The organism is Pedobacter aquae (assembly GCF_008195825.1).
In the GTDB taxonomy this organism is placed as follows: domain Bacteria; phylum Bacteroidota; class Bacteroidia; order Sphingobacteriales; family Sphingobacteriaceae; genus Pseudopedobacter; species Pseudopedobacter aquae.
In genome coordinates, this window is record NZ_CP043329.1 from 3,401,579 (window position 1) to 3,516,921 (window position 115,343).

Consider the following 115,343-nt stretch of genomic DNA (forward strand, 5'->3'; position numbering starts at 1 on the left):
TACAGGAGCTCTTATTAGTAATAGCCCTGCTGCAGTGCAAACTACAACTTTTACCAATACCAATTTGGCAAATACCTCTATCTTACATTCTTATTTTGGATTTGCAGGAAATAGAATTACTAATTTTGATGACTATTCAATGAGTTTACAAGGTTCTTCAGTTATTGATGCTGGAACACCTGTTGTTTTAGGTACAGCCGCCTTAAGTGGAAGTACTATCAACTTAAGTGGTAACGTAACTGATGAAAGAAATTCTACCGTTTCACAGAAAGGCTTTGTTTGGAGCAAGACAGTAGCAGATCCTACTACCGCGGATACTAAAATCATAGCATCTACTGGTGGTTTAGGAACTTATTCTGCTCAAATAACTGATGTTACGGCTGGAACTTATTATGTAAAAGCTTATGCAATTAACGCTATAGGAACAAGTTATGGTGCCTTGCAAACCATTACGATTTCGGTATTACCCGTTTCATTAATCAGTTTTACAGCAAAAGCTCAAAATAATAGCGTTATTTTAGACTGGAGCACATCATCAGAACAATATAACAGTCATTTTAAATTAAGTTATGCTACAGATGGCGCAAACTTTACTTTATTAAAGCATGTGTCGGCTTCCATAAATGGAAACATCAAAAACGCTTATTCTTTTGCGCATTTAAGTCCTGCAAACGGCGCTAATTACTACCTTTTAGAACAAGTAGATTTAGATGGTACAGTTAAAGACTTAGGTATTAAAGCGGTGAATTTCTCTCTATCTAAAACTACGCAGGTAGTATTTTATCCTAACCCACCCAAAATGAGGTAAAGGTGAACTTTGAGAAAGACTTTTATACCACTGCAAAACTGATTGACTTACAAGGTAAAATCCTACAAAAGAGAAACATTTCAATAGCAGACACCCAATTAACATTTGATTTAAAATCTTTGGATGCTGGGAATTATTTGATTCAGTTAGAGGGCAAGGGAACGAATGTTCAAAAGGTAGTAAAGGAGTAAATTTAACCTTAAAATATTTACAACAACCAGTACCCGAAAAGTACTGGTTTTTTTATTTAAAAATTGTAGCAACAGAAAATTCAATAGTATCAAAAATACAGGAACTAGGGGTTAAGACTATAAATTAGCCGACTTAACCCAATAATAAAATCAATTTATGCTCTACCCCGGTAAGGAAGGCGTCACAGGAGCTTAATAGAAGCACTTTTTAGCGCTATAAAGACAACTCATAAACATAAAACATGGTAATTTAACTGTGTCTACTACTCTATATGACTTATGTTTATACAACTAAAATTGAAACAAAACTTTGATGAGTTGGTACTGAATATGTTCATTTTGCTGAAATTATTTTTGTAATTTTATATATAAAAATTCAGCAAATGGATCTACAGACACGAAAACTAAATATTATCCAATACCTGATAGAACTTAAGGATGAGAAGTTGTTCAACAAGATTGAAACAATTATTAAGGATAAGATTGGTAATGAAAAATTAAAACCGTTTACTCAAGAAGAATTATTAAGTAGAATTAAACATTCTAATGATGATTATCTTACAGGAAACTTTAAAACGCAAGAACAACTAGAGATTGAATCTGAGAACTGGTAATTCGATGAAAATAATCTGGACTAATTTTGCAATTGAAAACCTTAAAGCCATCACTAAATACTACACTAAAGTAGCAGGAAAAAGTATCGCATATAAAATAAAAACAGAGATATTTAAATCTACCAAACAACTAAAGCATTATCCTGATTCCGGTCAGGAGGAAATCTCTCTTAAGTAACTAAATGAAGGATACAGGTATATTGTCAACGGAAACTATAAGGTAATTTATAAAAGAGTTGCAGAAGGAGTTCTGATTACCGATATATTTGATACTCGCCAAGACCCGGTTAAGATAAACGATCCGAAGCGTAAATAAATAGTATTAAGCTAAGCTTTAATAAACCTTTTCAGCTAATTTAAATCAGTAACTACTACCAACGGAAATAATCATCAATCTTCTACTCAATTCCAACCTCATTTAAAAAAAATCCCAAATAAATTCCCCCTCCCCAAATCATACCTCCCCCTCAAAATTCCTAGCACAAAAAAATTACAATCACTAGCGGATGATTATAAGTAGATTAGGATACTAAATCATTTGTATGAAGAAAATATTACTATTAATAGGGGCATTATTTTGCGTTGCTATGGTGCAAGCTCAGGAGACATTTCCTGTCAATGGATCATACGATATACGTAGTGGCCAGTTTGCTTTTACCAATGCCAATATTGTGGTAAGTGCAGAGCAAACCCTTAAAAACGGCACTTTAATCATTAAAGACCGTAAAATTGAACAAGTAGGTACAGCGCTAAACATCCCGAAAGGTTATGTGATTATTGATTTGAAAGGGAAATACATTTACCCTTCGCTTATTGATGCTTATACTTCTTACGGTTTGCCAGAAATCCCTCGTCAGAGTTTTAGCGGCAGAGGTTCTGCACCGGTGTTTACCACAACCAAGCAAGGTGCTTATCATTGGAACGAAGCCATAAAGCCAGAAATGAATGCCCATAGTATTTTTAATTTGGAGGCTAAAAAGGCCGAAGAAATGAAGAAAAACGGTTTTGGTACTATAAATACCTTAATTAAAGACGGTATTGCCCGTGGCACTTCTGCGGCAGTTACCCTTGGCGATGAAAGTAATAACTTAGTGATGCTATCGGCTAAAACAGCTGCAAATTATTCTTTTAGCAAGGGTACCGCAAAAACAGATTATCCGAGTTCTTTAATGGGTTCTATTGCTTTGTTACGTCAAACTTATATAGATGCGGCTTGGTATAAAAGCCAAAGTAAAGAGTTTAATATCTCTTTAGACGAGTTTAACAAGCAACAAAGTTTACCTCAAGTTTTTGAAGTAGAAAACTGGGAAGATGTTTTAAGAGCCGATAAACTAGGCGATGAATTTGGTAAGCAATACGTTTTTAAGTCGGGCGGCGATGAATACCAACGCATAGCAGACATAAAAGCTACCACAGGTAAATTTATCATTCCTATTAATTTCCCTAAAGCTTATGATGTGGAAGACCCTGCCGATGCTCGCTCTGTAACCTTTGCACAAATGAAACATTGGGAATTGGCACCTACCAACCCAGCTGTGTTAGAGCAAAACGGAATCACTTTCGCTATTAGTCCTGCCGGCTTAGAAAGCCCTAAAGATTTTTGGACCAACCTACGCCTAGCCATTGATTTTGGTTTATCAGAAAAACAAGCTTTAAAATCTTTAACAGAAATACCCGCTAGCATTTTAGGGATAGATAAAAAGGTTGGTACCTTAAACGTAGGTAAAGAGGCTAATTTCTTAATTACATCATCGCCATTATTTGCTAAAGAGAACATCATTTTTGAAAACTGGGTGCAAGGCAAAAGGTTTATAGTTTCACAAATGGATGTGAAAGATTTACGTGGCGATTATGATTTAGTGATAGCCGGCTTAGGCAAGCTAGACATGAAAATTGGCGGAAGCATTGGTGCTTATGAAGTAAATATTGTAAGAACTGGAGCTGATAGCGTAAAAACAAAAGCAAATTTTGTGCGTAATGGAGATTTGGTTAATCTGGTTTTTGATTTAACCAAGAATCCTAAAGGTGATTTTAGATTATCAGGCTATTTAGATAAAGCATCACCTTTAACTTTTAAAGGTGAAGCGGTTGCGGCTAACGGAAATACCACCAATTGGTCGGCAACTTTTAAAGCTCCTTTTATAGAAAAAGAAAAGAAAGAAGAAGCCAAAGGTGTTAGCCAAGTAGGTAAAGTTGTTTATCCATTAGTGGCTTACGGTAACCCAGATTTGCCCAAGACAGAAGCCATTATTTTTAAAAATGCTACCGTTTGGACAAACGAAAAAGATGGTATTTTAAAAGATGCTGATGTTTGGGTAGAAAACGGTAAGATTAAAGCCGTTGGTAAAAATTTAAGCACCAACAATGCTAAAATTATTGATGCTAAGGGCAAACATATAACACCAGGTATTATTGATGAACACTCGCATATTGCCATTAGCAGAGGTGTGAACGAAGGTACCCAAGCTGTTACTTCTGAGGTGCGTATTGGTGATGTGCTAGATGCTGAGGATGTTAATATTTACAGACAATTGGCCGGTGGCGTAACAACATCGCATTTATTGCATGGCTCTGCAAATCCTGTTGGTGGACAAACACAATTGATAAAATTGAGATGGGGAAATACACCAGAGGGATTGAAATTTGGTAATAACCCGGGCTTCATCAAATTTGCTTTGGGCGAGAATGTGAAGCAAAGCAATTGGGGCGAGTTTAATACCATCCGTTTTCCGCAAACCCGTATGGGGGTAGAACAAGTTTTTATAGATGCTTTTACTAGAGCTAAAGAGTATAAAGCTGCTATGGCGGCTTATAACGGCGCTAAGAATAAATCGGGTTTAACCCAACCCCGTAAAGATTTAGAGTTGGAAGCTTTAGTTGAGATTTTAGACGGCAAAAGACATATTACTTGCCATTCTTATGTGCAATCAGAAATAAATATGTTGATGAAAGTTGCAGATAGCATGGACTTTAAAGTAAATACTTTCACCCACATTTTAGAAGGCTATAAAGTAGCTGATAAAATGGCCAAAAGAGGTATTGCTGGTTCTACTTTTTCAGATTGGTGGACGTATAAAATGGAAGTGTTAGACGCTATTCCGTACAACGGAAAGCTGATGCATGAAGCCGGAGTATTAACCGCTTTCAATTCTGATGATGCTGAAATGGCTCGTCGTTTAAACCAAGAAGCTGCCAAAGCAGTTAAATATGGTGGTGTTAGCGAGGAGGAAGCTTTAAAATTTGTAACCCTAAATCCGGCTATCATGATGCATATTGATGATAGGGTGGGTAGCCTTAAGCCCGGTAAAGATGCCGATTTGGTTTTATGGTCAGAACATCCTTTATCTGTTTATGCTAAGGCAGAAAAAACGCTTGTTGATGGTATTGTTTATTGGGATTATGAGAAAGATGAGCAGAAGCGAAAAGAAATTAAAGAAGAGCAGGCTCGTTTAATCCAGAAAATGATTAATGCTAAAACTAAAGGAGCAAAAACACAACGTCCGTCTTTAGAAAAACCAAGTCTGTATGATTGTGACACTTTAGAAGGTGAGCATGCTGAAACCGAAGAACATTAATAGCTAAACATCATGAAAAAAATCATATATCAATTCATCATATTAACGGTTGCGGCATGTACAGCTTATGCGCAACCCAATATAGCTCCGGCTAAAGCCCAAACTCAGGCAATTGCTTTGGTGGGTGCTACGCTGCATATTGGCAACGGTACCGTAATAGAAAATGGGATTATTGTTTTTGATAAAGGTAAAATTACCGCTGTTGGCGATGGTAAAACAGCATTACCGCAAAATGCAAACGTTATTCAGGTTTCAGGAAAACATATTTACCCAGGTTTTATTGCCCCGGCTAATGGTTTGGGTTTAACCGAGGTAGAATCTGTAAGAGCTACCAGAGATATACAAGAAGTAGGCTTTATCAATCCGCATGTAAGGTCTATTATTGCTTATAATACCGATTCTAGAATTATCCCTACGGTACGTTCTAATGGTGTTTTACTTTCTCAGCCAGCGCCAGAAGGTGGTTTGGTTTCAGGAACATCCTCTATAGTGCAGTTAGATGCTTGGAATTGGGAAGATGCAGCTTATAAAACCGATATGGCTATCCATTTTAATTGGCCAACATCAAGAATAAGAACCAGCAGAAGAGCAGGGGCGGCAGTTAGCGAAGAACAGCAAAAAGAGCGTTACCAAAGGCAAATGGCCGAGTTACAAAACTATTTTGAAGAAGCTAAGGCTTACGCCGAGCTTAGTAAACCTAAAGTTTTTAATGCTCGTTTTGATGCAATGAAAGGCTTATTTACAGGTACTAAAAAAGCTTTTGTAAATGTATCAGCACAAAAAGATATCATTATAGCCGTTAAATTTTTCGAAGGGTTTGGTATAAAACCTGTTTTGCTTGGCGCTGATGAGGCTATACAAGTTGCAGGATTTTTAAAGGAGCATCAAATTCCTGTTATTGTTAACGAGAGTCATGCTTTACCAGCAAATGATGATGACGATGTTTACCTTCCATACAAAAATGCAGCACTTTTACATAAAGCAGGGATATTAATAGCCATGAGTATTGAAGGTTATTGGCAGCAACGTAATTTACCTTTTATGGCAGGTACAGCAGCGGCTTATGGTTTAAGTAAAGAAGAAGCTTTGGCTTTAATTACATCCAATACAGCTAAAATTTTAGGTATAGATAAACAAACAGGTACTTTAGAGATAGGTAAAGATGCCAATATCATAATTTCTGAAGGCGATGCTTTAGACATGCGAACAAACAATATCAGCAAAGCTTATATCCAAGGTCGTGATATAAATTTAGACAATGTTCAAAAGCAATTGTACAAACGCTATGCAGAAAAATTAGGTATCAAAGAGTAATTTGAGCTAAGTGTTTTAACGATATTAAAGGCAGCGTCTCCCTAGAAAGTGACGCTGTTTTTTTGTGGTATTTATCTTAATGCTATTGTTAAGTTAGAATCACTCTTTTATTAATTTTCATAAAAACCCTATTTCATTCATATAGATTTTTATATTTGGTTAATATCTGTTTAATGATTTTAAGGGGGCCTAAAATAAAACAACTATTAAGAAGTATAGCGCTTTTAGTGTTTTTACTGTTGCCTATTTTTGGCGCTGCTTTTCAAAAGGCGTATCGGCTAAATCCCCAACTTAAAGTTTATGATTCTCTGGTAAGCAGGTATAGGTATTTTAAACCAGACTCTGCCCTTTATTTCATGAACCAAGGCTTAGAACTAGCCACTAAGTTAAATGATGCTAACGGGAAGGCCGTGATGCTGAATCAATGGGGGATGATTTATGACAACAAAGGGAACTACCAAGAATCTAGAGAAAAGTACTTACAAGCCCTAAAAATTTACCAAAAAACAGGTTATGTAAAGGGTATTTCCGCTGTGAATATACGCCTAGGCGTAGTGGAAAATAGAAAAGGTAATCATGATAAAGCTATAGCTTATTTCCTAAAAGCATTGGCTATTAGCGAGAAAAATAATTATGCTTATGGCATTATGGAAGCTAACCTTACCGTAGCAGAGGGTTTTCTGGGGCAAAAGAACTACCCGATAGCTTTAAAATATTTAAAAAAAGCAGAATTTATTAGTGATACCATCCCTTTTTCAAATCTTAACCTTAACATTTACAATAATTTTGGGGTTATCTATAGAGATATTAAAAAATATGATTTAGCCGAGTATTACCTTAAAAAAGGCATCGCTTTAAGCAGTAATATTAAATACCAAGGCCTAAATATTACGCTAACCAATAATTTAGCTAGTGTTTATGCTCGTACAGGAAAAAAACAGCAAGCTATAGCGCTTCAAAAAGAAGCGCTTAAAAAGGCTAAAGAAATACAAAATTTCTTAAGAGAAATAGAGGTTTTATTAGGTTTAGCAGAGAATTATAAAGATACCGATAGTAAAAAGGCTCTGGCTTATTACAAAGATGCCTTAAACCTCACCAGAAAAAATAATGCCTATAAAAGACAGGTAGAAATTCTAAACCAAATGGTAATTCTTTACCGCAAAGAGGGCAATTACAAAGAAGCTTTAACCTTAAAAGAAGAAGAAAAAAACTTAGCAGATAGCTTTTTGTATAAAGATATCGATAGTCGCATTAGCGATTTACAAGCCCAGTATGAGCTGGCTAAATCTCAAGCCCGGGTGAAAGAACTGCAATACAGCAATACCCAACAAAATTTGCGTAGCACCATTATCTTAAGTGTTGCAGTATTTGTTATGATTATTCTTGTTTTTATGGTTTTTAACAACCGCAGAAACAGGAAATTTAATCAGCTTTTGTCTAAAGCCAATCAAGAATTAAAAGAATCTAACTCGGTAAAAGATAAATTATTCTCTGTTCTGGCCCATGATTTAAGAGGACCATTTGCAGCTATTATCAACCTTTTAAGCATGGTTAAAGATGGTTATTTAGACGAGCGAGAGAAAAATGAGTTGATTGATAAAATTACCCAAAATAGCACCACTTATTTAGACACCCTAAACGATTTAGTGAAATGGGGCGAAACACAAATTAAAGGTTTAAGAATAAATCCGCAACCCATAGCCCTAGCTCAGGAAGTTGAACTTAATAAGGAGTTTTTAAGCGTACTTATTGAGGATAAGAATATCAGTTTCAGTAATGAAATACTACCTCATGTAGCTGTTTTGGCAGATAAAGCCCACTTTGATTTAATCATCAGAAATTTATTAAGTAATGCCGTAAAATTTACCAATACGGGAGGCAGCATCAAGGTTTTTGCAGAAGATGAAAGCCAATATATCAGAATTACAGTTAAAGATACAGGCATTGGCATGTCTGCAGATAAGCAAAGTCGAATTTTTAATTTTGAAAACATCAGCTTAGCAGGCACAGGTAATGAAAAAGGAAATAGCTTAGGCCTCATCTTGTGTAAAGAGTACGTTTTAGCAAATAAAGGCACCATAAGTGTAAAGAGTAAAAAAGGCGAAGGTTCTGAGTTTAGTTTTACCTTACCTAAGGCTTAAATCACGTAATTTTAATAGAGAACATCATGCAATTTGGAAAAGTAGAAGATCCATCAATCATAAATTTCAGCCTTCCGGCTGATGCTCCTGAAACTAAAGACTTACTAAAAAACACTTCAAAAAGTACTTTTGAAGCCTATGTAGGATGCGCAAAATGGAATAAAGCCGATTTAAAAGGATTTTATCCAAGAGGTACAAAAGACGAGCTAACTTACTACGCCACGCAGTTTAATAGTATTGAGCTAAATGCTACTTTTTACAATTTGCCAAGTAGCGCACAAGTAAGCAGTTGGAGAGATAAAACACCCGATGATTTTAAGTTTTTCCCTAAAATAACCAACTCGGTGAGTCATTACCGCAGGTTAATAGATGTTAAAGAACCTGTTACTTTATTTTGCGATGCCATTAGCCATTTTGAAGAAAAATTAGGGATGGCTTTTTTGCAACTGCATGATAATTTTAAGCCTAAAGATTTTGACCGACTTAAAACTTTTGTTGAAGATTTTCCAAAGGTAATTCCACTGGCTATAGAGGTTAGAAATGAGGAATGGTTTACCAATAAGGCTATTGCCGATGAACTTTACCAATTGTTAAAAAAGCATCATATCACCAATGTTTTGGTAGATACAGCAGGCAGAAGAGACATGATGCACATGAAATTAAGCACACCTATTGCTTTTATTCGTTATGTAGGTGCTAATCATGAATCTGATTATAGCAGATTAGACGAATGGGTAAAACGCATTGTTGATTGGAAAGCGGCTGGTTTACAGAAACTGTATTTCTTTGTTCACCAAAATGTAGAGCTGGCATCGCCTTTATTGTCTGCTTATTTTATAGAAAAATTAAATAAAGCTATAGGTATAAAGCTTCATATTCCTGTAATGGCAACGGAAAATCCTACTTTATTTTAAACGTTTAACAGATGGAAAATTTCGAATCTGTTGAGGCATATATAGCCCATTTCCCTGAAGAAGTGCAAAATCTACTTAAGCAAATAAGGGTCATCATTAAAAGGATTGCGCCTGATTCGGTAGAAGGCATCAGCTATGGTATGCCAGCTTATAAGCTTCATAAAAAGCCATTGGTTTACTTTGCGGCTTTTAAAAAACATATCGGTTTTTATGCAACACCTAGTGGGCATACTGCTTTTTCTGTAGAGTTGGCTGCTTACAAACAAGGAAAAGGCTCAGTACAGTTTCCTTTAAACAAGCCTATTCCTTATGCTTTAATAGAAAAGATGGTAGCTTTTAGGGTAGAAGAAAATAGGGCAATCCGTTACCGTTAATCCACCTTGTTTTTTAGTTCTTCGCCATTGCAAAATGCATCAATATTAGCAAAAGAAACTCTTGCTATTTCGCCTATAGCTTCTTGCGTAAAAAATCCTTGATGTGAGGTGATTAAAACATTAGGAAAAGAAATTAAGCGGGTAATCAATTCATCTTGTATAATTCCTTCTGATAAATCATGGAAAAATAAATCTCCTTCTTGTTCATAAACATCTAAACCTAAAGCCCCTAATTGGCCGCTTTTTAAGGCTTTTATAGCATCTTTGGTATGTACCAAAGCGCCTCTACTGGTATTAATCAGCATGGCGCCATGCTTAAATAGTTTTAATGTTTTTTGGTTGATTAAGTATTGCGTTTCTGGCGTTAAAGGGCAATGTAGAGATACAATATCAGCATCGCATAAGGTTTCTTCTAAAGTGCCGTATTGTACGCCCATGGCTTTAACTTCGTCTTGCGGGTACAAATCATAAGCACTTATTTTACAGCCAAAACCACTTAATATTTTACAAAAAGCTTTACCAATATTACCTGTGCCAATAACTGCTACTTTACGGTTGTGTAGGTTAAAACCCATTAATCTTTCTAAAGAAAAATTACCCTCGCGTATGCGGTTATAAGCTTTATGTGTTTTGCGGTTTAAAGTTAAAATCAATGCCATAGCATGCTCTGCAACGGCTTCTGGTGAATATGCAGGCACTCTTACTACGGTTATGCCCATGGCTTTTGCATCGGCTACAGCCACATTATTAAAGCCAGCACATCTTAAAACAATTAATTTAATGCCTGCAGCTTTTAATATTTCTAATACCGCTTTATCTACTTTATCATTTACAAAAATACAAATGGCATCAAAACCATTAGCCAAAGGGGCGGTATCTGCATGAAGCGCTAGGGTGAAAAAAGTAAGCTCATGACCGGTATTGTATCTGTTTAAAAATTCTTCATCGTAATGGTAGGTGCTAAAAACGGCAATTTTCATATTGTTAAGCGTATTTTTATGAGTGTAAGCTAAATCTTATTTTTTTAAATGATGATGCAAGATACATATTTGTATACTGTAGGATAAATGATCTTGATTACAAAATGGAGGCTTTTCATTAGTAAGTTAGTTTTGTTGGATAAAAGATTTGTAAGCTAAGTGATGAATGGGCCCTGCCGGCTCTTGAGGCGGATATTTATTGTTTTATGGGGATTGTTAACTAATTGGCTATTGCGCACAAGGCTTTCCGGCCTCATAGGCGGCCTGCCCTATTTACTTTTTTCTTGATAAAAAAGTAAACAAAAATTCCTACCTACCGGCAGGCAGGCAAGGCTGATGAATATTTGTCGTTTCGCCTAAATAAATCTTCATCCACAATCCTGAGTGGTGTGAATGGTTTTGCTAAATGATAGCTTCTACAACACCCGTCGGATTGTTTCCCGATACTGCTTCATGAAAGTTTTTGCAAAAGATTTATTTGCCTACACTTCCAAATATTCATAGGCCATCTTTCGTTCTTCGGAAAAGTATTGTTTGGTTTTTAGAGGTAGCACCTAAATATTTGCTCTTTGGAGTCTTTATACTCTGTACTTTCTACCGATAGAAAGGAACAACCATTCATAAGAAAACAGCCTAAACCGAAGTGCATGAGCAATCCCCCAGAGCTGGGAAGACGAAAAAACAGCAGCAGAAATTAAAAAATCTTGCACAACCAAGCCTATAGCGAATGCGGTTTTGCGTTCGAGTTTATACTAACATTGAAAAACCACATCCGAGCAAAAATAAGCACTCACTGTTTTTGAGTGTGGGAGAGCTTTGTGCGGCAAAGGCTCCAGCGGGGATTGTTCAGGACTTTATTCATTATTTTTTATTGATTTTTAAAGGTATTCATGAATTCGCTAAAGCTTCATTTTGGTTCCTTTTGGTCCCTCAAAAGGAACGAGCCCCGCCGGCGATAGAGGCGGATGAATATTATTTTTAAAAATAGCTTGACTAATTGACCGTATCACACAAGTCTTTCCTGCCTCATAGGCGGCCAACCCTATTTACTTTTTTCTTGATAAAAAAGTAAACAAAAAACGAGGAACGAGTTCATGAATGCCTAAGAAAAACCATAAATAAAAAATGAATAAATCCTGCCTACCGGCAGGCAGGCAAGGCTGATGAATATTTGTCGTTTCGCCTAAATAAATCTTTATCCACAATCCTGAGTGGTGTGAATGGTTTTGCTTTGCGTAGGCATCTACAACACCCGTCGGATTGTTTCCCGATACTGCTTCATGAAAGTTTATACAAAAGATTTATTTACCTACACTTCCAAATCTTCATAGGCCATCTTCGTTCTTCGGAAAAATTTGATTTAATATTATTGGAAGTCCCTAAATATCGCTTTTTAGAGTCTTCATACTTTAGACTCTGTACTTTCTACTATTCAATATCCGCTCTTTAAGATCTTTTTACTTTCTACGCTGTACTTTCTACTTTAAAACCTTTCCCCATGCGTCTTACTTATCAAAAAAGAAAAAACTTTAGGAAAATGGTTAAGACCACCAATAGCCATTTCTGATAATACATTCTGACCAAATAGTTTTTGTATGGTTCTGCCTATAAATAATCTTTGTGCAAATTCTTGCTGCCATGTTTGGCTGTAAGCTTTTTCTAGTTGGGCTCTTTTAGTTGGGTTAATGCCATCAGGGCAAATATCAATAATGCAAGAGCTTAAAATTTTTGCCGAGTGTATGGCTATAGCCATGCCGTTTCCGCAAAGTGGAGCAATCATACCGGCAGTATCGCCACACATCAAGATATGGTTTTCTATCAATGTTTTGCGCTCAAAAGCAATTTCATTAATGGTTTCTGGCTTATCCCAAATAAACTCGGCATGGCGAAATACTTCTTTTAAAAAAGGGTTTTTGCTTAACACTTGCTCTTCTACAGCGGCTATAGAACCATATTTTTTTAAATGCTTATTTTCTGATAGGTAACACAAGCAATAGCTATCTGTACCGATGCTGTTTAGGCCACAATAACCACCTTCAAAATTATCTAAGCGGATGGTATCTTTAGGGAAATCTAACTTTACGTGATATTTAACACCCATATAAGGGCTGCGCTTATAAAAGGAGGAACGTTGGAGTTGCTTATCTAAGTTAGAGCGTTTGCCAAAAGCACCAATCACCAAATCTGCCTGATAGGTTTTACCAGCTAGCAAGATATTAAACTGTTCATCATGATATTGGATATCCGTAATTTTTTCGCCCAAAAGAAATTCCACACCTTGTTGTTTAGCGATGAGGTAAAGCTGCTCATCTAGCGTATATCGGCTGATGCCAAATCCGCCCAAGTCTAAAGGGGCAAGAATGGTTTTTCCTGAGGGCGCAGCAATAATTAACTTTTCTAGTTTACTCGCCTGCAAATCCTCGGGGTTTAACCCCAAACTTTTTAAAAAAGGTAAAGCTTCATTGCTTACATACTCGCCACATACCCTATGGAAAGGGTAAAATTTACGCTCGGCAAGGCAAACTTCAAAACCTGCTTTGCTTAATAAAATGGCGTTGGTAAGGCCTGCTAAACCCCCTCCGGCAATAAATATTTTTGGTTTTTTGCTCATTTATAAATGATGATTTGCCAGCGAAAGGCCCACATCCATTTAATACTATACTTCTTAATACCCATTTGCGCTAATAATGTTTGCAACTCTTTTCTGGTAAAACTTCTCAAGACTGATAGTTTGCTATCGTGTTTTACCATGGGCGATTTAGAAAATAGCTGGGTAAGCCAGCCAATGGAATAATAAGCAAACCAATGGCGGTGCAAATCATTAATAATCACAGCTTTTTTAGAGGTATACAACATTCTTGCTACCAGCTGTTTCCATTCATCATTGTTAAAATGATGGGTAAACAAGCTGCTGATGACATAATCAAACTCTTCGCTTAAAAAAGGCTCTTCCAAAACATCTGCCAACCTAAAGTGAATATCTGCTGTTTCATGATGTGCCTTGGCAAAACTAATGGCACTGGGGGTGGCATCAATCCCGATAAAGTGGGGGTATATTTTTCTTTTATGGAAGTACTTTTTTAAAACTTTTAGGCTATCGCCACCGCCACAACCCCAATCGCAAATGATATCTTTATTACGGATTGGTAATTTCTTAAAAGCATTGTAAAATACCTGAAAACCGCCTAGCAATTGGTTAATAACTTCCAACTCTTTCAATACAGGATGGATGGCTTGTTGGTCTAACGAGAAATCATCCATGATTTCTAACGCTGTACTTCTATGGTTAAAACTAGGCATATGTAAGTACCATGCTTTCAAAAGTTAAACCAGGACCAAAAGCAAAGCTCAATATTTTTTCTTCCTGTTGTTTGGTTTTGAGCTTTTTACTGAGTGCTGCTAATACAAAAAGTACCGTTGCAGACGACATGTTACCAAAATTACGTAATACCTCATAAGCATGCTCATTTTGGTGGGAATGGAGTTGAAAAGCATCATCGCAAACTTCTAAAATTCTTCTGCCACCGGGGTGGATGGCATATTGCCCAATATCATCAAAAGCTAATTGGGCTTTTTTCAATAATTTTTGGGCAATGTCTTTAATGCCACTTCTTATTTGTTTAGCAACTTGGCTGGTAAGCTGCATTTCGTAGCCAAAATCGCCAATTCGCCAGGCCATTTCATTTCTTGCCTTGCTAATCAGCTCGCTGTAAAAAGAATTGATATGGAAAAGTTTATCATCAGTTTGTGCTTCATGTTGTACCAAAACAGCCGCTGCTCCATCGGCAAATAAAGAATTTGCCAACCAGTTATCTAAAGTATTTTCCTTTTGGAAATGGAGGGTGCAAAGCTCTACATCAACAATTAAAACTTTAGCTGTAGGCTGCGCTCTGCAAATATAATCGGCCACTTTAAGCGCATTAAAAGCACCATAACAACCCATAAAATTTATACAAGTACGTTCGGTATCGGGCTTTAAGCCTAGTTTTTCTACCAATTCTATATCTAAACCTGGGGCATACATTCCTGTACAACTTACCGTAATTAAATGTGTGATATTTTGAGGATTAAAGTCGAGCTGTTTCAAACAATTTTCAACCGCTTTTAAAGCAATTTGTAAAGCATTTTGCTCGTATATAAAACCTCTGCTGGCGGTTGTAGGGAAAGGGTTAAGGCCATCATCATTACCAAAAAAGCTATAATTGCCTTTTTGCTTACCAAAATCTTGCAGTACCGAGTGCCTGTAATCTATTCCAGATACTTGATATAATTTTTCTAATCTACGAGCTTGATTGCTATCCAACTGATGCGCTTCTTTCATAAATTCCAGTATGCGACTTTGCGCAAACTGATTTGATGGATTACTGGTACCAATTGCCGATATAACACTGCTCATTCAAAAAAATTAAATATTTTTACCTTCATGCTAAACATAACAAAGAAATGAAGTCTACCTTATTACACCTACGCCTTCCCTTTTCTTTGTTGTTGCTTCCTGTTTATTTGTTTGCTTATAGCGAAGTACCTAATCCTAACATTTACAATGCCATAGTAGTTTTTATAGTTTGGCATTTATTTGTGTATCCGGCAAGTAACGCTTACAATAGCTATTTTGATAAGGATGAAGGCAGTATTGCGCTTATAAAAGAACCGCCAAAAGTGCAAAAATCTTTATTGGTAACGGCTTATGTATTAGAGTGGACAGGTTTATTGATGGCTTTTTTAGTGAGTTTTGAGTTTGCTTTGGCAGTTGCCATTTATAATTCTTTTTCTAAAGCTTACAGTCATCCTCGTATCCGCATCAAAAAATATCCTATTTTAAGTTTTTTGGTGGTTTTTATTTTTCAAGGATTTTTTATTTACTACAGTTGCTACCAAGCCATAGGCCAATATGATTTGGGGCTTAATGCCGATGTCATCCAAGCCGGATTGATTTCTTCCTGCTTAATTGGGGCTTCTTATCCGCTAACGCAAGTGTACCAACACGAAGAAGATAACAGGCGTGGTGATAAAACTTTAAGTCTTTTACTAGGTGTAAAAGGCTCTTTTTTATTTTCAGGCTTTGTATTTTTTTTGGGTTTTGCCCTGATGTTTGATTATTGGAACAGGCAAAATGAACTCCATAATTTTTGGGTTTTTGCCCTTTGCTGCTCCCCAATATTAGGCTATTTTTTATGGTGGTTTAAACAGTGTTTAAACCGAGTTGAAGCTGCATCTTTTAAAAACGCAATGGGTATGACGCTTATTAGCGGTTTAATGATGTTGCTGTATTTTGGCTGGCTATGGCTCTAAAAACCTAGTCTTCTGCCTTAAAATTAGCTTTGTGTTTGATGTAGGAAATATAATTTTCTGGCAATTGGTGTTGTGTAGCACCTTCTAATAAGGTATTTAGATATTCTTCTTCTGGTGATAGCTCTTCTGCTTCATCTACACAAATAAAAGCATAAGCTTGATGTATGCCTGTATCGCTTTCAAGCTCAAATTCTTGTAATTGGTATTGAGGTTCTGTTTGTTGTAATAATTCAAAATGTTTGGCATGTACTTGATACAAAACACCATGTACATTTTCACTTTCAGAAACTACCAAATTGGCTCTGGCACTACCATCGGCGTTAAGCTGATGAAAGCATAAACCATAACCATATAAAACGGCTGACCCAACAACTGTTACAGGGTCATTAACCCTAAATTCCATTAATGCTTTATTAAGATTACTACCGTAAGCGAAATATAAAAAAGTGTTTTCCATGGTTTATTTTTCTCCGTTCCATTCTGCATAGAACTGAGTCAAATATTGAACCATAAAATCATGTCTTTGGGCTGCCAATTTTTTGCCTGTTGCGGTGTTCATCTTATCTTTCAATAAGAGTAGTTTTTCATAAAAATGGTTGATGGTTGGAGCGGTAGATTTTTTATAAGCCTCTTTACTTTGGTTAGGCTCGGGTTTAATCTCAGGGTTGTAAAGTTCTCTGTTTTTATAACCGCCGTAAGTAAAAGCTCTGGCAATTCCAATAGCACCAATGGCATCTAGCCTATCAGCATCTTGTACCACCAACATTTCTGCTGAAGTAAAAGTAACATCGCCTAAGCTAGCTTTAAAAGACATGTTTTTGATAATTTGCTGTACGTGGATAATAGTTTCATCATCAACAGCTAAAGTTTTTAAAAAATCGCCCGCTTTTCTTGGTCCTATTTCTTCATCGCCATCATGAAATTTAGCATCAGCAATATCATGTAGCAAAGCGGCAAACTCTACCACCAGTAAATTCACTTTTTCCTCTGCTGCGATGTATTTAGCAGTTTTCCAAACACGTTCTATATGAAACCAATCATGCCCGGCCTCGGCATTTTGTAGTTCTTGCTTTACAAAAGCAATGGTTTTGTAAATGAGTTCTTGCATTATTTTAATTTCTCGTTGTTACGATGTCTGTCTGCATCTCTAATACTTTTCTTCTCCAAATTTTTCTCTAGTGCAGCAGTTAAATCAATACCAGTTTGGTTGGCTAGGCAAATCAAAACAAAAAGTACATCGGCCATTTCATCGCCTAAATCAACTTTTTTATCAGATTCTTTAAAAGACTGCTCGCCATATTTACGAGACATGATACGGGCAACCTCACCCACTTCTTCCATTAAAATAGCCGTATTGGTAAGCTCATTAAAATACCTTACACCAGTAGTTTTAATCCAATTGTCTACCAGTTGTTGTGCTTCTTTAATTTCCATGATGCTAAAATCAGGAATCTTTAGCAATAAATAAGGGCTATGCTGTTATTTCATATAAAAAATAGGGGCAATCATAACCATCGCGTAAAAGCAGAGGTTTGGCAACATTAAAAACCTCTATACCGTCTTGTGTTTTGCCTTTTAAAGTACCAATGTGGGCATGGCCATGAAAAGCAACATCAACATTTCTTCTGCTGAGGGGTTCTGCCAATCTGGATGAACCTAAAAACGGAAAAATAGCTTCAGCTTCGCCTTTTACGGTTTCAACGATGGGCGAATAATGTAACAAAGCCACTTTTTTAATATCTTGATGGTCTGATTCTAATCTTGCTAAGGCTCTTTCTAATTGTAAGGCTTCATTTACGGCTTCTTGTACAAAATCTTTCATGCCTTTTTCGCCAAACATAGATAGCATGTGCTTATCAAAACCGCCACCAAAGCCTTTGATGCCTGCAAAGCCAATGTTATGGATAACGATAGCTTCTCCATCTAAAACATGAACATGGTCTTTTAACAAAAGCTGACGAATCATTTTCTCTCTGCCTTTCTCGTAATCGTGATTGCCTAAAACCATCACTACGGGGATGCTGCATGCTTTTAATTCTTCGGCTAAAACGGCTGCTTCAGACTCGTCGCCAGTATCGGTTAAATCGCCACAGATAACCAAAACATCCGCTTTTTCTGATATTTCTTTAAAATAGGCAGTCCATTTTCCTTTGTCAGATTCTTTTACATGGATATCGGCAACGGCAGCTATTCTAGTATTTTTTGTTGTATCTGTCATGGTATGAGAAATTTAGGTAGTCATGATGGTAGATACTTTATAGTTCCAATCTTTAATATCTACGCTGTATTGGGTTTGGTCTATAACGGGGCCTCTACAAACTTTCACTACCGTAGCGGGCAATTGGTATTGGTTATTGGCTCTTTTTATCAATTCATCAAACAACCATTGGGGGATGATTTCATGAAAATCAGACGGGTAAACAAACTGAAACATAATGATTTGAGCCAATAATAAATGCCAGTGGTTATGTTGGTCTAATCGGGAAAGTAACCTTTCCCAGTCTAATTCTTTACCTTTTTTAAGAATAACATGGTTGATATCTGCCCCATCAAAACGTTCACGATTTTGGACATATATTTTACACCAAATAAGTTCCTCGGGAGATAAAAACTTCACTTCTTCACCAGCAAAAGTACCAGGGGTAGCGTGTTCAAACCAGCTATCATCAACCGTACAAATGTTATTTACAGTATCAAAAATAATATCGATGAAATAATCTCCTTTAAAAACTTTGGCCAACCAGCGGATGTCTGTTAATTGGGTTTTATAACCTTTATCGGCAAAAAATTGTAGTATTTTGCTATAGTCTGATGGTTTACAAAAGATATCTAAATCTTTAGTATCGCGGTAAATATCAGTATGTGCAAAGAGGGAAAAGGCACCTCCTAGCATAAAATCTACACCGCACTCTTTTAGTAATTGTAAGGCTTCTTTATAGAATTCTTGAGCTTCTTTTTTCTCTTCTTCGGTTGTAATCATAGGGTTTTTAATAAGGTAGAAAACTGCTACTAGGCAGTTATTCATTATCCTTATTCAAAAACCAAACCTAAAATTAATGCCTGTCTTTATCCTTGGTATCCATCATGATGGTAACGGGGCCATCATTTAAGAGTTCTATTTTCATATCGGCACCAAAAATGCCGGTTTCTATTTTGGTATTGCTTAATTGAGCTAGCTCTGCAATCATTTTTTCATAAAGCGGAATAGCCTGGGCAGGTTTGGCAGCTCTGATAAATGAGGGGCGATTTCCCTTTTTTGTTTGTGCGAAGAGTGTAAACTGAGATATCAATAAAATACGGCCATCAACATCAGCTAAAGATTTATTCATTAAGCCATTTTCATCATTAAAAATGCGCATGTTCACAATTTTTTGCGCCAGCCAAGTTAAATCTTCTAAAGTATCAGCCTCCTCAACACCCAATAAAACCAAAAATCCGGTGTTTATTTTACCTGTAATTTCTCCGTTTACGGTGCATGATGCTTGACTTACTCTTTGGATAACGGCTCTCATATTTTAGGTTAGGTGCTTAGTAATTAGTTGGTTAGTTTGTTAGGTTTCTAGTTTGTTAGACTTTTTAAACGGCTGATTATTAATGGAAGTCCTTCTCCTTCGGAGAAGGATTTAGGATGAGGCTCTATGCCCTCGTATCGTTTTTATGATAAATACTTAAATAGCTATCATATCTTGTGGGTTCAATATTTCCTTCGTCTAAGGCTTTTAAAATGGCGCAACCGGGTTCGTTAATGTGTACGCAGTTATGAAATTTGCAGCCATGCATACGGCTTCGCATCTCTGGAAAGAAATGAGCAAGTTCCTCTGGTTCTATATCGGCAATGCCTAATTCTCTAATGCCTGGGGTATCAATTAATTTTCCGCCGAAAGGCAATTCAAACATTTCTGCAAAGGTGGTGGTGTGTTTTCCCATATCGCTCCAATCAGAAATTTCGCCAGTTCTTAAAGCAATACCCGGTATGATCTGATTGATTAAGCTTGATTTTCCAACGCCAGAATGTCCAGAAAATAAACTAGTCTTATCTTTCAGCAATTCTTTAATGGTATTCACATGGGTGCCTTCTATGGCAGATACCGCATAACATTTATAGCCTATACCTTCATACAAATCCATATAATTGGCTAGGATTTCTAGGCCTTCATCGCTAAATAAATCTAGCTTATTAAAGATTAAAATAGCAGGAATTCCATAAGCTTCAGCAGTAACCAAAAAACGGTCTATAAAGCCTAAAGAAGTTCTTGGAGAAGCCAAAGTTACCACCAAACAAGCCTGGTCTAAATTAGCAGCAATAACTTGTACTTGTTTAGATAGGTTGATAGATTTTCTGATGATATAGTTCTTACGGTCATGAATTCTATTGATGACAGCAGTTTCTTGCTCGGGTTCTAGCTCAAAATCAACAAAATCTCCAACAGCAACAGGATTGGTGCTTACCAGACCTTTCATCCTGAGTTTGCCTTTTATCCTGCATTCATATTTGTGCTGATTTTCACCTAAAACAGTGTACCAGCTTCCTGTTGATTTAATAACTAATCCCTGCATACCGTTGTAAAGATAATTATAGGCTAAATGAATTTCCTATTTTCTGTGAAAAATGTTTGTATTTAAAAAATGAAAGCTTAGATTTGGCACATAATTTAAAAACGTGAATAATAACTATGCAACTACAATTACTTACACCATGACGCTCTGCGCATAGAGGAAGGTAATTATAGGCTTATATAAAACATACAAAGCGCCTTCCGACAAAACGGAAGGCGCTTTTTTTTAAATTTTAATATCAAATCCAAAGCTGCGTGTCAGTAAAAGATTTTTAGCTGTAGAAAGAAAATGAAAATTTTAAAATTCGGAGGAACTTCTGTTGGGTCTGTAGATGCTTTAAAAGCGTTAATAGACGTGGTTAAAACTAACCTTGATAAGCAAGAACAAATGGTCATTGTTGTTTCTGCTATGGGAGGTGTTACCAACCAATTAATCACGACGGCAGAGAACGCTATAAAAGGAATTGATTTTTCTGAAGCTTTGGCTGATATAGAAAAAAGACACTTTGAAGTGGTAAAAGCGTTAATTCCTGTGCAACAACAAAATCAGGTTTTAACCAAATTAAAATTATTTTTTCAAGAGCTGGAAGATTTAATGCAAGGTGTTACGGCCTTACAAGAGCTAAGTCCAAAAACTCGTGATGCTATTTTAAGCTATGGCGAGCAATGCTCGGCTTTTATGATTTCTAGAATCTTAAAAACCATACATGAAGGTGCTGATTACCTAAACACCACAGAAATTATTAAAACTGATAGTACTTTTGGTAATGCCCGTGTAGATTTTGAACAAAGTAATTTCTTGATCAAGAACTACTTTGAACATCATAAAGATAGTTTAATTGTGGCTACAGGTTTTATAGCTAGCGATGACCAAAACAGGGTAACAACTCTTGGTCGTGGTGGTAGTGATTATACTTCTGCCATCATTGGTGCGGCTTTAAATGTATCGCAAATAGAAATCTGGACAGATGTTAATGGCATGATGACTGCCGATCCAAGAAGGGTAAAAAAAGCATTTTCTTTAGAAGAACTTTCTTATACCGAGGCTATGGAGCTTTCTTTCTTTGGGGCAAAGGTGATTTATCCGCCAACCATGATTCCGGCTTTCTTAAAGAAAATTCCAATTGTTATTAAAAATACTTTTGATGCTAGTTTCCCAGGAACTTTTATCAAACATGATATCAAGCCATCATCAACCGTTATCAGAGGGATTTCTTCTGTAGACCATATCAGCATTATCAATTTGCAAGGTAGTGGCATGGTTGGTAAAGCGGGTTTTAGCGGCAGGTTATTCTCTTTACTGTCTAGAGAGCAGGTAAACGTAGTTTTAATTACACAATCATCATCAGAGCACTCTATCACTTTTGCGGTTAACCCTGAGGATGCTAAAAAAGCACAAGCTTTAATTCAGCAAGAGTTTGAGTTAGAATTACAAGCCGGAAAATTAGAGCCTATCACCATAGAACATGATCTTTCTATTTTAGCCATCGTAGGCGAAAATATGAAGAAAACACCGGGTATTGCCGGAAAACTTTTCCATGCTTTAGGTAGAAATGGTGTTAATGTGGTTGCTATAGCGCAAGGTTCATCAGAATACAATATCTCGGTAATTATTTATAATTCCGATTTGACAAAAGCTTTAAATACCGTACACGATGCGTTTTTTGCACAATTGCAAAAGAACTTAAACGTATTTATTGTTGGTGTGGGTAATATCAGTAAAGAATTGCTTTCGCAGATAAATGCTCATCATGCTTATTTAGTAGAAAATAATCTCATCAATATCAAAATCATCGGTTTAACCAACACTAAAAAAATGTTGATAGAGCCAGCTGGTATAGATTTAGCTAATTGGCAACAAAGCTTAGATGAATCAACCGAGCCTGCAGATTTAAATAAATTTGTGAGTGAGATGAAGAGCTTAAACCTACCAAACTGCGTATTTGTAGATAATACTGCAAGCCCAATTCCAAGTACTTTATATAAAGATATTTTCAAGTCGAATATTTCCGTGGTTACTTGCAATAAAATTGCTAACTCTGGCGATTATAAGCAGTTTGCAGATTTAAGAAGTACTGCTCAGAAATACGGAGTAGATTTCTTGTACGAAACCAACGTAGGTGCTGGTTTACCTATCATCACCACATTACATGATTTAATCATCAGTGGCGATAAAATCACCAAGATAGAAGCTATTCTTTCTGGTACCATCTCTTTCATTTTTAATAATTTTAAAGGTGATGTTACTTTCCACGATGTAGTTAAGCAAGCACAAGAAAAAGGTTATACAGAGCCAGATCCTCGTGATGATTTAGGTGGGATTGATTTTATGCGTAAAATATTAATCTTAGCCAGAAATAGTGGTTTAGCAATGGAAGCTGCTGATGTAGATTTAGGAGCTATTTTACCAGAAAATTGCGCTAAAGCACCAACTGTTGAAGCTTTTTATCAAGAGCTAAAAGTTTCTAACGATTATTTTGAACAGCTTAAAAAAGATGCTGAAAAACAAGGTAAAGTACTTCGTTACATTGGAAAATTAGAAAACGGTAAAGCAAGCATTAGCCTGCAAGCAGTAGGTATGGATCATCCTTTCTACGCTTTATCTGGTAGCGATAACATTATAGCTTTCACCACCGAGAGGTATTGTGAAACACAAATGGTAGTAAAAGGGCCTGGTGCTGGTGCTGCGGTTACCGCTGCTGGTGTATTTGCCGATTTAGTTAAAGTAGGAGCTAACCAGTAATGAGCAGTAAATCAATAAAAGTATATGCCCCAGCTACTGTTGCTAATGTGGTGTGTGGTTTTGATATTTTGGGCTTCGCTGTTAATGAACCGGGCGATGAACTCATCATGGATCTATGCGATAAACCTGGCGTAGTCATAAGCTCTATAGAAGGCGATGGTGGTAAATTACCTCTCGATGCCGACCGTAACACAGTAGCTGCAGGTGTTAAAAGCATATTAAAACAACTTGGTCGTGAAGACATCGGCGTTAAGCTAAAACTAAAGAAAAAAATGCCTTTAGGTAGTGGCTTAGGTTCTAGTGCAGCTAGTTCTGTAGCGGGTATATTTGCTATTAACGAATTATTAGACAGGCCTTTAAGCAAAGAAGAATTACTGCCTTTTGCTATGGAAGGCGAGGCTTTAGCTTGTGGCCATGGTCATGCCGATAATGTTGCACCTGCTTTATTTGGCGGTTTTACCCTCATTAAAAGTTATGAGCCTTTAGAGGTGATAGCTTTACCAGTGCCAAATTTATATTGCGCTTTATTGTATCCGCATGTTGATGTACCTACTAGAGATGCCAGACAAATTATACGTTCTAAAGTATTGTTAAAAGATGCAGTTACCCAATGGGGAAATATTGCTGGCCTAATAAGTGCTTTATATCTGGGAGATTACGATTTACTTGGACGTTGTATGAAAGATGTTATTGTAGAGCCCATACGCTCTATGTTGATACCAGAGTTTTATAAAATGAAGGAAATAGCCATGCACCACGGTGCTTTAGGTTTTGGTATCTCGGGTTCGGGACCAACTGTTTTTTCTTTATTCCGTTCGCCGGATGACGCACAAAGGGTATTATTAACCTTACAACAAGTGCTTTTAGACAAAGGTATCGCCAGTAACATATATTTATCAGAAATTAATAAAAACGGACCAGTTATACTATAGTAGTTTGTTAGGTATTAGTTTGTTAGGAATCAACTAATCATCCAATCAACTAACCATCCAACCATCTAAAGAAATGAAACTATACAGTACCAAAAACCATCATTTATCGGTTGATTTTAAGACAGCAGTTTTCAATAGCCTTCCGGCAGATAATGGTTTATATATGCCTACCACTATCCCAGTTTTAGATGAAAATATCATTGCTGGTTGGGATAAGAAATCTTTACCAGAAATTGCTTTCGATTTAGCCTATGCTTTATTAAAAGATGATATTTCTGCCGAAGCTTTAAAAGCTATTGTAGATGATGCTGCAAATTTTGAGGCTCCTTTACATCCTTTAGCTGATGATGTTTTTATTCTAGAGTTATTCCATGGTCCGTCTTTAGCCTTTAAAGATTTTGGAGGGCGTTTCATGAGCCGTATCATGGCGCATTTCTTAAAGGAAGAGGAAAAAGAAATCAGGATTTTAGTAGCTACCTCTGGCGATACAGGAGGTGCAGTAGCCTTAGGTTTTTTAAATGTACCGGGTATAAAAGTTACCATTCTTTACCCAAAAGGTAAGGTAAGTTTAATACAAGAATTGCAATTAACTACCAATGGTAATAATATAGAAGCCGTAGAAATTGATGGTACTTTTGATGATTGCCAAGCTATGGTAAAGCAAGCTTTTCATGATGAAGAGTTAAATGCTAAGTTTAATCTTACCTCTGCAAATTCTATCAATATCAGCAGGTTAATACCTCAAATGTTTTACTATGCCAATACTTATGCCCGCTTAAAGCAACAGTTTGAGCATATTACTTTTGTTACGCCAAGTGGTAACTTCGGTAATATAGCGGCTGGTATGTTAGCTTCTAAAATGGGTGTGCCTATAAAACAATTTATAGCAGCTACAAATAGTAATGATATTGTTCCTCAGTATTTAAAAACTGGCGTTTATACGGCAAAACCTTCCGTACAAACCTTAGCTAACGCTATGGATGTTGGTAATCCTAGTAATTTTGTAAGGATACTAGATATGTTTGATAAGGATAAAACTAAACTAGAAGCAGCATTTGATGCTGTAGCATTTGATGATGATGCTATCAAAGTGGCAATCAAAGAAGTTTATCAGGAAAAGCAATATATCATGTGCCCACATACGGCTACTGGTTATTTAGCAGTAAAAGAGGCCAAGGCAAAAAACCAATTAGATAAGCATGCTTATGTAGTTTTGGCTACGGCACATCCTTGCAAATTCCCTGATGTTTTTGAGGAATTGCACATTCCTTATGAAGTACCTGCACAAGTAGCAGAGCTATATCATAAAGCAAAACATCAAATTGTGATGGATAACAGCTATCAAAACTTTAAGGATTATTTGTTATCGCAATCATAACCCTGAAAGGGTTCAATACTGATAACCATAGGTATATCCTATGGAGATAACCAAGGCGCAGCCTACGGAGATAACCCCAACCCTGAAAGGGTTCAATACTCATAACCATAGGTGCATCCTATGGATTGACACATATACAAAGTCTGAGTGATGGGATAAATGCCCAACCCTGAAAGGGTTTAACACACCTAACCATAGGCGTCGAGCCTATGGATTGACACATATACAAAGTCTGAGTGATGGGATAAATGCCCCAACCCTGAAAGGGTTCAATACTCATAACCATAGGTGCATCCTATGGATTAAAACACACGTACAACCTAGTAAATGATAGATACGCAACCCTGAAAGGGTTTAACACACCTAACCATAGGTGTACACCCTATGGATTAACCCTCTTTTTAGGGATAACCGCTTTGGTGTTACCGCCATTTATTTTAGTAAAGCGATAGCTTAAGGCCGCCATAAAATTACGGGTTCTTTGAAGCGAAAAGCTTTCTTGGAAAAAAGTTTGCCCTTGGGTGATAGAACTAAAATTACGCTCGCTAAATGGGTCTACCATGGTTACGCGGGCACTCATTCTATTCTTTAAGAAATTACGTTTAAAACCAAACTGACTTTCTAAATAGCCATTTACTATGCCCTGTGCAGAAACATTTCTGATATAGTTAAGATTAGCTTCCATGGCTGTAGATTTATCAAAACTATAGCTCATGCCTGCATTAGCTCTTACCGCTATACCTGTATTATTTAAACGCGAATTAGCAGCCGATTCATAACTTACCCTACTCACCGTAAAGCCGGCATTCATATTCTTGGTTTTATCTATTTGGTAATTTGCGAAAGTGTTGAAATTTATAGAGCTGCTATTTCCTAAGTTTAAATAAGTAGTCTCTGTACCATTGGTACCTGCAATAGGGGTTTTAATACGCTCTATAATCCTGCTAGAAATGGCATAACTAATTCTTGGCGAAACCGACCAGCCTTTACCAAAAAAGGTAATATTAGCTTCGTATTGGTCTGTAAAAGAAGGTCTTAAATTGATATTTCCGAAACGGATATTTAAAGAGTCAGAATTATCTATCAAAGGGTTTAGGGCAAAAGCTCTGGGTCTGGTAATTCTTCTGCTGTAATTTAAACCACCACGCATGGTTTTAGAAAAACTCCGGGTAACGGCTAAACTTGGGAAAAAGCTCATGTAAGGTTTAAAATCAGCATTAGGCATATTTTCTTGTATAAAGTTGATATTGGTAAGCTCAGCTCTTGTTCCAGCTCTTATACTCCATTTTTTTATCCTAAATCTGGCTGTTAAATAGCTGGCGTAAACATTTTGCTTAAACAAAAAGGCATTGGTTAAAGCATCATTTACCACATATTCATTCACATCATAATCAAAGCGTTGCGCTAACTGATTTTCGTCTGAGTTGTTAAGGTTGATTTTAAAACCCGTTTCTAAACGCGTATTTAAAAATTTAAAAGTCTTATCGTAATCAAGGTTTAGTTCTAGGTTAGAGCCTACATTGTTGTTGCTATTTTGTTGTAGGGTAGGTTCTGGATTCCTTAAAGTTCCATCTGGTCGGTAAGAAAATCTAGAAAAGTCTCTTAAATCAGTATAGTTATTTCTATTGTAATTGATGCCTACGGTATAATTCTGTTTGTTTTTTCCTCTTAGCGTATAATCGGCATCCATCACAAAATCATAACTATTATTTCCATTAGTATTATTTTGCCTTAATAGATTTCTTTCTATTCTTTCTTCTGTAAGAGATAAGTTATCAGAAAAACTTTCGCTAAAACCATCATTATAACTACCTCTAAGGGTTGCCTTTAAAACTTGTGCAGAATCTGGTTGGTAAGTTATAGATACTCTACTGTCTACACCATCAGTAATACGCTCTGCATTATTTGTTTGGTCGTTAAAAAAAGTAGTATCAATAGCGCCATTAGTATCAAAAACATTATTGGTTCTGTTAGAATTGGCATCAGATAATCTTAAAGCATGTGAATAACCTGCATTGGCATTAAAAGATAATTTTTTGCCTTTTGAAGATAAAAAAGCACCTGCATTATGATTTCCTAAAGTGCCAAATCTGGAAGATAAAGTGCCTGTTAAGCCCACTTTACGACCTTTTTTCATCACAATATTGATGATACCATCGCCATCAGCATCAAATTTAGAAGAGGGGTCTGTAATAACTTCTATACTTTCTAAAGCGTCTGAAGGTAAAATACTCAATAACTCGCCTATACTATTTGCAGAATAATCTGAGGGTTTGCCATCAATAAAAATCCGGGTATTTCTTCTGCCGGCAATGGTAGCTTTTCCATCTATATCCACACTCACCATAGGTACGTTTTTCAAAACATCGGCGGCAACGCTACCCTCACCAGCTATGGTTTCAGAGATGTTATAAACCAATTTATCGTCATGCATTTCAACCACAGGTTTTTGATAGGTTACCACAACCTCATTCAATAGTTTATCATTAGCATTGAGGAGGATATCGCCTAAATCAATCTCGAAACGGGTATCAGTAATGGCTATTTGGGTAATGGCTTTATTCTGATAGCCCACATAAGATATTTTTAAAGTATAGCTACCAGGTTTTAAATTATTGATCGTGAAATTACCTTCCAAATCATTCTGTAATGATTTTGGCGTAGAAACGCTATCGGTTAAGCTTAATGCAGCAAAAGGAATAGGAAGATTGGTTTTAATATCTAAAACTCTTCCTTTAATAATACCTGGTGCATTTACTGGTAAATTTTGCGAAAATACCTGTAAACTAATCGTAATAATAGAAAGTATCAGCCAAAAACGTATAGGTTGAAGCAATTTCAATTTGGTTATTTATAGTGATTGAGTTTTTTAGACTCTTTTATCTGTTAAAGGTTTAAAAGCTTTCTTCGCCCATGCCACCTCCGGTATTTTCTGGTCTTTTGTTATTTCTTCTTTGGTTATTTTCCATTTTACCAAAACGATAGCTAAAGCTTAAATTATACATTTGGCCTTGTCTTCTACGCTCAAATTCTTGTATAAACTGGCCGTTATCTGTTAACATGCCAAATCTTCTGCTGTTAAAAACGTCTTGCAAGTTAAGGCCAATACTTCCTTTTTTATTCAACACATCGTATTTGATACCGGCATCCATGGCAATCATTTCCTTCATTCTGCCTTGCGACATTACCCTTGGAGCCATGTAAAATAAATTGGCTTGCGCCGATAGCTTTTTGGTAATGGTCATTTGCGATGTTAAATTACCATTCCAGTTAAAGCCATCGTTATCATTAATACCTAAACTAGCATCGCCCGTAAAATAGGTTTGGAAGAAGTTTAAGTTACCGGTAATATTAAAGCCTTTAGCAATATCAGCCCTGCTGATTAATTCTAAACCAAAAGATTGATTTCTGGCAATGTTAAACCATCTGGAAATAGTACCTCCATTTTGATCAGGGTTTTGTTGTCTGATACTTTGTACAACATCATTTACCTGTCTGTAATAAAGGGAAGATGTTAAGGTAACAGCTTTCCAAAATTTAGCATAACCAAACTCGAAAGAATGAATGTCTTCTGGTCTTAAATTAGGATTTCCGATTCTGATGTTATACCTGTCTGCAACATCTGGGAAAGGGTTAATTTGCCAGCCTCTTGGCCTGTTTACTCTTCTAGAATAACTTAGCTGTAATTGATTATTTCCTTTAAGTTTTTGAGTTAAAAATATACTAGGATACAGTCTGAAATAATCTAACCTGCCGGGTGCAGAATTTGGCGTTCCATTAATATCTGCTCTGCTAAAATTGGTGTTTAAATAAGCTTGTTCTGCCCTTAAACCAACTTGTGCTCCAAAATTTTCAGTAAATTGTTTTTGATAATTACTATAAACAGCATGTACAAATTCTTCCATCTCAAACAAACTAGTTAAATCAAAATCTCTGTTATAAGAATTGAAATTAGCCACTAAAGTGTCTGATACTTGGTCTTCATCACTATATCTTAAGGTGGTGCGGTAGCCCGCTTCTAGCTTACTGGTTTTAGAAAATGGTTTGATATAATCTAGCTGAATATTAAAATTTCTATTGTCTTGTGCAACATCGTTACGACGGTTAACGCCTAGCCTATCAGAAAGTCCGCCTTGACTATTGAAAAACTGTTGCACAATGTTTTCAAAATCATTTTCATTGCTTTTTCCGTAGGAGAAATTGGTACTTAGTTCCTCACCAGGGTTTTTAAACTTATGGAAAAAATCAACATTTAAATCATAACCATAACCATCTTCTGTATTGATGTTTTCACCTGGTCCGCGGTCTTGTAAATCTCCGTTGCTATTAAAGAAAAACTGGTTAAGCGTTTCCCTAGCATCTTCATTTCCTACGTTAAGATTCCCAGAAATAGCTAAGCTAGTTTTTGGGGTAAAGTATCTTTCTACACCTAGTTTTAGAGTGTTTGTTAAGTCTGATCTTAAAGTGTTTTGGCTAGCAGTAGTAAATGCGCTGGTATTATTGGTGCTCAAAAATCTGGTGTTATTAGAGCCAAAACCAATTCTATCTCCGCTTCTTAAAGAGTAATTACCAGAGAAGTTCCACTTTTCATTTCTAAAGTTTAAACCTGTATTAAAGTTGTAATTATTAAACCTACCTGCAGATGTATTAACATTACCATTAACACCCAAACGCTGGTTCTTTTTAAGTACGATATTGATAATTCCAGATTGCCCTTCTACGTCATATTTAGAAGAAGGATTGGTAATCAATTCAACTTTGTCTATCGCATTAGCGGGTAAAGATTGCAGGATAGCATTAACATCGCTACCGCCAAAAGTAGATGGTTTACCATCAATAAGAATACGCACATTACTTGTGCCTCTTAAACTTACATTACCATCTAAATCTACTTGTACAGAAGGTACAGTAGCCAATAAATCTGCGGCAGTACCACCTTGTGTAGCCAAACTTTGGTCGGCATTAAATACTTTCCTATCTATACCTAATTGTATAACATCTTTTTTACCCGTTACAACAACTTCATTAAGCACAGCATCAGCATTTTTATTAAGTTTTAAAATACCTAAGTCAATTACTTTTTGATTGGTGATGGTAATAGTTCTACTAAGCGTATTATAACCTACAAAGCTAATGCTGATTTTAAAATTGCCTGCCTCATTAATATCGTTAAAAGTAAAATTACCTTCTAAGTTGCTTTGTGTAGCTTTGAAAGGGTTATTATCTGCTTTTAAAAGTTTAATAGTGGCAAAATCTAATATGGCAGAAGATTTAGCATCTACAACTTTACCTTTTATCTGAACAGAAATGGGTGTTTGAGCAAAAATTTGTGTAGTAAGCGCAATAAATACTAAGATTAGAACAAATAATGGAGAGTAAAAACGCATGTTAAGTTTAAGTTTTCTGTTTAGAACTCGAAAGTTAAGCCAGTGTTTAACCAAACCTGCTAAGGTAACCGCATTATTACATAAAGTGCTGCTTTTCAGCAACACATAAAAAAGGTTTTAGGTAAGATTTGTTTAATCAACAGAAACGGTTAAACCTTCCTGTTTTAAGATTTTACGGTAAACTTCCATCTCTGTTAAAGAACCTTCCAAAATAGCACATTTACCTTCGTTGTGTACCGTCCATGCAATTTTATCGGCTTGGTTTTCAGAATAATCCAGATATTTCATCAAGCAATAGATAACGTGGTCAAAAGTATTCACCTCGTCATTCCATAATATTAATCGGTGTACCGTTTTTAAAGAGCTTAAAATCTCGTCAAGGGTAAAGGTCTCTTCTTGTGTTTGTGTACCTGCCATACAAATCATCCTGCAAAAATAATTATTCGTAGTTAAAAGCTTTCAAAAAAAATGATAAGAAATTGTTAGCCAAATATTTTTAGAGTTTTTCAATCTCTATGCGCTTATTCCCTTTTAGGTTTTTAAAGAAACTTGGTGTTAGACCAGTTACTTTTTTAAACTGGCTACTTAAGTGCGCCACGCTGCTATAATTTAGTTGGTAAGCTATTTCAGAAAGCGATAATTCATCGTAAATCAATAGCTCTTTAACTTTTTCTATCTTTTGGGTGATGAAGTATTTTTCTATTGTAATGCCTTCTTTCTCAGAAAATAAATTACTCAGGTAACTGTAATCGTGTTTCAATTGTCTACTTAAAAAATCGCTTAAGTTTATGTGTAAGGCTTCCTTTTGGTGATGTATCAATTCAATAATTTGTGTTTTAATAGCATCAATCAATTTGCTTTTTTTATCATCAATAATTTCGAAACCTAAATTTTCTAACAATAGCGTCCTAAACGAATAAAAAAGGAGAAAGGAAAGTTTTAACTCATCGTTACCTTTGAGGTTGCACAAAAACAAACCCTTTCTCAATGGTAAATGTAACACTATTCTCCCAAATCATATCAAAACTTGAGCGTTCAAAGTTCAACAAACTGGTATCTACATCTCAGAGCGACAAACATAATAAAGGTTATACAAGCTGGACACATCTAGTATCGATGTTGTTCTGCCAGTTTGCCAAAAGCCAATCGGTACGTGATATTAGTAACGGTCTTCGTTCAGCTACTGGCAACCTCAATCATTTAGGTATTCAAAAAGCTCCATCTAAATCTAGTGTAAGCTATCAGAACAAGCACAGGGACTATAACATCTTCAAGTCCTATTATTTCATACTGTTAGAAAGTTTGGGACAGCAGGCAGGCTTTAAACAAATAAAGTTCAGGATTAAGTCCAAAATCTTCCTGTTAGACTCCACTACTATCAGTCTGTGTCTTTCTCTATTTGATTGGGCCAGGTACAAAACAGCTAAAGGAGCGGTTAAACTGCATACTCTGCTTGATTATGATGGCAATCTACCAGCATATGTCAATATTACCAACGGCAAAACTGCGGATAACAAAGGAGCTTATGATGTGCCTTTACACAAAGGAAGTGTTATTGTTGCAGACCGATTCTATAATGACTTTGCCCTGCTGAATGTTTGGGACAGCAACGGCGTATTTTTTGTGATCAGACATAAAGAAAACCTCCAATATACTACAGTTAAGGAAAATATATTGCCGGAGAACAGGCATAAGAATATCCTGATTGACGAGATTATTGAGCTTAAAACCACAAAATCAAAGGACAGCTATCCCAAAAACTTAAGAAGAGTGGCTGTTTGGGATGATAAAAATGAACAAACTATAGAAATTATTACCAATCAAATGTATTGGACAGCAAACACCATCAGTGAGCTTTATAAAAGCAGATGGCAGATTGAAATCTTTTTTAGAGAGATCAAACAGAACCTGCATATCAAATCATTTATCGGAACCACAGAAAATGCCGTGATGATACAGATATGGACAGCGCTAATTACCATCCTCATCCTTAAAGCACTTAAAGCAATGGCTAAATATGGATGGCAGCTCTCCAACCTTATCGCATTTATCAGACTTAACATATTTGTGAAAATAAATCTACAGAATTGGCTCGATAGGCCTTTTGAAGAACCCGATGAGCTAAAAGATAAACAAGTTATTCAAGGGGTTCTTTTCTGAAATCTATTTTTATCTCATAAATTTTAAGCTATTGCGTTACTTTTGATGTTTTCATAAACGTTTAGGACAGTATTGATTTTCTAACTCTAATTTTAGGGTATTTACTTGTTTTTCTGTTGGTGCTTCTTTCAAATGTACTTCGCCAAGCAGTACTTGTTCGGGCTGTAAATTTAGTTCCTGAAACACCTGCTCAACCACCATTTTACAGCGGCTGCAAACCATATTTTTGATGTAGATGACCATAGTTGATGCTCTTATTACAAATATGCTATTTTATAATGGCTAAAATGATAATTAAATAGGGCTATGTTAAAGGGATATATTATTTTTGGGCCATGAATATCCTAATCCTTGGTTCTGGCGGAAGAGAGAGCACCTTCGCCTGGAAAATTTCTCAAAGTCCTTTATGTGAAAAATTATTTATTGCACCCGGAAACGCCGGTACACAGCAATATGGCAAAAATGTAAACATAAAAGCTACAGATTTTGACGCTATCAAAGCTTTTGTACTTCAAAATGAGGTAAACTTAGTATTGGTTGGACCAGAAGAACCCTTAGTAAAAGGTATTCACGATTATTTTTTAGCCGATGAGGATTTAAAAAACATCCCTGTTATAGGGCCTAAAAAAGATGGTGCACAGCTAGAAGGCAGTAAAGATTTCTCTAAAAACTTTATGGAGAAATATAAAATCCCAACTGCCGCTTCTCATACTTTTACAGTTGATACTTTAAAGGAAGGTTTAACTTATCTAAAGCACCATCCACTACCAGTAGTTTTAAAAGCCGATGGCTTAGCGGCTGGTAAAGGCGTTTTAATTTGCAGCACTTTAGAAGAAGCACAAACAGAATTAAAACTGATGCTGGAAGATGCTAAGTTTGGCGAAGCCAGCTCTAAGGTAGTGATAGAAGAATTTTTAACAGGTATAGAGCTTTCTGTCTTTGTTTTAAGTGATGGTAAAGATTATATCGTTTTACCAGAAGCTAAAGATTATAAGAGAATAGGCGAAGGAGATACAGGTTTAAATACAGGCGGAATGGGTTCTGTATCGCCAGTACCTTTTGCTGATGCAACTTTTATGAAAAAGGTAGAGGATAGCATTGTTATCCCTACGGTAGACGGATTAAAAGCAGAAAATATTGACTACAAAGGCTTTATATTTATTGGCTTAATGAATGTAAACGGAGAGCCTTATGTGATAGAATATAATTGCCGTATGGGCGACCCAGAAACAGAAAGTGTTTTCTTAAGAATAGAAAGCGATGTAGTAGAGATGCTAAAGGCTGTTGCCGAGGAAAGAATTGCCGGATATGAGTTAAAAATCTCTCCGAAAACAGCTGCTACTATCGTGGTTGTTGCGGGTGGTTATCCCGGCGAATACCTTAAAGGAAAAGCTATTACAGGGATAGAAAACGTAGAGGAGTCTATGGTGTTTCATGCTGGTACCGAATTAGAAAACGGAATCATTAAAACCAATGGAGGTAGAGTATTAACCGTTAGTACTTTACAGGATGATATTTTTACCGCTTTACAACAAGCTACCGCAGATGCTGGAAGAATTTACTTTGACGCTGCTAATTTTAGAAAAGATATAGGTTTTGATTTGATATAGAGGTATAAAATCAACAATTTTACCCATATTTACTCAACATTACACAGTGTTGGGATTGTTAATAAAATCCACTGTTAATTTTACAGTGGATTTTGTTGTATAAGGGGGTATTTTTCTTTGAAAATTATCCACAATAGCTCAATCTGGCACAATATTCCCTCCTGTGGGGATGATATACATACTAAATGATTAAAGGGTTTAAAATAGTTTTTACATTTCTACTGATACTAAGTATAGCTGGCTGTACTAGTAAAAGGTATGAATGGGTAAAAGTTAATCCCGAAAAGCTTCATTTAGCCAAAACAGCTAAACCTTATAGCGAAAGTGTAAGAAGAGTTAATATTTATATCAATGCCAAGCACAAGGCAGAGTTGCTGGTTTATGAGGACGCTGATACTTTCTTACAAAAGAATATAGTTCCTTCTGCTCAGCCTATTTCAAAGGTTAATCGACCAATAAAACAAAATAAAATCGCTAAGCTTAGTACTACAAAGAAGATTGTGGCTAAGAAATCTCCAGCTATAGCGCTAGTAAAACCAGCTCCAGCTGTTAAAGCAAATAAACAGGTTAAGCTCACTAAGCCAGCAGTTAAAGAAAAAACTGATGAAGAGGAAGCATTATCTAAATTAAATAGTGCCTTAATCTTACCAAAAAAGAAGCCTAAGCAAACAATTCAGCCAAAAGAAACAGCAGTTGAAAGTGTAACTCAAAAAGAGCAAGCAAGGCAGCAAGCTGGTGTTTCTCCAATGTTTTCAGATCAAGCTGATAGCAAAACACAAGAGGCAACACAAAAAAGTCCTAAAGCGGTAGAGGATCAAGAAGTAACAAGTTCTCCCGCAGAAGAAAAGTTAGAAGAAACTCAGGCAGACAATTTAAATAATCCGGAAGAAGAAGTTAAAAACAGTGAAGAAGGAGCCTTCAAGCGTAATAATTACATGTGGGTAGGCTTAGTTCTGATTATTATAGGTTTGATTATTGGGCTTGTATTTGGCGGCATGGCTTATTTCATCTCAGTGGTAGGTGTTATTTTTCTTTTGATAGGCTACTTCTACAAGGTATAAACAAAAATGTCTGAAGATTTTCATCCCCAGACATCTTCAACTTATTTCTTATCAAAAATCTCTTTGAGTTTATCTTCTAAAGCTCCGCCTCTTAAATTTTTAGCTACTATTTTACCGCTAGGGTCTATCAAAAAGTTCTTAGGAATAGCATCAATACCATAAATTTTAGAAATCTCTGTAGTAGAATCTATCAGTTGAGCCCACATCAAATTATCTGTTTTAATAGCTTTTTGCCATGCATTTCTATCTGTATCTATAGAAACACCTAAAATAGTAAAGCCTTTATCTTTATACTTTTCGTAAGCGCTCACTACAAAAGGATTTTCTTTGCGACAAGGGCCACACCATGATGCCCAAAAATCTAATAATACATATTGACCTTTGTAGGATGATAATTTAAGCGGGATACCTTCAGGTGTTTTTTCCTCAAAATCTGTTGCCATAGCGCCAATGCCAGTTACCTTCGCAATGTCTAATTTCTGCTTGATAACAGCAGCTAAAGCATATTTCTTAACCTTATCTTGTAAACCACTAAATAAGCTTTCTGCTTGGCTATACTCCATATCATCAATACCCAAATCCTGATTAAAAGCATACAAACTGATGTAAGATTGAGGATTTGCTTTTATGAAGTTGATGATTTGCGCTTTTCTCTCTTCCAGCAGATTTAAATAGCGCCCTTGGAAACTTTCAATGGTTTCTTGTTTGGCTTTTTTCTCTGGTGCTAAAGCTGCAAACTCTTTATTTAAAGCAATTAATTTGCTTTCTGATGCCTGTGTAGCAGTTTTGTAAGCCACATCTTCCTTAAAAATGGTTAAGCCATTTACCTTAGCTTGTGCAATAGAATCTTTTGCGGTAAGGGTGGCATTTCCTGGCTCAATAAAAAAGCGGTAAACGTCTTTTGGTCCTTTATCTTTTAAAGCATTTCCTTCATGCTGTAATAGTAAAACGGCAACACTAGGTTCTTTTAAATCAAGATTGAAACTAAATTTCCCGTTATTAACCACGGCCGAATCTATCACCTCTGCATTATTTTGGATATGGATAAAGTATAGCTTCTTATTTTGACTCGCAGCAGAAAACTCGCCTTTAAGGCTAAACTGTGCAAAAGCTAAAACCGGAACCTGCAATAGCAAGCCTAAGAGTATTTTTTTCATGCTTTTTAATTTAATTTTTGATATGTGCGCCACCATAAATCGGGCATTTCTCCGCTAACGGCCAATTGATAATCTTCATATAAGCAAGGCACAAAATGAAACCTTTCATTTTTAGAACCTGCCGATGGATAAGGAACTTGCATCCACCAACGGTCTGTTTTTTTACTTTTAACAAATATCAACTCATGTCCGTCTTCTTGTAAACTGGTCTTATATACGATATAGTCTGATTTAGGGTTCATCGGGAAATCTTTCTTGCGGTTATAAAAACCATCTAAGAAACACCAAATCATTTGCGCCATCAACATCGCCGATTGCCCGTTTTGGTCATAAGCCGGGTTAAATTCGTAAAAACCTATAGAACTTAATTTATCGCTATAACCTGCGTATCTGCAAAGCTGACAAGCTTCTTCGCCGTAAAAACCATTAGGTGCAGCATTTCCATTAGCTACCGCATCAGAAGAACGTATGCTACTGATATCAAAACTGATCATATTAGCATTTCTGATAGCAGGTTCTGCCAAGTGTACTGCTCCGCTAATTTCTCCTAAGCGTTGTGCATCAAAAAACAGCTTATCCATCACCCTTAAACTATCCTGACTAACAAAATAAGTTTGGTAGCCTAGGTTGCTAAAGTTGAATAGGTAATTAGGCTGGTGCAAGAAAATCTTGTTCAGGTAGGAAATAGCATCCGTAGCTACAGCCTCATCTTCCTCAGCCTCATTCATATCAAAATGAGAATCTATCACCAATAAATCTACCTTTTGCTCTAAATCTTCATAACCTAGGTATTGGGCATAGGTTAAATCTTGGCTTCCGCCGATGATAAGGGGTAAAATATTTAGCTTTATAAGCTCGGTAGTAACAGTTTTTAAGGCAATATAAGTGTCTGATAACTGATGGCCGGGTAAGATATTCCCTAAATCAACAATTTTAGATTTATATGCACCTTCATTGAGGCTGTATAATTTCTCGCGAATATAATCTGGCCCCAAGGCACAACCTTGGTTGTTGATAGCGCCTCTATCATCGCAAACACCAATAATGGCTACATCAAAACTAGCATCTTCTAAAACAGGAAAATCTGTTTCATAAGCAGTAATTTTCATACCTAAATGGCTGGTATAAAAACCAGTTTTAGGCTTAAGTTTTTCAATATTGATGGGAGAGAAAAAATCTGCTAAAGACATATTGTTGGTATAAATCAAATCAAATATCTAATTTTTATGTTAATAGATATTAAAAATTACGATTAAACATTTAATATCATCTTTAGCTGTTATTAATCAGTTAAGAATATTTAATTTGCCTTTTTAAATTAGCGGCATGATTTTAATTACAGGAGCAACAGGATTTTTGGGCGCACAATTAACCAAGCAACTTTTAGCAAAAAGTATTAAAGTTAGGTGTATCAAAAGAGCGTCTTCTGTAATACCTGAAGTTTTAAAACCTTATGAAAGCCAAATAGAGTGGTTTGATGCCGATATTTTAGATGTTTCTGATTTAATAGATGCCTTTGAGGGCATTACCCATGTTTACCATTGTGCGGCTTATGTTTCTTTAAATAATTACAATGAAAAGGAAATGATGGCCATCAATGTTGATGGAACAGCTAATGTGGTAAACCTATGTTTAAGCTTTGGCATAACAAAGTTGGTTTATGTAAGTTCTATTGCGGCATTGGGGCAAGTTAAACCCGGCGAAACCATCACAGAAAATAATTATTGGGATGCTTATGATAAAAATGGCGCTTATGCTATCTCTAAATACAGGGCAGAAATGGAGGTTTGGCGTGGTGTAGAGGAAGGCTTAAAAGCAGTTATTGTAAATCCTTCTGTTATTATTGGTGCAGGTATTGGCAAACAAGGCAGTGGTAAAATATTTGAAACCGTAAAAAAAGGTTTAAACTACTACACATCAGGTGGTACAGGCTTAGTAGATGTAGAAGATGTGGCCTGTTTAATGATTAAGCTGATGGAGCATGAAGTGATAAATGAGCGTTTTATCATCAATGCAGAAAATTACAGTTTTAAACGTTTATTTACAGAAATTGCTGTGGCCTTAAACTTAAAAGCCCCAGAAAAAGAACTAAAAGAATGGCAAGCAAGATTGTTTTGGCGCTTAGCTTCTTTTTTACGTTTGCTTAAAATTAAAATACCTGTGGTGTCAAAAGATTTGCTAAAAGCAGCATTTCAAACCCAAGAGTATAGTAATCATAAGGTTTCTTCCTTGCTCTCTTATCACTTTACCCCGGTAAACATGAGCATTACCAAAAGTGTAAATGGTATAAAATCATTTTAATTTCTCTAATTTTCCATTTTTTTAAAATCATTTATGCATTTTTGGGCTTAAAATTTTTTAAGCTTTGAATCAGTATTTTATCATAGATTTCGATAGTACTTTCACACAGGTGGAAGCATTAGATGAACTGGCAAGAATATCTCTAAAAAATCATCCAGATAGAGAAGCCATCTACAAAAAAATAGAAGACCTTACCAATTTAGCTATGGAAGGTAAACTTTCTTTCTCCGAAAGTTTAGAAGGCAGGGTTAAATTATTAGAGGCTAATAAAGACGATTTAAAAAAGCTGATCAAACATCTAAAAACCAAAGTATCTTCTTCTTTCTCTAGAAATAAGGTGTTTTTTAAGAAGCATGCTAAAGAAGTATTAATCGTTTCTGGTGGTTTTAAAGAGTTTATTACACCTGTAGTAACGCCTTACCATATCAAAAAGGAGAATATTTATGCCAATACCTTCATCTTTGACGAGCAAGGTAAAATCATCGGTTACGATAAAGCTAACCCACTATCAGAAGAAGGGGGTAAAGTAAAACTTTTACAAAGGATGTCTTTGAAAGGTGATATTTATGGTATTGGCGATGGTCATTCTGATTTCCAATTGAAAGAATCGGGCTTAATTAAAAAGTTCTTTGCTTATACCGAAAATATTGAGCGTAAAGCAGTTGCCGAAAAGGCAGACCATGTAACCCCAAGTTTTGATGAGTTTCTTTATGTAAGCGATTTACCAAGAGCTATCTCTTACCCTAAAAACAGAATTTTATGTTTAGTGGTAGGTAATGTGCCAGAAGAAAGTATTCAATTACTTAAAAAGGATGGTTTTTCTATCAGACACAAAGAAACCTTTGAAGATAAATACGTACAAGATGTAGGGATGCTGCTTTTGGCAGATGGTGAGAAGGTAGATAAAGCTACACTTAAAAAAGCTGTAAAACTTAAAACCATAGGCTATTTTGGTAATGCAAAAGGCAATATAGATTTTGATGTATGTACCGAAATGGGTATTGTAGTTTTTGATAGTGTAAAGAGCAATCTTACCCACAAAACGCTTATAGCTCGCCGTATGGCCGATTTTATCAATACCGGAACCACCTACATGAGTAGTAATTTTCCTAATCTGCAATTGCCAAAAATTGCAGGTTCGCACAGGCTTATCCATATTCATGAAAACGTACCGGGTGTAATGGCTAAAATCACCAAAGTATTGGCTAAACACCAAATCAATATTGTGGGGCAGTTCTTAATGACCAACCCTTTAATTGGATATGTAATTACCGATACCGATACAGAATACGATAAAGCCTTACTTAAAGAAATGCGTAAGGTAGAAAATACCATTAAGTTTAGGGTCTTGTATTAGGCCCTAAGCTGCTTTTTTAGTTTCAAGTAGTTCATCACAAAGTAAATAAACAAGGCAACTATACTTAAAAGCATTAATATGTAGGCGAAAGCACCAATATGAACCCACAATTTAGCTCCCGGAATATGGTTGAATTTATAGAAGAAACCAATCAAGAAAAAAGTTAATCCTACTAAAAAGCCAGTTAAAGCAGTATATTTAAGAGTTTTCATAGCTAAAAATTTATTCTAATTTAATAAACATTCTTTTTATGAGCAATAGCCAAACATTACCCATTCTAAATGCTGAAGAGATAAGAGTTTTAGGTGCTTTGATGGAAAAGAGTAAAACTACTCCAGATTATTACCCTATGACGCTGAATGCTTTAACAGCAGCTTGTAATCAGAAGACATCGCGTAAACCTGTTGTTGCTTATGATGAAGAAACGGTAGTGATGACTTTAGACTCATTAAAGAAAAAGGGCTTAATTTCTACTGCAACAGGTGGTGGTAGCAGAACGGTAAAGTACAAACATAATTTTGCTATTGTTTTTCCGGTTGTGCCACAAGAAGTGGCTTTAATTTGCTTGTTGTTTCTACGCGGTCCGCAAACACCTGGCGAACTAAATACCAATTCTGGTAGATTATATGAGTTTGAATCTATAGAAGATGTACAGCAAACTTTAGAAAAACTAGCTACAGAAGAACCTGCTTATGTAGTACAATTACCCAAAAGAGCCGGACAAAAAGAAGCCAGATATGCCCATCTATTTGCTGATGTTGTATTAGATGAAGATGATGATTTACCTGAGGAACCTGCTCGCAAATCAGTTGGTGAGTTGGAAGCTCGTTTAGCTAAAGTTGAGGATGAACTAGCCGAGTTAAAAGCTGCTTTTGATAAGCTGATGAAAGAATTGATGGATAGTTATAGCGTAGTAAGTAGTTATAAGTAGAAAATACAGAGTATAAAGATGCCTAAATAGCCGATATTGATGTACAAGAGAGTATAGCGTAGAAATGGCCTCCCCCTACGCCCCTCGAGAAGCTACCGTGTACCCACAAAAAAGGTAGATATTTGGATAATGGAAAGATCAACCTATTCGGGATATTTTGGTGATAAGCGCTTAGAACACCGGGGTTACATGCTTCGTCAGCGTTTGTTCAGTAGTTGTACCCAGAGTATTCAGGCCCTATCACTTAATAGAGCAGAACAAAAAGCATATTACCGTTTTCTACATAATTCCCGTACAGCTGAATCAAAATTAATAGCAGAACTGATGAAGCGTTGTTCTATACAGAGCAAAGGAAGAGTGGTTTTGTCTATCCAAGATACCACAGAAGTAAACCTAAGTAGGCATAAAGGGCGCTTACAAGCATGTAGCGGTCTAGGAGGGATCGATGACAGTAAGGGAATCGGCTTTAAGCTTCATCCTTCATTAGTAGTAGATGCAGAAACTTGTTTTCCATTAGGTTTTTCCTCTATCAGGATGTGGGGGCGTGAGCAGGATAAGGGAAATAAAACCGAGCGCAGATACATGAATTTACCGATAGAAGAGAAAGAATCCTATAAATGGATAGAAGCCAGTAAGCAGAGTCAGGAAACACTTCATCAGGCAAAAGCTGTTGTTATCGTTCAGGATCGTGAAGGTGATATTTTTGAACAGTTTCTTCGGATACCTGATGAAAACACCCACTTACTTATTCGTTCCTGTTTCAACCGCCAAACCAATGATGAGGAAGGGAAACTCTGGGATCAGCTTTCTGCTTCAGAAAAACTGGGTGAATATCAGATTAAAGTGGATAGCGACAGTCATGGAGGTACTCCAGCCCGGCAAGCAAGCCTGGAGGTTAGAAGTATAAAAACAAATATCCGTCCCCCAAAAGAAGGTAAAGGTAAATGTGTTCAAGTCTATGCTGTTGAAGCTATGGAGGCATCTACAGAGAATTATCAGGGAATACACTGGCGCTTACTAACCACCTGGCCAGTAGAAGATTTTGACCAAGCCCGTTTAATTATTGAATGGTATAGCTGGCGCTGGGTGATAGAAGAGCTTTTTCGCATGCTCAAAAAAGAAGGTTTCAATATAGAAGGAAGTGAACTTGAAACAGGGTGGTCCATCAGAAAACTTACAGTGATGCTACTGGATACCATTATGAAACTGATGCAGATGCATATAGCATATAGTGAACCCGAAGAAGCCAATATACCAGATACAGATTTAGTGTTCTCAGAAGATGAACAGGAATGTCTGTTGGCACTGAACAAGGCTAATGAAGGAAAAACACAGGCTTTGAAAAATCCTTTTCAAGCAGGAAAACTCAACCACGCAGTATGGATTATATCCAGAATAGGTGGCTGGAAAGGATATAGGTCTCAAAGAAAACCAGGTATGACTACTATGTTCAAAGGATTAAACAAATTCTATAATATTTATGATGGTTGGATACTCCAAAAAGATGTGGGTACACGGTAGCCTCGAGAAGGGGATACTTTGCATTTCGGTTAGGATTTATCTTTTAATATCAGATTTCTCTTTATAATCCACTTGATAGGTATGCCGCCAGTATCTCCCTCTGGAGGGAGAATTAAAGAGGGAGGACGTTTTTGAGTAAAAAGTGTTTCTTCTTGCGCTCGTTTGCAACGAGTGTTTAACATGGCTTTTCGATTGTATCGATTATTATTAAATCCCTAAACCATATGAGGCCGGAAAGCCTTGAGCGAAAATGCTATTTCCAAAAGCTTCACTTAGCTCAGTAATCTTTAATGATAATAATTATCCGCCTCAAGAGCCGGCGGGGCCCATTACTTTTTAGAGGAAAAAAGTAATCAAAATCCTTGAACAATCCCGCTGGAGCCTTTGCCGCACAAAGCTCTCCCACACTCAAAAACAGTGAGCGCTTATTTTTGCTAGCAAGCGGTTTATGAACGTTAGTGTAAGCTCGAACACAAAACCGCATTCGCTATAGGCTTAGTAGTGCAAGATTTTTTAATTTCTGCTACTGTTTTTTTCGTTTTTCTGGCTCTGGGGGATTGCTCATGCGCTTCGGGATAGGCTGTTTTTTTATCAAAGTTTGTTCCTGTCTAGCAGTAGAAAAATACAGAGTATAAAGTATGAAGAACCTAAAAAGCGGATATTTAGTATCTGCCTTTTAAGTATAAAGATGCCTAAAAGCGATATTTAGAGACTTCCAATAATATTAAACAAAACTTTCCTAAGAACGAGGGATGGCCTATGAAGATTTGGAAGTGTAGTCAAATAAATCTTTTATAAAAACTCTCATAAAGCAGTATCAGGAAACAATCCAACGGGTGTTGTAAATACTTTCATCAAGCAATAGCATTCACACCACTCAGGATTGTGGATAAAGATTTATTTAGACGCAACGACAAATATTCATCAGCCTTGCCTGCCTGCCGGTAGGCAGGATTTATTCATTTTTTGTTTATGGTTTTTCTTAGGTATTCATGAACTCGTTCCTCGTTTTTTGGGGACTTTTTTTTCAAGAAAAAAGTGCCTAGGGTTGGCCGCCTATGAGGCCGAAAAGCCTTGAGCGTAATAGCCAATAAAAGAAAAAAGCCGCTACCTAGCTAGAGCGTAAAAGCCCATTTACACAAACACTAGTTAAGTTAAGGATGCCCTTCACAAACACCCCAAACTTAAACTCTTTTAAAAGCAATGAAAAGTAAATAAACTATTTACACTCACTCTCTTCAAAAACAAAACCTTTATCAAAACTGATGGCAGCATGATCTTTAAAATAGGTTTTTCCTAAATAAGATTCTATCTCGCCATAACCTTGATATAATTTTCCGTCTTTTTTCAAGAAAGCTAATGGATTTTTAGAAACCGTACCTTCTGCCTTAAAAGTATAATCAACAAAAAGTGTATCGCCTTTAAACTCTCCTTTTATTTCTCCCTGACTATCATCTTTCTCAAAGAAATTAAAAGCCAACTCGCCTGTTATTTTACCATCAAGGTTGTTTATTTTAAGACTGGCCGAGTCTTTTCCTACAAGCGCTGTGAAACATTGCGAGGCTAAAGCATCTTCGCTTTCTGCTACTACGGCAGAATCTGTTTGCGTTGTTTGAGGTTGATTTTGATTACAAGCCATCCATACAGAGGCCGAAATAAATAAAGCTGCAAATACTGATTTTTTCATGGTTTTGATAATTTTAATTAAATGTACTTAAATTTTTTCCGCTTTGTCTTATCCAGAAGGGATGTTTTGCGCTTCCTATTTTTTGTGAGCCATAAATACCGTTATGACCAGAAAACAAGTAAGCCACCACACAACTGATAGCTATATAAACGGCAGAAGATGCTCCAAAAAGCTCAATCCCCATTAAAATACAAGCTAAAGGGGTATTGGCAGCAGCAGTAAATACGGCTACAAATCCCATTCCGCTTAATAAATCTATAGGTAAAGGTAATATGCCTGATAAGGCACTTCCTAAAGTAGCTCCAATAAAAAACAAGGGTGTAACTTCCCCACCTTTAAAACCTGCGCCTAAGGTTATAGCTGTTAACAAAATCTTGATGATGAAGCCATAATAAGGCTGCTGTATATGAAAGGCATTTTCTATCGTATCTAAACCTAAACCAATGTATTGTGTATCGCCCCAAATTAATAAAAAGCAAATTACCATACAGGCACCTATTACAGGTTGGGCGTACATATTGGGTATATATTGTTTAAAACAGCTACTTATATAATGAGTGGTATTGGCAAATAATCTTCCGGTTAAGCCGAATAAAATACCGGCTAATACAGCTATCAAAATATTTAGTACATTTAAATCTGGGATATTCTGAATGATGTAATGACTATGCCCAGGGTCCCACAGATTACAAACCCAATAGGCAATAACAGCAGCAAGAAGGCAAGGTAAAATAGCTTCGTAAATAATTGTACCAATCAAGAATACTTCTAGGGCGAATAATGTTGCTGCCAGTGGTGTACCAAATAAAGAGGCAAAACCGGCACTTACACCACACATCAATAAAATTCTGCGGTCTCTTTTTTTAAGTTTTAGCCAGCTATTGGTTTCATCTGCCAAGGCTGCACCCATTTGTACGGCAGAGCCTTCTCTGCCTGCCGAACCTCCGAATAAATGCGTTGCCACTGTGCCGATAAAAATAAGAGGCGCCATCCAGAAAGAGATTTTCTTTTTGGGTTGATGTATTTCCTCGATGATGAGGTTATTTCCTCTCGATGCTTCCTTATTTAGCTTCTCATATAAAAAGATGATGAGCATCCCCGCTAAGGGTAAAAAAGCAATTATCCATACATGTTGTTCCCGAAAGTTAGTGGCCCAATTTAAAGCCATCAAAAACCAGGCTGATGCTGTTCCGCTTAAAGCGCCAACAATACTACAAATGAACAACCATTTCAATAAAAACCTAAAGCCAAGGAAATTATCCAAAAAAGTAAGTTGCTTTAACTTTTCTATCTGATTAAGCTTGGGTTTGGTATCGTTCATCATTAAAATGAAAGTTTATTTTAAGCTTCTGACCTTTTAAATTTCAAAAAGCAATAAAACTTACCTGTTACTGCTCAAAAATAAAACAAATTCGTTCAAAACCTAATGTACGCTTAAGGCCTAACATCAGTATTAACAAATTTAAATTTTATGACGTTTAAGAAATTCTTAATCAAACAAATATTGTAATTTTGCGAGCTATATATTTAGAAAGGAAGATTATGTTGGAAACACTCGATATTAAGATAACTAAGGTTAAAGCGTCTAGATTGCCACAGGTTGATTTTGATAATTTACCTTTTGGTAGGGTATTTACAGACCATATGTTGGTTGCTGATTATGTAGATGGGCAGTGGCAAAATTTTGAGATTGTACCTTACGGTGATATAAGTGTGAGTCCGGCTATTTCTTCTTTACATTACGGACAGTCTTTTTTTGAAGGCTTAAAAGCCTATAAACATGCTGATGGAAAGGTTTCTGTTTTCCGTCCGGATAAAAATGCAGTACGTTTCAATAAATCTGCAGAGCGTATGTGTATGCCTACTTTACCAGAAGAGGTTTTTGTAAAAAGCATTGCAGCTTTGGTAGATGTAGAAAGAGATTGGATTCCTACTAGAGAAGGATATTCTTTATACATCAGACCTTATATGTTTGCTACCGATAGGTTTTTAGGTGTAACGCCATCAGAAACGTATAAGTTTATGATATTAACCTGCCCTGTTGGTGCATATTTTTCTAAAAACTTAAATGTTAAAGTAGAAACCGAGTTTTCTAGAGCTTGCGAAGGTGGTTACGGCTATGCTAAAGCAGCCGGAAATTACGGCGGCTCTATGTATCCGGCTAAAAAAGCTTTGGAGCAAGGTTATGACCAATTGATTTGGACAGACGCCAAAAACCACGAGTTTATTGAAGAAATGGGTGCAGCAAACATCGCTTTTGTGATTAACAATAAAGTGGTAACGCCTTCAACCCGCGACTCTATTTTAAATGGTGTTACCAGAGATAGCGTTTTAACTTTAGCTAAAGATTTTGGTTATGAGGTAGAAGAAAGAAGAGTTTCTGTTACTGAGGTTTTAGAAGCTATCCAAAACGGAACTTGTAGCGATGCTTTTGGTGCTGGTACTGCCGCTACCATTGCACAAATAGCTAGCATTACCCATGAAGGTAAGGTTTACGAATTGCCAAACCCATCAGCAAGTGTTTTTGCAAATAAGATGAGAAGCACTTTAGATGATCTTAAATGCGGTAGAATTGAAGATGCCAGAGGCTGGAATTATATAGTTTAAGCTCTGATTATTATAAAACGAATAAAGAAAGAAGCTGTCTCAAAAATAGTATCTGTCACATTGAGCGGAGTCGAAATGTTCTCTGATATGCTTAGAAAAGGCTTCGACTCCGCTCAGCCTGACACAAAATGGTAATTTGAGACAGCCTCTTTTTGGTTTTTATGGATGGGTTTAAAAACCTTAATGATACACTAAGCTACCTGCTTCGGAGCTATTTCGGGCTTTGTTCAGAACCTAAGGAACATTTCTCGAAGAAGTCTCGAAGCTGTCTCGAAGAAGGTCCCTACCTATTTTAGTGAAATTTAGTCTCGTAAAATCACCAGCTTCTTTGTGTTTTAGAAACACCTATTAAAATTTTCATATCCCAATGTGGGTGTTTTAATGGCTTTAAAAGCTTTTTATCTATATGGGCTTTGTAACTGTACTCTGGAAACTTAAAATATAACTGGTTTTTTAAAAACACAATAAATCAGCAATTACAAGAATTTAAGGTGAAATGAAAGAAATTTGAGGTGGTTTTTTGGGGAGAGGATACACGAAGTAACTCATGTATTCCTTATCAATAAATTGTAGTCAATCCAACATCCTTTTTACCCTCAATCTTTCTCCTTCAAACCTCTATCTAACGCATCATTTACCAAAGTTTCAAACTTGTTATAAAATTCTCTTTTATGGATGGCAGGGTAAACCTGAGTCATTAAAACGGCTATAGCATTTCTTTGGGGGTCTATCCAAAACATCGTATTAAAAGCTCCGCTCCAGCTTAATTTACCCACTTTAGCGCCGTTTGCCAAGCCTTGTTCGGTAGCAATCTCGAAACCTAAACCAAACTTATTTTTACCTACTTGTAAATCTCCAATATGGTTTTGGGACATCAGCTCTATGGTTTCTGCTTTTAAAATTCTTTTACCTCCATAAGTGCCTTTATTTAAAATCATTTGTAAAAACAAGGCATAATCTTCTACGGTAGAGCATAAGCCAGAACCTCCCGAAAGGTAAGTTTTAGCACCTCTAATAGGGTAATTGATGTTGAATTTACCACTGATAGGGTAAGTTTTTATTAATCTGCCTTCTGGCGTTTCGCTGTACATAGCTGCTAAACGGTAAGTGCTTTCCGGAGGCAAGAAAAAGTAAGTACTATTCATCCCTATCGGGCTAAAAATATATTCTTTCAAGAAGAAATCTAGCTTTTTACCAGAGGCAACTTCTATCACATATCCTAAAACATCGGTACTTAAACCATAATAAAACTTAGCATCCGGCTGTACGCCTAAAGGCAAAGTACCTAGCTTTTTCATGCTTTGTTCTATCGTGATATTTTTTACCGTGGCTAAATCTGGGATATCATGTTTATCATATATTTTTTTTAGGGTAGAATCTGCAAAGCCATAACCAATACCCGATGTATGGGTAAGCAAATGCTTAATGGTAATTTCTTTATTTGCAGGTACGGTGGTATAAGTGGTATCGGTAGCGTTAAAACTGGCTAAAACTTGTGGGTTTTTAAACTCGGGGATGTATTTAGAAACAGGGTCATCTAATTTCAATTTTCCTTGTTCAACCAAAATCATGGTGGCTACAGAAATAATTGGCTTACTCATAGAAGCGATTCTGAAAATATCTGTTGGGCGCATTAAGGATTTAGTTTCGCGGTCTTTAAATCCAAAGCCTTTATCATAAATAACCTCACCATTTTTTGCCACCAAAGCGGTTGCACCGGCCGTCCAGTTATTGATAAGGGCCGAGCCTATTAGGCTATCAATCCTCTCAAGATTCGTTCCCTCAATCTGTAATTTTTTAAGATTTTGGCTAGCTACCAGTTTATCTGTAATCTGTTCTGAGCAGGCACTTGTTAACCATAATGCTGCTATAAAACTGAAGTATTTAATGCTCTTAAACATATTAATCTTGTTTATCTCTTCTTCTTTGTTGTCTTTCTGCTTTTCTTTTTTCTCTACGTATTTTAGCTTCTTTTAGTTTAGAAGCCTTTTCTGTAATTTTTTCTTCTTGCTCTTTACTAATGCCTACACTCTCTTTTAGGCCCATAAAGATAACTTTCCACATCAAATTAAAGAAAGAGCCATCGGCTGGTCTGCTATAAGTTGGGTAAGAAACCCTCAAGGCTTCATTCTTAGACGGATTACTTTGTTTCAACAATAAAGCATTGGCTACCAAAGAAATTAAACCCATTTTTTTAAGGTTATTATCCTCATCTTTTTTCATGAGGGTAACGCTTAAATCATGATAATTAATTTTAACAAAACCACTAGCACTACGGATATTTCCTTTTGCAGAAAAATCTAAACTGTTAATCGTTCCAGACCTAATCATCACCATAGCCAAAGGCCTAGTAATGGGGTTTATAGTTTCAATAGGCATTTTTCCTAAAGAACCTTTATAGCTAAAAGCGCCTAATTTATCTGTCAAATCAAACTTAATATGGATGTTTAAATCGCCACGCCCCAATAATTTAGTTTGTAAATGGGCATCTGCAAAATGGTTTTTGGCAAGAAAGGCCTCGGTATTGGTTACATTAAGTAAATAACCTCTTAGTTGATGGAAAGTAATGGTTCCTTTAGCACCAGTTTTAGGGTTATACTCGGCATAAGCAATTTTAGTATTGTTTAGCTCTACACTATCTGTATGGATAGACCAATTTACCCTTTGCAAAGCTAAATGAGGGAAGTTTTTACCCTTATCAATACCTTTTGGTGCTTTCCCACGGTTTAAGAAAACAGAAACATCGCCGTTTTTAAGCAGTACCTTTTGTGCCGATACTAATCTTTCATCAATAAGCGAAGGGTAATTGATGTTTTTAAGACTGATGGTATCAAAGCTAATTTTATAACGTTCATGCTGTTTCACAAATAAATTAGAAAAATCCATTTCGCTGTAGCGTGGAATTAACCTGAATTGAGTAACTAAAAACTCCTTTTTCAAGGTAGAAAACTGCATTTTAGCTAGCCTGATATAGTATAAAGAGTCGGCCGTTGAGTAGCTGTAATCTTTCAGTTCTGCAATAATATCTTTGCTTGTAAAAATTCTGGTACTATCGTATTGTGCGGCAGAATCAATCAAAATATCATTCAATCTAATATTGAGATTATCCAGATTGGTGATATCTGGCTTATTTAAAGACAAAGATTTATCAATGTATTTAAACTTTATATTATTCAAGAAAATAGACCCTACCCTTGCCGATTTTAACAAGTGTTTTATCTTTTGGTAAGTGGTTCTATTATCCTCAAGCCTCTTTTTAGGATATTTTAAACGAGTATAGATGATGTTTAATTCGGGCCGGGTGATGGTTATGGCATCCATATCCAATTTTCTATCAAAATATATTTTAGATGGATGGACATTTTTAAGCCTAAATTACTGATTTTAAGCTCAAAAAGGTTCTCCGGAGCTTTTTTCTGGGCAATAAGTTTATTGTAAACACTCGTATCTGGGTAGATATGAATACTGTCTAAATAAGCGCTTCCGGTTAATACATTGATACGGATATCACTAAACTTTACCTTGTATAAGCTATCAGAAACATCGGTAACGGCTTTCTGTAAAGCATCAGTAAGTAAAGGTTTCCATTGTTTATTTAGGTAATAAGCACCTACACCTAATAAAAGTATCACTACTAAAAATACGCCTAGCAGCCACTTTAAAATCAGAAATTTTTGAGGTTTTGGGCCTGTATCCATGTTGCATAAATATAAACATTATAAAGGTACCCAATTATACAGCCAGAAATATTGTTTACGAAAGGGTTAAATAAATTTAAAGGCTGACAAACTGTCATTTTACTAAAAAAATCTTAATTTTGTAATCCTAAAAATGTTTAGATGTTAGAATTGAATATACCTTCTAAAGAGCATGATGAAGCCAGGCAGGGTGAAGCTCTTGTAATAGAGGCAACAAAAAATAACAACGGCCGCAAATTATATATAGAAAGTTACGGTTGTGCCATGAACTTTTCTGATAGCGAAATAGTAGCTTCTATTCTTGCTGATGATGGTTTTGTAACCACAGCAGATTTTACAGAAGCAGATATTGTATTTATCAATACCTGCTCTATACGTGAAAATGCTGAAGTAAGAGTAAGAAACAGACTGAAACAGTTTAGCGCTTCTAAAGCTAAAAATCCAGGGATGATTGTGGGCGTTTTAGGCTGTATGGCAGAGCGCTTAAAAGCAAAATTCTTAGAAGAAGAAAAACTGGTTGATGTGGTGGTTGGCCCAGATGCTTACCGCGATTTACCTAATCTCATTAATAAAGTTGATGATGGTAACAAAGCCGTAAACGTATTATTAAGTAGAGAAGAAACCTATGCAGATATCAATCCGGTGAGGTTAAACTCCAACGGAATTTCTGCTTTTATCTCTATCATGAGAGGTTGCGATAATATGTGTTCTTTCTGTGTGGTGCCTTTTACCAGAGGTAGAGAGCGCAGCAGAGACGCACATTCTGTAGTAAAAGAAGCACAAGATTTATATGCTGCCGGCTACCGCGAGGTTACTTTATTAGGACAAAATGTTGATTCTTATAAGTGGAAGAAGCCTCACCCTCAATCCCTCTCCGAAGGAGAGGTAAGCGCAGGAGATAGCTTAGAAGCCTTAGATAATAAAGTTATAATACAAGAAGAGCCACTAGATAGGAGCTCCCTCTCCTTTGGAGAGGGCGGGGGTGAGGTCGTAAACTTTGCACAATTGCTAGAAATGGTAGCTTTGGTAAGTCCGGATTTAAGAGTGAGATTCTCTACATCGCATCCAAAAGATATTACCGATGAGGTTTTACACACCATAGCTAAATACGATAATATTTGTAATTATATTCACCTTCCAGTACAATCTGGTAATTCTAGGGTGTTAGAAATAATGAACCGTACTTACGACCGCCAGTGGTATATGGAAAGGGTAGAAGCTATCAGACGCATTATTCCGGAGTGTTCAATTTCTACAGATATCATTACAGGTTTTTGCTCAGAAACAGAAGAAGAGCATCAAGATACTTTAAGCATGATGGATTTTGTGAAGTATGAGTTTGCTTATATGTTCTCTTATTCTGAAAGACCAGGTACGCCAGCGGCTAAGAAATTTAAAGATGATATTCCAGAAGAGGTTAAGCAAAGAAGACTAGAAGAGGTTATCGCTAAACAACAAATAAACAGTCATTACAGGGCGCAAAGAAGAATAGGTAAGGTAGAGAAAGTTTTGATTGAGGGTTTCTCTAAAAAATCTAAAAATGACTATTGCGGTCGTAGCGATCAAAACTTCATGGTTATTTTCCCTGTTGGGGATGCTTATAAACCAGGAGATTATGTGAACGTTTTAGTAGAAAAAACAACAACAGCAACATTAATTGGTAAAGTGGTTGAATAGATTTTAGATGCGAGATTTGAGACGCCGGACAAGAACTCATATCTCAATCTTCATACTCAAATCTTAAGATAAGGTAGCAAGCATATACTCAGTACTTTCTACTTTGTACTTTTTACTTAAAAAAAATGGATATACAAGAAATTAAACAACGGTTTGGTATTATAGGAGCTTCGCCCCTGTTGCACCGAGCTATTGATATAGCCAGACAAGTTGCGCCTACAGATATTACGGTATTAATTACTGGCGAAAGCGGTTCTGGTAAAGAAGTTTTTTCGCATATTATACATCAACTAAGCGCTCGTAAACACGGACCTTTTATTGCCGTAAACTGTGGCGCTATACCAGAAGGAACCATAGATTCTGAACTTTTTGGTCACGAAAAAGGCTCTTTTACAGGTGCCCATGAAGCCAGAAAAGGCTATTTTGAAGTGGTTAACGGTGGTACTATATTTTTAGATGAAGTTGGCGAGTTACCTTTAGGCACACAAGCTAGGTTGTTGCGTGTGTTAGAGTCTGGCGAGTATATCCGCGTGGGTTCTTCCAAAGTGCAAAAAACCGATGTTAGGGTTGTTGCAGCTACCAACGTAGAAATGTATGAAGCTGTAAAGGCGGGTAAGTTTAGGGAAGATTTATACTACCGTTTAAATACCGTACCACTTAAAATACCTCCTTTAAGAGATAGAAGAGAAGATATTCATTTATTATTTAGAAAATTTGTCGCCGATTTTTCTGATAAATACCGCTCGCCAAATGTTACTTTAGATGAAGGTGCGGTACAAGTTTTAACCAATTTCAACTGGCCAGGAAACGTAAGGCAGCTTAAAAACATTGCCGAACAAATAGCGGTTTTAGAGAAAAACCGACATATTACCGCTCAAACCTTGCTTTCTTATATTCCGCAAGACCAGCAATCTTCTTTACCTATGCGTTTAGATAATGGTAAAAAAGAAGATTTCTCTGAGCGTGATATCCTCTACAAAGTTCTTTTTGATATGAAAAAGGATATGGTAGAGCTTAAAAAATTAGTGGCCGATATTATTCAGAGTGGCGATAACGTTTCTAGTTATGCCGCTTCACATCCGCAAATATTAAATTCTTTATATCAGGATTTAGATGTACAGCATGTAGAGCCACAATTAACCATACAACAACCTGTCGTAAACCGTCAGGATGATTTTCATATCACTCAAGATGCAGAGGAAATAGAAGAATCTTTATCTTTGATAGACAAAGAAGCTGATATGATTAAGAAAGCGCTAAAAAAGCATAAAGGTAAACGTAAATCGGCAGCAGAAGAGTTAGGAATATCAGAACGTACTTTGTACAGAAAAATTAAAGAATTAAATCTCAATTAAAGACATGAGAAAAAGAGCTTATATCTTATTATGCGCCATGCTGATGCTGTTAAATGCTTGCGGTATTTATTCCTTTACAGGAGGGTCTATATCTGCCGGGATGAAAACCGTATCTGTAGCTTTATTTGAGAATAATGCTCCCTTGGTGGTTCCAATTCTTAGTCAGAGTTTTACCGAGGCTTTAAAAGACCGTATCAGAACGCAAACATCCTTAAGTTTTTTAAGAACCAATGGCGATGCAGATTTTCAAGGTCGTATTACAGATTACAATATACAACCCGTTGCTATACAGGGCGACCAGCAGGTATCAGCTGGTTTAAATAGATTAACCATTACCGTACAGGTAAAATATACCAACACCATAGAGCCAGATAAAAGTTTCGAACAATCTTTTACCCGTTTTAGAGATTTTTCTACGCAAGGAAGTGCATTTGCCAGTCAAGAGCAGGCTTTAATAAAAGATATTAATGCACAACTAACAGAAGATATTTACAATAGGGCTTTTGCCAATTGGTAAGGTTTTTTAAATTCACAGGTTATAATAGAAAGAAATTTTGGAGCAATTAGAATATAAGCATATTAAAGAATTAAAATTTTCTGATTATCTGTTTGATTTAAATCAGCTTGATGAAGGTAAGCTTGCAGATTTAGAAATCTTAATCAATAAATATCCTTATTGCCAAACCTTATACCTACTTGCGGCTAAGACTGCACAAAATACTCCTAATTTTACTCAAAAGTTAGCTCAGGCAGCGGCTATGCTGCCAGATAGAACTGTATTATATCATGTTATTCATCATCCTGATAAGCTCAACAAAGACTATACTGTTGCTGCAAGCCAGGAAAAAGAAATACAGCCAGAAGCATTGGTCTCTATCATAGAAGAAGATGTAACGCTTCCTCATGCTCTTGTAGACGTTCCTTCTGAAACTGAAAGTGAAACAGCGCTAGAAGCAGATAGCTTTAATCATGATGATGAAGTGTATGAAGAGATTGCGGATGTAGTGGTTGAGCATATTTCACCTGCTGATGAAGAAGTAAAAGATGAACATGATTTGAATTTTGATACTTCAACACCATCAGAATTTATTATTGAAGAAGAAACAGAAGAAGTTGTTGAAAGTGCGCAAGAAGAAGCACCTAATGCTATAGCGGAAGATGTTATAGAAAGTAAGGAAGAAACAGCAACAACTGAGGAAGTGAATTTAGAACCTGTATTTGTAGAAATAGAAACACCAGATCAAAATACATTACCTTTTGAAAGTATCATAAGGACAGGGGAAGTAACAGTAACTACAGAACAAGTTCCGGAAAATGATATAACAGAAGAAGAACAGCCTATTGTAGAAACTGTAGCAGCACAAGAGCCTTATATAGAGAACATAGCGCAGGAAATAGAAGAGCCAGAACATAGCACTAAAAGCGAGCAAATAAAGGCTCTACAAATCTCTCAGCAAAAGAATTATATTTCTAAATATGATGATGAGCGTTTGCCTTATACCTTTTTATGGTGGTTAGCTAAAACCCGTAAAGAGTATGAGAATATACAGCCATACGCTAGTTTTAAACTAGATACTAGCAAAGAAATAGCTGTAAAAGAGGATGTATTAAGTCATCAAATAGCAGAGAATATTTTCCACTTACGTACTGTTGATGATCTTACTCATCAGCAAACTCAAACTGTTCCGTTTGATTTTAGAAGAAAAGAATATCAGATTATTGAGCGTTTCATTAAAGAGGAGCCTCAGATAAAGCCACCTCCGGCAAATAAGATAGATACCGAGAATAAAGCAAAAAGAAGTTCAGAAGATAGTCATGAATTAGTTTCAGAAACTTTAGCTAAAGTTTATGTAGAACAAATGCTATATCATAAGGCATTAGAGGTTTACAAGAAATTAAGTTTGAAATATCCGGAAAAAAGCACTTACTTTGCGAGCCAAATTAAATACTTAGAATTAAAAGTTAATTAAGATATATATGACAACGTTTTTAATCATACTAGCAATTGTTATTTGTGTACTGCTGGTTTTAATTATTTTAGTACAAAACCCTAAAGGTGGAGGTTTATCTTCAGGTTTTTCTTCATCAAACAATATCATGGGCGTACAACGTACCGGAGATTTCTTAGAAAAAGGAAGCTGGGGTTTAGCTATTGCTTTAATGGTAATTGCTTTATTAATAAATGTAAGTTCTCCTAGCGCTACTACGGGTAGTGGGCCGGCAAGAGATTCTAAAATTCAAGAACAAATTGATAAAACAGCTGCACCATCTGCATTGCCATCATTACCACAAGGTAAACCAGCAGATACAGCTAAGTAATTAAATAAGAATTTTATTTGAAGCCACTCTTTCTTAAGGGTGGCTTTTTTTATAGATTTTATTTTTGGGTGGAGAGAGAAAAAAATTGCAGCACTTCTGACAAGCTGACATTTAAAAATTATCAGAAATACGCTCTTAGAGCGGTTAAAAATGAAAAAATGACAATTATTGCCTTTGGCATACTCTATGAGTAGTGTAGAACAAACGATAAAAAATTAAAATCATAAAATAGAACTATGGCATTGAATATTAAACCTATCGCAGACAGAGTAGTGGTAGAAGCTGCTCCTGCAGAAGAAAAAACTGCATCAGGTATTTACATTCCTGACACTGCTAAAGAAAAACCCCAAAGTGGAACTGTTGTAGCCGTTGGTAACGGTAAAGTTGATGAGCCAATGACTGTAAAAGTTGGTGATCAGGTTTTATATGGAAAATATTCTGGTACTGAAATCACTTACGAAGGTAAAGAGTATTTAATCATGCGTGAGTCTGATATTTACGCTGTTCTTTAGTACCAAGTATTTAGACTATAGTATCAAGATGATGGCAGCAGTGTAACTTATATCTGCTATGCCCGAATCTAAAAATTTGAAAAATAAATTAATCAGTTTCAAAAGTATTCCGTACGCAAGTCAGTCTAAATACTTGCTACTCAATACTTAATACTAAAAATAAAATGGCAAAACAAGTTAAATACAATGTAGAAGCCCGTGATGCTTTAAAACGCGGTGTAGATATTTTAGCTAATGCAGTTAAAGTAACTTTAGGTCCTAAAGGAAGAAATGTAATTATCGATAAGAAATTTGGTTCTCCTGCTATCACTAAAGATGGTGTTACTGTAGCTAAAGAAATCGAATTGAAAGATGCTTTAGAGAACATGGGTGCTCAAATGGTTAAAGAAGTAGCTTCTAAAACTGCTGATATTGCAGGTGATGGTACTACTACGGCTACTGTTTTAGCGCAAGCTATTGTAACTGCGGGTATTAAAAATGTGGCTGCTGGTGCAAATCCAATGGATTTAAAACGCGGTATTGATAAAGCCGTTACTGCAGTTGTTGCAAACTTAAAATCTCAGTCTCAAACTGTAGGCGAAGACAATAACAAAATTAAGCAAGTAGCTTCTATTTCAGCTAATAACGATGATGTGATTGGGTCTTTAATTGCTGAGGCTATGGCTAAAGTAGGTAAAGATGGTGTTATCACTGTTGAAGAAGCAAAAGGTACAGAAACTGAAGTTAAAACTGTAGAAGGTATGCAGTTTGATAGAGGTTACTTATCTCCTTACTTTGTTACCAATGCTGATAAAATGGAAGTAGAATTAGATAATCCTTATATCTTAATCTACGATAAAAAAATCAGTAACATGAAAGAGTTATTACCTGTTTTAGAAAAACAAGTACAAACTGGCAAACCTCTTTTAATTATTGCTGAGGATTTAGACGGAGAAGCATTAGCTACTTTAGTGGTTAATAAAATCCGTGGTTCATTAAAAGTTGCTGCTGTTAAAGCTCCAGGTTTTGGTGATAGAAGAAAAGCTATGTTAGAAGACATCGCTATCTTAACTGGCGGTACTGTAATTTCTGAAGAAAGAGGTTATAAATTAGAAAACGCAGATCTTTCTTACTTAGGTCAGGCAGAAAAAATCACTGTTGATAAAGATAATACAACAATCATTAATGGTGTTGGTAACAGTGAAGATATCAAAGCTCGCGTTAATCAAATTAAAGCTCAGATAGAAACTACTACATCAGACTACGATAAAGAAAAATTACAAGAGCGCTTAGCTAAATTAGCTGGTGGTGTTGCTGTTCTTTATGTTGGTGCTGCTACAGAAGTAGAAATGAAAGAGAAAAAAGACCGTGTTGACGATGCTTTACATGCTACAAGAGCAGCTGTAGAAGAAGGGATTGTTGCAGGTGGTGGTGTTGCTTTCATCAGAGCGGTTGAGTCTTTAGAAGGCTTAAAAGGCGCTAATGAGGATGAAACTACAGGTATCAAAATCATTAAAAGAGCTATAGAAGAGCCTTTACGTCAAATTTGTGCTAACGCAGGAATTGAAGGTTCTATTGTAGTACATAACGTTAAACAAGGTAAAGCAGATTACGGTTACAATGCTCGTACTGATGTTTACGAGAACTTAATTGGTGCTGGTGTTATAGACCCTACTAAAGTTTCTCGTGTTGCATTAGAAAATGCTGCTTCTATTGCTGCTATGTTGTTAACAACAGAGTGTGTTTTAGCTGACGAAGCTGAAGAAGGTTCTTCTTCTCCTGCTATGCCTCCTATGGGTGGCGGTATGGGCGGTATGATGTAATCAAAAACATCAGGCGCTTGCCTTCCTTATATAAAAATCCCTGCTCAAATTTTACTGAGCAGGGATTTCTTGTTTTATGGGCTTGTTTTAGAGTATAAAGTATAGAGTACAAAGTAGAAAGAGCCTAAATGTTGGCTAAGAACTTTTAAAAGTAAAAAGTCAAAAGAACTTAAATAGCGGAAATTTAGATATACTAGAGGGTATAGTGTAGAAAGAGCCTCCCCCTATACCACCTCGAGAGGGGGATACTTTGCAAATGGGTGAGGAATTGTCTTTTACAATGAGAATTTATTTGATACGCTTGGTAAGTATGCCGTTAGTGTCTCCCTTTGGAGGGAGAATCAAAGAGGGAGGGATATTGAGTACCAAGTATATAGTAGAAAGTAAAGAGTATAAAGTAAAAAGATGCCTAAAAAGCGATGTTTAGGGACTGCCTTTTAAGTAGAAAGTACAGAGTACAAAGTATAAAGATGCCTAAAAAGCGATATTTAGGAACTTCCTTTAAACATAAAACCCATCTTTCCTAAGAACGAGTACGGCCTATGAAGATTTGGAAGCGAAGTCAAATAAATCTTTTGCATAAACTTTCATGAAGCAGTATCGGAAAACAATCCGACGGGTGATGTAGAAACCTTCATAAAGCTATAACCATTCACACCACTCAGGATTGTAGATAAAGATTTATTTAGACGGAGCGACAAATATTCATCAGCCTTGAATTATTCATTTTCTGGTTATGGTTTTTCTTAGGCATTCATGAACTCGTTCCTCGTTTTTTGTTTACTTTTTTTTCAAGAAAAAAGTGCCTAGGGTTGGCCGCCTATGAGGCCGGAAAGCCCTGAGCGAAATAGCCAATTAATTCACAATCTCTATAAAACAATAAACATCCGCCTCTATCGCCGGCGAGGCTCGTTCCTTTTGCGGGACCAAAAGGAACCAAAATGAAGCTTTAGCGAATTCATGAATACCTTTTAAAATCAATAAAAACTAACGAATAAATCCTTGAGCAATCCCGCTGGAGCCTTTGCCGCACATCCCCTACCCACGCTCAAAAACAGTCAGCGCTTATTTTTGCTCGCTTGTAGTTTAAAAATCTTTTTAAAAAAGCAAAAAAACCTGTTTAAACAAGCTTTTCAAATATGTACTTTATAGCATATACCTTCATGGAGTATATAACATACAGCTAATTTTTAAAGATTTACTTATGATTTCATACCTTTTTTATCAGGTTAATTTTTAATGATGGATATATAATTTGCCTCTTTACTGGAAGGGAAAGTAATAAATGAGGCTGGCACTGGCTTTGTAAATACCTTATCGGAATTTACATCTACCTATGTTAAATTTCTACCTATGCGAAACAAAAGGATGTTAAGACATTCGGTTTGGGTAGTCAAGAAAGCACCTCAAAAATTATGGGTTTTGAGGTGCCTTCCACTGGCTACATTTCTTTTCTTAATAGGCTAAACTTACCGCTGAACTTATGAAGGATGATTTGCTAAAGCAGCATGCTCTTTATACAAAGGACCTAAAGTTTCACGTAGCTTTTTGAAAAATTGATAACGTTGATGATGAACTTCTACAGCAGCAGCATCGGGATAGATGGTCATATTATTTCCAAGACCATGTGAACCTATGGTATTGATGTTTTTATCCTTATCCTCGGCTGCAAAAGCAAGCATAGCACTACCAACTATACCCAATTCATCCCCGGAAGGGATATGAATAGGTAAACCCATGATATTGGCAAAAATTTGTACCCATGGTTTTATATTGGTTCCGCCGCCACCCATACGCAACTCGGTAATAAGAAGCTGATTTTCTTTTAAGGCATCAAAAATATAACGCATAGAATAAGCTACCCCTTCTAATACAGAGCGAGCCATGTCTGTTTTGCTGTGGTATTGGCGTAAGCCGAAAAATACTCCAGAAGCATAAGGACCTGTTTTAGAGTCCCTTTCACTGGTTAAATAAGGCAAGCAAATTAAAGGCGCTGTTGTGCCTAAGTTAAGCATGGCTTCATCATGTAAATCAACATCAAACAAGCTATTGCGCAACCAATTAATAGGTAAGGCGGCATTATTAAGAGCCCCACCATTTAAAAATAGCTGCTTGTTTAGTGCATAAGGTTGTATACGCTTATTATCGTCTTGGTCAAAAGCAGGTATTTGACCAGCTACGCGAAGCATCGCGGATGTACCCACATTCATGATACCAACACCTTTTTGTAAAGCTCCAGAGCCTATAGCTAAAGCTGCGCCATCATAAACACCTAGTAAAACTTTAACACCTTGTTTTAGTCCTAATTCGGTCCTGATGTCTTCCTGTAAAGAGGAAAGATAAGAGGTGCCATCTTTAATTTCTGGAAATTGTTTTCCTTCTAAACCTATATGGCCTAATAAAGTATCATCCCAAGTTCCGTTTGTGATATTATAGGCCTGGCTTGCTGCTGCGGTACTCATATCAGTAGTGAATTCGCCTGTTAACCAGTTGAATAAAAACGATTTACTGTCTGAGAAATATTGAGCCTTCTTAAATAAGTCTTTTTCTTGGGTAGAGAAATAAAATAACCTAGCCAATACATAAGGACTTATAAGCGGGCAGCCAGTTTGCGCATAAATATCAAAGGCAGAATAACTTTCTAAAAAAGCATCAAAAGTTTTTTGAGACCTGATATCTGAAAGTAAAGTAATACCTGTAAGCGGCTTTTTATGCGCATCTAATAGCATTAAGCCAAACTGATAAGTAGAACTTACGATATATGCTACTTGGTTTTTAGTATCACCAACCAGCAACTCTTTACATAAACCCAGGATAAGTTTTTTAAGCTCCTCTGGGTCGTGTTCTGCTTCTCCTTTTTGATTACTTTTTACGGGTACCGCTACGGAGCGTATACTGATGATTTCTCCGCTCTCATTTACCAGCCCTACTTTAAGATTTGTTGTACCTAAATCAATGGCTAGTGAGAGGACCATACTCTGCGTTTTGTTTGTAAAACTTCAGGATTAGCCAACTCGCCTGCAACTCCATTATTTTGGAAAACCGAAACAGCATCATCAACACAAGTTTGACCCATACCATGCAAAGATTCCCAGCTATAACCACCTAGGTGAGGTGTAATAATGGTGTTTTCTAATTTTGCTAATCTGTGGTTTCCATCTATAGGCTCGCCTTCTACCACATCTGTTGCGTAAACGCCCAGTGGTCCGTTTTGTAAAGCCGCATATAAAGCGTCTTCATCAACCAATTCTCCACGACAAGTATTTACCAAAACGGCATCTTTTTGCATGCTATCAAACTGCGCCTTACCTAACATTCTTTTAGTTTCATCTGTTAGTGGGCAGTGGAACAAAATAGCACTAGAAGTTTTAATCAACTCGTCTAAAGAAACTTCTTTAGCACCAAATTGGGCAAATCTTTCTTTAGCGATATATGGGTCTGATGCAACTACATTTGCTCCAAAACCTTTAGCCAATATTTCTGAGCTACGAGAGCCAATATTTCCTAAACCAATAATACCAATGGTTTTGCCTTTTATCTCCATACCAATCATTCCGGCTCTTTTACTCCAATCGCTATTTCTTACCGCTCTTGAACCCGAAACTAATTTTCTAGACCCAGCCATCAATAAAGAAACAGCGTATTCTGCAACAGCTTCTTTCTCAATAATACCTTTAACTCTGGACACCATGATGCCTAATTCTGTAGCGGCTTCTAAATCTACATTATCACAACCAATACCATGACGTACTAAAAGGACTAAGTTTTTACACTTTTCTAAAGTTGCTCTAGGAATTTTTGGCGTAACGCTGGCAATAATACCATCAGCGTCTTTTAAATATTCTGCAAGGGCATCGCCATCAATATCTGCTGGTACGGTAATATGTTTAATATCGGCAAAGGCTTCTAAGGTGCTCATGTGGTCAGCAAAGTGTTTACCGAAGGTGCTAGAGTTAAGAATTGAAATTAATGGTCTTCTCATTTTTAAATGTGTTGGGTTTAAGAATTTTACGCGACTAAAATATGCATTAATACACGTATATGGAAAGAAAATAAATAATTGTTTAAGTGTAAATTATACATCTAAAACCAGAGAAATACAGAACTTTAGGCTGTAAAATAAAAGGGCTTAGTGTATGACTAATAGAATTATGTATTGGATAAGTCCATTTCAAATAAGTTTGCTATATGCTGTTTAAGTTTGGCTTTAACTTCATCCATGTCTATGGCTTTACCTAATTCTCTTTGCATAGAGGTAACGTCTTTGTCATCTATCCCGCAAGGGACAATATTTTTAAAGTAATCTAAGTTGGCATTAACATTAAAAGCAAAGCCATGCATGGTTACCCAGCGACTGCATCTTACGCCCATAGCACAAATTTTACGAGCTTTTTCATTATCGGCATCTAGCCAAACGCCGGTATAACCTTCGTATCGGCCGGCTGTAATGCCATAATCTTTTAAAGTTAAAATAACGGCTTCTTCTAAAGTGCGAAGGTAGAGGTGTATATCGGTAAAGAAATTATCTAAATCTAAAATAGGGTAACCAACCAATTGACCAGGGCCATGGTAGGTGATATCTCCGCCCCTGTTTATCTTATGGAAGCTAGCTTCTTTCTCTATAAGCGCCTGTTCGTTTAGCAAAAGATTTTCTGCCTTACCGCTTTTTCCTAACGTATAAACGTGAGGGTGTTCTACAAAAATAAGGTAGTTAGGCGTTTGTTGCGCTGTTTCTGGATGGTTCCTGTTGACCGTTTTTATAGCAACGGTTTCTGCAAAAACAGCCTCTTGTTTATCCCAAGCTTGTTGGTAAGGTACTAAGCCCCAATCCTGAAAAAATACTTTATTATTCTTCATCTTCTTCGTAAACGTAACCTAACATGTAATCCTCAAACTTGCGATATGCTATTTTATAATTTTTAACTAAAGGCTCTTTATGGATACTACCTTTTAACACCCCTTTTGTTTGGTATGGAAACTCTTCTAAATGAATATCGTCTTTAAAAGATGTTTCTTTTTTACCGTTAAGTTTATAAAGTGCTTCTTTAGCACACCAGCAAACGTATAAATGTTCTATGGCGTATTGTTCATCCATAAAACTAAGCTCTTGTGGGCTCATAAATTTTTGCTGAACTCTGGTGATTTTATCTTTAATGATTTCAATATCAATACCTACTCTTTTGTCTTTACTAATTATAACTGCCGCATAATCATAAGAATGGCTTAAAGAAATATGATGCGGCATATTTAATAAAACAGGTTTGCCGTTTTCATCGGGTTGGCAATCTATATACTCCTCGGTGTTCAGCATTTTTCTTAAGAGCACTCGGGTAGCCAGCCAATGCAGATTTCTTTTTTGGGTATTTAAGCCTTTTAAAACCTCTTTTTCATGATCTTTTAGTTGTAACTGTTTTTCTAAAACAGCAGGTTCTTCTTCTATTTTCCAAAGTCCTATATAAGTATTTGGATGTATTTCTTCCAAAAAAGTAAGAGGCATCTATTTAATTTCTAATACGGTACAAAATTATTTTAAATAAATCATATTTTAGGCAAAGTAAAACCATATTAAATCATGATTCTTTCAGACCAACGTATCTTAGAAGAAATTGAGAAGGGCACCATCATTATAGAGCCTTTTAAAAAAGAATGTTTAGGTACTAATTCTTATGATGTTCATTTAGGAAAATATCTGGCTTGTTATACCGATAGGATACTAGATGCTAAAAAACATAACCAAATAGAACACTTTGAAATTCCTAAAGAAGGCTTTGTCTTGCAACCCAATACCTTATATTTAGGAGTAACTTTAGAATATACAGAAACACATCAGCATGTACCTTTCTTAGAGGGAAAATCAAGTACAGGTAGATTGGGTATTGATATACATGCAACAGCAGGTAAAGGTGATGTTGGTTTTTGTAATACCTGGACACTTGAAATATCTGTAGCACAGCCAGTTCGTATTTATGCTGGAATGCCTATTGGACAGTTGATTTATTTTGTAGTAGAGGGCGATATCCAAACCCTATATAATACTAAAGGAAACGCTAAATACAATAATAAAACCACCAGACCTGTAGAAAGTATGATGTGGAAAAATAACTTTTAAAATCTTACAGCGTTAAGGAACTAAACTTTCTTAACGCTCTTTTGTCTTACCTATAAAACAATCCGAAATAACCTAATGAGAAAGTTTCATTTCCTTTTCCTCCTCTTTATTGCATCAATTTTTGTGGCTTTTGTGGCCCAAGATGATAAACTAAAGCAAGTGATGGCTAATTTTAACAAGTTTCATACATCACACACACAGGAAAAAATTTATTTACATACCGATAAACCTTATTACGCTACTGGCGACCAAATTTGGTTTAAAGCCTATGTGGTTGATGCGCAAACCATGCGACCATCAGCGCTGAGCAAAATCATGTATGTAGATTTAATCAATCAGAAAAATCAAGTTAAAAAAACCCTTCGTTTACCTTTAACAGCTGGTTTTGGCTGGGGAAATATAGAGCTGGCAGATTCTTTAAAAGAGGGGAATTACAGGCTAAGAGCCTATACCAATTGGATGCGTAATTTTGATGAAGCTTTTTTTTACAACCAAACTTTTAAAGTTGGCGATATTCGTTCTAGCCAGGTAATCACCCAAACCAATTATGAGTTTAGCAAAGCCGATGGTAAAGAGTTGGTGGTAGCAAAAATCAATTTTAAAAATGTTGATGGTTTTCCTTATGCCAACAGAGAGGTAGAGTATACCGTAGAGCTTGATGGCCGGCAAACAGAAAGAGGAAAAGCAAATACTGACGATAAAGGCAATGTTATCATCAACATCACCAATAATAAGCCAGAAATTATCAAATCGGGTATGTTAAGTACAGCCTTAAAAATTTCTGAAGGCACATTAGTGAATAAGTTTATCCCAATTATCAGCACCAGCAACCAAATAGATGTTCAGTTTTTCCCTGAAGGCGGAGACATGATTACCCAAGTAAGATCAAGGGTTGCCTTTAAAGCTGTAGGTAGTGATGGCTTAGGAAAGGCTATCAAAGGTTATGTACAAGATAACAATGGAAAAAGAATTGCCAACATCACTTCCAGATATGCGGGTATGGGCTATTTTTCTATCTATCCGGAAGCTAATTTAACTTATGAAGCAGTTGTTACTTTTGATGATGGCTCTGAGAAGAAATTTCCACTTCCGGCGGTTAAGCCAGAAGGGATTGTACTTAGCGCTATAGATAGAGGGCAGGATTCTTTATTGTTAAGGGTACAAACCAATGATGCTTATAGCAGCACTCATTTAGGTAAAAATTTTACCGTTGTGGCGCAATCTTCTGGTAATATCATTTACTCGGCAGTAGCCAAACTTTCAAAAAATGGTTTTGCTGCTTACATACCTAAAGTGCAATTTCCAACAGGCATCATTCAGTTAACACTTTTTAATGATCAAATGCAGCCTTTATCAGAACGTTTGATATTTCATGCTCATACCAAAGATTTTTTAAACATCGAGGTTAAACCTGATAAAGAAGTTTATACCAAAAGAGGGAAAGTGAATATAGCTGTTACAGCTAAAACCAATGAGAATAACCCAATGGTAAGTTCTTTATCTATGTCTGTTATTGATGAAGGTAAAGTGCCTGTTAAGCCAGAAGAAGAGCATACCATTTTATCAGAACTGTTATTAAAATCAGACCTTAAAGGCCATATAGAAAATCCAAATTATTATTTTCATGAGGTAGATGATAAGAAAAAAGGAGATTTAGATGTGCTACTGATGACCCAAGGTTGGAGAAGATTTAACTGGCAAAACCTCATCACCAACACCTTACCAAGTTTAGCTTTTAAACCAGAAAAAACTTTAAGCATAGCAGGTACAGTTACCAATAATAAAAAGCCTGTAGTTAATGGTAACATTACTGTTTTTAGTTCTTCTGGCGGTACCTTTATTATTCAAGCTAAAACAGATGAAGCAGGAAAATTTGAGATAGACAGTTTACTATTTCCTGATAGCACCAAGTTTGTAGTACAAGCTAGGACTATAAAAGATAGAAAATTTGTGGAGATTGTGATGGATGAATTTGGTAAACACCCCGTACAAACGCCTTTTGCAAAATCAGAACTTTCGGCCAATATCAATTCTTCTATGGCAGCCTACATCAAAAACAGCAAAAGTCAATATGAAGAATTATTAAAAAATGGATTAATCACCCGCTCTATCATGTTAGACGAGATAAGTGTAATAGAAAAAAGAGAAAAACTACAAAACTCTAGCAATTTAAATGGCGGTGGCAATGCAGACAGGGTTATTACAGCAGAAGAGCTACAAAATGCACCCAATTTAGAGTTTGCCTTACAAGGAAAAGTAGCTGGGATGATGATACAAAACGGAGAAATATTTTTCATGAGAAATATGGGTGGTCCGCCGGCTCAAATTATTTTAGACGGTATTTTTGTAGAAGCAGATTTCTTAAACACCATAGCCCCGCAAGATGTAGAAAGTATAGAGATTATGAAACCAGGAGCCTTAACCTCTATTTATGGCTCAAGAGGAGGGTCTGGTGTAATTGTCATCAATACCAAAAGAGGTGGCGGTAATTATACGTCTACCAATACTTATACGCCAGGTTTAATTGCTTATCAACCGATAGGCTTTACTGCCATGAAACAATTTTATGTGCCTGCTTACGATAAGGCAGAAACAAAAAAAGATATGGCCGATTTTAGAAGCACCATTTACTGGAACCCTACCGTGATAACAGATACCACCGGAAATGCAAAAGTTAATTATTTTAATGCCGATGGTACAGGAACCTACCGCGTAGTTGTTGAAGGTTTAGATATTTATGGGCGTTTAGGCAGAAAAGTTATCAGATATAAAGTAAATTAGGATATGAATACATTAAGCGTAACCATAAGAGAGAAAGTGGCTATTATAGCATTAAACAGAGGAAAGTCTAACGCTATGAACGCCGAGTTGGTAAAAGAATTAAAAAGCCTCATCAAAAATATAGAACAAGACGACCAAATTTTAGGTGCTATATTAACAGGTAAAGAGGGCTTTTTTACAGCAGGTTTAGACTTAATAGAGCTTTATGCTTATGATGAAAATCAAATCAAAAGCTTTTGGGTTGATTTTCTAGACTTAGTTAAAACCTTAACCCTATTTAAAAAACCTTTGGTAGCAGCTATCAGTGGGCATAGTCCAGCAGGTGGCTGTGTAATGGCGCTCTGCTGTGATTATAGAGTCATGGCAGAAGGGAAATACATCATCGGTTTAAATGAAGTGCCCGTAGGTATCATCGTACCCGATAGTATTTTCCATTTGTATGCTTTTTGGCTGGGGCAAGCAAAGGCCTATCAAAGCCTATTAGAAGGCAAACTTTTCTCGGTTGATGAAGCTAAGCAAATAGGCTTGCTAGATGCCACTTCAGACATCAGCAGCTTAATGAGCCATGCACAAAAGAAAATACAAAGCTACTTACAGTATGATGCTACCACATGGCAGCAATCAAAACTAAATTTGCGTAAAGAATTGATAGCAAAAGTATCGGCTGACCAAACTTCTACGCTAGATATTATGTTAAAACAATGGTGGGCGCCATCAACAAGATCCATCTTAAAAACAATTATAGAAAACCTTAAAGGGGGAAGTGAAAAGTAGAAAGTATGGAGTATAAAGTAGAAAGATTTTACGAGAGTTTTCATACTAAACACACCAATGAACTAATACACTAATGAACAAATGGCTAACCACCTAACAAACTAACAACCCAACCAACTAACCACCTAACAAACTAACAACCCAACCAACTAACAAACTAACCAACTAACAACCCAACCAACTAACAAACTAACCAACTAACAACCCAACCAACTAACAAACTAACCACCTAACAACCCAACCACCTAACAAACTAACCACCTAACAAACTAATATTATGTACAACCAACCCATGTTAAGAGACAATGCCTTAGAAGGAAAAACTTTCGTTGTAACAGGCGGCGGAACCGGTTTAGGCAAAGCCATGAGCACTTATTTATTAGAGTTAGGTGCGCAAGTAGTTATTACCTCCCGTAAGTTAGAAGTACTGCAAAAAACAGCTCAGGAGTTAGAAGCTAAAACAGGTGGTAAAGTTTTACCGCTAGCTTGCGATGTTAGAAATGCCGAGCAAGTAGATGAAGTTTTAGCAGCCAGTTTAGCAGCCTTTGGTAAAGTAGATGGTTTATTAAATAATGCAGCTGGTAATTTTATATCGCCAACAGAGCGCTTATCTGCCAACGCATTCTCAACCATTATAGATATCGTTTTAAAAGGTACTGTAAACTGCACTTTGGCCTTTGGCAAGCATTGGATAAAAGAAAAACAAGCAGCAAGTATCCTCAATATCGTTACCACATACGCTTTTACAGGCTCTGGTTATGTAGTGCCATCGGCATGCGCTAAAGGCGGTGTTTTGGCCATGACAAAATCTTTGGCCGCAGAATGGGGTCGTTACCAAATCAGATGTAATGCCATAGCACCTGGTCCGTTCCCCACAAAAGGCGCATGGGAAAGATTATTACCTGGAGACATGGCCAAAAAGTTCGATTTTAAAAATCGAGTGCCCTTAAAAAGAGTTGGCGAACACCAGGAATTAGCAAATTTAGCAGCCTATTTACTATCAGATTTTTCTAATTACATCAACGGAGAAATCATCACCATAGATGGCGGCGAGTGGTTACAAGGTGCTGGCCAGTTCAATGGCCTAGAAATGATAAGCCCAGAAATGTGGGACGCCCTAGAAGCTATGATTAGAAATACCAAAGGCAGCTAATTTAGCCCCCATACTAAAATAAAATAAATTTTGTAAAGCCAGGTTCTTCGCCTTTATTTGCGGATAGTCTGGCTTTACGCTTATACTGCTTCAGGCCTTAGCCACAAAGCCGGTATCCGCTGCAATCCAGTTTATTTTTCAAATACATTGCTAAAAACTTAAACACATAAAATGACAAACAGACAAAATTTTACTACAGGTTCTCCTTGGGAAGATATTATTGGTTATTGCAGAGCAGTAAAAGTGGGTAACACCATAGAAATTGCAGGTACAACCATGGCTAAAGATGCAGACGGAAACGCTATCACTACTTTATACGGACAAACAAAAGCCATTTTAGAAAAACTAAAAAGCGTTTTAGAAGATGCCGATGCCTCTTTAGAAAATGTAGTGCGTACCCGTATGTTTTTAACAGATATTTCGCAGTGGGAAGAAGCTGCAAAAGCACATGGCGAGTATTTTAAAGATATCAAACCTGTAACCACTATGGTAGAAGTATCAAAATTGATAGATCCAGAAATTCTTATCGAAATAGAAGTTACGGCTATTTTAGGATAATTTTAATAAAGTATAAAGTAAAAAGTATAAAGTAAAAAGAACCTGAAAGGTGGTTATTTTTAGAACTGCCTTTTGGGTTAAATAGTATAAAGTACATAGTACAAAGAACCTAAAAAGCGGATATTTAGGAACTTCCAATAATATAAATCAAACTTTTCCTAAGAACGGGGGCCGGCCTATGAAGATTTGGAAGCGAAGTCAAATAAATCTTTTGCAGAATCATTAATAAAACACTGTGAGAAAACAATCCGACGGGTGTTGTAGAAGCTATCATTAAGCAAAAACATTCACACCACTCAGGATTGTGGCTAAAGATTTATTTAGACGTAACGACAAATATTCATCAGCCTTGATTTTTTGTTTACTTTTTTATCAAGAAAAAAGTAAATAGGGCTGGCCGCCTATGAGGCCGGAAAGCCTTGTGCGAAATAGCCAATTAGTTAACAATCCCCATAAAACAATAAATATCCGCCTCAAGAGCCGGCGGGGCTCATTACTTTTTAGAGGAAAAAAGTAATCAAAATCCTTGAACAATCCCACAGGAGCCTTTGCCGCACAAATCTTACCCACACTCAAAAACAGGGAGCGCTTATTTTTGCTCGGATGTGATTTTTCAATGTTAGTATAAACTCGAACGCAAAACCGCATGCGCTATAGGCTTGGTTGTGCTAGCTTTTTTGTTTCTGCTCCTGTTTTTGAATTTTTACCGGCTCTTGGGGATTGCTCATGCGCTTCGGTTTAGCCTGTTTTTATGAATGGTTGTTCCTTTCTTGAAGTAGAAAAGTATGGATTATAAAGTAGAAGTAAAAAGAACCTAAAAAGCGGATATCTATGGAGACTACCTTAAATATAAAAACTCATCTTTCCGAAGAACGAGGATGGCCTATGAAGATTTGGAAGCGAAGTCAAATAAATCTTTTGCAGAATCATTAATAAAACACTGTCAGGAAACAATCCGACGGGTGATGTAGATACTTTCATTAAGTAAAACCATTCACACCACTCAGGATTGTGGATGAAGATTTATTTAGGCGAAACGACAAATATTCATCAGCCTTGCCTGCCTGCCGGTAGGCAGGATTTATTCATTTTTTGTTTATGGTTTTTCTTAGGTATTCATGAACTCGTTCCTCGTTTTTGTTTACTTTTTTTTCAAGAAAAAAGTGCCTAGGGTTGGCCGCCTATGAGGCCGGAAAGCCTTGTGCACAACAGCCCATCATAATATCTTTAAATAATAATCATCCGCCTCTATCACCTGCAAGGCTAGTTCCTTTTGAGGGTACAAATAAGAACCAAAGTTTCATCATCCCAAGCTAGCAGCTCATCAATAATCATTATCTTCGTTTCAATGAAAATCAAAGTAGATAAGTTTGTTATAGCTGTATTCATAGCCATTATCATTGCTTATTTTATACCACAATGGGGCGTTAAAGAAAGTAAAATACCTTTAGCCGCTATTTCATCTATAGGTGTATCCTTAATTTTCTTTTTTATGGCTTAAAATTAAGTGCCGATAAATTAATAGCAGGGCTAAAAAACTGGAAACTTCATGTTCTTGTTCAGCTATCTACCTTTTTGTTATTCCCATTATTGGTTTTGCCCTTTTATCCATTAGCGCTTGCAACCAAGCAGGAACTATTATGGCTATCTATGCTTTTTCTTGCAGCCTTACCTTCTACAGTTTCCTCATCAGTAGTGATGGTAAGTATGGCGAAAGGCAATTTGCCAGCAGCCATCTTCAACGCCAGTATTTCCGGAATTATAGGTATAGCTATTACGCCATTATGGATGGGGATGTTTTTACAACAAACATCAGGAGATTTCAATTTAGGAGCTGTTTACTTACAGCTGATAGTAGAAATTATTTTACCCGTATTAGTAGGCATTCTTTTACAACGCTATTGGGGTAAATTTGCTATCCAGTACAGCAAGCAGCTAACACTTTTTGATAAAACAGTCATCCTCATCATCATTTACAAAAGTTTTGCGCAGTCTTTTGCCGATGGCTTATTCGCAGAAATATCTCTAAGAGATTTAATACAACTATCCGGTTTAACCGTTTTACTATTTTACAGTATGTATTATTTGGTTGGGTATTTAGCCAAATACCTGAAATTTAATACAGAAGACAGCATCACAGCACAATTTTGTGGAACAAAAAAATCATTGGTACACGGTACCGTTTTTTCTAAAATATTATTTAGTGGAATGCCTACTATTGGTGTTTTGCTACTTCCATTAATGATTTTTCATGCTTTTCAGCTCGTTGTTATCAGTTATGTGGCTGGTAAATCAGCTAAGAGGTCAACCTGATATTTATTCGTGATAATTTTACGTTTTACACAGCACATTATATTCCAAACTCTTAAATAAAATCTTAATTTTACCGTTCATCAAATGTCAAATTGGCTTATATTGGCCAATGGCTCAATTGTTGATTTTATTGAGTTTTCAAACACAAACGCAGAATGTTAAATTTTATAAGTAAGCTATTCGGTAGTAAATCAGAACGCGATGTTAAAAGCCTGAGACCTATCGTAGATAAGATAAACGAAGAATTTCAAAAACTTGCACATATTTCTCATGATGAATTAAGAGCAAAAACCTCAGAATTTAAACAAAGAATTCAGGAAAGCCTTTCAGAAATCAACGGGAAAATTACAGATATTAAAAATACAGTTGAGCAAAACCCTGAGCTTTCTTTACACGAAAAAACAGCTTATTACGATGAAGTTGACCGTTTGGAGAAAGAACGTAACAAGAAGTTAGAAGCAACTTTATTAGAGATTTTACCAGAAGCTTTTGCAGTTGTAAAAGAAACCGCCAAACGTTTTACAGAGCATGAAACTATAGAAGTTTCTGCAACACCTTTTGATAGAGAATTGGCTGCAAAAAAAGCTAATGTTGTGATTAATGGCGAGAAAGCCATCCATCATAACAGCTGGATAGCAGCTGGTACAGAGGTGAAATGGAACATGATTCATTATGATGTTCAGCTGATAGGTGGTATGGTATTGCATCAAGGTAAAATTGCCGAAATGGCAACGGGTGAAGGTAAAACTTTAGTAGGTACTTTACCTATTTATCTTAACGCTTTATCAGGTATGGGTATCCATGTGGTAACGGTGAATGATTATTTAGCTCGTCGTGACTCTGAGTGGAACGGACCGCTTTTCGAGTTCCACGGTTTATCTGTTGATTGTATCGATAAACATTATCCAAACTCTGCTGATAGAAGAAAAGCTTACCAAGCTGATGTGGTGTACGGAACCAATAATGAGTTTGGTTTTGATTACCTGCGTGACAATATGACACGTACACCAGAAGAATTGGTACAAGGTAAATTACACTTTGCTATTGTGGATGAGGTTGACTCGGTTTTAATTGATGATGCCCGTACACCCTTAATCATTTCTGGTCCTATCCCACGTGGAGACCAACATGAATTTTACGATTTAAAACCACGTATAGAGCGCTTGGTAAATACCCAAAGAAACTTTATCACCAACGTTTTAAACGAAGCAAAAAAGCAAATTAATGAAGGCAAAACAGGTGTAGAAGAAGGCGGTTTAGCATTATTAAGAGCTTACAGAGGCTTACCAAAAAATAAAGCCTTAATCAAATTCTTGAGCGAGCCTGGCATGCGTCAGGTATTAACTAAAGCAGAGAATTATTACATGCAAGATCAAAATAAAGAGATGCATAAAGCAGATGCTGAACTTTATTTTATCATTGATGAAAAAAATAATCAGGTAGAGCTTACAGAAAAAGGTATCGAGTTAATTACAGCATCGGGCGAAGACCCTCATTTCTTTGTCTTGCCAGATGTAGGTACAGAAATAGCTGATATTGAAAAATCTACCATCAGTAATGAACAAAAAGCGAATCAAAAAGATGAGTTGATTAGAGATTACTCCATCAAATCAGAACGTATACACTCGGTAAATCAATTATTAAAAGCTTATACCTTATTTGAAAAAGATACTGAGTATATCATTGATGAAGGAAAAGTTAAAATCGTTGATGAGCAAACCGGTCGTATTATGGATGGCCGTCGTTACTCAGATGGTTTACACCAAGCTATAGAAGCGAAAGAAAATGTGAAAATTGAGGATGCAACGCAAACTTATGCAACCATTACGCTTCAAAATTACTTTAGAATGTACCATAAACTTGCCGGTATGACGGGTACTGCCGTTACAGAAGCAGGTGAGTTATGGCAAATTTATAAATTAGATGTGGTGGAGATTCCAACACACAGACCAACTTCTCGTACCGATATGCAAGATAAAGTATATCGTACCATGCGTGAGAAATACAATGCCGTTGCAGAAGAAATTGTAGAATTAACAAAAGCAGGTCGCCCGGTTCTGGTAGGTACTACTTCCGTAGAGATATCAGAATTATTAAGCCGTATGTTGAAGTTAAGAGGTATTAAGCACAACGTGTTAAATGCCAAGCTACACCAGAAAGAAGCTGATATTGTTGCAGAAGCAGGTAAATCAGGTACAGTAACTATTGCAACCAACATGGCTGGTCGTGGTACCGATATTAAATTAGGCCCAGGCGTTAAAGAAGCTGGTGGTTTAGCCATTGTAGGTACAGAAAGACACGAATCTAGAAGGGTTGATAGACAGTTAAGAGGCCGTTCTGGTCGTCAGGGAGATCCAGGTTCTTCGCAGTTCTTTGTGTCTTTAGAAGATAATTTAATGCGCTTATTTGGCTCAGAACGTATTGCCAATTTAATGGTGAAAATGGGTATAGAGGATGGCGAAGTTATCCAGCATTCTATGATTACCAGTTCTATAGAAAGAGCGCAGAAAAAAGTAGAAGAAAATAACTTTGGTATCCGTAAAAGATTATTAGAGTATGATGATGTGATGAACTCGCAACGTACCGTAATTTATACCAAACGTAAAAATGCTTTATTTGGTGAGCGTTTAGACCTAGACATCGAAAACATGGTTGTTGATGTGATAGACGATATCGTTACCGAGTATAAAGACGCTAATAACTACGAAGGCTTTAAGCTAGAACTGATTAGAATTTTTGCTATTGATACTGCAATTACACATGAAGAGTTTACTGGCTCTAATATCAACAAGCTTTCTGATATTATTTTTGAAGAAGCAACAGAAGCTTACAAGCGCAAATCAGATGCTATTGCACAGCAAGCTTACCCAGTTTTAAAAGAGGTATTAGATACCAGAGGTCAAGCTATTGAAAGTATTATTGTGCCTTTTACTGATGGTACACATGGTATACAGGTTGCCGCTCCATTAAAAAAATCTGTAGAAACACAAGGTAAAGAAGTTGTAAAAGCATTTGAGAAAAATGTTGTTTTAGCTTTAATTGATGATACTTGGAAAGAGCACCTTCGTGAAATGGACGACTTAAAACAGTCTGTACAAAATGCTGTTTATGAGCAAAAAGACCCCTTAGTGGTTTACAAAATGGAAGCCTTCAATTTATTTAAAGGAATGCTTGCAGGTGTAAATAAAGAAGTGGTAAGCTTCTTGTTTAAAGGTATTATTCCAACTAACGATGGTCATGCAGCACCAGTTCAAGAAGCAAGACAAGCGCCTCAAACAGATATGAGGCAGATGAAAGTTTCTAAGCCAGAGTTAGCAAGAGAAAGCAATGGCGTACCCGTAGATGATACCCGCGAATTGCAAAGAACACAACCCGTAGTTCGTCATGAAGACAAGATTGGTAGAAACGACCCTTGCCCATGCGGAAGCGGAAAAAAATATAAAAATTGCCACGGTTTATCAGCATCATGAAAATCATTAGATACATATTAGTTTTAGGATTTTGCTTCACAGGAACTTTAGCTTTTGCACAAAAAGGTACGGTTAAAGAAGTTAAAGACCCTTTAATTGATAGTTTGATAGCCAGAAGAATAGCATTAAACAAAGGAGTTACCAAAGATGGTACTCCTATTGTTGTTTATGGCTACCGCGTACAAATTTTCTTTGGCACCAACCGTAACGATGCTTACAATGAGCAAGCTCGTTTTAAAAGTTTATATCCAGAATACAACACCTATATTTCATACACTCAACCAAACTACCGGGTAAAAATCGGCGATTTTAGAACCAGAATGGAAGCACAAAAAATGCTAACAGAGCTAAGACCCGTATTTCCTACCCTTTTTATTTTTAACGAACGTATAAATCCATCTAATTAAAAATGCTGATTGAGAAAATTAAGTTAGCCGCAAAGGAAATTCATGAGGATGTAATTGCTAACAGAAGACATCTGCATGCTCATCCAGAACTCTCTTTTGAAGAGTATGAAACTTCTGCTTTTGTACAAGAGCAGCTAAAAGCCATGCAAATACCATTTGAAAAAATGGCAAATACAGGTGTTGTAGGTATTATTAAAGGCGAAAAGCCATCAGATAAAGTTATCGCCTTAAGAGCAGATATGGATGCCCTTCCTATTGAAGAGGCTAATGATGTGCCTTATAAATCTACCAAGCCAGGTATCATGCATGCTTGTGGGCATGATGTACACACTTCTTCTTTATTAGGGACAGCAAAAATCCTGAACGATTTAAAAAGCGAGTTTGGTGGAACTATCAAATTGATATTTCAACCGGCAGAAGAAAGATTACCAGGAGGTGCAAACCTCATGATTAAAGAAGGTGTTTTAGAAAATCCTAAACCATCGGCTGTATTGGGGCAGCATGTCATGCCTTTGATAGAAGCGGGTAAAATTGGTATTCGCCCGGGTAAATATATGGCCTCTACGGATGAACTATATGTAACCGTAAAAGGTAAAGGCGGCCATGGTGCACAACCACAGCAAAATATAGACCCTGTGGTGATTATGGCACATATGATTACAGCCTTGCAACAAATTGTAAGTAGAAATGCTGATCCTCGCTTACCATCTGTATTATCTTTTGGGAAGGTAATTGCTAATGGGGCAACCAATGTTATCCCCAATGAAGTTTATTTAGAAGGAACTTTTAGAACCCTAAATGAAGACTGGAGAGCAGAAGCTCATCAAAAAATGAAAAAAATGGCTGAGTCTATTGCCGATGGTATGGGCGGAAGTTGTGATTTTAGAATAGAAAGAGGTTATCCATTTTTAATCAATGAAGAAGCTTTAACAGCTAATGTAAAGAGTTTCGCTGTTGATTATATGGGGAAAGAAAATGTGATAGATTTAGATATCTGGATGGCGGCAGAAGATTTTGCTTATTTCTCTCAGGTAACTGATGCTTGCTTTTACAGATTAGGAACAGGTAATAAAGAGCGTAATATCACCTCATCTGTGCACACCCCAACTTTTGATATTGATGAAAAATCGCTAGAGTTAAGCACAGGCTTAATGGCTTACTTAACCCTAAAACAATTAGGAAATTAGTGAAAATGTCATTTAAGGTATTTTTAGACTTTCCTTAAGATGACAACTCTTACAGCTTAACATGAAAGGCATTTTAGGTTCTTCGATACTCTAGCCCCGGCACTAGCAACCGTTTACGCTTAATTCCGCCTTGGCGGTTGCGGTATCTACAGAATTAGCCTTAGCAGAAACTTTAGAAGCAAGCGGCGCAGCGGAGAGTTTTTGGGTACTTTTTGCGGAAAAAAGTACCTTGACATGGCCGGTCAAGAGGCCGGAAAGCCAGTGTATAAATGCCTAATTTTGAACATTTAACAATAATGATTGTTTAACTATAATTTTGCAACTCTTTATTTAATACAAAAGAGTAGTTCTTATAATTACTTAGCCCAATAATTGATAAAATCATGAAAAGATTTAATCTCCTTATCCTTTGCTTGTTCTTTGCGAATGCGGTATTTGCTCAGGCAATTCCTCGTTTTAATCCGGATACTGTATTAACCGTAGTGGTAGACAACGATGTTGTGATTAAAACAGCCAAGGCTGGTTTAAGTGAAGATGATTTTATACAAGCCATTGTTACAGATACCAGCTTTTATGAGGCTTTTAGAAATATGAAAAAGTATGCTTTTATTGCCGAAAATAGGGTTTATACTTATGATAAGCAGGATAAAGTAGAAGGCAGCATTTACAGAAAAATTAAACATTCTAACGACCAAAAAGGGCATAACATGCAGTATCTGGAAAAGAAAGATACTGGCAAACTGTTCAAGAAAAACGGAAAGTATCAGCTTTATACGGTTGAGATGTTTGATTATATTTTCATGAACGCTTACAATACAGATTTTGTGCCCAACAGCGCTGGCGGCCCTGGTGGTAAAGGCGGAAGCAATGAATCTTATAAAGACAAATTAAAAACTTTGATTTTTACGCCAGGAAGGCCTGTAAGAGGTGTGCCTTTAATATCTGGTAAAACAGAAATATTTACAGCCAATATGCGCCAGTATTATGATTATCGTTTTTCATCAGGAACGTATTTAGATTCTATTCCGGTATACCGCTTTAAAGTAACCATGAAACCAGATTTATCTAACTGGACCAAAGATGGTATCATGATTAAAGAGCTAACTACCATTTTTGATAAGCGTAACTTCCAAATTTTAGGTAGATATATTGATATGAAACTAGATAATTTAGCTTTTGAGTTTGATGTACAAATGAATATCGAGCTGGGTTATTTCAACGAAGAATTATTACCAACCAAAATTAGCTATCAAGGTAACTGGGATATTCCTTTTAAAAAGCAAGAAAGAGCCAGCTTTTTAGTTTTGCATAAAGATTATAAACCAGAGTAGTTATCATGCTATCTTATCTTGATACAAGGTATGCAGATAAGATTTCATACCTGCTATGTGAAGTGAAGCCTTTGATATAAATCGATATTAGTAGTTCGATAATCTAGCCAGAGTAATAACAGCCGTTTACGCTTAATTCCGCCTTGGCGGTTGCGGTATCTACAGCATTAGCCTCAGCAGAACCTTTAGAAGCAAGCGGCGCAGCGGAGAGTTTTTGGGTACTTTTTGCGGAAAAAAGTACCTTGACATGGCCTGTCAAGAGGCCGGAAAGCCTGTGCGTGAATGCTTGATTTCGAAAATATTTACAAAATAATTTTAATAATTGCGGAGTAGAATACTTTTCTACTCCGCTTAGTATGACAACAAAAGTGCGCTCAATGTGAAAATACAATCTTTGAGATAGACCTCTTTGCTTTTGTTAAACTTTATTATTTAGAAGCGGCATAAAGCTCATGCCAATCTTGACTATCTAAATCAATACTAAAAGCATTTACAATATTTCTTATTCTTTGCTCATTTCTAGTTCCTATTAATGGTAAAGCGCCTAGTTTAATTAACCAAGCTACCGCCATAGATTCTATATCAACCTCATATTTATTCGCAATTTCCTGTAATTTCTCTCTTACATTTACCGCTAAAATATCCGTTCCGGTTGCAATTCTGCCATCTGCCAAAGGTGCCGATGCTAGAGGACGCATATAACGTTGTTTAATATAATCTATCTGTCCGCTATCTAAAGCCGCTGTGTTTAGTAAATTAAGCTCTATGTGGTTGGTAACAATAGGCGTATTTAAATAAGACGCTAAAAGCTGATGTTGAAATACCGAGAAATTGGTGATACCAATATTTTTAACCTTTCCAGATAATTTCAATTTTAGCAAAGTACTTGCCGTTTCTTCTAAATTACTGATAGGGTCTAAATGGTCTAAAAGAAAAATATCAATATAATCTGTATTCAACTTTTTTAAAGAATTTTCTACAGATTGGATAATATGTTTGCCAGAAGTATCAAAATGTTTGATTCTAACATCTGGTTGACTAGCATGAGGTAACCTGATGCCACATTTAGTAAACAATACAATGTCTTCTCTTTTGAAAGACTTTTTGCGCATTACTTCACCAAATAATTCTTCGCATTGGTAATTTCCGTACACATCTGCATGGTCAAAAGAGTTAATCCCGAGTTCTAAACACAGATTTACTATTTTTTCCATATTAGCAGCAGTGTTTTCTGCATCGTTATTCCATCTGTAAAAACCGTAGATAGCAGGTGAAACTTTTGGTCCTGCATCGCTTAAATATACTTTTTCCATGTTCGAGAATTATAATACAATTATCGGATTTAAAAACCTGAAATGAAACAAATCTGGCTTTATTTTAGCACTAGAAGAAGATGTTTGATAAAATTGCGCATAGCTTTTAAGAGTATGATAGAAAAAGAACAGAAAACATCATTCCTTCCACTTATTTTTTCTGGTTTTGTAATAGCTCTAGTGGTCATGAGTTACTTCTTCATCCCTGAAGTAAAAAGCTTCATGAAACAGGCTTATACGGTGCTTACCAGCGATGATACAGAGCGAATCCGTAATTGGGTATCAACCTTTGGTTTATGGGGACCAATAGTTTTAATTGTAGCGATGATTTTACAGCTTTTTTTAATGGTTATCCCTAGTGTTATTATCATGGTGATAGCTGTTTTAGCCTATGGTCCTTGGTTGGGTTCATTCATTACTATCGTAGGAATATTTTGCTCTGCATCGGTTGGTTATTTGGTTGGCGATTATTTAGGCGATGTTGGCGTAGAAAAACTGATAGGCGAAAAAGCATTACATAAAATAGCGTCTTTTTTTAAAGCCTATGGTTTGTGGACGGTTATCGTTTTCAGAGCTTCGCCTTTCTTATCTAATGATGCTATTAGCTTTGTAGGTGGTTTTGTTGAGATGACGTATAAACGTTTTATCATCGCCACGCTTTTAGGAAGTTCTCCTTTATTAATATTGGTTGCAGTGTTTGGGCAGTCTATAGATCAATTAAAACCAGGTTTAATTATAGCATCTATCGTTAGTCTTCTAGGTTTAGGTATTTATATTTACATGGATAAAAGGAAAACAAAGAGGCTGTCTCAAAAATAGTATCTGTCACATTGAGCGGAGTCGAAATGTTCTCTGATATGCTTAGAAAAGGCTTCGACTCCGCTCAGCCTGACACAAAATGGTAATTTGAGACAGCCTCCTCGCTATCCAACCAGCTATATTGCTTAGAAGTGGAACTGAATTCCAATTCTAGGTGCAAAGAAGTTTGTGCCAATTGCAAAAGAATCGCTGCCAGCACCTTTTAATTCATTACCATTAGCATCCTCTACACGGTAATTATTGTAAGATATCCCGTTAAGGGCAAACTCAATACCGATTTTCTTAGTTGGGAAATAAGCAAAACCTGGAGATAATGCTACACCAATAGAAGTTGAAGTACCAGTTTTTGAGCCTGCATCTCCACTAGCGTCAGTAGCTTTTACATTACCAAAAGCCAAGGGCACTTGTAACTGACCAAAGAATTTGAATTTTTCGCCTAAAGCAGTGTAATATCTACCAAAAGGACTAACTAAAAACTCTTCTCTTTGTCCGGTTGTGCTTGCAGCACCTACATTGCTGTAGTTATAACCTATACCTGTACCAATAGCAATGTTGTCTGCTACAAAATAGCCAACACTAGGAAGAATGTTAAAACTTTCAGCAGCATTAGCACCGTTTGCATCAGATTTTTCTGATTGGTAAGCTACTGAACCACCAAGAATAATTTTTCCTTTTTCTGTTTGTGCTTGTGCAGAAACACCTAGTCCTGCTAATACTGCAATTGATAAAATTAATTTTTTCATGTCTTTATATTTAAATTTTACTTTTTGTCTTTCGACTGTTGGTCAAAATTAGTCTAAAAATCTATTTTGCAAAAATATTATTCACACTTGTTCGTTAGCCTTATGGTAACTTGCTGATTCATGGGCTATATGAATCTAATCTGACTTTAGTTTTACGTAGGCCTGACTTTGTGCCTTCCCTTTAGCTAGAAGATTTAAGCCTATAGCTTGCTTGTTGCAAAAGAAAATTGTTGTATATTTAGAATAATTAATCATAGAAGTCTAAACAATGGTAGCTGCTCCTGTAAATGATGATGGTCTTAATAAAGAAATCCTAGATGCTGCAAAGCAACTATTTTCTAAATATGGTTTAAAAAAAACCACGATGGAAGATGTTGCCAAAGCTGTAGGAAAGGGAAAAAGTACGCTTTATTACTATTATCCGGGCAAATCAGAATTGTTTGAAGCCGTTGTTAATCATGAAATGCAAAATGCTGTAAAGCATATCAGGTTAGCGGTTAATGCAGAAAGTACGGCTTTAGCTAAATTTCAGGCTTATTTAATGTCTAGGCTAAAGCTTAAAGAAGAATATGATAATTTAAGTAAAGTGGTTTTTGAAGATGTTTTCGACCATTTCAGAGAAATATTCGGTTTAAAACAAGAGTTTGAGCAAACGCATATCGACTTTATCAAAGAAATTATCAAAAGTGGTGTACAGTGTGGCGAGTTTAAAAGTATGAACGATGAAGAAATCACTTTCTTTGCCAGCTGGACAAATGCCGCTTTCAATGGTTTAGAACTTCCCAATCAATCCTCCGCTTGTTTAACTGGCTCTTCAGAATCTTGTTGTAGGCTTATCAACATGATTTTAGGCGGTATCACAAAATAAGCTTTTCCTAATCTTTAAGATTATGATACGCTGCTTCGCAAATTCTCTTAAATTTGTTTTTATCGCATGATAAAAAAGAATCCATTGACCGTGTTTTAGAAACAGCCCGTGTAGAGGAAGTTGTAGGAGATTTTGTGTACCTCAAAAAAAGAGGTACAAGTATGATAGGGCTTTGTCCGTTCCATGGCGAAAAGACACCTTCTTTTCACGTTTCCCCGGCAAAAGGTATTTATAAGTGCTTTGGCTGTGGCGAGGGTGGAGACTCCCTCCAATTTATCATGAGCCATGAAAAATACTCGTACCCCGAGGCTATAAAATACCTCGCCCGTAAGTATAACATAGAAATTGAAGAAACCGAGGTAACACCAGAATACCAAGCAGAAGTTGATAGAAAAGAAAGCCTTTACGTTATATCAACTTTTGCAGCTCAGTTTTTTGCAGACAACCTTTGGAATACAGATGAAGGTAAATCCATCGGCTTAAGCTATTTTAAAGAACGTGGTTTTAGAGAAGAAACACTTAAAAAATTCGAGATAGGTTATTCTCCCGAGGAATGGTCGGCTTTAAATGATAAAGCCCTTTCTGAAGGCTATAAACAAGAGTTTTTAGAAGAAACCGGCTTAGTTATTAAAAATGATAAAGGCCGTATTTACGATAGATTTAGAACTCGTGTTATTTTTCCTATCCACAACTTTACGGGGCGTATTATAGGTTTCGGCGGCAGAACCTTAAAAACAGATAAGAGTGTTCCTAAATATGTAAACTCGCCAGAGAGCGATATTTACCATAAATCTAATGTGCTTTATGGGCTTTTTCAAGCTAAAAAAGCTATCCGAGATATGGACAACTGTTTCTTGGTAGAAGGTTATGCCGATGTGATGGCTGTTCATCAAGCTGGAGTAGAAAACGTAGTTGCTTCATCAGGAACTTCCCTAACTACCGAGCAGATTAAGCTCATCAGCAGGTTTACCAATAGCGTTTGTATTCTTTACGATGGAGATGCGGCAGGTATCAAAGCTTCTTTAAGAGGTTTAGATATGATTTTGGAAGAAGGCCTAGATGTAAAAGTTGTACTTTTCCCTGATGGCCACGATCCAGATTCTTACATTCAGGCTTATGGTGCTTCGGCTTTTAAAACGCATGTAGAGAAAAATAAGAAAGACTTTATTTTCTACAAAACCGAGATTCTTTTACAGGATGCTGCAAATGACCCCATCAAAAAGGCGGGTGTTATTAGAGATGTGGTAGAAAGTATTGCTAAAATTCCTGATGCTATAAAGGCTTCCGTTTTTTTAAGAGAGTGTAGCAGCCTCTTAAATATGGAAGAGCGTATTTTAATTGCCGAGCTTAATAAAATACGTTTAACAAAAGCTAAGAAAGATAAAAATAATCCGCAAAACCAGCCTTCACCAGAGTTTTTTGAGCCAGAGGATGGTCCGCCGCCAGATTTATTTGAAGATAAACCAAGCCAAACAGATGAACACCAGGAAAAGGAAATCCTAAGGGTGTTGCTTACCTATGGTCATCAATTGGTAAATTGGGATGATATGACAGATACTTATATTGGGCCATACATCATCACCAATTTAAGCGATGTTAGTTTCCTAAATCCGGTTTACACCCGCATCATTTCTTATTATCATGATGAATTGGAGAAAGGTAAACTCCCAACAGAGAAAGATTTTATCCAACATCCTGATAAAGAAATATCTAAAACAGCTATTTCTATCATTTCTTCTCCTTATCATTTAAGCGAGAATTGGTACACCATGCATAACATCAATGTAAATGATGAAACACAAAACTTAAAATCGACTGTTATGGGAGCTATTTTTCATCTGAAAAAGAAAAAAGTTTCTGCTATGCTTATCGCCAAGCAAAAAGAATTGCAACAAGAGAAAAACGAAGCTAATGAGATGATTTTGATGAAGGAGTACCTAGATTTAAAAGAAGTAGAAAAGTATATCTCTCATTATCTGGGTTCTGTAATTATAAAATAAGTGGCGCAACACAATACCTTAGGAAAAAATGGCGAACAAATAGCCAAAGATTTTCTAGAACAGCAGGGCTTTGAAATATTAGACGAGAATTGGTGTTTTGGCAAAGCCGAGGTTGATTTGATAGCTTTTAAGCATAAAACCATCATTTTTATAGAAGTTAAAACACGCACAGGAAGTGCTTTTGGCCAGCCAGAAGATTTTGTGGATGTAAAAAAGCAGCGACTTTTAACAGATGCTGCAGAAGAATACGTTTATTTGATGAATCATCAAGGAGAAATAAGGTTTGATATTATCTCCATTTTATTTGATAAAAACTTAGAAAAATACACTTTAAAACATATTGAAGATGCTTTTTGGAATTATGAATAAATATTTGGTTACTGTTTTTAGTTTCCTGATGTTGATTTTATCTTGTAATCAAGGCAAAAAAACTGGTCAGGAAGAAATAGCTTTACTATTTCCAGAAAGCGGCAGCTTAATTAAAGCTGGCGAACCTCTTAAATTAAGTTTGATGTTAAGCAGCAAGCTTCCAGATTCTATACAATATTTTATTGATGATAAACTGGTAGCATCAGCGAAAGATACCGCTACCCAAATGATAAACACCAAAGAAATGCCTTTGGGTATCAGGCTTATCCAAGCTAAATTATATACTGGTACCGATGTGCAGGAGCTGAGTACCAATGTAGTTTTGGTATCGTCGAAAACTCCGGAACAATATGGCTTTAAAATCATCAACACCTATAAACACGATGTTTCTTCTTACACCCAAGGCTTAGAATATCATGATGGGTTTTTTTATGAAAGTGATGGCGAGTATGGCGCTTCTAGCCTTAGAAAAACCACTGTTGAAGGTAAAGTGCTACAACAAAAAGATATAGCTCAGCAATATTTTGCCGAAGGGATGACGGTTATTGGTGATAAAATTATTCAGCTTACGTATAAAGAGCGAGTTATTTTAGAATATGATAAAAATACTTTCAACTTATTAAGAACTTTACCTTACAACCACGCTGCTGAAGGTTGGGGCTTAGCTTATGATGGCGCAACCATTTACAATACCGATGGAAGTAATAAAATTTATAAGCTCAACAAAGAAAGCTACCAACCAGAAGGTTATATAGAAGTTTATGATGATAAAGGCCCAGTTAGCCAACTGAACGAGTTAGAATGGATAGATGGTAAACTGTTTGCCAATATTTATACATCAGATTTAATTGCCATCATCAACCCACAAACCGGAGAGGTAGAAGCTTATATCAATTTGATAGGTTTAAATAAAGAGCAAGTAGAAGATCAAGACCAAGATGTTTTAAACGGTATTGCTTGGGACGCTAAAGGCAAAAGGTTATTTGTAACCGGTAAAAAATGGCCTAAATTGTATCAGATAGAAATGGTAAAGAGATAATTACAAAACCGCTTTACCCAACATATTGTTGAACCATAAAATTTTAAATTATGTATGAAACTTTAAAACCTGTTTTAACGCAAGAATTACAGGATGTAAAAGACGCTGGTTTATATAAAAACGAACGTGTTATTGTTACCCCTCAATCGGCAGATATTGCTGTAACAGGCGGCCAAGAAGTAATTAATTTTTGTGCTAATAACTATTTAGGCTTATCTAATCATCCGGTGATTTTAGAAGCAGCAAAAAAAGCTATTGATACCCATGGTTTTGGTTTATCATCGGTACGTTTTATTTGCGGTACCCAAGACATCCATAAAGAATTGGAGCAAAAAATATCTGAGTTTTTAGGTACAGAAGATACTATTTTGTATGCTGCCGCTTTTGATGCTAATGGAGGTGTTTTTGAACCTTTATTTGATGAAAGAGATGCTATCATTTCTGATGAGTTAAACCATGCTTCTATTATTGATGGTATCAGGTTATGTAAAGCACAACGTCATCGTTACAAGCATGATGACATGGCCGATTTGGAAGCTCAATTACAAGCTACGCAACATTTAAGACATCGTATTATTGTTACTGATGGTGTTTTCTCTATGGATGGAACCATTGCTCAGTTAGATAAAATTTGTGATTTGGCTGATCAATACAAAGCTTTAGTTATGATGGATGAATGCCATAGCTCTGGTTTTATGGGTAAAACCGGAAGAGGTACTCATGAACATCATGGTGTAATGGGCAGGGTTGATATCATAACAGGAACTTTAGGAAAAGCTTTAGGTGGCGCTTCAGGTGGTTTTACCTCTGGCCCTAAAGAAGTTATTGCATTGTTAAGACAAAGATCAAGACCATATTTATTCTCTAATACCTTAGCACCGGCAATTGTGGGCGCTTCTATAGCTGTGCTGGATATGCTTAAAGAAAGCACTGCGTTAAAAGACAAATTAGAAGAAAATACCGCTTATTTTAGAGCAGAAATGACCAAAGCAGGCTTTGATATTAAGCAAGGCACACACCCTATTGTTCCGGTGATGTTGTATGATGCACCTTTGGCACAACAATTTGCTTCCAGAATGTTAGAAGAAGGTATTTATGTTATTGGTTTCTACTATCCAGTAGTAGCCAAAGGTAAAGCAAGAATAAGAGTGCAAATGTCTGCCGCACATGACCGCTCTCACTTAGATAAATGTATTGCAGCCTTTAAAAAAGTAGGAAAAGAATTGGGTGTGATTAAGTAGGTAGTATAAATTATTAAACCTATGGAAAATTTCAAGAGAGGGCTTTATAGAGTTTTAGCTTACTACTTCAGTGGGTTTATAATAGCATGGTTAGCCTCTGTAACCTTCGATTGGGAATATATGCATGCGCCAGGTATTCATCATTTAATTGGTTTTCTTTTTTTACTAGGGGGAATTATTTCTATTCTATACTATATTGGACTATTTTTATTTAGAAAGAAAGAAAAGATAAACCTAGGTGCTTTATTAGTTCATCTAATAGTAATTATTTTTGTTTTGATGTTTATAATATTTTAAAATCACAAATACTATTTTGTATAAAATGAATTACTATATTTAAGTATTAACTTTTGGTACATGTAAATGAAAATAATGTAAGCATCCTGCTACCAAAATGCTATAATCCTATAAATTATTATTTCTTGTATTAATGAGATAGACAAATCATTCTAAATATCTAAACAACTAGAAAATATATTGTTTCTTTGGAAATTGGTTATATATTTGAATATTTATGGAAATACGGAAAGTCGAAAATTATTATTTAAATGATGCTTAAATGGGAAAGGAAGAACAAAAAAATATCCAATTTCATAATAAATTAAGTTCTAATTTTAGGGAGATTCATGTGGATGGAGCTTATGGGGGTATTACTCCACGAGGTTATATAAATTTAAACTTCTATGCTGAACGTTTTCCAATACCCAAATCAACAATTTATAATATCCAAGAAAATAAATTGGCTGAAAAAATCGGTGAAGAAAGTAAAGAGGGTGTAATGCGAGAGTATGAGTTTGGTATTTATTTAGATTTTGATACAGCAACTGATATATATAATTTTTTAGGTCAGAAAATCAAGGAACTAGAAAGTAAAAGGAAAGAAAATGATACTAATATTAGACAGTCCGAACTGTAGTACACAACCGATTTATGATTGCGTTAGTAACTTAATAGAATCGAAACCCTCTTATTCCTATGAGGCTAAGACTATTGATTATGATTTTCCTACTTCAGAGGAAGCTGATAAGATGTTATTGTCATATGCTCAAATGGCATTTGCTTCAGATTGGGATTTGACGAATGATGAAGAGAATGATTACTGGGATACTTTTTGATTAGTTATGTCATATAAACAAGGAGATATTGTTCTTTTACCATTCCCATTTACTAATCAAAGCAATTCAAAAAAAAGACCTGCTATGGTTATTTCTGGAAATACTATGAATAATACTTCCGATATAATGGTAGTACAAATAACTAAGGAAATTAGAAACGACGAATATTCGGTTAAATTACCAATCTCTGAATTAACGAAACCTTTAAAATTTGTTTCTGAGATAAGATGTCATAAAATCCTAGTCGCAGATAAGTCATTGATAGATAAAAGTCCTATTTCAACTGTTAGTGACGAAATTATAAATCAAGTTAAGGATAAGATTAAGGATATTCTGGATAATTAAGTCTATTATCTATTAAATTTATTAAGTATTCACGCTTAAAATTCTACCCGATTTATAAATACTAGACAGTAGGATAAATTTAATCCCCCACTTTAAACTTATAAATCTTCACATAAGTAGTTGGCGACATCCCCGTAACTTTTTTAAAAACCCTATTAAAAGTAATGGTACTATTAAAACCTGTGGCATAAGCTATGGCTGATATAGATTCAGAATCGCCATGTAAAATTCTTCTACAAGCCTCATTAATTCTTATTTCGTTTAAAAAATTGAGGTATGTTTTCCGGGTATGTTTCTTAAAATATTTACAGAAGGCATAAGTACTTAAATGTACCACGGCAGCAATTTTTTTGAGGGTGATATCTTCAGCATAATTCTCTAAAGTATATTGATAAATATCATTCATACGCATCCCCTCAGATTCTGAGAAAGATTTCTTAGAAAATCCGGTAGATAAAGAACGCCAATCTTTAACCTCTTTAGAAAAATAATCAAGCAATTGCAAGAAGCTGATGAGCCTATTAAAACCGCTAGCTTTGCTAATTTTGATAATCTCCTTTGCCGTTTTTTGATAATGATTTGAAGGCAACTGCAAGCTACTATCTGTAAGTTTTAAAAATTGATGAATGGCTACAAACTCAGGCATAGCATTTAAGGGTGCTAATAGCTGTTGCGCATCAAAAAAAATATGGATAGCATGGATATTATTCTTATTGGGCAGTTTTAGATACTTAGCGTCTCCTTTTAATAAATGCGGTTCGTTGGCGCCTAAAATATAAATATCACCAGCTTTAAAAGGTTGAGTAAAATTACCCGCAATCAATGTCCCTTCACCTTTTAAAATTAAGCTTATTTGCACTTCTTTATGTCTGTGCAAATAATGATAAAAATTAGGGAGTATATCTTCTTGAATAACAACAGAATCACTCTTGTCTACAGGTACGGTAAATTGTATAACTTTCATCTAAAATTGCTAAATGCAATTTAAAATTAGCTAAAAAAAGAGCAATATCTGATAGTTAAGCTTTTCTTCTTTTAATTTCTTGTTCTATAAGTTGTAGTTCTCTACTGGTTTGCCCTGCTACAGAGGTGTTTTCTTCTGCCCTTCTCATCAAATAAGGCACCACATCATCAATAGGGCCATAAGGTAAATATTTGCTGGTTGCGTATCCGGCTTTAGCCAAATTAAAAGTAATATGGTCGCTCATGCCATAAAGCTGCGAGAAATGAATATGCGGATGTTGCTGAGGGAAACCGTATTGAGCTAAAAGTTCGGTAGCATAACTGTTGCTTTCTTCGTTATGGCTAGCAATAATTAGGTGTACTTTCTCCAAATTAGCAATCGCATAAGCTAAACCTTTATTAAAAGCATCATCTGTGGCTTGTTTTGTTGGGTGAATAGGAGAAGCATAATCATATTCCTGAGCTCTTAAACGTTCTTTTTCCATATAAGCACCACGCACCATTTTTATACCTACTGTAAAAGAGTGTTCTTGTGCTAAACGGATACTTTCTTCTAATAAAGCAAATGCTGCTGTACGGTAAAACTGTATCGTATTAAAAATAACAGCTTGCTCTTGGTTATAAAGTTTTACAAAATGGAAAGTTAAGGCATCAATGGTATCTTGAATCCAAGTTTCTTCGGCATCTACCAAAACTCCAATATGTTGTTGTTTAGCGGCTTCTACAATAGCGGTAATTTTAGCTAAAAGTAGTTGAAGTTCTTTTTGTTCTTCTTTAGATAATTTTTCAGGATTGGGCAATACAAAAGGATGTGGTTGAATGAGGTTATTTAACTTCTCTAAAAAGCTAAAACGAGCCAAGCCCGTAACTTTAATGCTGATAAAAGGAGCAGATGATTGTGCGCCAGCATAATGAATAAGAGAGATAAACTCCTCACAAGTTTTGGTGAAGCTTTCTTCATTTTCTTTCCCTTCGGCACCATAATCTAAAATGGCTTTTACCTGATATTGGTTTAGCGTTTTTAATACCGTTTTGGTTTCTTCTAAGCTCTCGCCGCCAATAAATACTTTAAAAATGCTATTGCGTAAAATGCCTTTTATAGGAAGCTTCCACCTAAGTGCTAAGGGTGTTAATTTGGTTCCAATTTTTACCAGCCATTGGAATTTCATTAAAGAGAAAATAAAATGCGCTTGGGCCAATTCTTTGTCTGTTTTATGCGAAAAGGCAATGGCTGTATCGTTAAAAGAAACCTTCTTATTCATTATCTATTTTATAATATATCAAAAATAATAAGCAAACATTTATTTGCCTTCTTTTGGCAATTTTAGACTATTAATGGACAATTTTTGTTATATCTAAATCCTGTATTAGCGCTTACTTTGTTAAACAAAAACTAGGCTATTTGTTTTGAAAAGCTTGTTTTAAGTTTAGAGATAGAAACATCAGGTACACATTTTGTGTGTTACCAATAAATATCAAGAAATGTTGAAAGGATTTTTTAATGTACCAGTTCCGGTTAACGAGCCTGTTTTGCAATATGCAAAGGGAAGTAAAGAGCGTGATTTGTTAAAAATTGCTTTGGATAAGGTATATGCTACAACACTTGATATCCCGATGTTTATTGGTGCCCAGGAAGTTAAAACTGGCGAAACAGGAAGCATTCGTCCGCCACATGCGCACCAAAAAGTAATTGCAAATTTTCATAAGGGAGATAAAAGTCATGTAGCCATGGCAATTTCCGAAGCTTTAAAAGCTAAAGAAAATTGGGAAAATACATCCTGGGAACATCGGGCAGCTATATTTTTAAGAGCTGCGGATTTAATTGCCGGAAAATATAGATATGATTTAAATGCAGCCACTATGGCGGGGCAATCTAAAAATGCTTATCAAGCAGAAATAGATTCGGCTTGCGAGTTGATAGATTTTTTACGTTTTAACGTAAAATACATGACCGAGATTTATCAGCAACAGCCACCAGTATCTCCGGCAGGCAGCTGGAATAGGGTAGAGCAACGCCCTTTAGAAGGCTTTGTATTTGCCTTAACGCCTTTTAATTTTACCGCTATTGCCGGAAATTTACCTGCATCAGTTGCGTTAATGGGTAATGTAGTGGTTTGGAAACCAGCCGATACACAAATTTATGCAGCACAATTAATCATGCGTATTTTCTTAGAAGCAGGTTTACCCGCTGGCGTTATCAATTTAATTTATGGCGATGGCCCAAGTATAGGAGAGGTTATTTTTAAACATCCAGATTTTGCTGGGATACATTTTACAGGCTCAACCAAAGTTTTTCAAGAAATATGGAAAACTATAGGAGAAAACATCCATCTCTATAAAACCTACCCACGTATCGTTGGCGAAACAGGAGGTAAAGATTTTATTCTGGTACATGCTAGCGCAGATGTTAAAGCAGCATCAACAGCTATTGCCAGAGGAGCGTTTGAATATCAAGGGCAAAAATGTTCAGCAGCATCAAGGGTTTATGTTTCAAATGCTGTTTGGCCAACTTTAAAAGAGCTATTATTAAAAGATGTAGCTAGTTTTAAGATGGGCCCAGTAGAAGATTTTAGCAATTTCATAAATGCGGTTATTGATGAAAAATCTTTTGATAAACTAGCCAAAGCCATAGGCGATGCTAAGCAAGCCGATGGTGTAGAAATTATTGCTGGCGGTCATTACGATAAATCCGTCGGGTATTTTATTGAGCCTACCATTTTAGTAACACAAGACCCTCATTATAGCAGCATGAGCGATGAATTATTTGGACCTGTTTTAAGCATTTATGTTTATGATGATGAGCAATTTGATGAAACTTTAGATTTGATAGATCAAACATCTGCTTACGCTTTAACTGGTGCAATTTTAGCTAATGATAGATACGTGATAGAAAAGGCAGCTTATAAATTGAGAAATGCAGCGGGTAATTTTTATATCAACGATAAGTGTACCGGTGCGGTAGTAGGTCAACAACCCTTTGGCGGAGCCAGAGCTTCTGGTACCAATGATAAAGCCGGCTCTATGATTAATTTATTAAGATGGGTTTCCCCGAGAACAATAAAAGAGACTTTTAATCCGCCTACGGATTATAGATATCCATTTATGGAGTAAAGAAATTCATTGTTTAAGTGAATATGTTTAGGTTTAAGTTTAGCTGTCTCCATAATGGAGGCAGCTTTTTTTATGAAGTATTTTAATATAAAATTTGAATCTATAGGTTAATCATGGCGGTATCTATCATAAAAAACCTTGCGTTAAATTAATTTTGACTAATGGTAGAATGATTCTATTTTTGATACTATCAAATGATACTATCAATGACGCCTCCTTACGATATAACTCCAAAAATTTTAAAGCAAATAACCGTTATTTCTGAGAAGATAGGTGAAATTAATGCTAATTATCTTCATAAACCATCGCCCCAGCTTCGTAAGCAAAATAGAATAAAAACTATTCATTCTTCATTACAGATAGAGGGAAATACCTTAACCGAAGAACAAATAACCGCATTGATAGAGCATAAAAGAATTATAGGTCCGGAAAAGGATGTTTTAGAAGTCTTAAATGCAATTAAAGTTTATGATGATTTAAAAAAATACAAATTTAGTGTAGAAAAAAGCTTTTTAAAAGCTCATCAGGAACTAATGGGTGGTTTAATAAAATCTCCGGGAGATTATAGAAAGCAAGGTGTTGGAATAGTTAAAGGAACACAGGTGACGCATGTAGCACCTCCATTTGAGCAAGTACCACACCTCATGAAGGACTTATTTGAGTATCTAAAAAAAGATGATGAGTTACCTTTAATCAAAAGTTGCGTATTTCATTATGAAGTAGAGTTTATTCATCCTTTTCTTGATGGAAACGGTAGAATGGGAAGATTATGGCAAACATTAATCTTAATGAGTGAATATCCGGTTTTTGAGTTTTTACCATTTGAAACATTAATTAGCCAAACTCAAGATGCATATTATCAATCATTAGCTTTAAGTGATAAGTCTGGCAAATCAACTCCTTTTATAGAGTATATGCTAGGCGTTATTCAGCAATCTCTGGAAAACTTATTAAATTATAATAACCTCATTTTAAAAGATATAGATCGTTTAGAATACTTCTTGAGCTTAGGAATAAAAGAGTTTAGTAGGAAAGATTACATGAATGTTTTTAAAGATTTATCATCAGCAACCGCAAGTAGAGATTTAAAAAAGGGAGTTGAATTAAATATGTTTAAGAATATAGGTAATCTAAATAAAACTATATATAGATTAAAATAGAATTTAATTTATCACAAGTTTTTACCACTCTTCTTATAATTGTCAGCTTTTTATACCCTTTAGTCAAGAAAAATAAAATTTATTTGATACATTCTTTATTAATCGTAATATTGCAATATATAGATATGGGAATTACAAGAACAGAAATATTTACAGATGAGCAAAACCAATTGGCTACACTTCTGAAAGCCTTGGCGCATCCGGCTCGTATTGCCATTTTACAGCGTATTATGGTGGCTAATACTTGTATTTGTGGAGATTTGGTGGGCGAATTAGGCTTGGCACAAGCTACCATATCGCAGCATTTAAAAGAATTAAAAAATGCGGGTTTAATACAAGGAACCATCGATGGTGTAAGCGTTTGTTATTGTATTCATCCAGAAAACTGGAAAAAATTAGAACAGCATTTAAATGGCTTTTTAAAAGAATTTAAAGGCCCTGTAAGCTGTTGCTAAAATGGATTAATCATTAAATCATAATATTATGAATATTTCAGAAATGATGACTTGGAACGAGTTTAGGACTGCTCTAGTAGCGCATCCTTTATTAGATTTACAATTTCAATATGCTGAGGATAAATGGGTTTCGCCTTCTTATCATATCACAGAATTGAAGCATGCACCTATCACTTCTGTAGATTGTGGTGGTGTGGTTAACAAATGGACAGAAATTATCCTCCAGCTTTGGGTGCCAGAGAATCAGCAACAGCTTAAATCTATGAAGGTTAGAAAAGCTATTTCGATTATAGAATTGGTAGAAAAAGCTTTAAGTATTGAACCCAATGCGGTTGTAAAAGTAGAATTTGGTAACCAAGAATATGATACCAGACAGCTATTACCAAAAGCTTTTATCAAAGATGAGGAGAATTTCATCATCGATTTAAGACCCGATGTTACCCAATGTAAAGCTATAGAAAGAGGTGGAAGTTGTGGTACTACAGCAACCGGTGAAGAGTGCTGTACACCATCGGCTGAAAAGCCAAAAATTCAATTAAAAAACTTAGTTACACAAGAAGGTAGCAGCTGCGAACCTGGTTCTGGATGTTGTTAATTATCATTAATTTAAATAGTATAAATGAATATTTTAATTTTATGTACGGGCAATAGTTGCAGAAGCCAAATTGCTGAAGGTTATTTAAAGCATTTTGCAAAAGAGCATGCAAACGTTTATAGTGCTGGGATAGAAACCCATGGCGTTAACCCAAGGGCTATTGCTACCATGCAAGAAGATGGTATAGATATTTCTAAGCATACTTCTAACCATGTGGATGAATACACTAGCATAGATTTTGATTATATGATAACTGTGTGTGACCATGCAAAAGAAAATTGTCCGTATTTTCCTACACAGGCTCAGAAATTTCATTACAACTTTCCAGACCCAGCCAAAGCACAAGGTACAGAAGAAGAAATTATGGCTCAGTTTAGAGAAGTAAGAGAAATGATTAAAAATTACGCACAAAATTTTGTAGCTACCTACGTTAAAAAAGATTAAGATATGTCGGCAAATAACTGCGCTCCGGCGGTAGAGCGAATAAAATTAGGTTTTTTAGATCGTAACTTAACCTTATGGATTTTTATGGCCATGATACTGGGCGTAGCCTTGGGTTATTTTCTCCCTTCGTCTTCTACTTTTATCAATTCTTTTTCTAGCGGAACAACCAACATACCTTTAGCCATAGGTTTAATTTTAATGATGTACCCGCCATTGGCAAAAGTAAAATATGAAAACATGGGCGAGGTATTTAAAAACACGAAAGTGTTAAGCGCTTCGCTTATTCTAAATTGGGTTATTGGCCCTATTTTGATGTTTGTTTTGGCAATTACTTTTTTGGCTAACTACCCAGAATATATGATTGGCTTAATTTTAATTGGCTTAGCCCGATGTATTGCCATGGTAGTAGTTTGGAATGAGCTGGCCGAAGGAAACCGGGAATACGCAGCAGGTTTAATTGCCTTAAACAGTATTTTTCAAGTGCTTTTATATAGCGTTTATGCTTATATTTTCATTACCGTTTTACCTCCCTATTTTGGCTTAAGCAGTTTAGCTGTTGATATTAGCATGAGCCAAATTGCCGAGAGTGTTTTGATCTATTTAGGGATTCCCTTTTTAATGGGCATAATAAGCAGGTACAGCCTGATAAAATTAAAAGGCGAAACGTGGTTTCAAGAAAAATTTGTGCCTTTTATATCGCCCATTACCTTAATTGCCTTACTTTTTACCATTGTAGTGATGTTTAGCCTAAAAGGTAAATTGATGATGCAAATCCCTTTAGATGTGGTTAGAATTGCCATTCCCTTACTCATTTACTTTGTGCTGATGTTTATCCTGAGTTTTTATGTAGGTAAATATTTTGGCGCCGATTATTCAAAATCAACATCTATAGCCTTTACAGCTACCGGAAATAATTTTGAATTGGCTATAGCCGTAGCTATAGGTGTTTTTGGTATTAACTCTGGACAGGCTTTCGCCGGAGTTATTGGTCCTTTAGTAGAAGTACCCGCTTTAATAGCTTTGGTAAATTTAGCCTTTTGGTTTAGAAAGAAGTATTATCCTGTGGGTACTTGAATAGTCTTTGCAAAACACTGTTATAGGGATTGCAATAAAGAAATTAATAAAGAGTGCTTATCCCTAACTTGCCAAGCACTCTTTCATTAAAAGAATTTTAAGGTTTCTGCGGTTTTAAAGCCGATTCTTTGATATAAATTTTATTTCCTTTACTATCAACATAGTAAATGCGGTCTTTACCATCGCGGTAAACGCTTTGTCCGGCTGGCCCAACTTTATCTTTTATTTGTTGGTCTAGAATTTTTGCGCCGCCTTTTACACCCAGTTCTGCGGTTTTGTTACCAACTTTCTTTGCGCCTTTTTTAATATCGTTTACAACAGTATCTGTTTTGGTTTCTTTTTCTTGGGCAAATGCGGCAATACTTACCATGCCAGCAAAAGCGGTTGTTAAAATTAACTTTTTCATAGTATTTTATTTTAGAGAGCTATCTTCCAAAAGAGATGCCAATTATAAAGGCTGGTTGTGGTTTATGAAGCTTTCTGGCTGTTGTATATCCAATTTATAGGTTTTGCCTTGGTTTAACAAGGCTTGAAAGCTATGTTTAGATGATGCTTGGTATGGATAGTTTTTTAATGCTTTAGCGGTGTAAATGGCGCATAAAGGTTCCCAAAATTGTTGGTTATGGTAGGCGTAATAATCATAATCAGGAAACTGTTGATAGCTTTCTATCAGTTTAGTTAGGGTAGCGGTTTGTAGATTTATCAAATCGCAAGCTAAAACTATAAAGTCTGTTTCAGGGTGTAGTTGATGTGCAGATAACAAGCCGTTTAATGGTCCTTCAACCTCATGCTGGTCTATAATGAAGCTAGCTGGGTTAAAGTATTTCTGATATGGCTCTAACTGTGTTTTATTAATAGAAATAAAGGTTTTAAGGGCAAAAGGTTTAAGTTTATCAGCCATAAAGGTAAACCAAGGCTGTTTATCTTTTAAACTATCATTTAAAATTAAGCCTTTATCGGTCCCCATTCTTTTACTTTGGCCTCCGCATAAAATTAATCCGCTTAAAGATGTCATCAGCTTATTTTTTATCAGAATGACCTAAGCTTTTATCAGGATTTACCTGGTCTCTTATCAGTTGTTTCAGTTCTTTTACTTCTGGAAATCTACCTTCTTTTTTCCTATCAAACAGCTCAAGCTCATTTATGCTGATGGTATATTTACCACTTGTTTCGCTAGGTTTTAGGCTTACGGCACTTACATCATCTGTAAAAGTTGATAAAATTTCTTGTGCCATATAAGCTGCTCTTAACATCCAATTACATTTTGGGCAATATTCTATGGTGATGGTTGGTTTCATTTAAAAAACTATTTAAATTTAAATAATCAAATTGCTGAAATATTATTTGTTAAATTACACAAGATATGCTTACAAAAGATAAAATTTTTTCTGTTCTAAAGGGTAATAAAGCCCAATTGCAAGAATTTGGTGTTTGTAGCATAGGCTTATTTGGTTCGTATTTAAGAAATGAACAGTCTTTAAAAAGTGATATTGATTTATTAATTGATTTTGCTCCTGAAAAAGAGAATTTTGATAATTATATGGCGGCATATGATTTTTTTGAAAGACTTTTTACAGGGGAAAAGGTTGAGATTGTTACTAAAAAAGGATTGAGTAGGCATATTGGTCCAAAAATTTTGAACGAAGTACAATATGTCTAAAGATGTAAATGAATATTTAAGGCATATTCAAGATGAATGTGACTATTTAATATCTGTAATTGTAAATATTTCACTAGATGATTTTTTAGAGGATGAGACTTTAAAAAGAGCTACCGTAAGAAGTCTAGAAATTATTGGCGAAGCATCAAAGAAAATTCCTTCAACATATAAAGATACTTGGTCTTTTATTGAGTGGCGAAGTATGGCTGGAATGAGAGATCGACTTATACATGATTATATAGGCGTAAACTATATCATAGTTTGGGATGTACTTCAAACAAAAATTCCAGTTCTTAAAAAAGACATCTCTAAGATATTAGAAAGAAAAAACTAACCCTCAAATTCATAAACGTGTTTATTGGCATCGCCAGTAATTTTTTGGCAAGAACAATTTCCGCCCCATTCTTTGGTTCCATTGGTAAAATATTCGCATTTCCAAATGGGCGCTTCGTGTTTTATCCTATCAATAATATATCTGTTTGCAGCGTAAGCTTCTTTTCTGTGTGGCGAGCAGGTAATAACCACCACGGCAGATTCGCCAGCCATTACTTTTCCAGTTCTATGCTGCGCTAGGGCTTTAGTTAAATGCCAACGTTTTGCGGCGTCTTCTACAATGCTACATATCATTTTACTAGCCATGCTTTCATGTGCTTCATAGTCTAAATAGTCAACCGTTTTGCCAGTACTATGATCTCTTACTTCACCACTAAATAAGACCACAGCACCCGCTTTAGGGTCGTGGGCTAAACTTAGCAACTGAACCAAATCTAAATCTGTAGCACTCAGAGGAGTTATATCAACCTCCGCTACTTGGGGGAATAACGCTGATTTCATCATTTTTATGGATTAAATGGCTTAAGTCTACAAATTCATCATGTACAGCAAAGCGGCAAAGATTTAATAATGCAGAGGCTTTAGGTTGTTGTTGAGCTAGGTGGGCCTTTACATCTGCAATAGTTTTAAGGTCTTCTTCTAAGAGGAAATCTTTATCGAAATAATCTTTAAGGGCTGCAAAAACTTTTATTTTCATGATGATGTCTATCCTCCAATTTCTAACATACTAAGGCTGCTTCCTGTAAATTTAAGGCTTTGTTTTTGTTTCATGGCATACTGCAACTTTTGTTTTAGAAGCTCTTCTGGCTCCTCATCAGTCATGTAAACAGATTTATTACTGCTTAAACACCCAAATAAATTCCCTTGCGCATCCATACGTAAGCGGTTACAATCATGGCAAAATGGGGTGCTTTCGTTAGCAATTATTCCGAAGAAAAAGCCTTCTTTAGTTTGCCAGTAATTGGCTGTGGCCGATGCTTTTCTAATTACCCTTGTAAATTGATAGTGCTGAGCTATGCTAGCCAAAATTTCATCTTTAGTAAAAATTTGAAATGCTGCTTGCTCATGCAAATGTCCCATGGCCATCAATTCTAAAAACCTGATAGGGATATTTAAATTAAAAGCATATTTTAATAAAGGTAAAATCTCTTGCTCGTTTACCCCCTTCATGATAACGGCATTTAATTTAACGTTTAAACCCTCTTTAATAGCTGTTTCAATACCGTTTAATACTTCTTCTACCTTTTTTCTTTTGCTTATTTTTGGAAAGTAAGTTCATCTATGGCATCTAAAGAAATATTGATACTATCTAAACCCGCATTTTTTAGTTTAGATGCTTGTTTGGCTAATAGAAAACCATTGGTGGTTAAGGTAATTTCTGGTAGGTCTAGCTTTTTAAGTTCATGAATAAGAACATCAAGCTCATGATAAAGTAAAGGTTCGCCTCCGGTAAGTCTTATACTGTCTAATTGTAAGTGTTGATGTAGTTTTGCAACTCTTTTTACAAAAAATCTACCTTTTGTTGAGGTTTGCTAGCTACATTATCGCTGCCCATAGTACAGTAAGAGCAATTAAAATTGCAATGGTCTAGCAGGCTAAGCCTTAGCTTTTTAAACTTTCTGTTGTAGATATCTTCAATCCCCTCCATCACATCAAAAATAAAAGTTTAAAAGAAGCAATCGCTAATACCACGGTTAATAAATATCTGATGGTAGAAATTTTAAAATAGCGACTACCAAAATATGCGCCTGCAAATCCTCCGGCTAAAGCCGAAAAAAACCAAAACCATACCGATGAATCTTGTATTTCTAAAGCTTGTGTATAGCCCAAAAGCCCCGCCATAGAGTTGCAAACAATAAATAAGGTTGAAACCGATGCCGATTCTTTGGTATTAGCCCAGCCCATTAAAATAAGCAACGGACTTAAAAATATGCCACCGCCTATATTCAAAATGCCCGATAATAAACCTAAAAGTGCTCCCCAAATTAAAGCTTTTACCAAAGGAATATCTTTTTTTATTTGAGTTTCTTGGCCGCCAAACCCTAACAGTCTGATGACAGGAAATACCAAAGCTGCGCCTAAAAGGATATGATAAATTTTTGTTTCTAAAACGAATTTTGAGCCTAAAAATGCAAAAGGAATAGAGCTTAGCAAGAAAGGCCAGCATAAATGCCATTTGAAAAATCCGGCTTTGTAAAATTGAATAAAACCTACGCCAGCAACTAAAATATTAAGTAAAAGCACCATGGTTTTATACTGAGCAAGTGGGATAGAAAAAATAGAAAGTACTGCTAAATAACCACTAGCACCACCATGCCCTACAGATGCGTATAAAAATCCAACTGAAAATAAAGCTAATAACAATAAGATTTCTACACTCATACAAATTGCTGTTTTGTTAGTTGAATTTCAACAAAATCTTGTTTTGGAGCATCACAAACAGGGCAAAAATAGGAATCTAAACTGTTAAAACTTGTTTTTGGAGCTATTTCTTGTGCAGGGTCTCCATAGCGTTCATCGTAAATGGTTAAGCAGTTTTTGCATTGATACACGCTGTGTTGTTCTGTTTGTTTAGGCTGCTCTTTTGTTGTCTCTGAATTTTCTATGCCATTTTCTTTGGATTGATAAAATAGGTTACAAATTTCTATCAGCTTAGATGAAAGCTGTTTTAAAACTACGCCATCATGAAAAGTGATATATTCTTTAGCATTTGGATTGAAGTTTTTGGTGTACAAAAGCTCGTATAATTCTTCTCCTTTGTTGTTTTTGCTATTCCTTTTGCGGATAACGATAGCGCTAAATAAGCCTGTTTTGGGCTTAGTTTTGATAGCAAAACATAAACGATAGGTTCTTAAATCGGCTTCTTCAAATTGCTTAACCAGTTCTATTTTTAGCTTTAAAGCTTCCTCGCACAAGTCTTCTACTTGCCAATTTAACTCGTTAGCAGCATGTCTAATATTTATCCTAAATTTATCTAATAGCTTGCTCCAGTAATATCTGTCTTTAATATTGATATTCTTGATAACTATAGATTTCCAACTTGTGGTATAAAGTTGCCCAATTCTTGTTGATTGACAAATCTCGCAAACAGCTTTTAAAAAAGCGATGCTGTATTCTTCATGTCTTCTGTAAATACCTAGCCAAAGCTTATTCTCGTTATATTTATTTAAGCCTTCATAATAAGGTAATTGAAAATCTGTATGAATTAAAGGTTTTTGTATCTCTTGTTGATGAAAATTATGGCTTTTAAGAACTTGGGCGTAAATATCTTCTTCGTTAATTTTTATTTCATCATTACTAAAATCTTGATGGATATAATCTTCTAAAACCAAGCTTAAAGCAGCAATATCTTCAGAGTAAATAAGCGAAGGCCAGCAAAACATATGGTTGGTTTTAGGAAACCTGATGTATAAATACCAGAAATTATTAGTCTCTGAAGCTATAAAATTAAGGTTGCCCGTAAAAAAGGGAATTAAATTTTGGTAATAATCTACAATGTTAATTTTTAGCTTAGGCTGATGATTGAAACCGTCTAATATATCTTTATAAACGCCTTCTGTTAACCATAAAGATGTTTGAAAAATTTCTTCTGTAACGTAAGAGCTTACAATATTTGGAAACTCATCTTGGTCTATTTCATAGGAGATATCATGAACCATAAACCTGTCTTTTAAGTCCTCCAATTCAGTTGCTGTTACCTTAAAAAGAATTTGTTGGCGGTTACCAAATCTAACATTTGCTACATTACACTGTTCTGCAATGGTTAAGATTTCATGTAAATCTCCGGTAGAGACAATGCCGCCTGGTAAGTTTATTTTGATGATATGCGCTTCCATAGCCATTAGATTAGATTTAAAACTTCTTCCTCTTTTTGGGATGCTTCATCGAGGATTTTTTTAACTTCTGCTTTGCAAGAGCCACAACCTTGGCCTGCACCAGTAGCACTACATAAGGCGTTTAAATTTGTACAACCCAAGGCTATTTTTTCTTCTAAATTGCCTTTGCCAACATTGTTACAGCTACAAACCAGTTTACCTTTAACCACTTCTGCTTTTTTACCACTTCTAAGTAATTGCATTCTTTTTTCGCTTAGTTCTATTTTATTAGCAATAAGCTCTTTAAACTCTAGAAACTCTGTTTTATCGCCAATAAGGATAGCACCAACTAGTTTATCTTGTTTGATAATACATTTCTTATAATAGCGCTTAGCTTTATCGATAAAAACTATTTCTTCGTAAGTTTCATCTGGGCATTCTGGTAAACCAATACTACATAAATCAAAACCATGAATTTTTATCAAGTTCATGCTGGTGCTTCCGCTGTAATAGCTGGCAATATCTCCGTTTAAATAATTGGCAACAATAGTAGCTTGTTGTTCTGCGGCAGCGGTAATGCCATATAGGCTTCCGTTAAACTCGGCAATTTCGCCAATCGCATAAATGGCAGGGTCATTGGTTTGCAAATAATCATTAACCACAACGCCTTTTTTGCAATTTAAATCACTTGCTTTAGCTAGCTCTATATTAGGGGATGTACCAATTGCTAAAATGATAGCATCACAATTTATTTTTCTACCACTTTTTAAACCAATGGCGGTAAGTTTAGATCTTCCGTAATACAATTGTACTTCATCATCATAATAAATATCGCAACCTAAGTCTACCATTTCCTCGTGTAAAAGCTGACTGCCCAATGCATCTAACTGTCTACCCATGAACCTAGAACTTCTTTGGATGATGGTAATTTTAACGCCTATCTCTCTCAAAGAAGCAGCCATTTCTAAACCTAGCAATCCGCCGCCATAGATAGCCACATGGGCATTTTTAGGGATATGATTTTTAAAATTATCAGCATCTGTACGGCTTCTCATGGTAAAAATACCCTTTAAATTAGGTAAGTTTTTAGGAACCGATGCCCGGCTACCTGTTGCCATGATGAGGATATCATAAGGGGTTTTTCTGCCCAAACTATCTAGCACTAATTTCTGCTCTCGGTCTATTTTTTCTACACTTACACCACGGTGAAGCCTAATTTTATAATCAGGTTCTTCTTCATCTGTCATCTTAACCAATTGCTCCCAGCCTTGCTCACCACTGATATAGTCTGGCAGCATCACTCTGTTGTAAAAAGGGAAATTTTCTTTGCTAAAAATGGTTATGGCATCTTCTTGGTTTATTTCTCTATAAGCCTTTACAAAGCCAAAAGCACCTGCTCCGGCACCAATAATAACTATCTTTTGTTCTGGTTTTTGATATTTGGTAACCTTAACAGCACAATACTTAAAATCTGGCTCTTTAGAAATAGGGTCTAGCAAATCATTGGTGATATTATTTGCTCGGTTTAAATCATTTCCAAGGATTTTGCCCCAATGCATAGGCAAGAAAACAACACCAGGTTTTATGGTATTACCAATTTTAACTTTTGCTCTTACTTCTCCTCTGTTAGAAGTAATTACGGCGATATCATCTTCTTTCAGTTGTAATTGCTCTGCATCCTGAACATGAATTTCTAAATAAGCTTGTTTAATATGCTGATTTAGCTTATTTACTTTACCTGTTTTACTTCTGGTATGCCATTGGTCTCTAATACGGCCAGTGGTTAAGATAAAAGGAAAATCGGGATTTGGTTTTTCGCTAGTTAAAGTATCTGGTACTGCATGAATAATAGCTTTTTGTGATGGTGTATAAAACTTTTTATCCTCAAAAAGTCGCTTAGTGTCGTTTTGTTTGTTCTTTTTATAGGGCCATTGAATACTTCTATGCGCTTTTAAAATAGTGTAGTTTAAGCCAAAAATATCTATGTTGGTGCCTTTGGTGAGTTGAGTATGTTCTATAAATATTTCTTCTACAGTATTGTAGTTAAAACTATCATAGCCCATTTTTTGAGCAAATTTGCAGATGATTTCAGCATCAGGCAAAGCTTCTCCGGGTACATCCACAGCTTTATGTAGGTAGGTAATTCTGCGCTCAGAATTTGTCATGGTACCTTCTTTCTCTGCCCAGGCTGCTGCGGGTAAAACAACATCAGCGTAAGCTAAAGTTTCTGGTTTATTGCTTATTTCTTGTACCACTACAAATTTAGCTTTCTTTAAAGCGGCTTCGGCTTGTCTGGTATTGGGTAGGCTGGTTAAGGGGTTGGTACACAGTATCCAAATGGCTTTCAATTGTCCTGTTTCTAAGGCTTCAAACATCTCTGTTGCCGTTAAACCTGGCTTTTCTTGTATTTCTTTTCCTCCCCAAAAGGATTGTACTTCTTGGCGGTGTAATGGGTTGTTTAGGTTGCGGTGGGCAGGTAGAAGGTTTGATAAGCCTCCAACTTCTCTGCCGCCCATAGCATTGGGTTGTCCGGTTAATGAAAACGGACCAGCGCCAGGTTTGCCAATTTGCCCAGTAATTAAGTTGAGGTTAATCAAACTTAAGTTCTTGTTGGTGCCTATAGCACTTTGGTTAAGCCCCATGGTCCACATACTGATAAAGCCTTTTGCTTCACCAATATATTGTGCGGCAAGTCTAATATCATGGGGGTTTAAGCCACAAATATGAGCCGCTTCTTCTAAACTTTTTTCAAAAACTACAGCTTTGTAAGCTTCGTAACCTTCTGCATGTTGTTGAATAAAATTGATATCAATATAACCTTGTTCTATAAGTAGCCTGCCTATGGCATGGTTAAGGGTAATATCTGTGCCGGGGTTTAACTGCAAATGTAAATCTGCTATGGCACAAGTATCGGTTACACGTGGGTCAACAATAATGATTTTAACATCCGGGTTGGCAGCTTTATGGGCTTCAACCCTTCTCCAAATGATAGGATGACACCATGCTGGGTTAGCACCTGTAACATAAAAGCAATCTGCCAGTTCTATATCATCATAGCAAATGGGTACGCTATCTTCGCCGATAGACATTTTATAACCTACAACAGCGCTGCTCATGCATAATCTAGAGTTGGTATCTATATTATTGCTGCCAATAAATCCTTTTATCAGCTTATTAATGACATAATATTCTTCTGTTAAACACTGCCCCGATGCATAAAAAGCAACCGAATTTGGGCCGTATTTTTCTATAAAAGTTTTAAAAACAGCAGCGCTACGTTCTAAAGCATCATCCCAACTTACTCTTTGTAAGGGCATGCTTTTGTTGTAGCGCATTTGTGGATACAGCAACCTGTCGCTTTTATCATTAACAGTATGGTGCAGGTTTAGGCCTTTGCTGCATAGCATACCTTTATTAGAAGGATGATTTTTATCTCCCTCAACAAAAATATTTCCGTTTTTTTCTTTTTGGATAAGCACACCGCAACCAACCCCACAATAGCTGCAGGTAGAAGTAAGTTGTTCTGCTATTTTTTTTGTTTGCGGCATAGGTTAAATTATTTTGATGGTTTTAAGGATAAGTCTTTAGCATCAACAGCTTGTGTTTTCTCTGTAGAGAATTTGGTAATGAGGATAATGATGGAAACGAGAATGATGATGTAGCCTATGTACTGAAATGCTTGAACATAGCTGATAGATTCTACTTTAAATAAAAAGCCGAAAGCCATACCACCTAAATTTCCGCCGGCACCAACAATACCGCTTACCATCCCTACATTTTTTTCATTAACAAAAGGCACAATGCCATAAGTAGCACCATTAGCCATTTTTAAAAATAATGCGAAGGTTAACATAGAAACAATGGCTAATACAAACGAGCCTGATAAAGCAAATAACACCAAGCCAAAACCTTCTAACAGCAGCATGATAGCTAGTAAGATACCTTTACCTTTTAAGCCGTATTTTAATCCGGTTTTGTCTGATACGATGCCACCCATCGCCCTAGCGAAAATATTCATGAAACCAAATACACCAGCCCAAAAGCCAGCGCTACTTTGCGATAGGCCGAAAGAGTCTACAAAATGAAGAGCGGCTATGTTGTCAAAGGTTATTTCCATACCAAAGCACATGGCGTAAGCTAAAGTTAGAGCCCAAACTCGCCAATCGGCCAAAATAGACCAATCTGTTTTGGCTGCGGCTGATTTTTCTTTGTTTATCTCATCAAAATTGCCTGCCGGAGTATCTTTGGTATATTTCCAGTATAAGAAAGCGGCTACAAGCATCATCAAACCGGGTACAATCATGGCGTATCTCCAGGCTTGGGCATCGGTATAACCGAAGCCCACAATGGCTGCAAAAATTAAGGGCATCACCATATTGGTTACGCCACCACCTAAATTCCCCCATCCTCCGGTTATCGCATTGGCGGTTCCTTTGATTTTTGGAGCAAACATCATAGAGGTATGGTATTGGGTAATTACAAAAGACGCACCTATAACGCCTATAGCTAGCCTGAACAGTAAGAAAGTCTCGTAAGAATCGGCTAAACCAACTAAAAACACGGGTAAAGAACCCAAGCTTAATAACCAAATTGCCGCTTTACGTGGGCCAATAACATCGCATAGCCTACCTATTACTAACCTGGCTATGATGGTAGAGGCTACCGAGGCTATGATAAGGTTACCAACTTGGGCTTTACTTAAACCAAGCTCTGTTCTGATGGTTGGCATTAAAGGAGCTAAACCAAACCATCCGAAGAAACAAACAAAAAACATGAGCCATGTAACATGAAAAGTTCTCATTTGTATACCTTTTATACTAAATAAGTTGAGTTTTTCTAATGGTTTTTCGCTTGATTTTGTCATGATTCTAGTATTTGATAGATTTTAATTCTGTTTTATCTAATAATTTTTAAGTGATTTTAAAAATTATATCAAAAATTTGATATTAAATGTTCTTTTTGTTGATATAAATTTATAATAAGTAATATTTTAAGACAAATTTTTAAACCAAATACTTGAATTTATATGATATTAGTAATATTTAGGTGTTATTTATGTTGGTTTTTGATGATTTTTTAGGACTTGTATTTAATTATTGATGATTTTTTAATCGAAAAACCACCAAACAGGTGTTTTTTATGTAAATAATTACCGGGATGAGTGTTTTATTTGAGTAATTATTCTTAAAAAGCTTTTTTATCTGCCTGAATGGTTTTTTTATTGGCAAAAAAATCAATTTTTTACTATGATGATTGCTTAATAATCAGAAATAGAGAATTTATCTATCAATAAACTCAATAGTCTATCATGTATTTCTTTATATTTTGGATGATGAACGATTTCTTTCTTATTTCTTGGTCTTTCTAAGGGTATGTCCACAATTTCTTTGATGGTTGATGCTGGGCCATTGTTTAAAACCACAACTCTGTCTGATAAAAATATGGCTTCTTCAATATCATGGGTAACCATTACAATAGTTTTATCTCTATTGTCTAAATTCCAAAGTTTTAGAAGTTCTATATGCATAGCGCTTTTGGTTAAGGCATCCAAAGCACCAAAAGGTTCATCAAGCAATAAAATTTTAGGGTTTATAGCAAAAGCTCTGGCTATAGCAACACGCTGTTTCATCCCACCGGATAAATGACCAGGTAATTTATGTTGGTGCTCCCAAAGGTTTACCATTTTTAAGTTCTTTTCAACAATAGCTTTTTTCTCTTCTTTAGAGATGTTTTTAAAAGAAGAATCTACCGCTTCATAGATGTTTTGAAACACCGTAAGCCACGGTAAAAGCGAGTAATTTTGGAAAACAATCCCTCTGTCTGGTCCGGGACCTTTTACCAATTGTTCATTGGCAATTACCTCTCCACTTGTTGGGCTTACCATCCCAGAAATGGTGTTCATTAAAGTTGATTTTCCGCAACCAGAATGCCCAATTAAAGAAATGATTTCTCCTTTTTTAATATCTAAGCTGATATCTTCTAAAGCAGTATATAAACCTTTTTTGCTTTTAAAAGAAACGGTTACATTTTTAATTTTGATAGCTGGTGGTGCTAATAATTTAGCTATTTCTTCTTTGGTTTCGGCCTCTTCAGCTTGTAAAAGATCTAGTTCTTCTTGAGTTAAATTTTTCATCGTTATAAGATTTTAATAGGTTATTTATTTTCCCAGGCAAAAGCCAATTTTAAAGTGTTAAAGAATTTATCTAGTAATAAGCCTACGCTACCGATAATGAGTATGGCAACTAAGATTTTCTCTAAGGATAGGCCGTTCCAGCTATCCCACACAAAAAAGCCAATACCAGAGCCTCCAGAAAGCATTTCGCCGGCAACAATCACCATCCAAGCTATCCCAATAGATAGTCTTAGCCCTGTTATCATGTGGGGTAGGGTATAAGGGATTAAAATTTTAGTAAGGTATTTAAACTTAGAAAATCCAAAAGCTTTGCTTACATTTTTATGGTCTTGCGGTATGTGGGCTACACCAAAAGAGGTATTGATTAAAGTTGGCCATAAGGAGGTAATGGTAATGATAAATATGGTAGCTCCGGCAGCAGCCTTAAAAGCTAATAAGCCCAAAGGGAACCATGCTAAAGGTGAAACCGGACGAAGTATTTGCACAATAGGATCAAAAAGGCGCATCATAAATCTGGATGAACCCATTAATATCCCTAAAGGAATAGCAATTAAACTTCCAATACCGAAACCTAAAAACACTCGCCATAAAGAAGCGGTAAGTTGCAGTCCAATACCTTTATCATTTGGGCCGTAATCATAAAAGGGTTCGGCAAACATTTCTTTGGCAACCTGCCAAGTAGCAATAGGACCGGGTATTTCACTTTCAGTAAGGATGGTTATGCCTTGCCATATCAAACATAATAAGAGCATGCTTGCAGCAAATGAGGCAATCTGGCTGATGGTGTTTTTAACGAATGTATTTTTCATGATGTTGTTTTTTTAAAGAAACCCCTGTACTACACTAATGGGTTTAGGTAGTACAAAAGGGTTTCGGACCTAAACTAAATTTTCTTTATTTTTTGGTAGTTTTTAGATAAGCGCCAATGTTTGCAGGGTCAAAACTTACATCGTAAGTAGTTTTAAAAGGAACCATATCTGGCTGGATAGGCACTTTCATTTCTTTAGCTACTTCAGCAAATAAATCATCAAGCACTAATTTTTCTGCAACGGCTTTGTAATTAGGTTCTGCTTTTAGCATTCCAAATCTTACATATTGTGCCATAAACCACATCCCATGTGATTTTCTAGGAGTGTTTACCAAACCTCCTTTGTAAAAAGTCATAAAGTCGCCTTTATATCTTTGAACACCTAAATCGCAACCCAAATCGCTAGAACCCATTAATCTGGCTTCTATTACAGCCAATGGGGCATTAACATAATAAGGTTTGGTTAGCCAAGTAGCCGCTTTTTTTCTATTGCTCAATACATCAAGCCACTTGCAAGCCTCTATAATGGCTTTCATCATTTGTTTAAGCTCTTGTTTGTTGGTGTTGGCAAAAGCAGCATTTACTACTAAAGCTTTCTCTGGGTGGTCTTTCCAAATATCTTGTGAAGCGATGTGTGTAAAACCAATACCTTGTGATGCTGCAACGCCATTCCAAGGTTCGCCTACAGAGAAACCTTCCATATTATCAACCTTCATGTTGGCAACCATTTGTGGCGGTGGAATAGTAATAATACCAACCGATTTTTGATTAACACCAGCAGCTGCAAGCCAGTTACGTAGCCATATGTCGTGGGTTCCGCCGGGGAAAGTCATGGCAAATGTTACTTCTTTTCTAGCTTGTATTTTCTTAATGGCAGCACCAACTTTAGCTATTTCTTTATATCCCAATAGGTTACAAAAATCTTTAGATAGGGTTATGGCTTGTCCGTTATTGTTAAGCACCATAGCAATTTTCATTTCTGAACCTGCTTTGCCTCCAATACCTGTGTAAACAGAAAAAGGCATAGAAAACAAGCAATGTGCGCCGTCTAGCTCCCCGTTAAGGATTTTATCTCTGATATTTGCCCAAGATGCTTCTTTAGATAGTTCCACATCAAGACCATATTTAGCAAAAAGACCAAGTTCTTTTGCGGCTACTAATGGAGCGCAATCTGTTAAAGGGATAAAGCCTAGTTTTATTTTTTTTGCGCTAACTGTTAAAGAGTTAAGTACTAATATGAGGGCAAAAAATACTCCTAAAAGGTTGTTTATAATACGTTTCATGATATTAAAAGATTTAATGTTATTGTTTAATAGCTGATGGTTTGGTGTACAAGAAATCTGGTTTGATATTAATCATCAAATAGCCAAAATGCCCTGTTTTATTATAATCTGCCGGAGAACCAGGTTGAGCTTTTGCGATAACCATATTGTCTTTGGCTTTCATGATAGAGTAGCCTAGTTCTACCGTGGTAAATTTGTTGAGGGTATAATTGATGCCTAGATCTATTTCTTGTCCAAGTTTTTGAGAGTTGCTATTGGCTAAAGCTTGGGCAGTTTCAAACAAATGATAGTCTGCTATAACATAAAATTGATTGGCTGTAAATTTGGTTTTAAAGTAATAATCTTTTAAACCAGCAGCAGGCGAGCCTGTTGGGGCATAAAAATAATCCATAGTGCCCCAAAACTTATGCGGGGTGCCATATAGTGGGTCAAACCTATTGCTTTCAGTTGTAGGAGTCGTTGTTTTATTGCCCGATAAATAGTCAAAACCAGGACCTAAAGTAAATTTGCCTTTACTGTAATTAGCGCTAATGGTATAATGGTAAGCGTCTAGCTTTTTGCCATCTCTATCATGCCCGTTTTGGTGATAATAAGCCGCTTGTACAGCTACTTTGCCGAAACCTGAAGCATTACCAAAAACAGGTGTAATCATAGCACCAAAGGTGTTTCTGTTATGGGTTCCGTTAACATCAAAAAATCTTCCGTAAACTTTTCCTCCGCCACTATTTACACTATCTAGTCGGTATTTTCCAAACTCATCATGGAAATAAAGTGCTGATATTTTAGTCTGGCCAAATTTTCTGGCTACATAAACACTAGTAAAGTTTTTATAGTCTTGGTTTCCGCCATTGGTATTAGGTGGGTTTGTAAATGTAGGGTTACCTGTTTTAGTACTGTTGCCTGCGGCATTTACTAAAGGTATCATATTGGCAGGTGTAGGCACCAAAATACCATTATTGTTTTTTACATTGGTAGGGATATTAGCAGGCACATAATTGGTTCTGGTAAAGTTTTCATTGTTTTGGTTAAAAGCATAACCAATATCTACCTGCCAGCCTTGGTGCACTACTTTTAGCAAGGCCATGTCAAACCTACGCCCTTGTTGAAGCCAATCTAAATTGCCTAATAAACGGGCATCATCATAAATTAATTCTTGGCGGCCAATTTTTAAAGAAAGGTTGTCAAATAGCTTAAACTTAATGGTCGTATCGGCCTTATTTGCTAAAGTTAAATCAGCCCAGCTTTCATGAAGCATAAAACGACTGCCGTCTGCCTGAGATATGGTAGAGGCGTCTTGCCCCCATACTCTTACATCTTGTGCACTTACGCCAAAAGTTAGTCTTTCCCACTTATAACCAAAATTTAATCTTGTTCTTTGCGAAATAAATGCAGCTGTTTTTGCGCCATTAGGGACCAAATTTGCAAAGCCTTTTCTTACTTCGCCACGAGGTCTTATTTGGCCAGTTAAAGAAAATTGAGCATGCGCTTGCGCCGATGATAATGTTATAAGGAAGATGTAAAGTAGTTTTTGAAAGATTACTTTCTTCCTTTGGAGGATGTTTTTTTGGGGTGTAAAATCTCTGCGACCAGACCTTACACGGTTTGATAAAAATTTATACATTTGTTTAAGTTTAATTTGTGTGAGCAAGTTGACTATTTAGCCCATTAGGAATTGCGACTTCCTGGTGGGCTTTTTGTTTTCTGTTAGTTTGATTTATTCATATTATATATTTTAGATTTTTTTCTACGTTTTAATGTTATAAATATAATATATATAATAAAAATGTGCTAAAAATTTTACATAAAACAGTAAATTTTATATTTTTTGTAATAATTTATACTTAAAATCTTCTCAATTTTACTTTTTTACAATAAAAACATAATAAATATCTAAAAATTTTAATAAAATGTTAGTGATTTTATGTTTTTTATATCAAAAATCCTTATGTTTTTAATATTAAATATTGTAAAATTCACTTAATTAAAAAATTAATTCGATTTTTATGTAAAATTTATAGTCTTTTTTAAGGTTAATTAAAATACTAAAGGTTATTACTTGTATTTTTAGGTTTATTTTGGTGATTTCATAAAATCACGATTAAAAAAGGTATAATGAGCTCTATTTTTTATTTATAAACTGAATTTAATGAAAAAAAGTAAAGTAGAATGTGATTTACAAACTTGTTTTATGTGTAAAATGTGTTTAAAAGAGTGGCATCCGGCTATTCATGCACACAGGAAAACATTTCAAGTAAAAAGGGTGAAAAAATCATTGAAGAAGGAGAACGTGTAACAGGTATTTATTTTGTTTTTGATGGAATTGTTAAAGTACATAAAAAATGGGGCGATAAGGAGTTAATTGTAAGGTTCGCTAATAAAGGAGCTATCATAGGGCATAGAGGTTTAGGTAGTAAAAGTTTAGTTTATCCCATATCGGCAACAGCTTTAGAGGCTTCAACAGTATGTTTTATTGGATTAGAGTTTTTCAACGCTACCTTAAAAGTAAATAACGAGTTTACTTACCAATTGATGTTGTTTTTTGCTGATGAACTGCAAGAATCTGAACGTAAAATGAGAAATCTGGCACACATGTCTGTAAAAGGTAGGGTAGCACAAGCCTTATTTAATTTAGAAGAGCAATTTGGAAGTGCGCCAAACGGAGGCTTAAATATTAGTTTAACCAGACAAGATTTAGCTTCTTACGCTGGGGCTACTTATGAAACTGTTTTTAGAACTATAAATGAACTGGTAGAGCATAAAATATTACGTTTAGAGGGAAAGGATATCATGATTCATGATAGACCTAAACTAGCGGCTTTAACTAATACTATTATTTAAGAATTATTGGAGTGACTTGAAAAAAACGGAGGCTCCTTTTTCTAAATCTGTAATTTCAGCTGGATGCCATGCAACAGCATTTGCTTGTAATCCTAATCTAATATCTCCGGAGCCATTTATAGGCAAATATTGTAGTTCTTTTTGGGTGTTGAAAACAGGAAAAAACTCATCTAATGATGTTTTTCCTTTCCTTGTAAAACTTAAAGGTAACTGTTCATCATGATTATGTATCCCTAAACAAGAAAAAATAAAAGGTTCAACAAAAATCTTAAAAGTAACTAAACAAGAGAAAGGATTTCCCGGTAAGGCAAAAATCATTTTATCATTCAAATATCCGCACCAAATTGGTTTCCCCGGTCTTATAGCTACTTTATGAAAAAGCTTTTTTACACCTAATTCTTCTAAAATTTCTGGTATAAAATCTGCATCTCCGGCAGAAACACCGCCATTTAAAATGATAATATCGGCGCTAAGCGCATCTTTAAGAGCTGTTCTGATGATATCTTTTTCATCAGCAAGATGCTCTGCTTTTATAGGATTTATTCCTAGTTTTCTAAGTAAAGCTTTTAATAAATGTAAGTTGCTATTGTTTATCTGCGTTGCTGATGCTGTTTGATGAACCGGTACAACCTCGTTCCCTGTAGTTAGCACAGCAACTTGAGGCAGTTTTTGTACTTTTAATGTATGTTTCCCTAAGGCGGCTAATAAGCCAATTTTTGCTGTATTAATTTGGCTTTCTTGGGGTAAAACCAATTCGCTTTTTTTTAAATCTTGCCCCTTTTTGGCAATATTTTGATAGATTTTAGAACTGTCAATGTTTAATTTTGCTGTTCCATTTTCAAACAAAATATCCTCGTTACGGATGACGATATTGGCACTTTCAGGAACAGCAGCACCTGTCATGATTTTATAGCATTCGCCACTTTCTAGTTTTTTAAAGCTATCGTCTCCGGCATAAATGGTTTCTGCAATATGGTATGATGAAATACCTTTTTCTAAATCTTGGATGTGGATGGCGATACCGTCCATAGCGGCTCTGTTAAAAGGAGGGAAATCTCTATTGGCAAAAATATCTTCAGCTAAAATACGGTCTAAAGCATCGTCTAAATGCACCTCTTCAGTACCAAAAGATTTTGCTTTTGATTGGATAATTTCCAGCGCCTTTTGGTAAGAAATCATGATTAATGACCTCCGCCTTTCATCATTTTTCTGGCATGGAAAACTGCTGGTAATATAGCCTCCAGAGATTCTCTAGCGCCATCTGTACTGCCGGGTAAAGTTATAATTAAGCTATGAGAGATAGAACCCGCTACGCCTCTACTCATCATAGCTAGTGGAGTGCGTTGCTGACCAAAACTACGCATGGCTTCGGTTATACCATCGGCATCTCTTTCTAAAATTTCTTTAACAGCTTCAACGGTATTGTCGCGTGGGCCTAAGCCTGTTCCGCCAGTGGTAAATATAAATTGGATGTCTTGTTTTACCCAGGCTAAAATAGTTTCTTGAATTTCAGCTTTATCATCAGCAACTATTTGATAATCTGTTATATTGGCGTTTACCTTGCTAAGCATTTCTTTGATAAGTAGGCCGCTTTTATCTTCTCTTTTACCTGCTGCTGTACTGTCTGAGCATACTAAAATAGCACAAGTAGGAGAGGTAGCGAAGAACTTTTTCTTATCGCTTTTTCCGCCTTTTTTATCTAGTAGTTTAATTCCTGATATTTCCAATGCTTTATCAACAGGCTTTAGCATATCGTAAATTTCTAATGCTGCCACAGAAACG

At 36.0% G+C, this 115,343-nt stretch carries 107 protein-coding genes (2 of these 107 running past the window's edge); 57 read left to right on the forward strand and 50 right to left on the reverse strand.

The features are described from left to right. From FYC62_RS15010 to FYC62_RS15050, 8 genes are all read left to right on the forward strand, one after another. On the forward strand, window positions 1-808 hold the 3' portion of the coding sequence (locus FYC62_RS15010) for a hypothetical protein (protein ID WP_149075518.1). 569 nt of this gene lie to the left of the window's left edge; 808 of the gene's 1,377 nt are visible here — the last part of the coding sequence; its start codon lies off the left edge, out of view; it ends in the stop codon at window positions 806-808. 2 nt (window positions 809-810) lie between these two features. Beyond that, a complete protein-coding gene (locus FYC62_RS18205) occupies window positions 811-999 on the forward strand; it encodes a T9SS type A sorting domain-containing protein (protein WP_149075519.1) in 189 nt (62 codons plus the stop codon). 383 nt (window positions 1,000-1,382) lie between these two features. Next, on the forward strand, window positions 1,383-1,613 hold the full coding sequence (locus FYC62_RS15020; protein ID WP_149075520.1) for a hypothetical protein: 231 nt from the start codon (window positions 1,383-1,385) through the stop codon (window positions 1,611-1,613). Between the two features lie 542 nt (window positions 1,614-2,155). Beyond that, entirely contained in the window at window positions 2,156-5,188 is a 3,033-nt protein-coding gene (locus tag FYC62_RS15030; RefSeq protein WP_149075522.1) for an amidohydrolase family protein, read from the forward strand. Window positions 5,189-5,200: 12 nt separating this feature from the next. After that, a complete protein-coding gene (locus tag FYC62_RS15035) occupies window positions 5,201-6,502 on the forward strand; it encodes an amidohydrolase family protein (RefSeq protein WP_149075523.1) in 1,302 nt (433 codons plus the stop codon). Window positions 6,503-6,675: 173 nt separating this feature from the next. Next, window positions 6,676-8,643 (forward strand): ATP-binding protein, encoded by a 1,968-nt coding sequence (locus FYC62_RS15040; protein WP_149075524.1) that lies wholly within the window; start codon window positions 6,676-6,678, stop codon window positions 8,641-8,643. Between the two features lie 26 nt (window positions 8,644-8,669). After that, a complete protein-coding gene (locus FYC62_RS15045) occupies window positions 8,670-9,557 on the forward strand; it encodes a DUF72 domain-containing protein (protein WP_149075525.1) in 888 nt (295 codons plus the stop codon). Between the two features lie 11 nt (window positions 9,558-9,568). Next, the gene (locus FYC62_RS15050) at window positions 9,569-9,931 is read left to right on the forward strand and encodes an iron chaperone (protein ID WP_149075526.1); all 363 of its coding nucleotides are present in this window, start codon (window positions 9,569-9,571) and stop codon (window positions 9,929-9,931) included. Here FYC62_RS15050 and FYC62_RS15055 read toward each other — a convergent pair. After that, window positions 9,928-10,911, reverse strand: coding sequence for a 2-hydroxyacid dehydrogenase (locus FYC62_RS15055; RefSeq protein ID WP_149075527.1), 984 nt, complete (start codon window positions 10,909-10,911; stop codon window positions 9,928-9,930). The two genes, FYC62_RS15050 and FYC62_RS15055, sit on opposite strands and share 4 nt — an antisense overlap. A 799-nt stretch (window positions 10,912-11,710) precedes the next feature. On the opposite strand from FYC62_RS15055, the gene FYC62_RS17350 reads away from it, so the two are divergent. Continuing rightward, entirely contained in the window at window positions 11,711-11,893 is a 183-nt protein-coding gene (locus tag FYC62_RS17350; RefSeq protein WP_149075504.1) for a hypothetical protein, read from the forward strand. A 501-nt stretch (window positions 11,894-12,394) separates the two neighbouring features. Here FYC62_RS17350 and FYC62_RS15065 read toward each other — a convergent pair. Genes FYC62_RS15065 through FYC62_RS15075 form a run of 3 tightly spaced genes read right to left on the reverse strand, consistent with a single transcriptional unit; the run spans window position 12,395 to window position 15,307 of the window. Then, on the reverse strand, window positions 12,395-13,522 hold the full coding sequence (locus FYC62_RS15065) for an NAD(P)/FAD-dependent oxidoreductase (protein ID WP_149075528.1): 1,128 nt from the start codon (window positions 13,520-13,522) through the stop codon (window positions 12,395-12,397). Next, window positions 13,519-14,211, reverse strand: a complete 693-nt coding sequence (locus FYC62_RS15070; RefSeq protein ID WP_149075529.1) for a methyltransferase domain-containing protein — start codon at window positions 14,209-14,211, stop codon at window positions 13,519-13,521. Before FYC62_RS15070 ends, FYC62_RS15065 begins: the two co-directional genes overlap by 4 nt. Then, window positions 14,204-15,307, reverse strand: a complete 1,104-nt coding sequence (locus FYC62_RS15075; RefSeq protein WP_149075530.1) for a type III polyketide synthase — start codon at window positions 15,305-15,307, stop codon at window positions 14,204-14,206. Before FYC62_RS15075 ends, FYC62_RS15070 begins: the two co-directional genes overlap by 8 nt. A 47-nt stretch (window positions 15,308-15,354) precedes the next feature. Between FYC62_RS15075 and FYC62_RS15080 the strand changes: the two genes are divergently transcribed. Then, window positions 15,355-16,203 carry a UbiA family prenyltransferase gene (locus FYC62_RS15080; RefSeq protein WP_149075531.1) on the forward strand — a complete coding sequence of 283 codons (849 nt, stop codon included), beginning with the start codon at window positions 15,355-15,357 and terminating at the stop codon, window positions 16,201-16,203. Window positions 16,204-16,207: 4 nt separating this feature from the next. On the opposite strand, the gene FYC62_RS15085 is transcribed toward FYC62_RS15080, so the two are convergent. The 7 genes from FYC62_RS15085 to rsgA form a co-directional block, all read right to left on the reverse strand. Beyond that, window positions 16,208-16,660 (reverse strand): gamma-glutamylcyclotransferase family protein, encoded by a 453-nt coding sequence (locus FYC62_RS15085; protein ID WP_149075532.1) that lies wholly within the window; start codon window positions 16,658-16,660, stop codon window positions 16,208-16,210. Window positions 16,661-16,663: 3 nt separating this feature from the next. Beyond that, complete coding sequence (locus FYC62_RS15090; protein ID WP_149075533.1) at window positions 16,664-17,311, reverse strand: HD domain-containing protein; 648 nt, start codon at window positions 17,309-17,311, stop codon at window positions 16,664-16,666. Continuing rightward, a complete protein-coding gene (locus tag FYC62_RS15095) occupies window positions 17,311-17,637 on the reverse strand; it encodes a nucleotide pyrophosphohydrolase (RefSeq protein ID WP_026905198.1) in 327 nt (108 codons plus the stop codon). Before FYC62_RS15095 ends, FYC62_RS15090 begins: the two co-directional genes overlap by 1 nt. 37 nt (window positions 17,638-17,674) lie before the next feature. Further along, window positions 17,675-18,421, reverse strand: coding sequence for a metallophosphoesterase family protein (locus tag FYC62_RS15100; protein ID WP_149075534.1), 747 nt, complete (start codon window positions 18,419-18,421; stop codon window positions 17,675-17,677). Between the two features lie 12 nt (window positions 18,422-18,433). Continuing rightward, entirely contained in the window at window positions 18,434-19,183 is a 750-nt protein-coding gene (locus FYC62_RS15105; RefSeq protein WP_149075535.1) for a nucleotidyltransferase, read from the reverse strand. A gap of 73 nt (window positions 19,184-19,256) precedes the next feature. Continuing rightward, complete coding sequence (gene dtd, locus FYC62_RS15110; protein ID WP_149075536.1) at window positions 19,257-19,715, reverse strand: D-aminoacyl-tRNA deacylase; 459 nt, start codon at window positions 19,713-19,715, stop codon at window positions 19,257-19,259. A 124-nt stretch (window positions 19,716-19,839) separates the two neighbouring features. Continuing rightward, window positions 19,840-20,760, reverse strand: coding sequence for a ribosome small subunit-dependent GTPase A (gene rsgA / locus FYC62_RS15115; RefSeq protein WP_149075537.1), 921 nt, complete (start codon window positions 20,758-20,760; stop codon window positions 19,840-19,842). A gap of 288 nt (window positions 20,761-21,048) precedes the next feature. On the opposite strand from rsgA, the gene thrA reads away from it, so the two are divergent. The 3 genes from thrA (at window position 21,049) to thrC (ending at window position 25,812) form a co-directional block, all read left to right on the forward strand. After that, a complete protein-coding gene (thrA, locus tag FYC62_RS15120) occupies window positions 21,049-23,502 on the forward strand; it encodes a bifunctional aspartate kinase/homoserine dehydrogenase I (RefSeq protein ID WP_149075538.1) in 2,454 nt (817 codons plus the stop codon). Then, window positions 23,502-24,434 carry a homoserine kinase gene (locus FYC62_RS15125; protein WP_149075539.1) on the forward strand — a complete coding sequence of 311 codons (933 nt, stop codon included), beginning with the start codon at window positions 23,502-23,504 and terminating at the stop codon, window positions 24,432-24,434. The genes thrA and FYC62_RS15125 overlap by 1 nt, the downstream gene beginning before the upstream one ends. 73 nt (window positions 24,435-24,507) lie before the next feature. Further along, the gene (thrC, locus tag FYC62_RS15130; protein ID WP_149075540.1) at window positions 24,508-25,812 is read left to right on the forward strand and encodes a threonine synthase; all 1,305 of its coding nucleotides are present in this window, start codon (window positions 24,508-24,510) and stop codon (window positions 25,810-25,812) included. Between the two features lie 382 nt (window positions 25,813-26,194). Here thrC and FYC62_RS15135 read toward each other — a convergent pair whose 3' ends face one another. The 4 genes from FYC62_RS15135 to FYC62_RS15150 all read right to left on the reverse strand — a co-directional run bounded on the left by FYC62_RS15135 (window position 26,195) and on the right by FYC62_RS15150 (window position 32,100). After that, a complete protein-coding gene (locus FYC62_RS15135; RefSeq protein ID WP_168199460.1) occupies window positions 26,195-28,648 on the reverse strand; it encodes an outer membrane beta-barrel protein in 2,454 nt (817 codons plus the stop codon). 58 nt (window positions 28,649-28,706) lie between these two features. Beyond that, window positions 28,707-31,304, reverse strand: coding sequence for a TonB-dependent receptor domain-containing protein (locus tag FYC62_RS15140; RefSeq protein ID WP_240534756.1), 2,598 nt, complete (start codon window positions 31,302-31,304; stop codon window positions 28,707-28,709). Window positions 31,305-31,331: 27 nt separating this feature from the next. Further along, a complete protein-coding gene (locus FYC62_RS15145) occupies window positions 31,332-31,616 on the reverse strand; it encodes an ATP-dependent Clp protease adaptor ClpS (RefSeq protein ID WP_149075542.1) in 285 nt (94 codons plus the stop codon). A 79-nt stretch (window positions 31,617-31,695) separates the two neighbouring features. Beyond that, window positions 31,696-32,100 carry a helix-turn-helix domain-containing protein gene (locus FYC62_RS15150; RefSeq protein ID WP_317131498.1) on the reverse strand — a complete coding sequence of 135 codons (405 nt, stop codon included), beginning with the start codon at window positions 32,098-32,100 and terminating at the stop codon, window positions 31,696-31,698. 86 nt (window positions 32,101-32,186) lie between these two features. On the opposite strand from FYC62_RS15150, the gene FYC62_RS15155 reads away from it, so the two are divergent. Beyond that, window positions 32,187-33,359: an IS4 family transposase gene (locus FYC62_RS15155; RefSeq protein WP_149074277.1), complete on the forward strand. Its 1,173-nt coding sequence runs from the start codon at window positions 32,187-32,189 to the stop codon at window positions 33,357-33,359. A 51-nt stretch (window positions 33,360-33,410) separates the two neighbouring features. On the opposite strand, the gene FYC62_RS15160 is transcribed toward FYC62_RS15155, so the two are convergent. Next, complete coding sequence (locus tag FYC62_RS15160; protein ID WP_149075544.1) at window positions 33,411-33,602, reverse strand: hypothetical protein; 192 nt, start codon at window positions 33,600-33,602, stop codon at window positions 33,411-33,413. 92 nt (window positions 33,603-33,694) lie between these two features. Between FYC62_RS15160 and purD the strand changes: the two genes are divergently transcribed. Both purD and FYC62_RS15170 read left to right on the forward strand, forming a co-directional pair. After that, complete coding sequence (gene purD / locus FYC62_RS15165; RefSeq protein ID WP_039454718.1) at window positions 33,695-34,969, forward strand: phosphoribosylamine--glycine ligase; 1,275 nt, start codon at window positions 33,695-33,697, stop codon at window positions 34,967-34,969. Window positions 34,970-35,154: 185 nt separating this feature from the next. Next, window positions 35,155-36,030: a hypothetical protein gene (locus FYC62_RS15170; RefSeq protein ID WP_149075545.1), complete on the forward strand. Its 876-nt coding sequence runs from the start codon at window positions 35,155-35,157 to the stop codon at window positions 36,028-36,030. A gap of 41 nt (window positions 36,031-36,071) precedes the next feature. On the opposite strand, the gene FYC62_RS15175 is transcribed toward FYC62_RS15170, so the two are convergent. After that, window positions 36,072-37,187: a TlpA disulfide reductase family protein gene (locus FYC62_RS15175; RefSeq protein WP_039454735.1), complete on the reverse strand. Its 1,116-nt coding sequence runs from the start codon at window positions 37,185-37,187 to the stop codon at window positions 36,072-36,074. Between the two features lie 5 nt (window positions 37,188-37,192). Beyond that, window positions 37,193-38,377: a formimidoylglutamase gene (locus FYC62_RS15180; protein ID WP_039454722.1), complete on the reverse strand. Its 1,185-nt coding sequence runs from the start codon at window positions 38,375-38,377 to the stop codon at window positions 37,193-37,195. 136 nt (window positions 38,378-38,513) lie between these two features. Here FYC62_RS15180 and FYC62_RS15185 point away from each other — a divergent pair, with 136 nt between their 5' ends. Further along, window positions 38,514-39,488 carry an NAD-dependent epimerase/dehydratase family protein gene (locus tag FYC62_RS15185; protein WP_149075546.1) on the forward strand — a complete coding sequence of 325 codons (975 nt, stop codon included), beginning with the start codon at window positions 38,514-38,516 and terminating at the stop codon, window positions 39,486-39,488. 64 nt (window positions 39,489-39,552) lie between these two features. Next, window positions 39,553-40,845 (forward strand): HAD-IB family phosphatase, encoded by a 1,293-nt coding sequence (locus tag FYC62_RS15190; protein ID WP_149075547.1) that lies wholly within the window; start codon window positions 39,553-39,555, stop codon window positions 40,843-40,845. On the opposite strand, the gene FYC62_RS15195 is transcribed toward FYC62_RS15190, so the two are convergent. Next, on the reverse strand, window positions 40,842-41,057 hold the full coding sequence (locus tag FYC62_RS15195) for a hypothetical protein (RefSeq protein ID WP_149075548.1): 216 nt from the start codon (window positions 41,055-41,057) through the stop codon (window positions 40,842-40,844). The genes FYC62_RS15190 and FYC62_RS15195 overlap by 4 nt on opposite strands. Before the next feature lie 38 nt (window positions 41,058-41,095). On the opposite strand from FYC62_RS15195, the gene FYC62_RS15200 reads away from it, so the two are divergent. Beyond that, window positions 41,096-41,776, forward strand: a complete 681-nt coding sequence (locus FYC62_RS15200; RefSeq protein ID WP_149075549.1) for a YceH family protein — start codon at window positions 41,096-41,098, stop codon at window positions 41,774-41,776. 129 nt (window positions 41,777-41,905) lie between these two features. Then, window positions 41,906-43,297, forward strand: coding sequence for an IS4 family transposase (locus tag FYC62_RS15205; protein WP_149075550.1), 1,392 nt, complete (start codon window positions 41,906-41,908; stop codon window positions 43,295-43,297). A gap of 1,219 nt (window positions 43,298-44,516) precedes the next feature. On the opposite strand, the gene FYC62_RS15210 is transcribed toward FYC62_RS15205, so the two are convergent. Then, window positions 44,517-44,984 (reverse strand): hypothetical protein, encoded by a 468-nt coding sequence (locus tag FYC62_RS15210; protein WP_149075551.1) that lies wholly within the window; start codon window positions 44,982-44,984, stop codon window positions 44,517-44,519. 13 nt (window positions 44,985-44,997) lie between these two features. Further along, on the reverse strand, window positions 44,998-46,308 hold the full coding sequence (locus FYC62_RS15215) for a voltage-gated chloride channel family protein (protein WP_240534757.1): 1,311 nt from the start codon (window positions 46,306-46,308) through the stop codon (window positions 44,998-45,000). A 218-nt stretch (window positions 46,309-46,526) separates the two neighbouring features. On the opposite strand from FYC62_RS15215, the gene FYC62_RS15220 reads away from it, so the two are divergent. Next, window positions 46,527-47,591 (forward strand): branched-chain amino acid aminotransferase, encoded by a 1,065-nt coding sequence (locus FYC62_RS15220; RefSeq protein ID WP_149075552.1) that lies wholly within the window; start codon window positions 46,527-46,529, stop codon window positions 47,589-47,591. 596 nt (window positions 47,592-48,187) lie between these two features. On the opposite strand, the gene FYC62_RS15225 is transcribed toward FYC62_RS15220, so the two are convergent. The 3 genes from FYC62_RS15225 to FYC62_RS15235 are packed head-to-tail and all read right to left on the reverse strand — an operon-like array spanning window position 48,188 to window position 51,289. Further along, window positions 48,188-49,492, reverse strand: coding sequence for a serine hydrolase domain-containing protein (locus FYC62_RS15225; protein WP_149075553.1), 1,305 nt, complete (start codon window positions 49,490-49,492; stop codon window positions 48,188-48,190). A 1-nt stretch (window position 49,493) separates the two neighbouring features. Beyond that, complete coding sequence (locus FYC62_RS15230) at window positions 49,494-50,912, reverse strand: hypothetical protein (RefSeq protein WP_149075554.1); 1,419 nt, start codon at window positions 50,910-50,912, stop codon at window positions 49,494-49,496. Beyond that, the gene (locus FYC62_RS15235; RefSeq protein WP_149075555.1) at window positions 50,900-51,289 is read right to left on the reverse strand and encodes a hypothetical protein; all 390 of its coding nucleotides are present in this window, start codon (window positions 51,287-51,289) and stop codon (window positions 50,900-50,902) included. Before FYC62_RS15235 ends, FYC62_RS15230 begins: the two co-directional genes overlap by 13 nt. A gap of 141 nt (window positions 51,290-51,430) precedes the next feature. Between FYC62_RS15235 and FYC62_RS15240 the strand changes: the two genes are divergently transcribed. From FYC62_RS15240 to groL, 7 genes are all read left to right on the forward strand, one after another. Further along, window positions 51,431-52,966: a MiaB/RimO family radical SAM methylthiotransferase gene (locus FYC62_RS15240; RefSeq protein WP_149075556.1), complete on the forward strand. Its 1,536-nt coding sequence runs from the start codon at window positions 51,431-51,433 to the stop codon at window positions 52,964-52,966. Between the two features lie 125 nt (window positions 52,967-53,091). Continuing rightward, window positions 53,092-54,321, forward strand: coding sequence for a sigma-54-dependent transcriptional regulator (locus tag FYC62_RS15245; RefSeq protein ID WP_149075557.1), 1,230 nt, complete (start codon window positions 53,092-53,094; stop codon window positions 54,319-54,321). Between the two features lie 4 nt (window positions 54,322-54,325). Beyond that, on the forward strand, window positions 54,326-54,838 hold the full coding sequence (locus FYC62_RS15250; protein WP_039454430.1) for an LptE family protein: 513 nt from the start codon (window positions 54,326-54,328) through the stop codon (window positions 54,836-54,838). A gap of 37 nt (window positions 54,839-54,875) precedes the next feature. Next, entirely contained in the window at window positions 54,876-56,291 is a 1,416-nt protein-coding gene (locus FYC62_RS15255) for a hypothetical protein (protein ID WP_149075558.1), read from the forward strand. Window positions 56,292-56,298: 7 nt separating this feature from the next. After that, window positions 56,299-56,640: a preprotein translocase subunit SecG gene (gene secG, locus FYC62_RS15260; RefSeq protein ID WP_039454431.1), complete on the forward strand. Its 342-nt coding sequence runs from the start codon at window positions 56,299-56,301 to the stop codon at window positions 56,638-56,640. Window positions 56,641-56,876: 236 nt separating this feature from the next. After that, a complete protein-coding gene (locus tag FYC62_RS15265) occupies window positions 56,877-57,152 on the forward strand; it encodes a co-chaperone GroES (protein WP_149075559.1) in 276 nt (91 codons plus the stop codon). 164 nt (window positions 57,153-57,316) lie between these two features. Next, window positions 57,317-58,954: a chaperonin GroEL gene (groL, locus tag FYC62_RS15270; RefSeq protein ID WP_149075560.1), complete on the forward strand. Its 1,638-nt coding sequence runs from the start codon at window positions 57,317-57,319 to the stop codon at window positions 58,952-58,954. A gap of 1,481 nt (window positions 58,955-60,435) precedes the next feature. Here groL and FYC62_RS15275 read toward each other — a convergent pair. From FYC62_RS15275 to FYC62_RS15290, 4 genes are all read right to left on the reverse strand, one after another. Next, entirely contained in the window at window positions 60,436-61,929 is a 1,494-nt protein-coding gene (locus FYC62_RS15275; protein WP_149075561.1) for a gluconokinase, read from the reverse strand. Then, window positions 61,914-62,936 carry an NAD(P)-dependent oxidoreductase gene (locus FYC62_RS15280; protein WP_149075562.1) on the reverse strand — a complete coding sequence of 341 codons (1,023 nt, stop codon included), beginning with the start codon at window positions 62,934-62,936 and terminating at the stop codon, window positions 61,914-61,916. The genes FYC62_RS15275 and FYC62_RS15280 overlap by 16 nt, the downstream gene beginning before the upstream one ends. Before the next feature lie 167 nt (window positions 62,937-63,103). Next, window positions 63,104-63,811: a lipoyl(octanoyl) transferase LipB gene (gene lipB, locus FYC62_RS15285; RefSeq protein WP_149075563.1), complete on the reverse strand. Its 708-nt coding sequence runs from the start codon at window positions 63,809-63,811 to the stop codon at window positions 63,104-63,106. Continuing rightward, complete coding sequence (locus FYC62_RS15290) at window positions 63,801-64,451, reverse strand: 4'-phosphopantetheinyl transferase family protein (RefSeq protein WP_149075564.1); 651 nt, start codon at window positions 64,449-64,451, stop codon at window positions 63,801-63,803. The genes lipB and FYC62_RS15290 overlap by 11 nt, the downstream gene beginning before the upstream one ends. A 75-nt stretch (window positions 64,452-64,526) precedes the next feature. Here FYC62_RS15290 and dcd point away from each other — a divergent pair, with 75 nt between their 5' ends. The 11 genes from dcd to FYC62_RS15340 all read left to right on the forward strand — a co-directional run bounded on the left by dcd (window position 64,527) and on the right by FYC62_RS15340 (window position 79,037). Further along, a complete protein-coding gene (dcd, locus tag FYC62_RS15295) occupies window positions 64,527-65,063 on the forward strand; it encodes a dCTP deaminase (RefSeq protein WP_149075565.1) in 537 nt (178 codons plus the stop codon). A 75-nt stretch (window positions 65,064-65,138) separates the two neighbouring features. Further along, on the forward strand, window positions 65,139-67,844 hold the full coding sequence (locus tag FYC62_RS15300; RefSeq protein ID WP_149075566.1) for a TonB-dependent receptor: 2,706 nt from the start codon (window positions 65,139-65,141) through the stop codon (window positions 67,842-67,844). 3 nt (window positions 67,845-67,847) lie between these two features. Continuing rightward, complete coding sequence (locus FYC62_RS15305; RefSeq protein ID WP_149075567.1) at window positions 67,848-68,618, forward strand: enoyl-CoA hydratase/isomerase family protein; 771 nt, start codon at window positions 67,848-67,850, stop codon at window positions 68,616-68,618. Between the two features lie 277 nt (window positions 68,619-68,895). Continuing rightward, window positions 68,896-69,771, forward strand: a complete 876-nt coding sequence (locus tag FYC62_RS15310) for an SDR family oxidoreductase (protein ID WP_149075568.1) — start codon at window positions 68,896-68,898, stop codon at window positions 69,769-69,771. Between the two features lie 171 nt (window positions 69,772-69,942). Next, on the forward strand, window positions 69,943-70,329 hold the full coding sequence (locus FYC62_RS15315; protein WP_039454874.1) for a RidA family protein: 387 nt from the start codon (window positions 69,943-69,945) through the stop codon (window positions 70,327-70,329). A gap of 1,348 nt (window positions 70,330-71,677) precedes the next feature. Then, window positions 71,678-71,830, forward strand: coding sequence for a bile acid:sodium symporter (locus FYC62_RS17355; RefSeq protein ID WP_205943733.1), 153 nt, complete (start codon window positions 71,678-71,680; stop codon window positions 71,828-71,830). A 20-nt stretch (window positions 71,831-71,850) separates the two neighbouring features. Beyond that, window positions 71,851-72,642: a bile acid:sodium symporter gene (locus tag FYC62_RS15320; RefSeq protein ID WP_240534903.1), complete on the forward strand. Its 792-nt coding sequence runs from the start codon at window positions 71,851-71,853 to the stop codon at window positions 72,640-72,642. Window positions 72,643-72,797: 155 nt separating this feature from the next. Beyond that, on the forward strand, window positions 72,798-76,112 hold the full coding sequence (gene secA, locus FYC62_RS15325) for a preprotein translocase subunit SecA (protein ID WP_149075569.1): 3,315 nt from the start codon (window positions 72,798-72,800) through the stop codon (window positions 76,110-76,112). Beyond that, the gene (locus FYC62_RS15330) at window positions 76,109-76,519 is read left to right on the forward strand and encodes an SPOR domain-containing protein (protein ID WP_149075570.1); all 411 of its coding nucleotides are present in this window, start codon (window positions 76,109-76,111) and stop codon (window positions 76,517-76,519) included. Before secA ends, FYC62_RS15330 begins: the two co-directional genes overlap by 4 nt. Window positions 76,520-76,521: 2 nt before the next feature. Next, on the forward strand, window positions 76,522-77,706 hold the full coding sequence (locus tag FYC62_RS15335) for a M20 metallopeptidase family protein (RefSeq protein WP_149075571.1): 1,185 nt from the start codon (window positions 76,522-76,524) through the stop codon (window positions 77,704-77,706). A 383-nt stretch (window positions 77,707-78,089) separates the two neighbouring features. Further along, complete coding sequence (locus FYC62_RS15340; protein ID WP_149075572.1) at window positions 78,090-79,037, forward strand: hypothetical protein; 948 nt, start codon at window positions 78,090-78,092, stop codon at window positions 79,035-79,037. 103 nt (window positions 79,038-79,140) lie between these two features. Here FYC62_RS15340 and FYC62_RS15345 read toward each other — a convergent pair whose 3' ends face one another. Together FYC62_RS15345 and FYC62_RS15350 are read right to left on the reverse strand one after the other, a co-directional pair. Further along, window positions 79,141-79,428, reverse strand: a complete 288-nt coding sequence (locus tag FYC62_RS15345) for a hypothetical protein (RefSeq protein WP_149075573.1) — start codon at window positions 79,426-79,428, stop codon at window positions 79,141-79,143. A 37-nt stretch (window positions 79,429-79,465) separates the two neighbouring features. Next, complete coding sequence (locus FYC62_RS15350) at window positions 79,466-80,350, reverse strand: aldo/keto reductase (RefSeq protein ID WP_149075574.1); 885 nt, start codon at window positions 80,348-80,350, stop codon at window positions 79,466-79,468. Between the two features lie 114 nt (window positions 80,351-80,464). Here FYC62_RS15350 and FYC62_RS15355 point away from each other — a divergent pair, with 114 nt between their 5' ends. Then, on the forward strand, window positions 80,465-81,169 hold the full coding sequence (locus FYC62_RS15355; protein WP_149075575.1) for a TVP38/TMEM64 family protein: 705 nt from the start codon (window positions 80,465-80,467) through the stop codon (window positions 81,167-81,169). Window positions 81,170-81,294: 125 nt separating this feature from the next. On the opposite strand, the gene FYC62_RS15360 is transcribed toward FYC62_RS15355, so the two are convergent. Next, window positions 81,295-81,912 (reverse strand): outer membrane beta-barrel protein, encoded by a 618-nt coding sequence (locus FYC62_RS15360; protein ID WP_149075576.1) that lies wholly within the window; start codon window positions 81,910-81,912, stop codon window positions 81,295-81,297. Between the two features lie 268 nt (window positions 81,913-82,180). On the opposite strand from FYC62_RS15360, the gene FYC62_RS15365 reads away from it, so the two are divergent. From FYC62_RS15365 to FYC62_RS15400, 8 genes are all read left to right on the forward strand, one after another. After that, window positions 82,181-82,780 carry a TetR/AcrR family transcriptional regulator gene (locus tag FYC62_RS15365; RefSeq protein WP_149075577.1) on the forward strand — a complete coding sequence of 200 codons (600 nt, stop codon included), beginning with the start codon at window positions 82,181-82,183 and terminating at the stop codon, window positions 82,778-82,780. A gap of 53 nt (window positions 82,781-82,833) precedes the next feature. Beyond that, window positions 82,834-84,780 (forward strand): DNA primase, encoded by a 1,947-nt coding sequence (gene dnaG, locus FYC62_RS15370; protein ID WP_149075578.1) that lies wholly within the window; start codon window positions 82,834-82,836, stop codon window positions 84,778-84,780. Then, complete coding sequence (locus FYC62_RS15375; protein ID WP_149075579.1) at window positions 84,781-85,149, forward strand: YraN family protein; 369 nt, start codon at window positions 84,781-84,783, stop codon at window positions 85,147-85,149. Further along, a complete protein-coding gene (locus tag FYC62_RS15380; protein ID WP_149075580.1) occupies window positions 85,127-86,188 on the forward strand; it encodes a glutaminyl-peptide cyclotransferase in 1,062 nt (353 codons plus the stop codon). Before FYC62_RS15375 ends, FYC62_RS15380 begins: the two co-directional genes overlap by 23 nt. Before the next feature lie 50 nt (window positions 86,189-86,238). Next, on the forward strand, window positions 86,239-87,429 hold the full coding sequence (kbl, locus tag FYC62_RS15385) for a glycine C-acetyltransferase (protein ID WP_149075581.1): 1,191 nt from the start codon (window positions 86,239-86,241) through the stop codon (window positions 87,427-87,429). Between the two features lie 21 nt (window positions 87,430-87,450). Further along, a complete protein-coding gene (locus FYC62_RS15390; RefSeq protein ID WP_149075582.1) occupies window positions 87,451-87,726 on the forward strand; it encodes a hypothetical protein in 276 nt (91 codons plus the stop codon). A 262-nt stretch (window positions 87,727-87,988) separates the two neighbouring features. Then, the gene (locus tag FYC62_RS15395; RefSeq protein WP_149075583.1) at window positions 87,989-88,345 is read left to right on the forward strand and encodes a hypothetical protein; all 357 of its coding nucleotides are present in this window, start codon (window positions 87,989-87,991) and stop codon (window positions 88,343-88,345) included. A gap of 205 nt (window positions 88,346-88,550) precedes the next feature. After that, entirely contained in the window at window positions 88,551-88,889 is a 339-nt protein-coding gene (locus FYC62_RS15400; RefSeq protein ID WP_149075584.1) for a type II toxin-antitoxin system PemK/MazF family toxin, read from the forward strand. Between the two features lie 79 nt (window positions 88,890-88,968). Here FYC62_RS15400 and FYC62_RS15405 read toward each other — a convergent pair whose 3' ends face one another. After that, window positions 88,969-89,853 carry an AraC family transcriptional regulator gene (locus FYC62_RS15405; RefSeq protein ID WP_149075585.1) on the reverse strand — a complete coding sequence of 295 codons (885 nt, stop codon included), beginning with the start codon at window positions 89,851-89,853 and terminating at the stop codon, window positions 88,969-88,971. A 55-nt stretch (window positions 89,854-89,908) separates the two neighbouring features. Continuing rightward, window positions 89,909-91,114 carry a proline dehydrogenase family protein gene (locus tag FYC62_RS15410; RefSeq protein ID WP_149075586.1) on the reverse strand — a complete coding sequence of 402 codons (1,206 nt, stop codon included), beginning with the start codon at window positions 91,112-91,114 and terminating at the stop codon, window positions 89,909-89,911. Window positions 91,115-91,334: 220 nt separating this feature from the next. Between FYC62_RS15410 and pruA the strand changes: the two genes are divergently transcribed. The 6 genes from pruA to arsB all read left to right on the forward strand — a co-directional run bounded on the left by pruA (window position 91,335) and on the right by arsB (window position 96,691). After that, a complete protein-coding gene (gene pruA, locus FYC62_RS15415; protein ID WP_149075587.1) occupies window positions 91,335-92,963 on the forward strand; it encodes an L-glutamate gamma-semialdehyde dehydrogenase in 1,629 nt (542 codons plus the stop codon). Window positions 92,964-93,157: 194 nt separating this feature from the next. After that, on the forward strand, window positions 93,158-94,123 hold the full coding sequence (locus tag FYC62_RS15420) for a Fic family protein (RefSeq protein WP_205943734.1): 966 nt from the start codon (window positions 93,158-93,160) through the stop codon (window positions 94,121-94,123). A 125-nt stretch (window positions 94,124-94,248) separates the two neighbouring features. Further along, complete coding sequence (locus tag FYC62_RS15425; RefSeq protein ID WP_039452707.1) at window positions 94,249-94,578, forward strand: ArsR/SmtB family transcription factor; 330 nt, start codon at window positions 94,249-94,251, stop codon at window positions 94,576-94,578. A gap of 28 nt (window positions 94,579-94,606) precedes the next feature. Continuing rightward, on the forward strand, window positions 94,607-95,173 hold the full coding sequence (locus FYC62_RS15430) for a DUF6428 family protein (protein WP_149075588.1): 567 nt from the start codon (window positions 94,607-94,609) through the stop codon (window positions 95,171-95,173). Window positions 95,174-95,197: 24 nt separating this feature from the next. Beyond that, window positions 95,198-95,617 (forward strand): arsenate reductase ArsC, encoded by a 420-nt coding sequence (locus FYC62_RS15435; protein WP_039452704.1) that lies wholly within the window; start codon window positions 95,198-95,200, stop codon window positions 95,615-95,617. 3 nt (window positions 95,618-95,620) lie between these two features. Then, window positions 95,621-96,691: an ACR3 family arsenite efflux transporter gene (arsB, locus tag FYC62_RS15440; protein ID WP_149075589.1), complete on the forward strand. Its 1,071-nt coding sequence runs from the start codon at window positions 95,621-95,623 to the stop codon at window positions 96,689-96,691. Between the two features lie 97 nt (window positions 96,692-96,788). Here arsB and FYC62_RS15445 read toward each other — a convergent pair whose 3' ends face one another. From FYC62_RS15445 to FYC62_RS15455, 3 genes are read right to left on the reverse strand one after another with little or no spacing between them, the layout of a single operon-like run. Next, a complete protein-coding gene (locus tag FYC62_RS15445; RefSeq protein ID WP_149075590.1) occupies window positions 96,789-97,097 on the reverse strand; it encodes a hypothetical protein in 309 nt (102 codons plus the stop codon). A 42-nt stretch (window positions 97,098-97,139) separates the two neighbouring features. Then, window positions 97,140-97,706, reverse strand: coding sequence for a molybdenum cofactor guanylyltransferase (gene mobA, locus FYC62_RS15450; RefSeq protein WP_149075591.1), 567 nt, complete (start codon window positions 97,704-97,706; stop codon window positions 97,140-97,142). Between the two features lie 4 nt (window positions 97,707-97,710). Further along, window positions 97,711-97,989 (reverse strand): SelT/SelW/SelH family protein, encoded by a 279-nt coding sequence (locus tag FYC62_RS15455; RefSeq protein ID WP_149075592.1) that lies wholly within the window; start codon window positions 97,987-97,989, stop codon window positions 97,711-97,713. Window positions 97,990-98,054: 65 nt separating this feature from the next. Between FYC62_RS15455 and FYC62_RS15460 the strand changes: the two genes are divergently transcribed. Next, on the forward strand, window positions 98,055-98,351 hold the full coding sequence (locus FYC62_RS15460; RefSeq protein WP_039452691.1) for a nucleotidyltransferase family protein: 297 nt from the start codon (window positions 98,055-98,057) through the stop codon (window positions 98,349-98,351). After that, complete coding sequence (locus FYC62_RS15465) at window positions 98,344-98,685, forward strand: HepT-like ribonuclease domain-containing protein (protein ID WP_149075593.1); 342 nt, start codon at window positions 98,344-98,346, stop codon at window positions 98,683-98,685. The genes FYC62_RS15460 and FYC62_RS15465 overlap by 8 nt, the downstream gene beginning before the upstream one ends. Here the strand turns inward: FYC62_RS15465 and FYC62_RS15470 are convergent. The 12 genes from FYC62_RS15470 to FYC62_RS15525 all read right to left on the reverse strand — a co-directional run bounded on the left by FYC62_RS15470 (window position 98,682) and on the right by FYC62_RS15525 (window position 112,344). After that, window positions 98,682-99,188, reverse strand: a complete 507-nt coding sequence (locus tag FYC62_RS15470) for a molybdenum cofactor biosynthesis protein MoaE (protein ID WP_149075594.1) — start codon at window positions 99,186-99,188, stop codon at window positions 98,682-98,684. The two genes, FYC62_RS15465 and FYC62_RS15470, sit on opposite strands and share 4 nt — an antisense overlap. Continuing rightward, entirely contained in the window at window positions 99,148-99,381 is a 234-nt protein-coding gene (locus FYC62_RS15475) for a MoaD/ThiS family protein (RefSeq protein ID WP_039452690.1), read from the reverse strand. Before FYC62_RS15475 ends, FYC62_RS15470 begins: the two co-directional genes overlap by 41 nt. 8 nt (window positions 99,382-99,389) lie before the next feature. Continuing rightward, on the reverse strand, window positions 99,390-99,854 hold the full coding sequence (locus FYC62_RS15480) for a GTP 3',8-cyclase MoaA family protein (protein ID WP_149075595.1): 465 nt from the start codon (window positions 99,852-99,854) through the stop codon (window positions 99,390-99,392). A gap of 86 nt (window positions 99,855-99,940) precedes the next feature. After that, on the reverse strand, window positions 99,941-100,144 hold the full coding sequence (locus FYC62_RS18210) for a radical SAM protein (RefSeq protein ID WP_149075942.1): 204 nt from the start codon (window positions 100,142-100,144) through the stop codon (window positions 99,941-99,943). Between the two features lie 187 nt (window positions 100,145-100,331). Then, complete coding sequence (locus FYC62_RS15490; RefSeq protein WP_039452687.1) at window positions 100,332-101,066, reverse strand: sulfite exporter TauE/SafE family protein; 735 nt, start codon at window positions 101,064-101,066, stop codon at window positions 100,332-100,334. Next, a complete protein-coding gene (locus tag FYC62_RS15495) occupies window positions 101,063-102,526 on the reverse strand; it encodes a rubredoxin domain-containing protein (RefSeq protein ID WP_149075596.1) in 1,464 nt (487 codons plus the stop codon). The genes FYC62_RS15490 and FYC62_RS15495 overlap by 4 nt, the downstream gene beginning before the upstream one ends. Beyond that, window positions 102,526-106,047 carry a nitrate reductase gene (locus FYC62_RS15500; RefSeq protein WP_149075597.1) on the reverse strand — a complete coding sequence of 1,174 codons (3,522 nt, stop codon included), beginning with the start codon at window positions 106,045-106,047 and terminating at the stop codon, window positions 102,526-102,528. Before FYC62_RS15500 ends, FYC62_RS15495 begins: the two co-directional genes overlap by 1 nt. Window positions 106,048-106,055: 8 nt before the next feature. Then, window positions 106,056-107,363 (reverse strand): MFS transporter, encoded by a 1,308-nt coding sequence (locus FYC62_RS15505; RefSeq protein WP_149075598.1) that lies wholly within the window; start codon window positions 107,361-107,363, stop codon window positions 106,056-106,058. 393 nt (window positions 107,364-107,756) lie between these two features. Next, window positions 107,757-108,632 (reverse strand): ABC transporter ATP-binding protein, encoded by an 876-nt coding sequence (locus FYC62_RS15510; protein ID WP_149075599.1) that lies wholly within the window; start codon window positions 108,630-108,632, stop codon window positions 107,757-107,759. A gap of 20 nt (window positions 108,633-108,652) precedes the next feature. Further along, on the reverse strand, window positions 108,653-109,441 hold the full coding sequence (gene ntrB / locus FYC62_RS15515) for a nitrate ABC transporter permease (protein ID WP_052176926.1): 789 nt from the start codon (window positions 109,439-109,441) through the stop codon (window positions 108,653-108,655). Between the two features lie 85 nt (window positions 109,442-109,526). Further along, window positions 109,527-110,723, reverse strand: coding sequence for a CmpA/NrtA family ABC transporter substrate-binding protein (locus FYC62_RS15520; RefSeq protein WP_039452679.1), 1,197 nt, complete (start codon window positions 110,721-110,723; stop codon window positions 109,527-109,529). 19 nt (window positions 110,724-110,742) lie between these two features. Then, a complete protein-coding gene (locus FYC62_RS15525; RefSeq protein WP_149075600.1) occupies window positions 110,743-112,344 on the reverse strand; it encodes an alginate export family protein in 1,602 nt (533 codons plus the stop codon). Window positions 112,345-112,922: 578 nt separating this feature from the next. Here FYC62_RS15525 and FYC62_RS15530 point away from each other — a divergent pair. Further along, a complete protein-coding gene (locus FYC62_RS15530) occupies window positions 112,923-113,561 on the forward strand; it encodes a Crp/Fnr family transcriptional regulator (RefSeq protein ID WP_240534758.1) in 639 nt (212 codons plus the stop codon). 3 nt (window positions 113,562-113,564) lie between these two features. On the opposite strand, the gene FYC62_RS15535 is transcribed toward FYC62_RS15530, so the two are convergent. Both FYC62_RS15535 and moaCB read right to left on the reverse strand, forming a co-directional pair. After that, on the reverse strand, window positions 113,565-114,740 hold the full coding sequence (locus FYC62_RS15535; RefSeq protein WP_149075601.1) for a molybdopterin molybdotransferase MoeA: 1,176 nt from the start codon (window positions 114,738-114,740) through the stop codon (window positions 113,565-113,567). A 2-nt stretch (window positions 114,741-114,742) separates the two neighbouring features. Next, window positions 114,743-115,343, reverse strand: the 3' portion of a protein-coding gene (gene moaCB / locus FYC62_RS15540; protein ID WP_039452674.1) for a bifunctional molybdenum cofactor biosynthesis protein MoaC/MoaB. 350 nt of this gene lie beyond the right edge of the window; only the last 601 of its 951 coding nucleotides appear in the window; the start codon falls outside the window, past its right edge; its stop codon occupies window positions 114,743-114,745.

Coding starts and splice junctions, on each gene's coding strand:
- ntrB (WP_052176926.1), bottom strand. CDS start 109,441: ATGAAAAATACATTCGTTAAAAACACCATCAGCCAGATTGCCTCATTT.
- FYC62_RS15390 (WP_149075582.1), top strand. CDS start 87,451: ATGGAAAATTTCAAGAGAGGGCTTTATAGAGTTTTAGCTTACTACTTC.
- FYC62_RS15125 (WP_149075539.1), top strand. CDS start 23,502: ATGAGCAGTAAATCAATAAAAGTATATGCCCCAGCTACTGTTGCTAAT.
- FYC62_RS15155 (WP_149074277.1), top strand. CDS start 32,187: ATGGTAAATGTAACACTATTCTCCCAAATCATATCAAAACTTGAGCGT.
- FYC62_RS15245 (WP_149075557.1), top strand. CDS start 53,092: ATGGATATACAAGAAATTAAACAACGGTTTGGTATTATAGGAGCTTCG.
- secA (WP_149075569.1), top strand. CDS start 72,798: ATGTTAAATTTTATAAGTAAGCTATTCGGTAGTAAATCAGAACGCGAT.
- FYC62_RS15355 (WP_149075575.1), top strand. CDS start 80,465: ATGATAGAAAAAGAACAGAAAACATCATTCCTTCCACTTATTTTTTCT.
- FYC62_RS15300 (WP_149075566.1), top strand. CDS start 65,139: ATGAGAAAGTTTCATTTCCTTTTCCTCCTCTTTATTGCATCAATTTTT.
- FYC62_RS15205 (WP_149075550.1), top strand. CDS start 41,906: ATGGAAAGATCAACCTATTCGGGATATTTTGGTGATAAGCGCTTAGAA.
- FYC62_RS15105 (WP_149075535.1), bottom strand. CDS start 19,183: ATGATTACAACCGAAGAAGAGAAAAAAGAAGCTCAAGAATTCTATAAA.
- FYC62_RS15430 (WP_149075588.1), top strand. CDS start 94,607: ATGAATATTTCAGAAATGATGACTTGGAACGAGTTTAGGACTGCTCTA.
- pruA (WP_149075587.1), top strand. CDS start 91,335: ATGTTGAAAGGATTTTTTAATGTACCAGTTCCGGTTAACGAGCCTGTT.
- FYC62_RS15290 (WP_149075564.1), bottom strand. CDS start 64,451: ATGCCTCTTACTTTTTTGGAAGAAATACATCCAAATACTTATATAGGA.
- kbl (WP_149075581.1), top strand. CDS start 86,239: ATGTATGAAACTTTAAAACCTGTTTTAACGCAAGAATTACAGGATGTA.
- thrC (WP_149075540.1), top strand. CDS start 24,508: ATGAAACTATACAGTACCAAAAACCATCATTTATCGGTTGATTTTAAG.
- FYC62_RS15175 (WP_039454735.1), bottom strand. CDS start 37,187: ATGAAAAAAATACTCTTAGGCTTGCTATTGCAGGTTCCGGTTTTAGCT.
- FYC62_RS15505 (WP_149075598.1), bottom strand. CDS start 107,363: ATGACAAAATCAAGCGAAAAACCATTAGAAAAACTCAACTTATTTAGT.
- thrA (WP_149075538.1), top strand. CDS start 21,049: ATGAAAATTTTAAAATTCGGAGGAACTTCTGTTGGGTCTGTAGATGCT.
- FYC62_RS15065 (WP_149075528.1), bottom strand. CDS start 13,522: ATGAGCAAAAAACCAAAAATATTTATTGCCGGAGGGGGTTTAGCAGGC.
- FYC62_RS15265 (WP_149075559.1), top strand. CDS start 56,877: ATGGCATTGAATATTAAACCTATCGCAGACAGAGTAGTGGTAGAAGCT.
- arsB (WP_149075589.1), top strand. CDS start 95,621: ATGTCGGCAAATAACTGCGCTCCGGCGGTAGAGCGAATAAAATTAGGT.
- FYC62_RS15305 (WP_149075567.1), top strand. CDS start 67,848: ATGAATACATTAAGCGTAACCATAAGAGAGAAAGTGGCTATTATAGCA.
- dcd (WP_149075565.1), top strand. CDS start 64,527: ATGATTCTTTCAGACCAACGTATCTTAGAAGAAATTGAGAAGGGCACC.
- groL (WP_149075560.1), top strand. CDS start 57,317: ATGGCAAAACAAGTTAAATACAATGTAGAAGCCCGTGATGCTTTAAAA.
- FYC62_RS15275 (WP_149075561.1), bottom strand. CDS start 61,929: ATGGTCCTCTCACTAGCCATTGATTTAGGTACAACAAATCTTAAAGTA.
- FYC62_RS15075 (WP_149075530.1), bottom strand. CDS start 15,307: ATGAGCAGTGTTATATCGGCAATTGGTACCAGTAATCCATCAAATCAG.
- FYC62_RS15240 (WP_149075556.1), top strand. CDS start 51,431: ATGTTAGAATTGAATATACCTTCTAAAGAGCATGATGAAGCCAGGCAG.
- FYC62_RS15420 (WP_205943734.1), top strand. CDS start 93,158: ATGATACTATCAATGACGCCTCCTTACGATATAACTCCAAAAATTTTA.
- FYC62_RS15280 (WP_149075562.1), bottom strand. CDS start 62,936: ATGAGAAGACCATTAATTTCAATTCTTAACTCTAGCACCTTCGGTAAA.
- FYC62_RS15455 (WP_149075592.1), bottom strand. CDS start 97,989: ATGAAACCAACCATCACCATAGAATATTGCCCAAAATGTAATTGGATG.
- FYC62_RS15495 (WP_149075596.1), bottom strand. CDS start 102,526: ATGGCTATGGAAGCGCATATCATCAAAATAAACTTACCAGGCGGCATT.
- FYC62_RS15045 (WP_149075525.1), top strand. CDS start 8,670: ATGCAATTTGGAAAAGTAGAAGATCCATCAATCATAAATTTCAGCCTT.
- FYC62_RS15145 (WP_149075542.1), bottom strand. CDS start 31,616: ATGGCAGGTACACAAACACAAGAAGAGACCTTTACCCTTGACGAGATT.
- FYC62_RS15250 (WP_039454430.1), top strand. CDS start 54,326: ATGAGAAAAAGAGCTTATATCTTATTATGCGCCATGCTGATGCTGTTA.
- FYC62_RS15160 (WP_149075544.1), bottom strand. CDS start 33,602: ATGGTCATCTACATCAAAAATATGGTTTGCAGCCGCTGTAAAATGGTG.
- FYC62_RS15500 (WP_149075597.1), bottom strand. CDS start 106,047: ATGCCGCAAACAAAAAAAATAGCAGAACAACTTACTTCTACCTGCAGC.
- FYC62_RS15235 (WP_149075555.1), bottom strand. CDS start 51,289: ATGGATACAGGCCCAAAACCTCAAAAATTTCTGATTTTAAAGTGGCTG.
- FYC62_RS15315 (WP_039454874.1), top strand. CDS start 69,943: ATGACAAACAGACAAAATTTTACTACAGGTTCTCCTTGGGAAGATATT.
- FYC62_RS15030 (WP_149075522.1), top strand. CDS start 2,156: ATGAAGAAAATATTACTATTAATAGGGGCATTATTTTGCGTTGCTATG.
- FYC62_RS15490 (WP_039452687.1), bottom strand. CDS start 101,066: ATGAGTGTAGAAATCTTATTGTTATTAGCTTTATTTTCAGTTGGATTT.
- FYC62_RS15090 (WP_149075533.1), bottom strand. CDS start 17,311: ATGCAAGAACTCATTTACAAAACCATTGCTTTTGTAAAGCAAGAACTA.
- FYC62_RS15480 (WP_149075595.1), bottom strand. CDS start 99,854: ATGAAGGGGGTAAACGAGCAAGAGATTTTACCTTTATTAAAATATGCT.
- FYC62_RS15405 (WP_149075585.1), bottom strand. CDS start 89,853: ATGAAAGTTATACAATTTACCGTACCTGTAGACAAGAGTGATTCTGTT.
- FYC62_RS15335 (WP_149075571.1), top strand. CDS start 76,522: ATGCTGATTGAGAAAATTAAGTTAGCCGCAAAGGAAATTCATGAGGAT.
- FYC62_RS15330 (WP_149075570.1), top strand. CDS start 76,109: ATGAAAATCATTAGATACATATTAGTTTTAGGATTTTGCTTCACAGGA.
- FYC62_RS15525 (WP_149075600.1), bottom strand. CDS start 112,344: ATGTATAAATTTTTATCAAACCGTGTAAGGTCTGGTCGCAGAGATTTT.
- FYC62_RS15070 (WP_149075529.1), bottom strand. CDS start 14,211: ATGCCTAGTTTTAACCATAGAAGTACAGCGTTAGAAATCATGGATGAT.
- FYC62_RS15020 (WP_149075520.1), top strand. CDS start 1,383: ATGGATCTACAGACACGAAAACTAAATATTATCCAATACCTGATAGAA.
- mobA (WP_149075591.1), bottom strand. CDS start 97,706: ATGACATCTTTAAGCGGATTAATTTTATGCGGAGGCCAAAGTAAAAGA.
- FYC62_RS15100 (WP_149075534.1), bottom strand. CDS start 18,421: ATGACAGATACAACAAAAAATACTAGAATAGCTGCCGTTGCCGATATC.
- FYC62_RS15230 (WP_149075554.1), bottom strand. CDS start 50,912: ATGGATGCCATAACCATCACCCGGCCCGAATTAAACATCATCTATACT.
- FYC62_RS15055 (WP_149075527.1), bottom strand. CDS start 10,911: ATGAAAATTGCCGTTTTTAGCACCTACCATTACGATGAAGAATTTTTA.
- secG (WP_039454431.1), top strand. CDS start 56,299: ATGACAACGTTTTTAATCATACTAGCAATTGTTATTTGTGTACTGCTG.
- FYC62_RS15220 (WP_149075552.1), top strand. CDS start 46,527: ATGTTGGAAACACTCGATATTAAGATAACTAAGGTTAAAGCGTCTAGA.
- lipB (WP_149075563.1), bottom strand. CDS start 63,811: ATGAAGAATAATAAAGTATTTTTTCAGGATTGGGGCTTAGTACCTTAC.
- FYC62_RS15035 (WP_149075523.1), top strand. CDS start 5,201: ATGAAAAAAATCATATATCAATTCATCATATTAACGGTTGCGGCATGT.
- FYC62_RS15040 (WP_149075524.1), top strand. CDS start 6,676: ATGATTTTAAGGGGGCCTAAAATAAAACAACTATTAAGAAGTATAGCG.
- FYC62_RS17355 (WP_205943733.1), top strand. CDS start 71,678: ATGAAAATCAAAGTAGATAAGTTTGTTATAGCTGTATTCATAGCCATT.
- FYC62_RS15475 (WP_039452690.1), bottom strand. CDS start 99,381: ATGAAAATAAAAGTTTTTGCAGCCCTTAAAGATTATTTCGATAAAGAT.
- FYC62_RS15170 (WP_149075545.1), top strand. CDS start 35,155: ATGATTAAAGGGTTTAAAATAGTTTTTACATTTCTACTGATACTAAGT.
- FYC62_RS15195 (WP_149075548.1), bottom strand. CDS start 41,057: ATGAAAACTCTTAAATATACTGCTTTAACTGGCTTTTTAGTAGGATTA.
- FYC62_RS15200 (WP_149075549.1), top strand. CDS start 41,096: ATGAGCAATAGCCAAACATTACCCATTCTAAATGCTGAAGAGATAAGA.
- FYC62_RS15085 (WP_149075532.1), bottom strand. CDS start 16,660: ATGGAAAACACTTTTTTATATTTCGCTTACGGTAGTAATCTTAATAAA.
- FYC62_RS15410 (WP_149075586.1), bottom strand. CDS start 91,114: ATGAATAAGAAGGTTTCTTTTAACGATACAGCCATTGCCTTTTCGCAT.
- FYC62_RS15395 (WP_149075583.1), top strand. CDS start 87,989: ATGGGAAAGGAAGAACAAAAAAATATCCAATTTCATAATAAATTAAGT.
- FYC62_RS15215 (WP_240534757.1), bottom strand. CDS start 46,308: ATGATGAACGATACCAAACCCAAGCTTAATCAGATAGAAAAGTTAAAG.
- FYC62_RS15470 (WP_149075594.1), bottom strand. CDS start 99,188: ATGATGAAATCAGCGTTATTCCCCCAAGTAGCGGAGGTTGATATAACT.
- FYC62_RS15460 (WP_039452691.1), top strand. CDS start 98,055: ATGCTTACAAAAGATAAAATTTTTTCTGTTCTAAAGGGTAATAAAGCC.
- dtd (WP_149075536.1), bottom strand. CDS start 19,715: ATGAGAGCCGTTATCCAAAGAGTAAGTCAAGCATCATGCACCGTAAAC.
- FYC62_RS15095 (WP_026905198.1), bottom strand. CDS start 17,637: ATGGAAATTAAAGAAGCACAACAACTGGTAGACAATTGGATTAAAACT.
- FYC62_RS15310 (WP_149075568.1), top strand. CDS start 68,896: ATGTACAACCAACCCATGTTAAGAGACAATGCCTTAGAAGGAAAAACT.
- FYC62_RS15365 (WP_149075577.1), top strand. CDS start 82,181: ATGGTAGCTGCTCCTGTAAATGATGATGGTCTTAATAAAGAAATCCTA.
- FYC62_RS15180 (WP_039454722.1), bottom strand. CDS start 38,377: ATGTCTTTAGCAGATTTTTTCTCTCCCATCAATATTGAAAAACTTAAG.
- FYC62_RS15340 (WP_149075572.1), top strand. CDS start 78,090: ATGAAAAGATTTAATCTCCTTATCCTTTGCTTGTTCTTTGCGAATGCG.
- FYC62_RS15445 (WP_149075590.1), bottom strand. CDS start 97,097: ATGAAAAAGTTAATTTTAACAACCGCTTTTGCTGGCATGGTAAGTATT.
- FYC62_RS15425 (WP_039452707.1), top strand. CDS start 94,249: ATGGGAATTACAAGAACAGAAATATTTACAGATGAGCAAAACCAATTG.
- FYC62_RS15465 (WP_149075593.1), top strand. CDS start 98,344: ATGTCTAAAGATGTAAATGAATATTTAAGGCATATTCAAGATGAATGT.
- FYC62_RS15050 (WP_149075526.1), top strand. CDS start 9,569: ATGGAAAATTTCGAATCTGTTGAGGCATATATAGCCCATTTCCCTGAA.
- FYC62_RS15080 (WP_149075531.1), top strand. CDS start 15,355: ATGAAGTCTACCTTATTACACCTACGCCTTCCCTTTTCTTTGTTGTTG.
- FYC62_RS15350 (WP_149075574.1), bottom strand. CDS start 80,350: ATGGAAAAAGTATATTTAAGCGATGCAGGACCAAAAGTTTCACCTGCT.
- FYC62_RS15360 (WP_149075576.1), bottom strand. CDS start 81,912: ATGAAAAAATTAATTTTATCAATTGCAGTATTAGCAGGACTAGGTGTT.
- FYC62_RS15535 (WP_149075601.1), bottom strand. CDS start 114,740: ATGATTTCTTACCAAAAGGCGCTGGAAATTATCCAATCAAAAGCAAAA.
- FYC62_RS15225 (WP_149075553.1), bottom strand. CDS start 49,492: ATGTTTAAGAGCATTAAATACTTCAGTTTTATAGCAGCATTATGGTTA.
- purD (WP_039454718.1), top strand. CDS start 33,695: ATGAATATCCTAATCCTTGGTTCTGGCGGAAGAGAGAGCACCTTCGCC.
- FYC62_RS15185 (WP_149075546.1), top strand. CDS start 38,514: ATGATTTTAATTACAGGAGCAACAGGATTTTTGGGCGCACAATTAACC.
- FYC62_RS15400 (WP_149075584.1), top strand. CDS start 88,551: ATGTCATATAAACAAGGAGATATTGTTCTTTTACCATTCCCATTTACT.
- FYC62_RS15380 (WP_149075580.1), top strand. CDS start 85,127: ATGCTTTTTGGAATTATGAATAAATATTTGGTTACTGTTTTTAGTTTC.
- FYC62_RS15210 (WP_149075551.1), bottom strand. CDS start 44,984: ATGAAAAAATCAGTATTTGCAGCTTTATTTATTTCGGCCTCTGTATGG.
- FYC62_RS15510 (WP_149075599.1), bottom strand. CDS start 108,632: ATGAAAAATTTAACTCAAGAAGAACTAGATCTTTTACAAGCTGAAGAG.
- FYC62_RS15520 (WP_039452679.1), bottom strand. CDS start 110,723: ATGAAACGTATTATAAACAACCTTTTAGGAGTATTTTTTGCCCTCATA.
- rsgA (WP_149075537.1), bottom strand. CDS start 20,760: ATGCAGGGATTAGTTATTAAATCAACAGGAAGCTGGTACACTGTTTTA.
- FYC62_RS15435 (WP_039452704.1), top strand. CDS start 95,198: ATGAATATTTTAATTTTATGTACGGGCAATAGTTGCAGAAGCCAAATT.